The 114813-nt window shown below is 63.9% G+C and carries 108 protein-coding genes (2 of these 108 only partly in view); 69 read left to right on the plus strand and 39 right to left on the minus strand.

Annotated features, from left to right (window positions below; all coding sequences use genetic code 11):
- The 5 genes from BN3789_RS10130 to BN3789_RS10150 form a co-directional block, all read right to left on the minus strand.
- Positions 1-1550, minus strand: partial view of a UvrD-helicase domain-containing protein gene (locus BN3789_RS10130; RefSeq protein WP_066833899.1) — the 5' portion only. 2101 nt of this gene lie to the left of the window's left edge; only the first 1550 of its 3651 coding nucleotides appear in the window; its start codon is at positions 1548-1550; the stop codon falls past the left edge of the window.
- A 3-nt stretch (positions 1551-1553) separates the two neighbouring features.
- On the minus strand, positions 1554-2759 hold the full coding sequence (locus BN3789_RS10135; protein ID WP_229254330.1) for a PD-(D/E)XK nuclease family protein: 1206 nt from the start codon (positions 2757-2759) through the stop codon (positions 1554-1556).
- A 55-nt stretch (positions 2760-2814) separates the two neighbouring features.
- Positions 2815-4680: a hypothetical protein gene (locus BN3789_RS10140; protein ID WP_066833904.1), complete on the minus strand. Its 1866-nt coding sequence runs from the start codon at positions 4678-4680 to the stop codon at positions 2815-2817.
- A gap of 183 nt (positions 4681-4863) precedes the next feature.
- Positions 4864-5175, minus strand: coding sequence for a YerC/YecD family TrpR-related protein (locus tag BN3789_RS10145; protein WP_066833907.1), 312 nt, complete (start codon positions 5173-5175; stop codon positions 4864-4866).
- A gap of 137 nt (positions 5176-5312) precedes the next feature.
- Positions 5313-6374, minus strand: coding sequence for an FAD:protein FMN transferase (locus BN3789_RS10150; protein ID WP_066833911.1), 1062 nt, complete (start codon positions 6372-6374; stop codon positions 5313-5315).
- A gap of 85 nt (positions 6375-6459) precedes the next feature.
- Between BN3789_RS10150 and BN3789_RS10155 the strand changes: the two genes are divergently transcribed.
- Positions 6460-6831: a phage holin family protein gene (locus BN3789_RS10155; RefSeq protein ID WP_066833914.1), complete on the plus strand. Its 372-nt coding sequence runs from the start codon at positions 6460-6462 to the stop codon at positions 6829-6831.
- A gap of 55 nt (positions 6832-6886) precedes the next feature.
- Here the strand turns inward: BN3789_RS10155 and BN3789_RS10160 are convergent, their stop codons facing one another.
- The gene (locus tag BN3789_RS10160) at positions 6887-7312 is read right to left on the minus strand and encodes an RrF2 family transcriptional regulator (RefSeq protein WP_066833917.1); all 426 of its coding nucleotides are present in this window, start codon (positions 7310-7312) and stop codon (positions 6887-6889) included.
- Positions 7313-7532: 220 nt separating this feature from the next.
- Here BN3789_RS10160 and cysK point away from each other — a divergent pair, with 220 nt between their 5' ends.
- Complete coding sequence (gene cysK / locus BN3789_RS10165) at positions 7533-8477, plus strand: cysteine synthase A (RefSeq protein ID WP_066833921.1); 945 nt, start codon at positions 7533-7535, stop codon at positions 8475-8477.
- 120 nt (positions 8478-8597) lie between these two features.
- Positions 8598-9734, plus strand: a complete 1137-nt coding sequence (gene mnmA, locus BN3789_RS10170) for a tRNA 2-thiouridine(34) synthase MnmA (protein ID WP_187119140.1) — start codon at positions 8598-8600, stop codon at positions 9732-9734.
- Between the two features lie 115 nt (positions 9735-9849).
- Here the strand turns inward: mnmA and fucO are convergent, their stop codons facing one another.
- The 5 genes from fucO to BN3789_RS10190 form a co-directional block, all read right to left on the minus strand.
- A complete protein-coding gene (fucO, locus tag BN3789_RS10175; RefSeq protein WP_066833924.1) occupies positions 9850-11010 on the minus strand; it encodes a lactaldehyde reductase in 1161 nt (386 codons plus the stop codon).
- A gap of 215 nt (positions 11011-11225) precedes the next feature.
- Positions 11226-11552 (minus strand): L-rhamnose mutarotase, encoded by a 327-nt coding sequence (locus BN3789_RS10180; protein ID WP_147569688.1) that lies wholly within the window; start codon positions 11550-11552, stop codon positions 11226-11228.
- A gap of 145 nt (positions 11553-11697) precedes the next feature.
- Positions 11698-11916 carry a hypothetical protein gene (locus tag BN3789_RS12810; RefSeq protein ID WP_147569690.1) on the minus strand — a complete coding sequence of 73 codons (219 nt, stop codon included), beginning with the start codon at positions 11914-11916 and terminating at the stop codon, positions 11698-11700.
- Positions 11917-11983: 67 nt separating this feature from the next.
- Positions 11984-13381: a threonine/serine exporter family protein gene (locus tag BN3789_RS10185; RefSeq protein WP_079989268.1), complete on the minus strand. Its 1398-nt coding sequence runs from the start codon at positions 13379-13381 to the stop codon at positions 11984-11986.
- Between the two features lie 162 nt (positions 13382-13543).
- The gene (locus BN3789_RS10190; RefSeq protein ID WP_066833927.1) at positions 13544-14230 is read right to left on the minus strand and encodes a YoaK family protein; all 687 of its coding nucleotides are present in this window, start codon (positions 14228-14230) and stop codon (positions 13544-13546) included.
- Positions 14231-14469: 239 nt separating this feature from the next.
- Between BN3789_RS10190 and BN3789_RS10195 the strand changes: the two genes are divergently transcribed.
- Positions 14470-16488: a YgiQ family radical SAM protein gene (locus BN3789_RS10195; RefSeq protein ID WP_066833930.1), complete on the plus strand. Its 2019-nt coding sequence runs from the start codon at positions 14470-14472 to the stop codon at positions 16486-16488.
- A gap of 87 nt (positions 16489-16575) precedes the next feature.
- On the opposite strand, the gene BN3789_RS10200 is transcribed toward BN3789_RS10195, so the two are convergent.
- From BN3789_RS10200 to BN3789_RS10235, 8 genes are all read right to left on the minus strand, one after another.
- Entirely contained in the window at positions 16576-17619 is a 1044-nt protein-coding gene (locus BN3789_RS10200) for a CPBP family intramembrane glutamic endopeptidase (RefSeq protein ID WP_066833932.1), read from the minus strand.
- Positions 17620-18212: 593 nt separating this feature from the next.
- Positions 18213-18557: a hypothetical protein gene (locus BN3789_RS10205; RefSeq protein WP_066833934.1), complete on the minus strand. Its 345-nt coding sequence runs from the start codon at positions 18555-18557 to the stop codon at positions 18213-18215.
- Positions 18505-19749, minus strand: coding sequence for a PTS cellobiose transporter subunit IIC (gene celB / locus BN3789_RS10210; protein ID WP_229254332.1), 1245 nt, complete (start codon positions 19747-19749; stop codon positions 18505-18507). The genes BN3789_RS10205 and celB overlap by 53 nt, the downstream gene beginning before the upstream one ends.
- Before the next feature lie 4 nt (positions 19750-19753).
- Positions 19754-20188, minus strand: coding sequence for a hypothetical protein (locus tag BN3789_RS10215; protein WP_147569692.1), 435 nt, complete (start codon positions 20186-20188; stop codon positions 19754-19756).
- A 165-nt stretch (positions 20189-20353) separates the two neighbouring features.
- Positions 20354-20653: a PTS sugar transporter subunit IIB gene (locus BN3789_RS10220; protein WP_066833939.1), complete on the minus strand. Its 300-nt coding sequence runs from the start codon at positions 20651-20653 to the stop codon at positions 20354-20356.
- A gap of 99 nt (positions 20654-20752) precedes the next feature.
- The gene (locus BN3789_RS10225) at positions 20753-21073 is read right to left on the minus strand and encodes a PTS lactose/cellobiose transporter subunit IIA (protein WP_066833941.1); all 321 of its coding nucleotides are present in this window, start codon (positions 21071-21073) and stop codon (positions 20753-20755) included.
- 83 nt (positions 21074-21156) lie between these two features.
- Positions 21157-23202, minus strand: coding sequence for a BglG family transcription antiterminator (locus BN3789_RS10230; RefSeq protein ID WP_079989271.1), 2046 nt, complete (start codon positions 23200-23202; stop codon positions 21157-21159).
- A 256-nt stretch (positions 23203-23458) separates the two neighbouring features.
- Complete coding sequence (locus tag BN3789_RS10235; RefSeq protein WP_066833942.1) at positions 23459-24196, minus strand: SDR family NAD(P)-dependent oxidoreductase; 738 nt, start codon at positions 24194-24196, stop codon at positions 23459-23461.
- Between the two features lie 145 nt (positions 24197-24341).
- Here BN3789_RS10235 and BN3789_RS10240 point away from each other — a divergent pair, with 145 nt between their 5' ends.
- The 6 genes from BN3789_RS10240 (at position 24342) to BN3789_RS10265 (ending at position 29741) form a co-directional block, all read left to right on the plus strand.
- The gene (locus tag BN3789_RS10240; protein WP_066833945.1) at positions 24342-25013 is read left to right on the plus strand and encodes a TetR/AcrR family transcriptional regulator; all 672 of its coding nucleotides are present in this window, start codon (positions 24342-24344) and stop codon (positions 25011-25013) included.
- 266 nt (positions 25014-25279) lie between these two features.
- Positions 25280-26317 (plus strand): macro domain-containing protein, encoded by a 1038-nt coding sequence (locus tag BN3789_RS10245; protein ID WP_066833947.1) that lies wholly within the window; start codon positions 25280-25282, stop codon positions 26315-26317.
- Positions 26318-26416: 99 nt separating this feature from the next.
- Positions 26417-27088: a vWA domain-containing protein gene (locus BN3789_RS10250; RefSeq protein WP_066833949.1), complete on the plus strand. Its 672-nt coding sequence runs from the start codon at positions 26417-26419 to the stop codon at positions 27086-27088.
- 83 nt (positions 27089-27171) lie between these two features.
- Positions 27172-27882, plus strand: coding sequence for a metallophosphoesterase family protein (locus tag BN3789_RS10255; protein ID WP_066833951.1), 711 nt, complete (start codon positions 27172-27174; stop codon positions 27880-27882).
- A gap of 552 nt (positions 27883-28434) precedes the next feature.
- Positions 28435-29052 (plus strand): SOS response-associated peptidase family protein, encoded by a 618-nt coding sequence (locus tag BN3789_RS10260; protein WP_066833954.1) that lies wholly within the window; start codon positions 28435-28437, stop codon positions 29050-29052.
- 257 nt (positions 29053-29309) lie between these two features.
- A complete protein-coding gene (locus tag BN3789_RS10265; RefSeq protein WP_066833956.1) occupies positions 29310-29741 on the plus strand; it encodes a hypothetical protein in 432 nt (143 codons plus the stop codon).
- 62 nt (positions 29742-29803) lie between these two features.
- Here BN3789_RS10265 and BN3789_RS10270 read toward each other — a convergent pair whose 3' ends face one another.
- Entirely contained in the window at positions 29804-30565 is a 762-nt protein-coding gene (locus tag BN3789_RS10270) for a hypothetical protein (protein ID WP_066833959.1), read from the minus strand.
- Positions 30566-30804: 239 nt separating this feature from the next.
- On the opposite strand from BN3789_RS10270, the gene BN3789_RS10275 reads away from it, so the two are divergent.
- Both BN3789_RS10275 and BN3789_RS10280 read left to right on the plus strand, forming a co-directional pair.
- Positions 30805-31281: an ASCH domain-containing protein gene (locus BN3789_RS10275; RefSeq protein ID WP_066833963.1), complete on the plus strand. Its 477-nt coding sequence runs from the start codon at positions 30805-30807 to the stop codon at positions 31279-31281.
- 285 nt (positions 31282-31566) lie between these two features.
- On the plus strand, positions 31567-31875 hold the full coding sequence (locus tag BN3789_RS10280) for a HigA family addiction module antitoxin (protein WP_066833966.1): 309 nt from the start codon (positions 31567-31569) through the stop codon (positions 31873-31875).
- Between the two features lie 295 nt (positions 31876-32170).
- Here BN3789_RS10280 and BN3789_RS10285 read toward each other — a convergent pair whose 3' ends face one another.
- Both BN3789_RS10285 and BN3789_RS10290 read right to left on the minus strand, forming a co-directional pair.
- Positions 32171-32821: an SIMPL domain-containing protein gene (locus BN3789_RS10285; protein ID WP_066833969.1), complete on the minus strand. Its 651-nt coding sequence runs from the start codon at positions 32819-32821 to the stop codon at positions 32171-32173.
- Between the two features lie 46 nt (positions 32822-32867).
- Complete coding sequence (locus BN3789_RS10290; protein ID WP_066833973.1) at positions 32868-35231, minus strand: S-layer homology domain-containing protein; 2364 nt, start codon at positions 35229-35231, stop codon at positions 32868-32870.
- A 248-nt stretch (positions 35232-35479) separates the two neighbouring features.
- Between BN3789_RS10290 and BN3789_RS10295 the strand changes: the two genes are divergently transcribed.
- Positions 35480-35842: a DUF262 domain-containing protein gene (locus BN3789_RS10295; protein ID WP_066833976.1), complete on the plus strand. Its 363-nt coding sequence runs from the start codon at positions 35480-35482 to the stop codon at positions 35840-35842.
- Positions 35843-36455: 613 nt separating this feature from the next.
- Positions 36456-37505, plus strand: a complete 1050-nt coding sequence (locus BN3789_RS10300) for an Lrp/AsnC family transcriptional regulator (RefSeq protein ID WP_066833979.1) — start codon at positions 36456-36458, stop codon at positions 37503-37505.
- Here the strand turns inward: BN3789_RS10300 and BN3789_RS10305 are convergent.
- Positions 37502-38980 (minus strand): gamma-glutamylcyclotransferase family protein, encoded by a 1479-nt coding sequence (locus BN3789_RS10305; RefSeq protein WP_066833982.1) that lies wholly within the window; start codon positions 38978-38980, stop codon positions 37502-37504. The genes BN3789_RS10300 and BN3789_RS10305 overlap by 4 nt on opposite strands.
- A gap of 405 nt (positions 38981-39385) precedes the next feature.
- Here BN3789_RS10305 and BN3789_RS10310 point away from each other — a divergent pair, with 405 nt between their 5' ends.
- The 5 genes from BN3789_RS10310 (at position 39386) to BN3789_RS10330 (ending at position 51238) form a co-directional block, all read left to right on the plus strand.
- Entirely contained in the window at positions 39386-39880 is a 495-nt protein-coding gene (locus tag BN3789_RS10310; protein ID WP_066833985.1) for a BsuBI/PstI family type II restriction endonuclease, read from the plus strand.
- On the plus strand, positions 39880-41109 hold the full coding sequence (locus BN3789_RS10315) for a hypothetical protein (RefSeq protein WP_066833987.1): 1230 nt from the start codon (positions 39880-39882) through the stop codon (positions 41107-41109). Before BN3789_RS10310 ends, BN3789_RS10315 begins: the two co-directional genes overlap by 1 nt.
- A 430-nt stretch (positions 41110-41539) precedes the next feature.
- Positions 41540-43723 carry an AAA family ATPase gene (locus tag BN3789_RS10320; protein ID WP_066833989.1) on the plus strand — a complete coding sequence of 728 codons (2184 nt, stop codon included), beginning with the start codon at positions 41540-41542 and terminating at the stop codon, positions 43721-43723.
- A gap of 6 nt (positions 43724-43729) precedes the next feature.
- Entirely contained in the window at positions 43730-45187 is a 1458-nt protein-coding gene (mcrC, locus tag BN3789_RS10325) for a 5-methylcytosine-specific restriction endonuclease system specificity protein McrC (RefSeq protein ID WP_079989277.1), read from the plus strand.
- 270 nt (positions 45188-45457) lie between these two features.
- The gene (locus BN3789_RS10330) at positions 45458-51238 is read left to right on the plus strand and encodes a DUF3320 domain-containing protein (protein WP_066833992.1); all 5781 of its coding nucleotides are present in this window, start codon (positions 45458-45460) and stop codon (positions 51236-51238) included.
- Between the two features lie 97 nt (positions 51239-51335).
- Here the strand turns inward: BN3789_RS10330 and BN3789_RS10335 are convergent, their stop codons facing one another.
- Positions 51336-51563 (minus strand): hypothetical protein, encoded by a 228-nt coding sequence (locus tag BN3789_RS10335; protein WP_066833995.1) that lies wholly within the window; start codon positions 51561-51563, stop codon positions 51336-51338.
- A 352-nt stretch (positions 51564-51915) separates the two neighbouring features.
- Here BN3789_RS10335 and istA point away from each other — a divergent pair, with 352 nt between their 5' ends.
- From istA to BN3789_RS10350, 3 genes are all read left to right on the plus strand, one after another.
- Positions 51916-53478 (plus strand): IS21 family transposase, encoded by a 1563-nt coding sequence (gene istA, locus BN3789_RS10340; protein WP_066833999.1) that lies wholly within the window; start codon positions 51916-51918, stop codon positions 53476-53478.
- A 4-nt stretch (positions 53479-53482) separates the two neighbouring features.
- On the plus strand, positions 53483-54226 hold the full coding sequence (locus BN3789_RS10345; RefSeq protein ID WP_066834002.1) for an ATP-binding protein: 744 nt from the start codon (positions 53483-53485) through the stop codon (positions 54224-54226).
- Positions 54227-54462: 236 nt separating this feature from the next.
- Complete coding sequence (locus BN3789_RS10350) at positions 54463-54861, plus strand: DUF3592 domain-containing protein (protein WP_066834005.1); 399 nt, start codon at positions 54463-54465, stop codon at positions 54859-54861.
- Positions 54862-54920: 59 nt separating this feature from the next.
- On the opposite strand, the gene BN3789_RS10355 is transcribed toward BN3789_RS10350, so the two are convergent.
- Together BN3789_RS10355 and BN3789_RS10360 are read right to left on the minus strand one after the other, a co-directional pair.
- Positions 54921-56249, minus strand: a complete 1329-nt coding sequence (locus tag BN3789_RS10355) for a hypothetical protein (protein ID WP_066834008.1) — start codon at positions 56247-56249, stop codon at positions 54921-54923.
- A 33-nt stretch (positions 56250-56282) separates the two neighbouring features.
- Positions 56283-57266, minus strand: a complete 984-nt coding sequence (locus BN3789_RS10360) for a restriction endonuclease (RefSeq protein ID WP_187119141.1) — start codon at positions 57264-57266, stop codon at positions 56283-56285.
- Positions 57267-57563: 297 nt separating this feature from the next.
- Between BN3789_RS10360 and BN3789_RS10365 the strand changes: the two genes are divergently transcribed.
- Complete coding sequence (locus tag BN3789_RS10365; protein ID WP_066834014.1) at positions 57564-57911, plus strand: nucleotidyltransferase family protein; 348 nt, start codon at positions 57564-57566, stop codon at positions 57909-57911.
- 92 nt (positions 57912-58003) lie between these two features.
- Positions 58004-58228 carry a DUF3791 domain-containing protein gene (locus BN3789_RS10370; protein ID WP_066834017.1) on the plus strand — a complete coding sequence of 75 codons (225 nt, stop codon included), beginning with the start codon at positions 58004-58006 and terminating at the stop codon, positions 58226-58228.
- 50 nt (positions 58229-58278) lie between these two features.
- Here the strand turns inward: BN3789_RS10370 and BN3789_RS10375 are convergent, their stop codons facing one another.
- Entirely contained in the window at positions 58279-58713 is a 435-nt protein-coding gene (locus BN3789_RS10375; protein ID WP_066834019.1) for a hypothetical protein, read from the minus strand.
- A 351-nt stretch (positions 58714-59064) separates the two neighbouring features.
- On the opposite strand from BN3789_RS10375, the gene BN3789_RS10380 reads away from it, so the two are divergent.
- Positions 59065-59889 (plus strand): HAD family hydrolase, encoded by an 825-nt coding sequence (locus BN3789_RS10380; protein ID WP_066834028.1) that lies wholly within the window; start codon positions 59065-59067, stop codon positions 59887-59889.
- 458 nt (positions 59890-60347) lie between these two features.
- On the opposite strand, the gene BN3789_RS10385 is transcribed toward BN3789_RS10380, so the two are convergent.
- Entirely contained in the window at positions 60348-60806 is a 459-nt protein-coding gene (locus tag BN3789_RS10385) for a hypothetical protein (protein WP_147569698.1), read from the minus strand.
- Positions 60807-61018: 212 nt separating this feature from the next.
- Here BN3789_RS10385 and BN3789_RS10390 point away from each other — a divergent pair, with 212 nt between their 5' ends.
- Complete coding sequence (locus tag BN3789_RS10390; protein ID WP_066834034.1) at positions 61019-62821, plus strand: DUF6020 family protein; 1803 nt, start codon at positions 61019-61021, stop codon at positions 62819-62821.
- 279 nt (positions 62822-63100) lie between these two features.
- On the opposite strand, the gene BN3789_RS10395 is transcribed toward BN3789_RS10390, so the two are convergent.
- A complete protein-coding gene (locus BN3789_RS10395) occupies positions 63101-63754 on the minus strand; it encodes a helix-turn-helix transcriptional regulator (RefSeq protein WP_066834037.1) in 654 nt (217 codons plus the stop codon).
- Positions 63755-64032: 278 nt separating this feature from the next.
- On the opposite strand from BN3789_RS10395, the gene dpaL reads away from it, so the two are divergent.
- The 6 genes from dpaL to hydA all read left to right on the plus strand — a co-directional run bounded on the left by dpaL (position 64033) and on the right by hydA (position 71472).
- Positions 64033-65247 carry a diaminopropionate ammonia-lyase gene (dpaL, locus tag BN3789_RS10400; protein ID WP_066834039.1) on the plus strand — a complete coding sequence of 405 codons (1215 nt, stop codon included), beginning with the start codon at positions 64033-64035 and terminating at the stop codon, positions 65245-65247.
- Between the two features lie 75 nt (positions 65248-65322).
- Complete coding sequence (locus tag BN3789_RS10405) at positions 65323-66729, plus strand: YgeY family selenium metabolism-linked hydrolase (protein ID WP_066834042.1); 1407 nt, start codon at positions 65323-65325, stop codon at positions 66727-66729.
- A 141-nt stretch (positions 66730-66870) separates the two neighbouring features.
- Entirely contained in the window at positions 66871-68073 is a 1203-nt protein-coding gene (gene ygeW, locus BN3789_RS10410) for a knotted carbamoyltransferase YgeW (RefSeq protein WP_066834338.1), read from the plus strand.
- Positions 68074-68340: 267 nt separating this feature from the next.
- Entirely contained in the window at positions 68341-69285 is a 945-nt protein-coding gene (gene arcC, locus BN3789_RS10415) for a carbamate kinase (protein ID WP_066834045.1), read from the plus strand.
- A 105-nt stretch (positions 69286-69390) separates the two neighbouring features.
- Positions 69391-70002, plus strand: a complete 612-nt coding sequence (locus BN3789_RS10420) for a nucleotidyltransferase family protein (RefSeq protein ID WP_066834048.1) — start codon at positions 69391-69393, stop codon at positions 70000-70002.
- Between the two features lie 102 nt (positions 70003-70104).
- Positions 70105-71472, plus strand: a complete 1368-nt coding sequence (gene hydA / locus BN3789_RS10425) for a dihydropyrimidinase (RefSeq protein WP_066834050.1) — start codon at positions 70105-70107, stop codon at positions 71470-71472.
- A gap of 82 nt (positions 71473-71554) precedes the next feature.
- On the opposite strand, the gene yqeC is transcribed toward hydA, so the two are convergent.
- Positions 71555-72262 carry a selenium cofactor biosynthesis protein YqeC gene (yqeC, locus tag BN3789_RS10430; protein WP_066834052.1) on the minus strand — a complete coding sequence of 236 codons (708 nt, stop codon included), beginning with the start codon at positions 72260-72262 and terminating at the stop codon, positions 71555-71557.
- Between the two features lie 90 nt (positions 72263-72352).
- Between yqeC and yqeB the strand changes: the two genes are divergently transcribed.
- Both yqeB and BN3789_RS10440 read left to right on the plus strand, forming a co-directional pair.
- On the plus strand, positions 72353-73135 hold the full coding sequence (yqeB, locus tag BN3789_RS10435) for a selenium-dependent molybdenum cofactor biosynthesis protein YqeB (RefSeq protein ID WP_066834054.1): 783 nt from the start codon (positions 72353-72355) through the stop codon (positions 73133-73135).
- A 106-nt stretch (positions 73136-73241) separates the two neighbouring features.
- Positions 73242-74270 carry an XdhC family protein gene (locus tag BN3789_RS10440; RefSeq protein ID WP_066834057.1) on the plus strand — a complete coding sequence of 343 codons (1029 nt, stop codon included), beginning with the start codon at positions 73242-73244 and terminating at the stop codon, positions 74268-74270.
- A gap of 193 nt (positions 74271-74463) precedes the next feature.
- Here the strand turns inward: BN3789_RS10440 and BN3789_RS10445 are convergent, their stop codons facing one another.
- A complete protein-coding gene (locus BN3789_RS10445) occupies positions 74464-76746 on the minus strand; it encodes a 5'-nucleotidase C-terminal domain-containing protein (protein WP_079989279.1) in 2283 nt (760 codons plus the stop codon).
- Positions 76747-77234: 488 nt separating this feature from the next.
- Here BN3789_RS10445 and BN3789_RS10450 point away from each other — a divergent pair, with 488 nt between their 5' ends.
- The 26 genes from BN3789_RS10450 (at position 77235) to BN3789_RS10570 (ending at position 95661) form a co-directional block, all read left to right on the plus strand.
- Positions 77235-77843, plus strand: a complete 609-nt coding sequence (locus BN3789_RS10450) for a DUF4203 domain-containing protein (protein WP_066834062.1) — start codon at positions 77235-77237, stop codon at positions 77841-77843.
- 235 nt (positions 77844-78078) lie between these two features.
- Positions 78079-78225, plus strand: coding sequence for a helix-turn-helix domain-containing protein (locus BN3789_RS12465; protein WP_079989280.1), 147 nt, complete (start codon positions 78079-78081; stop codon positions 78223-78225).
- A gap of 116 nt (positions 78226-78341) precedes the next feature.
- Positions 78342-79553: a MalY/PatB family protein gene (locus BN3789_RS10455; protein ID WP_066834064.1), complete on the plus strand. Its 1212-nt coding sequence runs from the start codon at positions 78342-78344 to the stop codon at positions 79551-79553.
- A 512-nt stretch (positions 79554-80065) separates the two neighbouring features.
- Complete coding sequence (gene rplE, locus BN3789_RS10460; RefSeq protein ID WP_066834067.1) at positions 80066-80623, plus strand: 50S ribosomal protein L5; 558 nt, start codon at positions 80066-80068, stop codon at positions 80621-80623.
- Positions 80624-80711: 88 nt separating this feature from the next.
- Entirely contained in the window at positions 80712-80897 is a 186-nt protein-coding gene (locus tag BN3789_RS10465; protein ID WP_039910329.1) for a type Z 30S ribosomal protein S14, read from the plus strand.
- 120 nt (positions 80898-81017) lie between these two features.
- Positions 81018-81416 carry a 30S ribosomal protein S8 gene (gene rpsH / locus BN3789_RS10470; protein ID WP_066834069.1) on the plus strand — a complete coding sequence of 133 codons (399 nt, stop codon included), beginning with the start codon at positions 81018-81020 and terminating at the stop codon, positions 81414-81416.
- Positions 81417-81449: 33 nt separating this feature from the next.
- Complete coding sequence (rplF, locus tag BN3789_RS10475) at positions 81450-81986, plus strand: 50S ribosomal protein L6 (protein WP_066834070.1); 537 nt, start codon at positions 81450-81452, stop codon at positions 81984-81986.
- A gap of 72 nt (positions 81987-82058) precedes the next feature.
- Positions 82059-82421 carry a 50S ribosomal protein L18 gene (rplR, locus tag BN3789_RS10480; RefSeq protein WP_066834071.1) on the plus strand — a complete coding sequence of 121 codons (363 nt, stop codon included), beginning with the start codon at positions 82059-82061 and terminating at the stop codon, positions 82419-82421.
- A gap of 13 nt (positions 82422-82434) precedes the next feature.
- The gene (gene rpsE, locus BN3789_RS10485; protein WP_066834072.1) at positions 82435-82959 is read left to right on the plus strand and encodes a 30S ribosomal protein S5; all 525 of its coding nucleotides are present in this window, start codon (positions 82435-82437) and stop codon (positions 82957-82959) included.
- 2 nt (positions 82960-82961) lie between these two features.
- Positions 82962-83144, plus strand: coding sequence for a 50S ribosomal protein L30 (rpmD, locus tag BN3789_RS10490; RefSeq protein ID WP_066834081.1), 183 nt, complete (start codon positions 82962-82964; stop codon positions 83142-83144).
- Between the two features lie 3 nt (positions 83145-83147).
- Positions 83148-83597: a 50S ribosomal protein L15 gene (rplO, locus tag BN3789_RS10495; protein ID WP_066834090.1), complete on the plus strand. Its 450-nt coding sequence runs from the start codon at positions 83148-83150 to the stop codon at positions 83595-83597.
- A complete protein-coding gene (secY, locus tag BN3789_RS10500) occupies positions 83591-84883 on the plus strand; it encodes a preprotein translocase subunit SecY (RefSeq protein ID WP_066834099.1) in 1293 nt (430 codons plus the stop codon). Before rplO ends, secY begins: the two co-directional genes overlap by 7 nt.
- Before the next feature lie 17 nt (positions 84884-84900).
- Positions 84901-85527: an adenylate kinase gene (locus tag BN3789_RS10505; protein ID WP_066834102.1), complete on the plus strand. Its 627-nt coding sequence runs from the start codon at positions 84901-84903 to the stop codon at positions 85525-85527.
- Complete coding sequence (map, locus tag BN3789_RS10510; protein WP_066834105.1) at positions 85524-86312, plus strand: type I methionyl aminopeptidase; 789 nt, start codon at positions 85524-85526, stop codon at positions 86310-86312. The genes BN3789_RS10505 and map overlap by 4 nt, the downstream gene beginning before the upstream one ends.
- Before the next feature lie 548 nt (positions 86313-86860).
- The gene (gene infA, locus BN3789_RS10515) at positions 86861-87079 is read left to right on the plus strand and encodes a translation initiation factor IF-1 (RefSeq protein ID WP_009141477.1); all 219 of its coding nucleotides are present in this window, start codon (positions 86861-86863) and stop codon (positions 87077-87079) included.
- Between the two features lie 157 nt (positions 87080-87236).
- A complete protein-coding gene (gene rpmJ, locus BN3789_RS10520) occupies positions 87237-87350 on the plus strand; it encodes a 50S ribosomal protein L36 (RefSeq protein ID WP_006363204.1) in 114 nt (37 codons plus the stop codon).
- 15 nt (positions 87351-87365) lie between these two features.
- Entirely contained in the window at positions 87366-87740 is a 375-nt protein-coding gene (rpsM, locus tag BN3789_RS10525; protein ID WP_066834107.1) for a 30S ribosomal protein S13, read from the plus strand.
- A 16-nt stretch (positions 87741-87756) separates the two neighbouring features.
- Positions 87757-88167, plus strand: coding sequence for a 30S ribosomal protein S11 (gene rpsK / locus BN3789_RS10530; protein WP_066834110.1), 411 nt, complete (start codon positions 87757-87759; stop codon positions 88165-88167).
- A 22-nt stretch (positions 88168-88189) separates the two neighbouring features.
- Positions 88190-88783 (plus strand): 30S ribosomal protein S4, encoded by a 594-nt coding sequence (gene rpsD / locus BN3789_RS10535; RefSeq protein ID WP_066834113.1) that lies wholly within the window; start codon positions 88190-88192, stop codon positions 88781-88783.
- A 32-nt stretch (positions 88784-88815) separates the two neighbouring features.
- Complete coding sequence (locus BN3789_RS10540) at positions 88816-89757, plus strand: DNA-directed RNA polymerase subunit alpha (RefSeq protein WP_066834115.1); 942 nt, start codon at positions 88816-88818, stop codon at positions 89755-89757.
- Between the two features lie 34 nt (positions 89758-89791).
- Positions 89792-90271, plus strand: a complete 480-nt coding sequence (gene rplQ / locus BN3789_RS10545; RefSeq protein WP_066834119.1) for a 50S ribosomal protein L17 — start codon at positions 89792-89794, stop codon at positions 90269-90271.
- 119 nt (positions 90272-90390) lie between these two features.
- Positions 90391-92058, plus strand: a complete 1668-nt coding sequence (locus BN3789_RS10550) for an ABC transporter ATP-binding protein (RefSeq protein WP_066834122.1) — start codon at positions 90391-90393, stop codon at positions 92056-92058.
- Positions 92055-92861 (plus strand): energy-coupling factor transporter transmembrane component T family protein, encoded by an 807-nt coding sequence (locus BN3789_RS10555; RefSeq protein WP_079989281.1) that lies wholly within the window; start codon positions 92055-92057, stop codon positions 92859-92861. Before BN3789_RS10550 ends, BN3789_RS10555 begins: the two co-directional genes overlap by 4 nt.
- A gap of 79 nt (positions 92862-92940) precedes the next feature.
- Positions 92941-93759: a tRNA pseudouridine(38-40) synthase TruA gene (gene truA / locus BN3789_RS10560; protein ID WP_229254340.1), complete on the plus strand. Its 819-nt coding sequence runs from the start codon at positions 92941-92943 to the stop codon at positions 93757-93759.
- A gap of 197 nt (positions 93760-93956) precedes the next feature.
- Positions 93957-95018 (plus strand): glycosyltransferase family 2 protein, encoded by a 1062-nt coding sequence (locus BN3789_RS10565; protein ID WP_066834133.1) that lies wholly within the window; start codon positions 93957-93959, stop codon positions 95016-95018.
- Positions 95019-95223: 205 nt separating this feature from the next.
- A complete protein-coding gene (locus tag BN3789_RS10570) occupies positions 95224-95661 on the plus strand; it encodes an arginine repressor (RefSeq protein ID WP_066834138.1) in 438 nt (145 codons plus the stop codon).
- A 320-nt stretch (positions 95662-95981) separates the two neighbouring features.
- Here BN3789_RS10570 and BN3789_RS10575 read toward each other — a convergent pair whose 3' ends face one another.
- The gene (locus BN3789_RS10575; protein ID WP_079989283.1) at positions 95982-98240 is read right to left on the minus strand and encodes a transglycosylase domain-containing protein; all 2259 of its coding nucleotides are present in this window, start codon (positions 98238-98240) and stop codon (positions 95982-95984) included.
- Between the two features lie 171 nt (positions 98241-98411).
- Here BN3789_RS10575 and BN3789_RS13380 point away from each other — a divergent pair, with 171 nt between their 5' ends.
- The 4 genes from BN3789_RS13380 (at position 98412) to tyrS (ending at position 102638) form a co-directional block, all read left to right on the plus strand.
- Positions 98412-98546, plus strand: coding sequence for a hypothetical protein (locus BN3789_RS13380; RefSeq protein ID WP_267872880.1), 135 nt, complete (start codon positions 98412-98414; stop codon positions 98544-98546).
- A 100-nt stretch (positions 98547-98646) separates the two neighbouring features.
- Positions 98647-99339 (plus strand): U32 family peptidase, encoded by a 693-nt coding sequence (locus tag BN3789_RS10580; protein ID WP_066834141.1) that lies wholly within the window; start codon positions 98647-98649, stop codon positions 99337-99339.
- 237 nt (positions 99340-99576) lie between these two features.
- Entirely contained in the window at positions 99577-101271 is a 1695-nt protein-coding gene (locus BN3789_RS10585; protein WP_066834153.1) for a hypothetical protein, read from the plus strand.
- Positions 101272-101423: 152 nt separating this feature from the next.
- Complete coding sequence (gene tyrS / locus BN3789_RS10590) at positions 101424-102638, plus strand: tyrosine--tRNA ligase (protein ID WP_066834167.1); 1215 nt, start codon at positions 101424-101426, stop codon at positions 102636-102638.
- Positions 102639-102901: 263 nt separating this feature from the next.
- On the opposite strand, the gene BN3789_RS10595 is transcribed toward tyrS, so the two are convergent.
- The 5 genes from BN3789_RS10595 to BN3789_RS10610 all read right to left on the minus strand — a co-directional run bounded on the left by BN3789_RS10595 (position 102902) and on the right by BN3789_RS10610 (position 106976).
- Complete coding sequence (locus BN3789_RS10595) at positions 102902-103927, minus strand: hypothetical protein (RefSeq protein ID WP_147569702.1); 1026 nt, start codon at positions 103925-103927, stop codon at positions 102902-102904.
- On the minus strand, positions 103914-104633 hold the full coding sequence (locus BN3789_RS10600) for an ATP-binding cassette domain-containing protein (protein WP_066834174.1): 720 nt from the start codon (positions 104631-104633) through the stop codon (positions 103914-103916). Before BN3789_RS10600 ends, BN3789_RS10595 begins: the two co-directional genes overlap by 14 nt.
- A 2-nt stretch (positions 104634-104635) precedes the next feature.
- Positions 104636-104806, minus strand: coding sequence for a hypothetical protein (locus tag BN3789_RS12815; protein WP_154018726.1), 171 nt, complete (start codon positions 104804-104806; stop codon positions 104636-104638).
- Between the two features lie 170 nt (positions 104807-104976).
- Positions 104977-106260 carry a sensor histidine kinase gene (locus BN3789_RS10605; protein WP_066834177.1) on the minus strand — a complete coding sequence of 428 codons (1284 nt, stop codon included), beginning with the start codon at positions 106258-106260 and terminating at the stop codon, positions 104977-104979.
- Positions 106257-106976: a LytR/AlgR family response regulator transcription factor gene (locus BN3789_RS10610; RefSeq protein WP_066834179.1), complete on the minus strand. Its 720-nt coding sequence runs from the start codon at positions 106974-106976 to the stop codon at positions 106257-106259. The genes BN3789_RS10605 and BN3789_RS10610 overlap by 4 nt, the downstream gene beginning before the upstream one ends.
- A gap of 247 nt (positions 106977-107223) precedes the next feature.
- Here BN3789_RS10610 and BN3789_RS10615 point away from each other — a divergent pair, with 247 nt between their 5' ends.
- A complete protein-coding gene (locus tag BN3789_RS10615) occupies positions 107224-109041 on the plus strand; it encodes an adenine deaminase (protein ID WP_066834181.1) in 1818 nt (605 codons plus the stop codon).
- Between the two features lie 107 nt (positions 109042-109148).
- Here BN3789_RS10615 and BN3789_RS10620 read toward each other — a convergent pair whose 3' ends face one another.
- On the minus strand, positions 109149-109904 hold the full coding sequence (locus BN3789_RS10620; RefSeq protein ID WP_066834187.1) for a DeoR/GlpR family DNA-binding transcription regulator: 756 nt from the start codon (positions 109902-109904) through the stop codon (positions 109149-109151).
- 191 nt (positions 109905-110095) lie between these two features.
- On the opposite strand from BN3789_RS10620, the gene BN3789_RS10625 reads away from it, so the two are divergent.
- The 4 genes from BN3789_RS10625 (at position 110096) to BN3789_RS10640 (ending at position 114203) form a co-directional block, all read left to right on the plus strand.
- Positions 110096-110944 carry a class II fructose-bisphosphate aldolase gene (locus tag BN3789_RS10625; protein WP_187119143.1) on the plus strand — a complete coding sequence of 283 codons (849 nt, stop codon included), beginning with the start codon at positions 110096-110098 and terminating at the stop codon, positions 110942-110944.
- Between the two features lie 63 nt (positions 110945-111007).
- Positions 111008-112072 carry a zinc-dependent alcohol dehydrogenase gene (locus tag BN3789_RS10630; RefSeq protein WP_066834189.1) on the plus strand — a complete coding sequence of 355 codons (1065 nt, stop codon included), beginning with the start codon at positions 111008-111010 and terminating at the stop codon, positions 112070-112072.
- A gap of 3 nt (positions 112073-112075) precedes the next feature.
- Positions 112076-113230, plus strand: a complete 1155-nt coding sequence (locus tag BN3789_RS10635; protein WP_066834192.1) for an iron-containing alcohol dehydrogenase — start codon at positions 112076-112078, stop codon at positions 113228-113230.
- A gap of 178 nt (positions 113231-113408) precedes the next feature.
- On the plus strand, positions 113409-114203 hold the full coding sequence (locus BN3789_RS10640) for a Cof-type HAD-IIB family hydrolase (protein WP_066834199.1): 795 nt from the start codon (positions 113409-113411) through the stop codon (positions 114201-114203).
- A 78-nt stretch (positions 114204-114281) separates the two neighbouring features.
- On the opposite strand, the gene BN3789_RS10645 is transcribed toward BN3789_RS10640, so the two are convergent.
- Positions 114282-114813: the 3' portion of an HAD family hydrolase gene (locus BN3789_RS10645; protein WP_066834202.1), read on the minus strand. 308 nt of this gene lie beyond the right edge of the window; 532 of the gene's 840 nt are visible here — the last part of the coding sequence; its start codon lies off the right edge, out of view; it ends in the stop codon at positions 114282-114284.

The following is a 114813-nucleotide window of genomic DNA, read 5'->3' on the forward strand; positions in this document are numbered from 1 at the left end:
GTCATGGCCCCCAGCAGCAGCACCATGTCGCCCACCGGCTGCCCCGCGTCGGCGAGCTCGCGGAACCGCCGCGCGACCGCCTTCGCCTTGGCCTCGGCGCGCTCCTCGGAGGTGCCGCCGGCGATGAAGACCGCCTGGCGGCGCGAAGCGTCCGCCACCAGCGAATCCTTGCGCTCGTCGTGCGCCTGCAGATCCAAAAAGCCCTGCATGAGGCCGCCCCGCTCGCCGTCGAAGATGCGCGCGACGTACTCGAGGATCTCGGCGTGGCTGCGGAAGTTCTTGACCAGGCGGACGATGCGGCCGGGCGCCTCCTCGTCGGCGGGCTCGCCGCAGGCCCCCTCCGCCGAGGAGGCGATCGAGCGCTCCTGGCGGCGGAACACCTCGACCTCGGCGCCGCGGAACCGGTAGATGGACTGCTGCGCATCGCCGACCGTGCACAGGCGCCGGCCGCCATCGGTGAGGTACCCGATCAGGTCGACCTGCTGCTGGTCGGTGTCCTGGAACTCGTCAATCATCACGAGCCTGAAGCGGTCGGCGTATGCGGCCCGGATGGCTTCGTGGTCGCGCAGCGCCTCGTAGGCGATGCGCAGCAGGTCGTTGTTGTCGAGCGCCGAGGCCTCGAGCTTGAGCGAACGGTACTCGCGCTCGACCGCGCGCGCAAGGCCCATGAGGGCATCGAGCGCCGGCGCGCCCACGGCGAGGTAGGCGTTGATGAACGTGTCGGCCACGTCGGCGCGCAGGAGCTCGATCTGCTCTTTGGGCAGCGCCTTGCTCGCCCGCGGGATCTCGCAGCTCATCATGCACGCCGTGAGATCCGCCACGGTGCGGCCGCTCGCCTCGTAGGCCTCGATGGCGCAGATCGCCGCGCGTCCGATCTCGGCCGCCTTGGGGCTTGCGTCGAGGCAGGCCCGGTAGGCGTCGGCGAGATCCGGCACATGGTCGTCGCCGCGCGCCAGGCGCACGTCGTCCATGCCGTGCGGCAGGCTGCACGCGAGCTCCAGCAGACGGCGCACCAGCCCCTGCGCGCTCGTGGAGGCCTCGTACCCCGACGGGCCCGTCTCGCCTTTCAGCGGATACCACGACAGCAGGGCCGCGAGCTCGTCCGCCCGGATCGCCCCCTCTCCCTGCTCGACCTGCGCGATCACGCGATCGACCGCCTGGCCGATCAGCTCGTCGGTGTCCTCGACGACGCTGAACTCGGGGTCGAGCCCCAGCTCGAGCGCATGCGCGCGCAGGATGCGCGAGCACATGCCGTGGATGGTCGAGATCCAAGCGTCGTCGACGAGCAGCGCCTCGTCGCCCATCCCCTCCTCGATCAGCGCCCCGCGCACGCGCTCGCGGATCTCGGCCGCGGCGTCTTTGGTGAACGTGATGGCGAGCACCTGGTCGACGTGCTCGATGAACGGGCCGGATTCGGGCGAGAGCGCCCACAGGATACGCCGGGTGAGCGTGAAGGTCTTGCCCGAACCGGCGCCCGCCGACACGAACAGCGGCTGGTCGAACGTCGTGACGATCTCGCGCTGCTGGGGCATGAGGGTCGAGAGATCCATACCTTACGCGTCCCTTCGTTCGAATCCGAGCGGATGGTTGTGGTAGCAGCTCGTGAGCGGGTCGGCGGCCGCGGCGATGCGCCCCGCCCTGAGCTCGCCGAGGCGCTCGGCAATCCCCGCCTCCACGCGGTCGAGCAGCGCGTCGAAATTCATGGTGCCGCCCGCCTGCACGGCGGGGAACCCGTCGCGCAGCCCGGGCACGCGCCCGTCCCCGGGCTCCTCCTCGGCGAGCTCCGATGAGACCGCGCCGCGCATGGCGACCTTGCCCTTCGTCGAGAAGTACAGCGCCCCGCGCACGTCGAGGCCGAGCGCGCGGCGCAGCGCCTGCCCGTAGATGAGCGTCTGCGTGTGCTCGGGCAGCCAGCGCGGGTCGTCGGCGGGCACCTCGCCGGTCTTCTTGAGCGGCACGGTGGGGTCCTTCAGCTTGAACGGGTTGGCGTCGGAGCGGTGCTTATAGTCGATCACCACGGCGCGGCCCTCGGCATCGACGTCCACGCGGTCAATGCGACCGCCGAGCGGCCAGCCGGCGTAGTCGACGCCCAGGCCGTTGAACGAGTATTCGAGGTATTCGGGGGCGAACGGCGCGAGCGCATCCGCCTCGTAGCGCACCACGCGCCGCAGCTGGGGCAAGATGTCGTCGATCTGCGCCTGCTCGGTCGGCGAGAGCGCGACGAGGGCCGCCGAGCTCGCCGTCTTGCCGCGCGCGTGCTCTGCGCGCACCGCAGCGAACACCTCGTCGAGCAGCTCCAGCGACGCGCGCAGGTTCTCCGGCGTCACCCGGCGCATGCCGCGTTCGCGCACCTCCTCGTGGAACCGGTCCATGACGTCGTGGACGAAGTTGCCCTTCTCCATATTGGTGAACCCGGCGTCGACCATCGAGGGGCGAACGCGCGACGAGACGAACCAGCACAGCGGGCAGCCCACATAGCTTTCGATCTGCGAGGCGGAGAACTGGCGCGGCACGAGCGCCCCGTCTTCGGTTCGGCGCATCAGGACCAGATACGGCACCGCCGAGACGCCCAGGCGCTGCGGCGGCAGGCAGAGCACGCGCTCGACGCGCGCCGTCCCCGTTCCCGCAGGGTCGAAATCGCCCGCCACGTCGCCCTCGCCCGTCTTCTCGACCGGCGCATCGTCCCCGCCCCGAAGCGCGAGGAGCTCCGTCCACAGCGCGGCCGGATACCGGTCCTTCGCCTGCCGGTCGTGCGACACGCGCGTCAGGGCCACCGACCCGCGGGAGGCGCAGATCGCTGGATCTTATACACATCTAGGTGTGTGTAAGAGACAGGGTCAGGGCCATGATGTGGTAGGCGGTCTCGGGGATGAGGTACGTGTCGAGGTAGCCCATCTTGACCACGACGATATCGTAATCGTGGAACTCGACGCCCGCGGCATGGAACTGCTCCATATGGCCGTCGAGCACAACGGCGTCGGCGCCCAGGGCGGACCCCAGCGTCACGACGGGGCCCTCCTCGTGGGAAAGCGGGTAGCTCGCCACGTCGACGTCGGCGAGCAGTACCGCGTCGACCGAGGCGGGCTCAAGCACGGCGGCGTCGGCGAGCGTCATGAAGACGACGGTGCCGACCTCGCCCTCAGAGGACGCCGACGCGGCGCGCTCGCGGGACGCCGTGCACAGCCCGTCGAGGATCTTCGTCGCCACGGCCTGGCTCACATCGAGAGCGCGCGCCTCGTTCATCAGCACGTCGACGGCGCGCTCCGCCATGGCGCGCTCGGTCGCCTGGCGGCAGCGCCCGTCGCGCGTGCCGAACGAGGACGCCGGCAGCGCCTCGATGGCGGAGAGCATCGACTTGAACGCGGAGACGGGGCGGTCCTGCCAGATAAACTGCACAACCTCCGAGCAGACCGCGGGAACCCGGCGCAGGGGATGGTCGTCTGCGAGCTTGCGGCGCGCCGAGCCCGCGCGCGACTGGACGCTCTGCAGCTCCCGCAGAACGCCTTCGACGCCGAGGGCACGATTGGAGCGGATCTTCTTGTCGAAGCCGCGCGCGAGCGCCGCGTCGGCACCGGAGACGGACGCGTAGAGCCAGTCGGTCAGCTCGGGCGCGGGCCACCATGCGCCGTCTGCCACCTGGCCCTCCTGCGCGGCCTTCATGCGCGAGACCACGTCGGAAAGCGCCTCGAACTGCTGGCCGACGACCGTCTGGGAGAATCGCGAGAAGCGCGTGACGCTCGAGGCGATGCCGCGCGCGGCGAGGTACCCGGCGAGCTCGTCGAACAGCTCGGCCGGACGGGCGCAGGCGACGACAGCCGTCTTGGCGCCCCCACTCTCGCCGGCAGGTGCCGATAAGAGCAGCGAGGCGAGCTCGTCGGCGTAGGCACGGGCCCTGGCATGGGGGCCAGCGACCTCCAGAAACGACAGGGCGGGCGTCGCGGCGCCGTCTGTGCCGTCGGCGCCCCCGAGCTCAAGCGTTCGCTCGACCGCACATCCCATCTGCGAGAACGCGCGCGTGACCTCCTCCTCCCACACCTGCTGGGAGGCGCGCAGCAGCACCTGCACCGAACCCGCACGGCCCACCTGGGCGAGCAGGCGGACGAGATGGGCGGGAAGCGTCGTCACGTCGCGCACGATCGCGCAGCGCGCGCACGCGGGGGCCAGATCGGCCACCGCGTCGGCAAGCAGAACGGCCGCCTGCGAGGGCTCGATGAGGCCGCGGTCGCGCAGGCGCGCGCCGTACGCGTCGAGCAGGGAGAGCACGACGCGCGTCGCGGCATCCGCCGGGCCTTTTGCCCCCTCGGCGAAGGGAAGCAGGTCTTTTGCCATGCGCGCCAGCATGCGCACGGTGCCCGGGTTGGCGCGCAGCGGCGCAAGCTCCCGCTCGTCGCGAGCGTAGAGCGTATCGGCGATAAGCAGCTGGCGCTGCAGGTTGGTGCACAGGCGCCGGCCGTCGCCCAGAAGCTCCCAGAGGCCTTCGATCCACGCGGTCGGCGTCACGATGTCGAGCCCGACGCCCAGGTGCGCGTCCGCCGCGGCGCGACGGCAGACGTCGCGCTCGGACGTCGAGGGCACCAGCAGCGTGACGCGCCCGAAGCGCTCGACGGCCCGGGCCATGAGCTGCAGCTCGTCGCCTGCGGGCACGGCGCCCGAGGCGTGTCTCACTATCTGAACCGCCATGATCCTCCATCGTCGAGAGAACTATCCGTTCACAGTATCCTACACGCCCGCGTGGACACATCTCCCCGCAAATGGGTTCGTTGGGGACGGGTTCGTTCCAACCCGCCCTCAAACGACCCAGGCGCCCGCAACAGGGGCGCCCGACGTGAAATCAATTGTTCAGCAGCTGCCCAGGATGGCGGTCTATCTGTGCTCGCGCTCCTGGTCTTCGAGCTTGATGAGGATGCGCCGGTACCCGCCATGGGCGCCGTTCAGGGCCTTGGACACGCGGCTCACCGTCGTCGACGACGCGCCGGTGCGAGCCTGCACCTCGACGTAGGGCTCGCCTTCGTCGAGATACCGGGCGACCTGCAGGCGCTGCGCGAAGTCGCAGATCTCCCGCGGCGTGCACAGGTCGGTCAGAAACGCCCGCACATCGTCCTCGTTCTCCAACAGCAAAACGGAACGGACAAGCTGCTCGACGTCCCCGCGCTCGTACATCTTCTCGATATCCATGGTGCACCGCCACATCCGTTCGCGAAACATAACTAACTCTAGCCGGATGCAGTGTAACACACCACCACGCTAAAGTGCCACGGCTCCGTCGAGCGGCACAACATCCACGAGCGCGCCGGCTCCCGATGGCCCCGCCCCTACTTGGGCCACGTGGGGACGAGCGACAGGCTGTCCTCGATGCCCGAGGTCCAGAACACCTCGTCGGACCCATCGATCAGCACGGCCTCGACATCCGGCGTCGCCTCGACCAGCTCCAACCCGCGCTCGACGCCCAGCATCAGGACGGCCGTCGAGTACCCGTCGCAATCCAGGGACCGCCGGGCTACGATCGTCGCCGACACCACGTCCGTCTTCGCGGGCATGCCGGTCGCTGGGTCGAGGATGTGGTGGTACGTCACGCCGCCCCGCGTGAAGCAGCGCTCGTGCAGTCCGCTGGTGACCACCGAGCCGTCAGCCACGTCCACGATCGCCCGGCTGTGCTCGGGGTCCCGCGGGTTCACGATGCCCACCCGCCACGGGGCTCCCGCACGCGCATGCCCGTGGCGGGGGTCGGCGGGCCGGCCGCCGCACACGAGCACGTTGCCGCCCAGGTTGAGCACGAAGCGCCCCACCCCGTGCTCGCCCATGATGCGCGCGAGGTCGTCGGCGATATAACCCTTGGCGATGCCGCCCAGGTCGAGCACGGTCTTCGGGTCGTCGATGGAAAGCGTCGGCGCGCCCCCGTCGGTCTCGCCCACATGTATGTGGCCCATGCCCACGTGCGGCAGCGCGCGGGACAGGGCGAGCGACCCCGGGACCACGCCGGCGTGGAAATCCCACAGCGACGTGACCGTGCCCATGGTGATGTCGAACGTGCCCCCGCTGCGCGCGCAGTACTCGCGTGCAAGCTCCACCAGCTCGGCGGTCTCGGGTTCCACCTCGACCGGGTCGGGCGCGGCAGCATGGGCCCGGGCGATATCCGAGTCCGCCCGCGTCCTCGAAAGCGTCCGCTCGAAGAACAAGCAGCGGTCGCGGCACGCGATCAGCGCCTCGTCAAGCTGCGCCGCGGTCTGGGCACCGCCGCCATCCATCCCGTCCGCCGGATACGCGTGCATGTGCACGTCGGTGTTGAAGATGAACAGCGCGATGACGCGCGACCCGTCGACGCCCGCTTCGGGGAAAGCTGTGTGCGGATCGCCATACCGGTATGTCTGCTGCAAAATCCGCCCTTTCTGTGGAACAATCTATGCGTCCATGATAGCCGCGCGGCACCTGCGGCCGCGCGACATACCGAAAGGCACCCCCATGCGCTTCGTCCTCAACTGGCTGCTCACCTCGATCGCCATCTCGATCGCGGCCTTCATCGTGCCGGGCATCGAGCCGTTCGGCATGGTGGAGCCCTGGATGAGCTTCGCGTTCACGGGCCTCTTCCTCGGCTTTGTCAACGCGCTCATCAAGCCGTTCGTCACCATCATCTCGCTGCCGGTGACCATCCTGACGCTGGGCATCTTCCAGCTCGTGGTCAACAGCCTCATGCTCGAGCTCGCCAGCTGGCTGTCGGTGAACCTGCTGGGTGCGGGCATTTCCATCACCGGCTTCGGCGCGGCGTTCTTCGGCGCCATCGTGGTGAGCATCATGTGCGCGCTGCTCGGCGTCGCCACCAAGGACGCGCAGTAGCGATCAGCGCCCGCCACGGGGCCGACCGCCGCGGAATGAATCGATCAGTGGTTCCCTAGAGGCACTCCATGCCGCGCGGCGACTCCGCGAGCTGCGCCAGCGTGATGCCGTCGAGGTAGTCGTTGATCATGGTGCCGAGGCTCTTCCACATGCGGATCGTGGGGCATGAGTTCACGCGCTCGCATCCGACCTGGTCGCCGTCGAGGCAGGCGACGGGTGAGAGGCTCCCCTCGGTCAGGCGCAAGATCTCGCCGACCGAATAATCGGTTGCCGGACGCGTGAGACGGTAGCCGCCCCCTTTGCCGCGCATGCCCGAGAGCAGCTCGTTGCGCACGAGCGTCGAGAGGATGTTCTCGAGGTACTTCTCCGAGACGCCTTGGCGCTCGGCGATCTCCTTGAGCGGGATGCGTCCCTCGTCCTGGTGTTCTGCCAAATCGACCATGACACGCAGCGCGTAGCGTCCCTTCGTCGACACCAGCATGACCATCCTCCTTTCTGTCGCGTAGCACAAGAATACCAAAACGGACACGACTCCATTACGGTAAAGCATATGAGAACGAGAGAGGTGTCTGATTTTCTTTCTCGTTACCGATTGTTACATTGCACAGCGCGCACGCCGCGATATTAATCCTAGTAGTACAATAGGGTTTATACGGGCGCGGCAACCGGCGTCCGTGCAACACGACTGCCCGGAGGCGCATATGAGCAACATCTACACCTCGATCGACCAATTGATCGGACACACGCCCCTGCTCGAGATATCCCGCATCGAAGAGCAGCTCGCCCTCAAGGCGCGCGTCCTGGTGAAGCTCGAGTACTTCAATCCCGCGGGATCGGTCAAGGACCGCGTCGCGCTGAACATGCTCGACGAGGCCGAAGCGGCGGGCGCCATCCGTCCGCACGCCGGCTGCACGATCATCGAGCCCACGAGCGGCAACACGGGCGTCGGCCTCGCCTCGCTGTGCGCCGCGCGTGGATACCGCCTCATCATCACCATGCCCGACAGCATGAGTCCTGAGCGCCGCCTGCTCATGGAGGGCTACGGCGCCGAGGTGATGCTGACCCCGGGCGCCCAGGGCATGGCCGGCGCCATCGCGCGAGCCGAGGAGCTGGCGCGGACGATCCCCGACAGCATCATCGCGGGGCAGTTCACCAATCCCGCCAACCCGGCGGCGCACGAGGCGACCACCGGGCCCGAGATCTGGAACGACACCGACGGGGCGGTCGACCTCTTCGTCGCGGGTGCGGGGACGGGCGGCACGGTGACCGGCGTGGGCCGCTACCTCAAGCGACAGAACCCGCAGGTCCAGGTCGTGGCCGTCGAGCCCGCCGGCTCCCCCGTCCTGTCGGGAGGCAGCGCCGGCCCCCATGGCCTGCAGGGCATCGGGGCGGGATTCGTCCCCGACGTGCTCGACACGACCGTCTTCGACCGCGTCATGACCGTCGCCGACGCCGACGCCCTCGAGTCCTCGCGCATGCTCGCGCGCACCGAGGGCGTGCTCGTGGGCATCTCGTCGGGCGCGGCGCTCTGGGCGGCGCTGCAGCTCGCGCGCGAGGACGCGAACGAGGGGAAGACCATCGTCGCCCTTCTGCCCGACACCGGCGAGCGCTACCTGTCCACCCCGCTGTTCGGGGAAGCGGGCTAGGACACGCGCCTCGCGGCGCTGCGGAGAAATGATGCCGAACGGATGCCGTTTCGGCGCGCGCCGCGCGCGCATGGACGGCCTCGCTACAATGAGATGCCGCAACCAGCAGAAAGGACCGTGATGCCGAGCAAGGGCCGCGTGCTCGTCGCCATGAGCGGCGGCGTCGATTCGAGCGTAACCGCATATCTCCTCAAGCAGCAGGGCTACGAATGCGTGGGCGTCACCATGCTTCTGACCTGCAGCGCGACGTTCGACGACATGGGCGAGCGCTCGTGCTGCTCGCTATCGGACCTGGAGGACGCGGAGGCGGTCGCGCAGCGCCTGGGCATCCCCTACCGCGTGGTGGACATGCGCGACATCTTCGAGCGCAACGTCGTCGCCAAGTTCGTGAGCACCTACGAGGCGGGACGGACCCCCAACCCGTGCATCGACTGCAACCGGTACCTCAAGTTCGGCGCGCTGCTCGACTACGCGAGCTCCCTGGACTGCTCGCACATCGCGACCGGCCACTACGCCCGCGTCCGCCGCGCGCCCACCGACGCGGGCGCACCGGGGCCCTGGACCCTGTCGCGCGCCGCCGACGCCGGCAAGGACCAAAGCTACGTCCTCTACTCGCTCACGCAGGAGCGCCTGGCGCACGTGCTGCTCCCCCTCGGCGACCTCATCAAGGATGCTGACGTCCGCCGCATCGCCGCCGAGCAGGGCTTCGCCAGCGCGAGCAAGCCCGATAGCCAGGGGATCTGCTTTGTCCCCGACAACGATTTCGCCTCGTTCATCGAGGCGCGCGAGGGGCGCCTTCTGCCCGAGGGCGATATCGTCAGTACCTCCGGCGAGGTCCTGGGGCGCCATCGCGGCGCGCTGCGCTACACGATCGGCCAGCGCAAGGGCCTTGGCGTCGCCGCCGCGCACCCCCTCTACGTATGCGGCATCGACGTCGAGAGCAACACGGTCACGCTGGGCGGGGTCGACGACCTCATGGCAGACGAGCTCGACGCCGGCGACTGGATCTGGAGCGCGCCCGCCGAGACGATAGAGCGCCGCATCGTCGATGCCGGCGCGCACGGCCTCCCCGTGGCGGCGAAGATCCGCTACCACCAGACCGACCAGCCCGCACGCGTCAGGCTCGTCGATGCCGAGGCCGGCGCGCAGGCGGGCGTGCACATCGACTTCGACATCCCGCAGCGCGGCATCGCGCCCGGCCAGGCCGTCGTCATCTACGACGGCGAGATCGTCCTCGGCGGCGGCACGGTCCTGTAGGCGCCCCGGCCCGAGGGACAAGCCCCGACTCAAACGCACCGCCCAACGCAAAAAAGCAGGGCCCTGCCGCACCGCGTGCGACAGGGCCCTGCGCCATATGCCGAGATGCGGCAGGCTACTTCATGATCTTGCGGAACAGCTCCACGACGGTGGCGTGGTCGGCGTCGCGCGGGTTGCCGGGATAGCAGGCGTCGGCGAGCGCGTCGTCGGCGATCTGGTCGAGCTCGTCCTCGGTGATGGCCTCGCAGACCGTCGGGATGTCGACGTCGGCGGACAGCTGGCGCACGGCGGCGATGGCGGCGTCGGCGGCCTCGTCGGTCGTCATGCCGGTCGTGTCGACGCCCATGGCGACCGCCACGTCGGCCAGGCGCTCGGCCACGACGGGCTTGTTGAACTCCATGGCGATGGGCAGCAGCATGGCGCAGGCGACGCCGTGCGGGGTGTCGTAGTGCGCCGAGAGGGTGTGCGCCATGGCGTGGTCGATGCCCAGGCCGACGTTGGAGAAGCCCATGCCGGCGATGTACTGGGCGAGCGCCATGCCCTCGCGCCCGCTCCCGGGCTGGCCGCTCTTGGCCTCGGCCACGGCATCGCGCAGGTTCTTGGCGATGAGCTCGATGGCCTTGAGGTGGAACATGTCGGTGAGCTCCCAGGCGCCGCGGGTGGTGTAGCCCTCGATGGCGTGGGTGAGCGCGTCCATGCCGGTGGCGGCGGTGAGGCCGGCGGGCATGGTGGCCATCATGTCGGGGTCGACGACGGCGACCTCGGGCGCGTCGTTGGTGTCGACGCACACGAACTTGCGGACCTTCTCGGGGTCGGTGATGACGTAGTTGATGGTGACCTCGGCGGCCGTGCCCGCGGTGGTGGGGACGGCGATGGTGAACACCGCGTGGTTCTTGGTGGGAGCAACGCCCTCGAGCGAGCGCACGTCGGCGAACTCGGGGTTGTTGACGATGATGCCCACGGCCTTGGCGGTGTCCATGGCCGAGCCGCCGCCGATGGTCACGATGCAGTCGGCCTCGGCCGCTTTGAAGGCCTCGACGCCGTCGGTCACGTTCTTGATGGTGGGGTTGGGCTTGATCTCGGAGTACATGCTCCACGCGATGCCGGCCTCGTCGAGCAGGTCGGTAACCTTGGCGGCGACGCCGAACTTGACGAGGTCGGGATCGGTGCAGACGAAGACCTTCTTGAAGCCGCGGCGGGTGATCTCGCCGGGGATCTCCTTGATGGCGCCGGAGCCGTGGTAGGAGATGGTGTTCAGAACGATACGATTAGCCATGTTGGTGCCTCCTTGTCTTTGCGCGCCCCGGCCGCGGGGCGCGCCGTCCAGGATGCCGTCACCGCGCGATGCGCGGGCGGCATCTAAGCCATGATATGCCTTGTTCGGGCACGGCGAGAAGCGGCGATCCGCATCCGATACCGCCACCAGCAAAACGTTTTATCAGCATTGGATAAATGGTCGAAAAACGCCGGCGAACGGCAGCGCGGAAGCGCCTACTCCAGGTGGTAGAGCTCCTCCATGAACTCCCAGTCCCCGTTCTCGCCGAACGGCTTCATGTTGGGGCCGACCGCCGCCCACCACTCCTGGGTCCTGGGGTCCGCCGCCATCTTGGCCATGTCCGCCTCGTAGTCGTCGCCGGTGTACTCGTAGTAGGAGAACAGCAGGCCGTCGTAGTAGTAGATCGAGTAGTTCTGCAGGTTGCAGGCCTTGATCATCTCGTTGACGCCCTCGAACGGCGCGGCGTGGTAGGCCTTGTACTTCTCATACCCCTCCTTGCCGTTCGTGCGGGAAATGGAACCGAAGCGCTGGATCTTGCCCATAGGAGCCTCCTTGATCGATGCGGACACAACCCCTATGTACCCATCTGCGCAGCTGACCTCGCGGCGCATGTGGCCGATCTCGCCGCGCACGGGCGCTCAGGGTCTGCACGAACATCGCACGGTGAATCATATACGTATAAGATTCTTATAAACGCGCAGGTATCAGAAAATCTTGTGCATAAAAATCCGTATCGGGCAAAACCCATAGAGACGGTAGGCTGAGTTTGGTGCGATTTTTGAGTGCCGTTTCTCCCCACGCGCCATACCCTTCAACAAAACCGCAGGATTCAACTGGGCTTTTGTTGAGGGGTGTTGCGCCTGTGAGCGAGGGGCACGCAAAAATCGCACCAAACTCGATATACATGGTTTTTGACCTTGGAAATCCCTCGATCCACATACCGCCGACCGGCCTTAATCGTTACCGGGCCGCATCAGGAGCAGTAGCGCCAGTCCGGATCGGTGAGCGCCCGGGCGAGCCCCAGCCCCATCGGCAAGAACAGGATGATCATGATGGCGCGGATGATCCACTCCATGGCGTCCAGCGTCTGGAACACGCCCATGTAATACACCGCCCGGTACATATACAGGCCGGGGACCATGATGACGATGGAAGGAACCGTGATGGAGATGCGCGGGAACTTCGTCTTGGTGCCGGTGATCGACGCCAACAGGCCGGCGCAGATAGCACCCGCGAACGCCGCCGCCTCGGGCGGCATGCCGACCAGGTCGACGAGCGTGAGGCGCAGCGTGTTGGCGATCGCGCCCACGACGCCCGCCGTCGCCGCCATCCTGTAGGTCGAGTTGAACATCATCGAGAAGCCGAACACCCCGACGAAACTCGCGACGAACCGCAGCGCGAACATGACCGGCGCGCTCAGGCCCTGCGCGGCGAAATCATCCGGATGCAGCTCGACCATCATCGCCACGAGCCAGGCCACGAGCGTCGCGACCACGATGACCGCGCACGCGTAGGCGAGGCGCTCGAGCCCCGAGCGGAAATCGAGCTTCGCGATGTCGAGCCCGCTCGTGATCAGGGGGAACCCGGGGATCACGAACAGCATGGCCCCGATATAGCCCGCCTCGTGCTCCGCCGCGTCCTTCACCGCAAGCGACAGCAGCGACAGGCACCCCAGGTAAACCAGGCAGGCGACCGCGACCGACACGCCGATGCAGACGAAATGCGTGAGCCTGCGATCGAGCATGATGCGGCGCGTGAAGTTCCCGAGTCCCGCGCCCACGAACGCGCAGCCCATCTCGATGGGCCCGCCGCCGAGCAGGAACACGAAGGCGGCACACGCGGCGGCAGACGCCAAGCCGACCGCCCACGGGGCATAGTTGCCCGGCGTGTGCTCGATGGCGTCCATGCGATCATGGAACGCGCGCACGGTCAGGGTGTCGCCGCGCTTCTGCACGTCGCGGACGAACTCCTCCATGAGCTGGATGCGCTCGGTGTTCACGCCGGTCGTATGGAGCGAGACGACCTCGGAGAAGCTGTTGTGCCCATCGATGCACGTGCATTCGATCGTCGTGAGGCTCACCGCCGCCGAGACGGTGACGCCCAGGACGCCGGCGATCTTGTTCATGCAGTCGCGCACGCGCCAGCTGCCCGTACCGCCCGCGAGCAGCAGCAGGCCCGCGCGACAGATGATCGACGACTTGTCGTCGAGGTCGGCGTCGATGGCGAGCATGTCGTCGCAGTCGGTCACCTCATGCCAGGGCACCGCCATGTGGTTTCGATGGCGGATGCGCGCGCGGTGCACATGCGGCAGGGGCGCGTGCGCGATGGCTTCGCGAATTCCCGCGGCGGTCCGTTTCTGCTCGTGGTCCATGGGGCGCCTTTCGATGGGATGCACGGTTTACCCATGGTACCGTGCGGGCGCGCCCGCTTGAAAACAAAGGGGTGTCCAAACCGGACAAGCGGTGCGTTTTGGCGCGCGCAAGGGAGACGCCGGCAGGTCGCCTTCACGCCGGGCGCCCGCGACCGCCAGGGGCTACGGGCGACCGGCGACCGCCCCTTCGCGGGCGGGCTTGCGCTCGCGATCGATGAACATGATGGCGAACGCCGCGACCAGAAGCCCCGAGCACACGCCGATGGCCATGTGCCCCAGGCGGCCGACGCACCAGTTGCCGAGCACCGCGCCCGCGGCAAAGCAGGCGATCAGACCGAAGTAGAGCAGGCCGTTTTCCAAAAAGCCGCGGTCGCGGTTGAGCAGGTAGTCGTCCATGTTCTGCATGGCGGAACGCAGGTTGCCGATGCACATGGTTGTGGCGATGCCGTGCCCGTGGATCTTCCGGAACGACTCGACCTGCATGCCGCACGCGAACGACGTCACGCAGTTCGCCGCGACATCGGGCACGATGAAGGCGACGGCGAGCAGGGCGGCCGCCTCGAGCAGCACGATGACCTGCCTCCAGTGCAGCGCGCTCGAAAAGCGGCAATGGACGAGATCGGCGATCACGATGCCCGCGGCAAACGCGAGCACCGGCAGCGCGTAGTGGACCATGCCGGCCCAATCGCCTTCGGAAAGATGCACGCCGCACAGCAGGATGTTTCCCGTTTGCGCGTTGGCGAACACCCCGCCACGCGCCATGTAGGAATAGGCGTCCATGAATCCCCCGGCAAGGGCCATGATGACGCCGAGCTCGATGGAATCGGATATCTGACGTGCACGCTCCATGGCGCCCTCTCCCCTTCATGTCGAGCGGAGCGCCCCGCGCCCGCCCCGTCGTCTTGCGCCGCGATCCCACAGCGACGCGCCCGCTGAGCCGCACGACGAATCGAGCGGCCAGCAGGAAAGCGTAGCGTAATCGTGCGCACCCCGCGCAAAAACGAGATACGGTAATCGAATTGGTACAATTCGACACGATCAGAATCGCGCGATGCCCGTCACCGCGCAGGTAATGGATTGGAGTCCCCATGGCCGACCGCTCGCAGTTCCTTCCCGTCTCCCGCGCCGACATGGACGCGCGCGGCTGGGATGCCTGCGATTTCGTCTACATCTGCGGCGACGCGTACGTGGATCACCCCTCGTTCGGCATGGCCATCATCACGCGAGTGCTCGAGGCGCACGGATACCGCGTCGGCATCATCTGCCAGCCGGATTGGCGCGACCCCTCAAGCATCGCCGCGCTCGGCGAGCCGCGCCTGGGCTTTTTGGTCTCCGCGGGCAACATGGACTCCATGGTCAACCACTATTCCGTCACCAAGCATCGTCGCCGAACCGACGCCTACACGCCCGGCGGCGTCGCGGGCGCGCGGCCCAACCACGCCGCCGCCGTCTACGGCAACCTCATCCGCCGCACATTCAAGCACGCGCCCATCATCTTGGGCGGCATCGAGGCGAGCCTGCGCCGCCTCGCCCACTACGATTACTGGTCCGACTCCCTCAAGCGCAGCATCCTGCTCGATTCCGGCGCCGACCTCGTGCTGTACGGCATGGGCGAGCACGCCATCGTCGAGGTGGCCGACGCGCTCGCCGCGGGCCTGCCCATCGACCAGATCACCTATGTCGACGGCACGGTCTACCGCGTGAGCGGCGGCGAGCAGGCGCTTGCCGAGGTCTACGATTACGAGCTGCTCCCCTCGTGGGACGATCTCGAGGCCGACCGCCTGGCGTACGCGCGCAGCTTCGCCATCCAGTATCGCAACATGGACCACATCACCGCCCACCGCCTTGTGGAGCCCTATCCGCATGGGGTGTACGTGGTGCAGAACCCGCCGGCGGCGCTGCTTTCGACCGAGGAGATGGACGCGGTCCACGAGCTTCCGTACGCGCGCGCCTGGCACCCCGACTACGATGAGGCCGGCGGCGTGCCGGCATTCTCCGAAGTCAAGTTCTCCATCACGTCCAACCGCGGGTGCTTCGGGGAGTGCTCGTTCTGCGCGCTCGCGTTCCATCAGGGCCGCGCGCTGCAGGTGCGCAGCCGCGAGAGCATCATCCGCGAGGCGGAGGCGCTCACCCGCGATCCCGACTTCAAGGGCTATATCTCCGACGTGGGCGGGCCCACGGCCAACTTCTTCCGTCCCGCCTGCGACAAGCAGCGCAAACACGGCGTGTGCGCGAATCGCCGCTGCCTGTGGCCGAGCGTATGCAAGAACATGGTCGTCGACGAGGACGGATACGCCGACCTGCTGCGCGACCTGCGCCAGCTTCCCGGCGTGAAGAAGGTCTTCGTGCGCAGCGGCATCCGCTTCGACTACGCCATGGCCGACCGATCGGACAGATTCCTGACGGAACTCGTCCAGCACCATGTAAGCGGCCAGCTGAGGCTGGCGCCCGAGCACGTGAGCGATGCCGTGCTCTCCATCATGGGCAAGCCCAGCCGTGCCGTCTACGACGCGTTCTGCCGTCGATTCGACGACCTGTGCGAGCGCTACGGCCTGGAGCAGTACGTGGTGCCCTACCTCATCAGCAGCCATCCCGGCTCGACGATGAAGGAGGCCGTCGAGCTGGCGGAAGCCGTGCGCGACATGGGATACATGCCCGAGCAGGTGCAGGATTTCTACCCGACGCCGTCGACGATGTCCACCTGCATGTACTACACGGGCGTGGACCCGCGCACGATGGAGCCGGTGTACGTGGCGCGCGACCCGCACGAGAAGGCCATGCAGCGCGCCCTGATCCAGTACCGCAAGCCCGAGAACTACAAGCTGGTGCGCGAGGCGCTGCAGCGCGCGGGACGCACCGACCTCATCGGCTACGACCGGCACTGCCTGATCCGCCCCGTACCGCCGCGGCCGGGCGCCGCCAAGGGCAAAGGCAAGGGCAAGGGCGCCGGTGGCAAGACGGGCGGCTGTTTTGCCGGCAAGCAGCAGGATAAGCGGGGCGGACAGTTCGGCAAGGGTAGCAAGGGACCCTCCGGCGCCGCGCCGCACGGTCGCAATCGGGCCGCGCAGGGGCGCGAGGGCGCACGCGGAAGCAGAAGACGGCCATAGCGGACAGTTTTTCCGTGCTGGGCGCCTGTTCGGCCATCGCGCTGTTCACAGAGGACCTGCCGAGGACCTCGCGGGCCCAAAAACCCTTTACAGCAACGGCGTGGGATGGTCCACAGCCCGACGAAACAGCCACAATCCCGCCCCGACCATAGCCGCCGACGCAGTGATAGCAAACACGACACCTCCCGCCTCGAGCACCGTCGCGATCTCGTTGACAAAGTAGAAGCAGAAGTTGATGACCAGATGCAGGCCCATGCTGGGCAGCAGGCTTCCGGTCTGCCAGACGAGCCAACCCGCAATCAGGCCCATGACCGTGGCATATGCGAACTGGGTGATATTGAGATGCAGGGCGCCGAACAGCACCGCCTGCACGGTGTTGGCGAGCCAGAACGCGCGCGGCGGAACCGCACCGAGCGGAGGGCACGGCTGGCTTCGGGCAGTACGCCATGCGCGATCCCTCCAGCGGCCGGCCTGCTTGGGGCACATGGCGCGAAGGGCGAACTCGAACACCACGCCGCGACATGCGAGCTCTTCGGTCAGCGGGGCGCCGACCGCCAGGATCAGGACCGCCGCCACGGAGAACTCGTTCATGACGGGGTTGTCGGTCAGCGTATCGTACTCCGTCTTAACATCGGGAAACAGCGGCAGCAGCAAGCCCAGCGCATAGCTGATCACCATCTGCAGACCTACTCCCAGCAGCACAACGGCAACCACCCCCAGCGCGCGCGAGCGAGGGGTCCGTCTGCGTCCCTGCAGGAAGGAGACGGGCCGGACGCGAAGCCACCACGGAAGGACCACCGCGCACACCGCGAGCTCGGAGATGATCTGGACGGGGATGGCGATCTGGGCGGCAAGGGCGGCAGCATCCGTCGAGGCCGTAAGCTGCTGCAACACGAGCGCGACCGCGAACGACCCGACAGCAATCGACACGAGCTGCGTCGCATACACGGCAAACGTCGCCCCGAGTGCGGCGAGCAGCCAGCGCACGGCGTTGACCACCGGCGACTCAGGCGTATCAGAGGGGCGCGGCATGGACAGCCGGGCATCGAGGGGCGAGACGGGGGCGCCGGGCACAGGGGCGCAACCCTGCCGGGACCGATCGTCCGATACGTGCTGCAGAATCTCGTTCATAGCTTCACCTCGCAAGCAGTATCCCCGCGCTCCCGCATTCCAAACGGCGAAAACGTGGCAGCATGCCATTTTTAAGGAAGCGCCCTATAGGCACACCCATGGGTTGGTTGGGGACGGGTCCGTTCCAACCCATGCCTGGCGTCGCGACGGTTTTTGCAGGAAGCTCGGACGAAATATGCATGTCAACTCGAGCAGAATGCAGAACCACGAGGTGAGTGGCCGTATCGTATTGGCCGTTATGCAGGATGTCCCCGCCGTTCCCGCAAAATCCGTCGCGACGGTTTTTGCGGGAAGGTGACGCGGCGGCCCGGGCGCCCTCCCCCCGGCAAGATGGGCCGCCTCCGCGCCTCCCGCGCCGCGCAACCTCGCCCGAATCGACGGTACGCTATGGGCACGCCGTCCCGCCGAGAGTACGGTATAGGCACGTTTTTCACCCGGAAACGTGCCTATACCGTACCGTGGACAGGATGGTGTGCCTATAGCGTACCGTGGACCGCCCGCTCACGCTCCCGATCGATACAAAGACGGCCCGAGTCCTCGCTGAAGGACTCGGGCCGTAATGCGCATCGTCTCAGGCTCGCGTCGGCGCTTCCCTAGTAACGAGAGCTCCTGCCGCCGCGATCGCCGGGGCGGCGAGACGAACGGCTGCGGTCGGAGGGATGCTGAAATCCGCGCCCACCGCGGTTGGCGCCACCCTTGCCGCCGCGGCGCTCGCGCGAGCTCGGCTCATCGTAGTTGCGCCAGGTGTCGCGAGACGGGCGAGCCGGACGCGCGGAACGATCGTCGCGATCCTCGCGCCTCGCGCTCCCCTTGCGGTCGCGCGCGGAGCTGTGCGGCGAGCGACGGCCCTCGCGGGAGCCCTCGAAACGCTCGCGATGGCCGCGCTCATCGGCCTGCTCGGCGAACTGGGCGGCGCGGCGCTGGGCGACCGCGGACATGTAGGTCCATGGAGAGGAGTAGAAGGGGCGGGTGCTGGGCGGCATGAGCGGGGGCGTAGGAGGAGATGGTCGCCGCGGCCATGGGCGCGAGGACGAACGGCACGGCGAGTGCGGGGTTGTACACGATGGGCAGGCCGAAGAGGAGCGGCTCGTTGATGTTGAAGAACGCGGGCACGATCTCGGCCTTGCCGATGGCCTTGAGCTGCTCGGACTTCGCCATCGTGACCATGAGGATCGACAGGCCGAGTGTGCAGCCGGAGCCGCCGATGATGACGAATGCGTTGTTGTACTCGCCGGCCCACACCGCGGCACCGCCGTCGGCGTTGACGACGAGGTTGGCGATCGCGATGGCGGTCAGCGAGGAGGTGACGATGGTGGCGCCGTGGATGCCGACGAGCCACAGGGCGTGGATCAGGAAGTAGATCAGCAGGATGCCGGGATAGGTGCCGACGATGTTGACCACGAAGCCGAACGGGATGGCGATGAAGTCGTAGAAGTTGGTGCCGAACATCATGAAGACCGTCTGGATGAGCATGCAGACGATGGCGACCAGGAAGCCGGGGACGAGAGCGGTGAACGAGCGGGCGACGCCGTCGGGCACGACCTCGGGAAGCTTGATGACGATCTTCTTATCGACGCAGGTCGCGTAGACGCGCACGGCGAACCAGGCGATGATGAAGGCGCAGAAGATGCCGGTCGCGCCGAAGTTCGCCGGACCGTCGCCGCCAAGCTCCCAGCCGTTGTAGACGACGGAGGACCAGCCGGTCTCGCCCTCGACGATGCTCGTGATGCGGCTGATGACGCCGTCGACGAAGCCGACCTGCGGGGCGAGCATGAACATGGCCATGATGGCCATGAGCACGCCGTTCAGCGGCTTGATGTCGATACCGTCCTCCTCGGAGAGGATGCGCGAGTACTCGAACGCGGTGCCGATCAGGAAGTACACGGCGATGCACCCGATGGTGGCGTGATTCGCCAGCATGTAGAGCTCGGTGATCTGATCGAACGAGACGGCCCAGATGCCCCGGAGGCCAGGGAACGCCTGGGGAAGGACGTTCAGGATCAGGAACATGGAGCCCACGATCGTGAAGGAGATCGATGTCATACCGGCTTGGGTGATGGAGCGGATCATGCGGAACTGTGACAGCTTGGTCATCGGCCCCATGATGTATTTCTCGAGAAAGTCAAACACAGGACTACTCTCCCTTCCGTTGTCCTGCATGCTCAAGCGCCATGAGGTAGAGGCCGTAGCGCTTCTTGTCGCGGCGGTCGCGCACGAGCACGATACGCCAGGCGATGAGGGCCTTGAGCGCGAGCAGTATCGCGCACAGGCCGATGCCGACGACCGGGGTGGAGAAAAACGGGAAGAGCGTCTCCTTGCCGAAGACGGCGGTGATCGCGATCTCGAGCACCGACAGGAAGCAGCCGATGATGAGCGCGACGTGCGAAGCCCTGAGATATTCGATATCGTGCGTGAGCACGCGGTTGACCTCGAGCAGCACGATGGCGCCGAGTGCGATCTCCGAGGCGGGCGCAGCGAGCGCAACGAGGCTGTCTGTTGTCGCGAACAGCATGACGCCCCAGTACAGACCCACGAAGAAGATCCCTGAATCCAGGTATCGAATCAGCATGTAGCGGTTCCACTTCGCGGTGTTCACCTGCTGCATCTGGCGAAACGAAATCTCTTCCTCGGTGGGTCCACGCCCGGCCCTGTCATGAAGCCGGCGACGCTCCGCGCGAATGCGCTCTTTCCGTTTTCCCTTTTTCACGCTTGAGCTCTCTTATCTGTTGCTGGCCTACGCCAGGATCTTGTCGATCTGCTCGAAGATCGCCGGGCAGTTCTGGCGTCCGTAGTCCTTCATGGGGATGACGTCGACGGGCAGGCCCTGGGCCTTGGCGACGACCTTGTCCTTCTGATAGGAGATCTGCGGACCGATGAGGATGCAGTCATAGCCGTCATCGGCGGGGTTCTTGAGCTCGGAGAAGCTGCGGGCGGCGATCTCGAGGTCGATGCCGTTGTCCTTGGCGTAGGCCTCCATCTTCTTCATGAGCATGCTGGTCGACATACCGGCTGCGCAAACGAGCAGTACCTTCATGTGAGTACTCCCTTCGATAGAGCGGGATCTTCGGGTCCCGCGACGGTCGCTCGAGGGGCCCGGGGGTGCGGTCTGTTCGACCCCGGGCCCCTTTCAGGACTATTTGTCCTGCTTGAGCTCGTACAGGTTGATGATCTCCTCAGCCAGGTCCTGGCACAGCATGGCGGTCATCAGGTGGTCCTGCGAATGGACCAGCAGGATGTCCACGGGAACGTGGTCTCCGCCGGCCTCGCGGGAAAGCAGCTTGGTCTGCTCGTCATGCGCGGCGAGACCCGCGGTGCGGGACTCCTCGAGCATCTGGCGGGCCTCGTCGAACTTGCCCTCACGGGCGGCCTTGATCGACTCCATCGCGAGGCTGCGCGCCTGACCGGCTGCAGCGACGATTCCGAACGAAATCATCTCCATGCTTTCCTCTGCCATCTTCGTCACCTCCTCGTGTGCGGTCTCGTGCTTTATAGGTCCTATCTAGAAAACCGGTGCGAACCCGGTCCGTAGATATGCGTTCACGTTCCGGGCGAGCCGTCCGGCTCTCCTGAGAGGGCGCTTTCGAGTAGCGCCATGAGGGTCTCCCAGTTCTGGTGCTTCAGGAGCGTGTCGACGGCCTCCTTGTCGACAAGGAGGCTCGCGAACGCACTCATGAACTCGTGGAGTGGCATCTCGCCGTTCCGTTTCTTGTCGGAGAAGCCGAGCAGGAACACCGCTTGGACCGGCTGGCCGTCTGCATCCCATGCCACAGGGTGATTAAGCAGGCCGACGCAGATGAACGTCTCGTCACTTGCCGCCTCGATGGGATGCGGGGTCGCGACGCGGTTGCCGAACGACGTGGGCACCAGGGCCTCGCGTTTCCAGACGAGTTCGCGGAAGTCCGACGCCACCGAGCACGTCTCGCACGTCCGGTCGAGCAGGAAGTCGAGCACCTTGCGCTTGGACGTCAGGGTCATGTGCGGGAAGAACAGGGAGCGCTTGAAGTAGGGCGGGACCTTGCCCGGTTTGCTCCCCGAGTCGAGGACCAGGCGCATGTCGATGACCTCGTCGTCACCGAGGAAGTAGGAGACCTCGCGAACGGGGACCGGAAGCTTGCGGTTGATCGGTACGGTGGTGAACACGTAATCGATATGCGAGAAGTCGACGTTGTCGATACCCATGAGGTCGCAGGTGAAGATCCGGTCGACGTAGTCGGCGAACTCGCGGCGGCAGCGGTATTCGAGCAGATGGGCCGATCCCGCGCCCGACGCGCAGATCACCAGGATGTTCTTCTTGGGAATCTTGGATTTCTGCCGCTCGAGCGCGAGCGCGAACGCCAGGGCGATATAGCCGATCTCATCCTCGCTGACCTCGGCGCCGTATTTGCGCGCGAGCACGATCGAGGCGTCCATGGCCATGGAGTACGCCAGGGCATAGCGCTTCTTGATGTCGTCGATCAGCGGGTTCTTCAGGTACATGCGGTAGCGCAGGCGCACCGCGAGCGGCACGATATGGCGCGCGAGGTTCATATGGAGTTCAAGGTCGTTGCGGAAATCGAACCGGAATGCCTTCCAGACGCACTCGATCATCTCCTCGACGACATGCCAGACGTCGTCGGTGATGATCAGGCCCTCGTCTTTGGGCGAGTCGCCGAGCATCATCCGCTTGCCCGCGAGGTGGATGGAGATGTAGGCGATCTCCTCCTCGGGCAGCAGGCTCTCCTGGCCCATGGCCCCCTCGATCGCCGCGACGATCTTCTCGGCGACCCTGAACTCGTCGGTGCCCTTCATCTGGTCGAGCTGATCGGATGCCATCGGCACATAGCAGTGCTCTTGGATGCGGACGAGCGCTACGGCGATATGGACGATGAGGTTGCGGTAGGCGGCAGTGTTGATCTGGAAGTGCTCCTCCCGGATGACGCGGGAGACGCAGTCGGACACGATGTCGAGCGTCGTGTCGCTACCGGCGTCGGCGCCATCGCCCGCGTTCGCATCGGGATCCGGCTCCTGCCTGTCTTTGAACAGGCGAGAGAACAGCGTGTCGAGCGAGCGTTTCGTCTCGCTCTCGATGTCGCCCATGGCGTCGTTGAAGCGGTCGACGATGACGTTCGCCAGGCAGATGCGGCGCGACAGCTCCGGACCGGTGATGCGGATGCCGTAATGGGGGCGCGTCTCGATGGAGAGCCCGTAGCCGTCGAGGAACTCCTGGGCGTGCTTGAGGTCATTGGAGACGGTGCCGCGCGATACGAACATGAACCCGCTCAGGTCGTCCAGTTTGACCCAGTCGTTGCGCATGAGCAGATCGTTGAGCAGGAGCATCAGGCGCGCCTTCGGGGTCTGCACCGCCGAAGACGCCCCCACCCCCTCGCGCCAGGTGTCATAGGCGTACGGGTCTGATATCTCCATATGGTAGCCGCTCTTGCGGTTCAGCTTGATAGCCGCGAACCCGCTCATCGTCCTGTTGATCTGGTTGACGTACGTCCTGACGGTGCGTACGCTGACCCCGATGTAGTCAGCAAGGGCGTCCGGCGTTATGCCCGGATGGGTCTCGACATATGCAGCGAGCGTTTCGGCTCCGATGCGCATTGATACATACCTCCTTACCGTTTTATAGTATGTGTACGAAATGTGAAGTTCCAACGATGAAAGTTCCGGTGCAAAACGGAAAGAACTGAACAAAACGAAAACCGCTGTTTCCGCAGGTATATAACGGTCCTGTTGGTAATCTGCCATATGTTTCGGAAAGCCGCGCCGCGTTTTTTTGTCTGGGCGTTAAGAGCACGGCCGCCGAGGGGAATGGGAACCCTCGACGGCCGAATACGAAGATTGTCGAAGGTCAGGTCTACGCGACCATGCCGCCGTCGACCACGATGTAGGTTGCCGTGACGTAGGAGGCCTCATCGGAGGCGAGGAACGCCGCCACGGTTCCGATCTCGCGCGGTTCGCCACCGCGGCCCATGGGGATCCTGGAGAGCGTCGAGCCGGTGAACTCGCCGTCACGCGGCATCATCTCGGAGAAGATGGTGCCCGGGCAGATGGCGTTCACGCGGATGCCCTTGGGCGCGAGCTCGACGCCGCTGCTCTTGGTGAGCGAGATGGTTGCCGCTTTGGATGCAGCGTAGGTGGACAGCGTGGGCGCCGCCCCGAGGCCGCCGACCGACGCGATGTTGACAATCGAGCCGCCCTCGCCGATGACGTTGGAGAACAGCTTGGTTGCCAGGAAGTACGCGCGAATGTTGACGTTCATGACGGCGTCGTAATCCTTGGCCATGTCCATATCGGTGATGGGGAAGGGGTGCATGACGCCGGCGTTGTTCACGAGGATGTCGACCTTGCCGTACGTGTTGACGGCGCGGTCGAGCAGGTTTTGGACGTCCTGCTCGACCGTCATGTCGCAGCGGACGAACGTAGCGTCGTAGCCGTCGGCGCGATAGCCCGCCTCGATTTCGCGGCCCTGCTCCTCGCGCCGCCCGCAGAAGACGACCTTAGCGCCCTCTTCCAAAAAGATCTGCGTGATACCGATGCCGATGCCAGCGGTGCCGCCAGTGACGACCGCAACCTTGCCTTCGAGTTTGCCCATGGTGAGCCGCCTTTCCGCGTAGGAGCATGATGCGTGTGGGACGATTGTCCCGCCCGTTACGTTCATTATTCGTGGGCGACGTGGGATACTCAATGTACGGTTCTGAGCGATGTGCCCATTCAGCAGTTCCCGGAAGGGGGAGCCGATGGCGCGCCACACTGATCGAATCGAAGCGGGCCGTGCTGCGGCATCCGTCCACGTTGAGCGGATTGCCGACCGGACGCGCACCATGCGGGAGCGCCACGCTCCCGAGGCGTTTGAGCGCGCGTTTCTGGGGCTTGCGCTCGAACGCGGCTCGACGGGCGTGACGGCAACCGATGTGATCGAGGCCTCCGGGTATAGTCGTGGCAGCTTCTACCGGTATTACGCCGATCTGTATGATCTGCTCGAACAGCTCATGTCTTCCGAGGTCGAGGCCTACGTATGGTTGGTGAGTCGGGCGGTGGAGCAGGGGCTCTATCTGGAGCGCGAGTTCGACCGCGTGCTGTGCGTGGCGAACGATCTGCTGATTCATGTGGAGGACCGCCTGCTGTTCTACCGGGCGCTCTTTTCGTCCGATGTGGACTGCATCGGATTCGAGGAGTTCTGCAGTCGGGCCATCGCGTGCTTTCGGGCCTCCGGCTACCGCGTCATGTGCGAGGGCGCGGGCGAGATCGACGAGGACTTCTATTGCTACTGCACCACCCGATCGTTTTTGATGTACATCAAGTACTGGGTCGAGCGCGGCTGCAGTACTCCCCGTGAGCAGCTTGCGCGCCAGATAGCGTCTATGAGCGCGCCGGAAAGCGCGGGCATGCGGCCACGCTTTCTGAAATAAACAGGGATTACCTGCCATTGACGGGTGCGTTTGGCAGCGCCCGCCCCGCCGCGGCCTCCTTCCTGCCAAAATGTCCCGTCCCAATGGGTTGCTTGGGGACGGGTTCGTTTCAACCCATCCGGCGGCCCCTGCGGTTCTCGCGAACCGGAACGGAAGCGTCCCGCCACAGCCCCCTCCTTCCAAAATGCCTCGCTCCAAGACGCATCAGAGCGTAGGTGTGGGACAATGGGCATGGTTCCAGTCGATGCAATAGGACGGGGTGCGTCATGCCGTTTGCCATCGAACGCAACGATATCGCCAAGGTTCATGCCGACGTGCTGGTGAATGCCGCCAACGAGCAGCTGGCTCCGGGAGGCGGCGTGTGCGGCGCGCTGTTCGAGGGTGCGGGATACCAGCAGATGCTCGCGGCGTGCCGGGCTATCGGGCACACGCCCACGGGAAGCGCTGCCGTCACACCGGGCTTCGACCTGCCGTGTCGCTGGGTCGTGCACGCAGTGGGACCGGTGTGGCGCGGTGGGGCGCACGGCGAGGAGCAGCTGCTCCGTGAAAGCTACCGTAGCACCTTCGCCGAGGTTGTGCGTCTAGGCGCCTCCTCAGTTGCGTTTCCGCTGATATCGGCGGGCATCTACGGGTATCCGATCCGCGATGCGCTGCGTATCGCGCGCGAGGAGACGGCGGCGTTTCTGGATGAGCATGATGACGTGCGGGCGACGCTCGTCGTGTTCACGCGCGACGTCATCGTGCAGGGAGGCAGGCATCTTGCGGACCTGCGCGCCTATATCGACGATACGTATGTGGAAAGCAGCCCGCACATGCGCCGCCGCATGGATGAGGTGCCGCACCTGGATGCTTCCGCCATGGTTCAGATGGATGCCATGGTTGCGCCAGGGCGGGCACCCGAGACGGTGTTCGCCGGTGCCCCTCGGGATAAAAACGAGCTGGCAGACCTGCTCGATCATCTGGACGAGCCCTTCTCTACAACGCTTCTTGCCCTGATCGACGCGCACGGCCTGACCGACGCGCAGGTGTACAAGCGCGCGAATATCAGTCGGCAGCTCTTCGCCAAGATACGCTCCAACCCGGCGTACAAGCCGACCAAGCCGACGGCGGTGGCACTCGGTATGGCGCTCGAACTCACCTATGACGAGCTGCAGGATCTGCTTGCCCGCGCGGGACTCACGCTCTCGCGCAGCAGCAAGTTCGACGTGATCATCGAGTTCTTCATCATGCGCGGCGACTACAGCATCTTCGATGTCAACGAGGCACTGTTCGCATTCGACCAGCCACTGTTGGGATCTGCCTGACGCGTGCGCGGACGAGATGTCGCCTGGCGGTTTACCTGTCGCCTGCGGCCAGACGGTAGTCTTCAGGGTGTCAGGAACCTCGATGCCAAGGAGGCAACCATGAGCAAGAAGCAGCAGGACAAGCAGGGTCTTCGCACCGAGATCGTCTTCATCTTGGATGCGAGCGGGTCGATGAGCGGGCTGGAGAGCGACACGGTCGGCGGGTTCAACGGCATGATCGAGCGCAACCGCGAGGAGCCTGGCGAGGCGGTGGTGTCGACCATCATCTTCAACGATAAGAGTTACGTGCTGCACGACCGCATCGATATTCGGGAGGTGCCGCGCCTCACGCGCAGGCAGTACCGCTGCAGTGGTTGCACGGCACTGCTGGATGCGGTAGGCGGCGCCATCAAGCATGTCGACGTGGTGCAAGGTGTGCTGCCCGACGGCTACAAGGCGGACAAGGTACTGTTCGTCATCACGACGGACGGGATGGAGAACGCGAGCCGGCATTTCTCGTATGCGCAGATTAAGCAGATGATCGAGCATCGACGCGAGCGGGGATGGGAGTTTCTGTTCATCGGTGCCAACATCGATGCGGGGGCGGAGGCAGAGCAGCTGGGAATCGAGCGCGATCGCGCGGCGGACTATCTGGCCGACGAGCAGGGCACCGAGGTGCTCTATGCTGCGATGGCATCGGCTGTGGCGAGCGTGCGCAGCGTGCCGGCGGGCGGGTCTCTGGGAAGCGCATGGCGCAAGGGCCTCGACGAGGACGTCCGCGCCCGCCGCTGACGGGCGGCCCGCCGCGGGGGCGGGCTCTGCCATGGGGCGCCATGGGGGACGGGTACAATTGGCAGATGAGGGAAGGGGGCTCCATGAGCATCTGGGTCACCGGAGACATCCACGGCAGCATCGATATCAAGAAGCTGTCGCATCGCCGCTGGCCGGAGGGCCGGATGCTCACGTCTGAAGACCAGCTCATCATCTGCGGGGACTTTGGCATGCCGTGGGATGGTTCCAACGAGGAGAAGTACTGGCTCGGTTGGCTGTGCGACCGGCCGTGGACCACGTTGTTCGTGGACGGCAACCACGAGTGCTTCCCGTATCTTGCGGAGCTGCCCGAAAGCGAGCGGTGGGGAGGCAGGGTTCAGGTGTACCCCGATTACCCGGGCATCGTCCATCTCATGCGCGGCGAGGTCTACGATATTGACGGGGCGCGCATCTTCGCGATGGGCGGGGCGGCGAGCCACGACAAGGCGTGGCGAACGCCCGGTTGGGATTGGTTTGCCGAGGAAATGCCGCGTGTGGTGGAGCTTTGTGCGGCTGAAGAGCGGCTCGAGACGGTCGGTTGGCAGGTTGACTACGTGGTCTCGCACTGTTGCGCCACGCGTATGCTCGACGCGGCGCTTGCGCGCACGCCGTATCCCGACGGGCGCGACAAGCCGGATGCTCTGAACGAATGGTTTGACATGCTGGAGGATCGGCTGACATATCGTCGCTGGTACTTTGGGCATTATCATGCGGACGCGGAGCTGGACGAGCGGCATCGGCTGCTGTACCGGGATATCGTGGAGCTGGGAAGATAGAGGGGGTGCTGGGTGGGTTCCTCCGCATGGTCCCCTCATGGCTCCGTCGTTGCTTTTCTGGTCGTCCAAGGCACGTGGGCCTTTGCTAAAGGGGTCCCGTATGCGCGCGGTGGGGAATCCGCACCGCAAAACCCCAGGATTGTAGGGGTCAATAATTATTGAAATAGAATTTGGTATCAATTCCCGAGGTATTCAAGAAAACGGACAAATACGACAATGTTTCTGACCTGCTGTTTCTTTGGTGAGTCTGTCGATGTTGGTCTTTGCGGGATGCTCGAAACGCCTCAAACAGGCCTTTATAGTTCAAGATTTGACACCAATTTTTTCTAGGTGCCTTCACGCACCTTGATAAAGCCTTTTATCAAGGTGCGGTTTCCCCTACGGGCGGATACGATGGGATTTTCGAGTGTCTTAGGGTATGGATTTGCCGGTGATGGGTTCGTTCTGCTCGTTGGGGCAAGCCTATTCCGCTGCCGCTTTTCGCGCCCGATCTGTGGCGGAACGGCGGGCGCGTATCATGTCCATAAACACCGGAAACCGGAGGTTGCGCCCATGTGCCAAAGAATGTGTCCGCTGAGCTTCGAGGAGGCCCAAGAGGTCCTTGCATCGCGCGAGGAGACGGGGCGTGCTCGCGTGGCGGCGGACGAAACGTTCGACTCGGAGCGCGACGCGTGGCCCGGTTCGATGGTCGCCGCCTTTGTTCCCGACGAGGGAGGAAAGCTCGTCGCCACAAAGCTGACATGGGGCTTTGACGCTCCGAGCGGTTCGCGCGCCGTGTTCAATACGCGCATCGAGACGGCGTTGGCGCAGCTGCGCGACGGGCGCGGCATGTGGGCCGACGCCATCGCGCACGGGCGCTGCCTGGTTCCGGTACGGGCGTTCTACGAAAGCCATGCGACCGAACGGGTGAAGAGCGAGCGCACGGGCAAGCCCGTGCGTCGCCAGTACCGATTTCTCATGCCGGGAGCCAAGGCGTTTCTTCTTGCCGGCGTATGCCAGGACGGAAAGCTCTCGATCGTGACCTGCGAGCCCAATTCGGCTGTCGCGCCCGTGCACAACCGCATGCCGCTCGTGCTGGGACCGGGGGAGTCAGCGGTGTGGCTGGGCCCGGGGTTCGAGGTGCTTGCAGACCGCAGCCACGTGCGACTGGTGTCAGAACCGGAGCGGTAGACGTCATCGTTTCCGACGGGGCGCCAGCAGCCTACTCTTGATGCGTAAGTGGGGTGCTGCCTCAGCCCTCGGGTGGATGAGGGCCTTTCGGTCGGTACGAAGCATACGTATCGAATGTCATATGAGCCGCCTGTTAAGGGACCTCCTTTCGAAGTACTGAATAGAATGAATATTTCCAATATTTCCACTAAAACGAGGTCAGAGGACTAATTTGACGACGTGCGCCCATTTCTGCATATTGACAAGAGCCTCTCGAGATGGCGGCCGCGGCAACTGCGGGATACGCCTATCTGATTCAGCTGGTCGGCTACCACATCTGGCGTGCGGCGCATTTGGCGGCGCGCCGGGACGGTCGGATCGCCATGGAAGACGTCCAGAACGGTATCGCCGCGGCAAGAAGGGAATTCGAGCGCGCGGTGCTCGAGACCGCCATTGCGGGCCTGTCCAAAACCGCCATGGAGTACCTGCTTGCAATGGCGCAGGATGCACATGCGTCATCGACGACGGAGATCGCCCGGCGCATAGGCGTACCCTCCTCATCGCTGACGGCGACGCGAAGCATGCTGATCACGCGCCAGATCATCGAGTCGACAGGCCGCGGGTACGTCGGGTTCTCCACCCCGTTCATGCGCGACTACCTGCTGGCGAACCGTAGCGCGCTGCTGTCTCGGTACGGAGTTGAGGAGTAGGGTCGAGGGCTGTCCCTGCGGTCAGCATGCGGCGGCTCCTGTCATCTGGGCGGGTATGAGCACTATTTGCCCGGCGACGAGACTTTCCGGACGATGTAGAACACGATGGCGGATACCCCCGCAGTGACGAATCCCCAGCCGAGGCTCAACAAGGCGCCGCCGAGAACAAGCAGGAAGATGCCTGCGCCGTCAAGGTCGTCGGTCACGATGGAGTAGATGACGAACACGACGGTCGACACAAACCAGCTTACCGGGTAGATGGAGCAGAACAGCCCCTTGACGGTCCGCTCGCTCGACAGGGCGCCGACGAGCACGGATGCCAGGATGGTCGCCGCCGTCGTGACGATGATGCCGACCTTCGAGGTGGCCGACACCGACGACGAGCCGAGCAGGGCGGGGTAGAAGACGACGCCCGCGCCGGCGAACATGATCCCGATGATGACGATAGCGACCATGGCGACCGTGATGCCTGCGCCGCCCCCGCCCTCTTCGGGGCTGCCGATGGGCGGGTGCCACCCGCGGACCTCTCCGATCCTCCGGTCGCGGGCATCGCGGACCGTCCCGTCTTCGCTGATCGACCCGATCTTCGTCCCGTGGGTGTACACGCCACTATCACGGGCGAGGTACAGGTTGCCGCTCGATGAGATGTCGACGACCTTCTCGCGTCCGCCCCAGCCCCGCTCGGCGTATATGCCGTCCGGCTCGATATCGCCGTAGTACGTGCTCGTGCCGTCGGACCGCTTGAGGTAGAGCCTGCCCGAATCGGTGATCTCGCCGACCTCGGTACCGAAAAAGCCCTTGTCGAGTACGATGCGCTTGGTCATGGCGTCCTCCCCGGTGACGTTGCGTCCATAATACAACACCCGGCAGGGCCGGCTTCGGTCCTGTTGGAGAGGTCGGTCGGGCGGAATTGTCGACGCCGCTACCATGCCCGTTGGCCCAGCTTGCACTACGAGCGCGACGCCCCCGCTCCCGTTCACCGGTCCGTAGCTGTGAGCTAATCCCTTGCAAGAGACACCCCGGTACAATGAGCTCAACGGCCGTGCTGTCGAAGGGGTATCACATGGAAGCCATCAGCCTGTGGCCCGAGTGGGCGCATCTCATCTTCTGCGGATTCAAGTCGATCGAGGTGAGGACCTGGAAGATCAGCACGCCGCGCGAGCTGCTACTGTGCACGAGCAAGCAGAAGTACAAGTATTTCCCGGGTGGCTACGCCGTGGGAATCATGAAGGTGGCCGACTGCGTGTCGTTTACCGAGGAGCATCTGGAAGGCGCGTGGATGCTGCCGGAGGATATGCCCACGAAGCCGTCGTACGCCTGGATGCTCGACTGGTTCAGCCCCATCAAGCCGTTTCCCGTCAAGGGCAAGGTGAGCATCTACAACGTCGACAAGGATCCCGAGGACTTCGAGTACCTGGACACCAACCGCGCCATCTACGACGCGTACCGCCCGCTGCTCCCCGAGCTGCCGAAGACCTATGAGGAGGCTCGCGCGGCGAAGGACTTTGGTGCGATGTTCATCTGGCCGGAGGAGGAGTAGGGGACCGGCAGTTCATGTCCATCCGAAAACAATGGGATATGGCTGCAAGGCCATAAGACCATGTGCGCCATTTTTCCGCCGCTTGCGGTTTCATGGACCGTAGGCCTCATGACTGCTGATAATCTAAATCTAGCGAACCCGCCAGGCCTCTCAACGATGCACACTTGGCGGGTGTTGTTTTATGTAGTTGCCGGAAGGAATACGACAAGCCATGCTAGCGGCATGCCCGCCTTGCCGCTGCTCACATATTCAGTTTTGTTCGAGCGGTAAAGGTCGAGAAAGTAGATGAACATTATGAGCAGCCGTATTGAATGCAAAGACACCGTCGCTTTCCATCCCGGGCATTACGCCAAGGAGATCGTCGAGGATGCCGGTCTGACTCAGGAAGAGTTCGCTAAACGGCTCGGTACCACGCCGAAGACCTTGAGTAAGCTCCTCGGCGGCGGACAGCGCCTGACGGCTGATTTTGCCTGGAAGTTGCCGAGGATGCTGGGAGCAAGCGAACAGTATCGGCTCAATCTACAGAGCATCTTGATGCTGTTCAAGCAAGAGCCCAGCTTGATGGGGGATTATAGAGCGAGAAAAAAGCCTTAGGGTACTTGGTATTTAGACTTGCTACAGGATTGCTACAGGAAGAGTTTTCCAGCAGAGGGTCCTGCAAGAGGTTCGTATCGGCATGCGGTTTTCGCTCAGTGCGATTGCTAAGTTTGCTCAGTCAATCGGACGAGATTCGGGTATTGTGCTTGGCCGACTTCAGAATGACGGATTTGTGCGGTATGAGGACGCCTCGCTTGCGAGGTTGAGAACGAAGCATCTAATGAGGCGACGTTGGGATGCGAGCAAGTCGCCCGTGGTCGCTTTTGCTTTAGCGACCACGGGCGGTTGCGTGTCAGGAGGCTGGCTCAACGAGCCACCAATCGACATCGACATGGCATTCGATGTCGATTGGTTCGGGTTCAAACTCTGGTCCATCGTCAGAAGCGCTGGACGGTGCGGCAAAATCTGAGCACATGCGGAGGAATGGCCCGCCGCCACTTTGATAGCGAATTTCGCAGACGCCTCCGAGCTCCATGCCCGCCGCATGAGCGAGTGTCTCGGCGCTGTGGCGCGCTCGAGCGACCGCCTTATCGATGAGGGCGTCTTCTGCCGACCGCTCATTATCCAGCTCAAACGTTAGCCGGAGCGAAGCATGCAGCTTGCTATCGGACAAAGCCTGACAGATGGCGTGGATGTCGTAGTTTTCGCGCGGGATGCGCAGCGTGCCCCAACATGAGTAGTCGTAGCCGTCGATGATGCCCTTTTTGCCCGCGCGATGCGCATAAGACGAGTATCCAGAGAACTTGAGGTCTCCGCCAAGCCCAAATGTGGAGAGGATATCGATGGCCTTGCGCTGCTCGTTGGCAAAGTCATCCGCACATGCCTGATGCGTTTTGCACCTGTTGCCAAAGCTGATGGTAAAGAGGGCAATGTCGGGAACGACGGAGCTCTCCGCTGTTGCACCGACTCTGACGATGGGTTGTGGGTTCCTTTCGTCGGTCATAGTGCCTCCTTTTGCCGGATGAAAAGACTGACTAATGGTTGCGTTATCAGTCGAGCACGCCAGCGTCGATGGCGCTCACGGTCATGGCGGCCATTTCGGCACGGACGAGTCCGCGGGTGGCCTGCAGGGCGCGCGAGCCGTCGCCGAGCTCGACGCCGTTCATGATGCCCGCCTCCACGGCCCAGGCGACCGCGGGACGTGCCCAGGCGGACACGGCGGAGCCGTCGGCGAAACGGTCGAGTACCGAGGTGTCGGCGGCCTCCAGGTCCGCGCCGGCGGCGTTGGCGATGACGGCGCAGAACTCCTCGCGGGTAAGGGTTTGCCCGATGCCGAACAGGTCGGTGCCGGCGTAGCCGCCCATGACGCCTTCGGCTACGGCCCAGTTGACCGCGTCGGTGTACCAGTCGTTCAAGACGTCCTTCTGGGGCGCCGGGGGTGCGGCGAGGTTGTTGTCGCCCAGATAGTTGAACATGACGGCCGCCGCCTGCTCGCGAGTGAGCCAGTCGAGCGGGCCGAAGCAGTCGGAGCCGGAGTAACCGTTCATGACGCCGAGCTCGGCGGCCCTTGTGACGGCCTCGAAGTACCAGGCGTCCTCGGTCACGTCGGGGAACGTGGGCGCGGGCTTCTCGGGATCGTCTGGGGTGCCGGGCGTGTCCGGACCTGAGGGGTCACTCGGGCCGGAGGGCTCGTCACCCTTCTCCACAATTTGGAACTCGACCCTGACGGTGCCGGTGTAGGCGCCCTTGCCAGTGATGATGACCGCCGCAGTGCCGGGCCTGTCGTTGTCCTCGTAGGAGAGCTCGTAGTCGGCGCCCTCGGCAAGGACCTTGCCGTCGAGGGTGACGGTGGGCTTGGGTGTCACGGGCGTATCGGACCAGATCTGGTTGGGAATCTTAGAGACGGCGGCTTTGTCGATGGAGACGGTGCCGACGGGTTCGATGTTGATGTAGTAGATAATGAATAGTGAGCTGAGGTAATAATCGTTTTCGTGGGAGACCTTGGCGTACTCAGGTATGTATATTTCTCCGTTATCGTCAATAGTGAAGGACCTAATGTCGGAGAAGCCTTTCGATGTTTCGTAGGAAGTGTAGACGGTGGCCGTTCTGCCAGCATACTTTTTCCCGAAGTTTACCTTTGAGTTGAAGTATCCGGAATCCCCTTCGTTTCCGTAGGGGGTTACGTCCAAGATGATGCTTCCTGCGAAGAGCCCTCCCTCCTTCGGTCGTTCGTAGCCATATTCTGTCATTGGCTCTCCGCTATAGAATGAGCCGAGGGACAAGTCCAAATCGGAGTTTTCTACAGTCGCGACAGCACCCGTTTCCAGTATGTGGCTGTTGGGGCATGTGCGGTAATCAATCTGTACGCCGTTAGCGAGAGTGCGAGGATTCTCGATCAGGACCGTTATGAGGCCCTGTACCTTGTAACCGTCTCTGTAGTCTGCAGACCATAGATTGGTCATTGGTCCTACAAGCTCGTAGTTCTCGTTATGAGCTGGTTGGGGTACGCCATGTGGGACCGTGAACGTGCCGTCATCCGAGATCTTCACCCTGTGAGTTGCAATGCCTGCACTATCGTTGGATATGTTTCCAGGGGCCCGTCCGGTGTCGATGTAGACAATCGCGGTCTGGCCAGCATAAGCTTTGTCTACCGAGAATCGGAAACCCGATATCGGGCTGTCAAAGTCGTCATACAGCGACGGTTTCATCTTTTTGAACCCATAGCGGTACGTCCCGATGATGGAAGACCCCTCTTTCGGGGTTGCGGTTCCCTCGGCGTAATATGATGGGAGGTCCGTTCCGGGAAGATTGGGGACTTCTTCGATGAACGGAGTGCTGTCATCAATTTGGGCAATACAGGTTTTATCTTCTGCCACCACGTCTATTGCGGCGTTTTCGGTACTGATGGAGTCAAGAACTGCCGTGTAGCGAGATGCGAATGTGTCATACGCCTCTTGGAGAACATGGGGGTCGTAGGATGGGCCGGATCCGCCAAACTCATAATTGACAATGGTCTTGTCCCAGAGATCGAGCACTGCGGTGACGACCGCCGAACCGTCGACGCGGAAATCGATAGGCATATTCGAAGGTTCTCTGGTGTCTGCGATGGTCCTGCGAAGGACTTCTGTGTTGCCGTTTTCGTGTTCGACGTAGAACGATACACGATGGAGGGGATATCCTTCGGGAATCTCGAACATATGTCGATAGTGCGTTGATTCTGCTGTGAAGCGATAGGAACCGAGTACGTATTCTCCTGCTGAGGGAGTGTAGTTGCTCGCGAACTCGTCGGTGGACTCCACGGTGATGCCCGCCTGTTGGATGGTTCCAGCCTGGGGCGCTGCCTCCGCGATGGCGACTGACGGCGCAGCAAGTGCGGCGAGTGTCGCAGCGGCAACTAAGGGTACTTTATTCATATCGGTCCCTTCTTCGTTCATGGATCCGGCGCTCTTCATGTCGACATTTTAATTGATGCCCTGTTGGCCGCTTGTGTTCCCACTGGGCTTTTCGGCGACAGGAGCATGCGGATGAACAGCTGCCCTCTCAAATCGAGCCTTCCTCGTTCAACAAATCTGTTTAACCATCGGGAGGTGAGCGCCTGCGGTGAAGAACGTGTGCGCAGTATACTTTTCAACATGTGGTTCCATTAGCGAAAGGGACAACCGTGTCGAAGCTCAACATCGATCAGAAGACTATTCGTGAGTTGCTTACCGACAAGCATGCCGACTTCCTTATCCCGGATTATCAGCGCCCCTACGCATGGGGAGAGGACGAGTGCGCGACCCTGTGGGACGATCTCTTTGCGTTCTCGTTTCCCAATGACGACTTTGAGCAATTCGACAGCTCGTCCGACGAATACTTTCTTGGACCTATCGTCACCTTTAAGAATGGCGAAGGAAAGTTGGAGATTATCGATGGCCAGCAGCGCCTTACGACAATCATGTTGCTCCTTCGCGCCTTTTACGACAAGTTTGTTCCTGGATTGAGCTTGCTTTACTTAGCGAAGACGCTCGGGCTAGGAATTTAGCTAGGCAGATAATTGAGAGACTTCACGATTATGCAAAGCCAGAACGAATCTATGAACAGCTATTGCCAGCTTCGAAGGAGCTTTTCGTAGGTTGTCTCTAAAATGAATGCGATTCGGTCTCCATGCATTCGGTTGGCTGGACTCATTGATCTAAGCCAGGCGCCTACGCGTTGGTGGTGGCATTTGGACGGGCCGCCCCGCATACATTATGCAAAACGCGTGCGGGGCGCTTTTCTCCGCCATTGTTCTTGTCCATAATGCAGAGAGGATGAAGTTGACTGGCATATTCTTCTATTAGCGCCGCTGTCCTATAAGGATTGTGTCACATCTCCGTGGCGGAGCGGCGGCGTTCGGTAAGTGGAGCAGGGGCGTTTTTCGCCTGTAAGATGGCTTATTGGCTAGTAGCTCCGTTTGATATCGCCATACCTGGTGCCGAAAAGGATGATAACTCAGTGTTCGGCGGGCGGAAGAGCTGCGGCCGTTTTAGGCGTCATGCTCAGCTGGGTATCGGCATCCCGGGGAAATGCTCGAACGGATGTTTTGGCTGATGTGAGCGGGGTCACGTACCTCCTTTCCGATTATCCTGTTGCCACTCAAGCTTCCGGGAGGGGTAATGGATATTCGAACCTTCATCAACCGAAATGCGCTCGGTCATCGCTTGCTCGATCGTCTATTGAGTGGGCGTAGCAGTCCCTTTTGCACCGGACAGGTAGATGAATGGCTGTTCGGCCGACATCCCGGGCAGATTGGTAGGCAACTCGAATCCGAGTGGTTTGCGGCATTCAAGGGCGGTGTCAAGTCCTACGCTCGTGAGCTATACGGCGCAGACCGCCTCGATCTCTATCTGGAGGTCCGCGATCTCATCGACGCTCTGCGCGATCAGGGCTATGTTCCCAGAACGGTTAAGTATGAGCTCAAGGATTCGTTTCTCAGCCGTGACGAGGTCAATCTTATTATTCTCAAAGAGATGCAGGAGCCTATTACGCAGGATAGGCTGGCTAACGATGTTCTCGGGTGTTCGCGTCAGACGGTTGGCGAGCGCTTGAAGGAGCTGCAGGACGGTTACCGGCTTGGGGACATGAGCGTCATAATTGCTCCCGAGCGTGGCGGCAGGCTCCAGTCGACAGTTCATCCCATTCTGCTTCCGCTTAATCTCTCCGAGGTCTACGTGTTGTTGAGTGCCCTGGGAGCGCAGACGAGCGGATTGAGCAGGGAGGATCCGCATTGGGCGATCCTGAACGACGTTGCCGAGAAGATCTATTTCCAACTGACCGACTATGCTCGCGATCGTATCGATGGCCGGCTTGCCGAGCAGGGTTTCCATCTACAGGGAGATACGCCTCCTATCTACGTGGGTGATCAACATGCTCATGTGCGGGGGACAACCGGCTGTTCGATGTCCTGGGCCTTCTTTGAGAAGGCGCATAAACGCGTTGAGGTGATTTGTGCTGACGGGGAGGGGGAGGAGTCGACGTACGTTGGCTTTATGGACGGATGGACCGATGCGTCGCCCTATGTGGATGCAGATGCCGGAGTCGATCCCAGGCACTGCTTCCTGGTCAAAGACATTGATGGCGCGTGTGTCGCTGTAAGCTGGGAGAACGTTGTAGATATCCGGAGCGTCCCAGATGGAGGGGACGCTCCGGAACCTGGTTGTCGTTAGCGCTCGATTGCCTGCTGGAGGTACTCCTCTGCCAGCTCATCAGTGAGGGCTCCCGCCCCCTCGGTAAGACCCCTCTGCATGACATCGAGGTAGGCCTTGCTAGGCATGACATGTTCCCGCTCACGGGTATTGGTGAACGTGATCATGGGGATGCCGGCGTGCTTGCCGATAAGCTGCTTGCTGCTATACCAGTTTGCGCCATTGCCCTCCTGCTCATGAATGTCCGCGAGCTGCTCTTTGGTAACAAGGTATGCACGGCCGAAGGCAAGTCCCGTGCGCGAGGTGTCGAGGAACGCGACGCCCGAATTGCCCCATGAGGCGCTCTTGTTTCCGAAGTACACGTTATAAGGGATGGTGACCGAGATATCGAACAGCGGCGCCGTCTTGTCACGGCAACCGTCATAAGCCCTTCCGTTGTCCTCGCAGAAGCCGCCCTCGATGTAGCACATGAAGCGCTCGCGCAGAAGATTCGAGCCATACGCCACATACCAGACGTGCGTCCTCTGGAGCTCTTTGAGATACGGCCAAGGCTGCAGCTCTTCGGGCACCCGGGAATCATCCGTAACCTCGTTGCGGTACACGTAGACATAGGCTTTGAAGACGGGCCCATCGTCCATGAAGGCGTTGGTGACGGCCCGGTCATACAGGCTGCCGAGCTGCTCAAGAATATCGAGCCGCTCGAGCGCGTCAGCATCGCACAGGATGAGCTCTCCGGTTGCGGTCAAGGGCTTTTCGGTGTACTTGACGGCAGGATAGGCGCCCAGGTCATGCAGCGCGAAGCCGAAGATGGCTGCCGGACCGAGGTGCTCGCAGTCTTCGATGAGGTAGCGGTTGGCCTCCCCCGACATGAGGGTGCCATAGACGAAGACGGGCACGGAGACGGGGCCATTGAGCGTTTCGACGATGCGCATCATCTTGACGGTGACGTCATTCCCGAAAGGAAGGATGGTGTCGCAATCTTCAATCATCTTGGCGTACTCCTCGGCGATCTCGATGAGCATTGCCGTGAACTCAGGACAGAGATCGGGCTGATAGTCGAGGATGGTCATGATACCGGAGTCGATGAAATCCTGAACGGTCCGCATCTGGTCCCGGAGCCCGTCGATGCCGTGTCCCATGAGGCGACGGGAACAGCTGAACTCGAGGCCGCGCTGAAGTGCGGGGAGGATGTTCTTGTTGGGGCTGCCGGAGAGCATAGCCTTGATGAGGATCTGGCAGCAGATATAGGTCGGATGATAGACGAAGTCGACGCGGGCATCGGAGGGAACCTCATAGCTGGAGAGGTAGGAGAAGCTCCCGTCTTCGCGCTGGAAATCGATGATGGCGCGCACCGTCTCAGCGAACTCCTCGCTGTCGATGGGTGCCTCGTCGCGCAGCCGGATGAGCCGGTCTGTCTGCTCGAACATAGCGGGGATGTCGGGACCGGGCTCGTCGTGGCGGTTGCTGATCAGGTCGCGGGTGAGGATGAACGACATTGTTGCTCCCTTCATCGGGGTTGAATTGACGATGCCATTCTCTTGTGGAGGTAGAAGAAAGTCTGCCAACCTAAGGTTGGCACTTCTCAACGGGGCAGGGTGGGCGGTGCGTTTCGTGAGCGGAAAACAGGGGCTTGCGGGGATGCGGGCGTTGTCTGCAGGACGTTTGTTCCGCCAATTACTTGGTGGATGCACGGTAACCGTTCGCTTTGCCCGTGCTGCTCAGTATCGCTTTTTTGTATGTTGCAAGCAGAACACAAAATAAGTGTCGCACGAACGCGGCCGCTTGCGATTCAAGGTTTTGTCTGGACGGTTTGATAGACTGTCTGAGATAAGACAAAGTCGATATGTGACTTGTCGAGGTGAGTCGATGGCGCCAAGTGCTCTTATGACGGCGGAGAGGGCGTGTTCGCACGTGGCGTCGACCACAGCGAAGGTGGCTCGTCCCAGTTACCCCGGCATCTCACGCCGAGCCAGATGGCGAAGCTCGCCGCGCCGATGTTCTCCGGCGTCGAGAGCAAAAGACACTACGCTGTTTATTGGTTGCGCCGTGGGCGCCCACACGATGCCATCGATGCAGCGATGTTCGGGTTCGTTAGAGTTAAGTTGCCCAGTCGCGATAAGGGGTCAGATTTCATCGTTTGGCGTGAGGGCGAGGGTCAGCTCTACCTCATGGAAGCGTGCCCGTCGTATGGTCTGGTGGATCTTACAAGTAAGCACGGACTCGTCAACCTGTTTGGTTGCTGCGGGTTCGACCTTATCCACCAGCCGCATTTTCCGAACAGAAGGGCCACGCATAATTGTTTCGGTGACTTCGCCTGGGAGACTGAGACCTGGTGTGCTGATGCGCTCAGCCACATGTTCCTTTTCGATGGCGAGTATTATATGGGGTCGTACTGATGCAGCTTACATATCTCATCAAAAGCGCCGAGGTGAGGGATCGGTTTATCAGCGAGAAGCTGCCTGACGGGGTGAAGCGTGGTGTCGTTGGCACGTACGAAGCCGACGGTGGCGAGCTGTACATTCTCTCCTTCAGCGTCAATGGGTCGACCCTTGCTGGTGCAAGGGCGCTGTCCAAGCTAAGGGGCAGCCTGCGCGATGCCGTCAACGCCCGTCTGCTTGTGGACGACGTGTCATTAAAGTTTGCTAATTCCCTGTATTCGCGTTTCGCAGAGTACGAGCGAAAGTTGAGACTCGCGATAACCCTTGCGACGTGCGCCGAACACGACAACTTCGATGACAGCTTAGTGAAGAGCCTCGAGCAGCTGACTCTCGAGGGTCTCGGGAGGCAACTGTTCTTCGATACGTCGTTTCAAGGCAAGGTCAAAAGTAAGATAAAAGATTTATTCACAAAATGCGAGATTGTTGACTTCATAACGGGACTGCAAGAAGATACCGTCTGGATTCAGCTTTTCCGCGAGGAAACGTTGCCTTCTGTTCGCAAGAACTATTACGCCTTATGTGACATGCGCAACAAGGTGATGCACCATAAGCTGATTACTGAAGAGGCCTATGATCGCGCTCGGAGGATGCTTCGGGCGTCAATCGGCGAGCTCGATGCGTATGTCGAGAAGATTCGTTCTGATGTGAGCTATCCGAAGCAACATGCAGCACGCGCTGCGAGCGCGGCCAAGCTCATCCGGGAGAATTACGAGTCCATGTTCCAGAATCTTGGCGGCAGCTCAGAGCAATTCGCCGCCGTGGCCATTGCTGCGCAAAAGGCCGCGAGCCTGATCGACACGAGCGAGCTCGCGTCGATCGTTGCGCAAACGGCCGGAATTCAGGAGATGATTGACAAGAATCGGGAGACATGGGCATCGGTAGCGAGGGTGGCGTCTTCGCTTGGGATCGCTCAAACACCTGGGCTCACGTCGGCAATTGACGCTATCGGTCAGCAGACTCAGCTGCAGAAGCTGATATCTGACGAGGCTTTTGCCAATCTTGCACGTCCCGCAATATCTATCGATTTTCCTGCGTTGCAAGCAAACGCTTTGCCGAATGCCGCCATGCCTATATTTCCACCTTCCGGTGGCATCAGCTCGATTTCCGCCGATACAGGGTACGTGGATGAGGAAGTTCCTGATGAAAGATTATCGGATGAGGAAGATACGTCTGAATTTGACGAGTGAAAAAGGAGCCGCTCCTGCTCGGGTATACGCTTGAGTGTTGAATTGAGCTTTGGCGAAGCTCATGGGTTCCGGTGGTATTCCTGCGCCAATCCAAACGCGGGAAGAAGTCGCGAGCTTCTTTCCATATCGCTCCCGCAGGAATAGGTTCTGGCCGAGAGCGTCGTGCTGACTCTGAGAGCCATGCTTTACCCTCCTGCCGAGCAGCCCCTCCAAGCTTGTCGCAACGGCAGCGCACACATAGGGGCCCAACGTTCCGTTTGGCCCCTAGAGCGTTGGCGCTAGCTAGGCGCTATTCGTCCGGGCGATTTCTACGCGTTGAGGTGCCGGATTCAATCGTTCAGCACATGGCCTGAGCGGTGGCAGCCATATAGGGGAAAGACACTGTCTGCTATGCAATAATCAGGCTGATTGCCATCTGAAGGAGCGCCTTATGTCTGACAAGCTGACCTGGATTCCGTTCTACACCGAGTTCGCCGATAAGCTCCTGCCGTTCCGGGATGATCGGGCGGCTTTGATTGAGCGCATTTGCGCCGTGTATGAGCGCATCGGTGTCAAGCTTCCAAAGCTTGAGTCGAGCGGCCGTCCGGTCGACATCGACCCCTTTACGGTATTCGGTCTGTTCAATAAGGGTGTTTCCGATGCCACGCGTTTGAAAATCATCGCCGGCTTTAAGGATGAATTCGGTGTTGTTGCGCCGAAGCCGGAGGACTTCGATGGCATTCCCGTGCTCAACAATCTGTCTGCCACGTTCTACTGGTTCGAAGGCATGCGCGGGGATCACGATATCGATACGTTGTGGGATGTGCTCGCCTGCGCGCTCCCGTTGGCCGAGCAAGACGGAGAGCAAGAGCGCCAAGCGTTTGCGCAGGTATTCGATGAGGCCGTTTCCCATCACGGCGTCAAATGGAACCTGACCATGGGCCTCTTCTGGATCCGTCCCTACGCGTTCATCAATCTCGATTCGCGCAACCGCTGGTACATTGGAGACCAGAACTCTCTCAACGATGAGTGCTCGAACCTCGTCAAGTCTTTTGGGAATGACGTTCCTAGTGGAAGCGATTACCTGCGCATGCGCGATGTGTGCCGCGAGGCCTTCGCGTCCGGTGACGTCAAGGATGGATCGATCGACTTCCCAACTCTGTCGTATAACGCCTGGACCGTCTCGGAACGTGTCAACGCGGAGAAGGCCGCCCAGAAAGATGCGGCTGCTGCTCAGATGGGGGAGGCGTCCATGGGCGACGATCCCGTCAGGCCCGTTCACTACTGGGTGTATTCACCCGGTCCCTTCGCCTCGAAATGGGATGAGTTCTATACCGCTGACATCATGGCGATCGGCTGGGGCGAGATCGGTGACCCGGCTTCCTTTAAGACCCGGTCCGACTTGAAAGCCTGCCTTAAGAGCAAATTCGGCGGCTCGTCGACGTATGCCAACTCGGCTTTGGCGCTCTGGCAGTTCGTTCACGATATGCAGCCGGGGGATATCGTCTTCGCCAAGGCGGGCAAGTCCAGACTTGTGGGCAGGGGCGTGGTCACGTCGGAACCCGTATTCGATGAATCCCGTGATGATGATTACAGAAATGTTCGCGGGGTCGAATGGACGCACCGCGGGAGCTGGGAGTTCTCCGGGAACATGGCGACCAAGACCCTGACCGACATCACGGTGTTCACCGACAAGGTCAATCAGATCGAGGCGCTGTTCGATATCGAGGACGACTCGATCGAGGCCGAACCGCCCGAGGTCGATTATCCGCGGTATTCCGACGCGGACTTCCTGTCCGAGGTCTACCTTCCCGAGGCGTCCTATCGCGAGCTCGTTGCCTTGCTCAAGCATAAGAAGAACGTCATCCTCCAGGGTGCGCCCGGCGTGGGCAAGACCTTTATGGCCAAGCGCCTGGCGTACTCCATCATGGGGGTGAAGGATTCCAGCCGCGTCGAGCTCATCCAGTTCCATCAGAGCTACTCGTACGAGGACTTCATCATGGGCTACCGCCCCAACGAGAGCGGGTTCGAGCTCAAGACCGGAGCGTTCTACGACTTCTGCAAGCGCGCCGCCGACGATGGCGACAACGAGTACTTCTTCATCATCGACGAGGTCAACCGCGGCAACCTGAGCAAGATCTTCGGCGAGCTGTTCATGCTCATCGAGCCCGACAAGCGCGGCCTGGGCATGCGTCTGCTGTATTCGAACGAGCGTTTCACGGTCCCGCCCAACGTGTACCTTATCGGCACCATGAACACGGCCGACCGCAGCCTGGCGCTGATGGATTTCGCGCTGCGGCGCCGCTTCGCGTTCTTCGAGCTGGAGCCTGGGTTCGACACGCCCGGTTTCCGTCAGTACCAGAAGTCCCTCGCCAGCCCCGTGTTCGATAAGCTGGTCTCATGCGTGCGCCAGCTCAACGACGCGATCGCATCCGACGAGTCGCTCGGCCGCGGGTACCGGATCGGGCACAGCTTCTTCTGCGGGCTCGATGCGGAAGACCCGTCGCTCGGCTCCCGCCTTGCCGGAATCGTCGACTACGAGCTCGTGCCCCTGCTGCGCGAGTACTGGTTCGATGAGCCCGACAAGGTGGGCCATTGGGAGCAGCTGCTCAAGGGTTCCGTATCCGCCGGGTAGCGCGCCATGATTCCTATCCGAAACGTCTACTACATGCTGGCCTACGCGTTCCGGTCCCTACGGTCGGGCGGGTTCGAGCGGCTGGCCTCAGAGGATTTCGACAACTCGCTAGAGCTATGCGCCGCTATCCTCTGCCACGCGGTGGAGCTGCGGCTCAAGCAGGGTGTCAAGCGCGATTACCGGACGCGCCGCGAGGCCATGTCCGCTCTGCGCGGCAAGGTGGACGTGACGGCCACGGTCGCCTCGCAGGCACCGCTGCGCCGGCAGCTCGTCTGCGAGTATGACGAGTACTCGGCGGACTGCCCCGAGAACCGGATCATCAAGGCGACCATGTCGCTTCTGGTCCGTTGCTCTTCCGTCGATGCGCGGTACCGCAAACGGCTGCGGTCGCTGTCGATGTATTTTGCCGAGGTGGCGGATCTCGACGTTCGCCATATCAATTGGCGTATGGTGTCCGGCCGCGCCGACAGCACGTCCCGTATGATCATGTTCGTGTGCCGACTGGCGATCGATGGCGCCCTTCAGGCAAGTTCGGAGGGCGGCCAAAGGCTGCGCAGCGTGCTGGACGATCAGGCGATGCATCGGCTGTACGAGAAGTTCATCCTCGAGTACTACCGCGCGGAGCACCCCAACCTGTCCGCCCGAGCCGAGCAGATTCCCTGGTGCGTGGACGGCGAGGTCCCGCCGGCGCTTCCCGTCATGCAGACCGATGTGACGCTGCGGGCGGGGGAGCGGGTGCTCATCATCGACGCCAAGTACTACACGCACAGCATGCAGCGCAACTACGGTGCGTGGACGTACCATTCGGGAAACCTGTACCAGATGTTCTCGTACGTGAAGAACGCCCAGGCGGCACGTCCCGCCGGCGCGCCTCCCGTTGCGGGGATGCTCCTGTACGCCAAGACGGATGAGGAGGCCGTGCCGGATGAGGAGTTCTCACTGAGTAGCAACACCATCGCAGTCCGAACACTCGACCTGGCACAGCCGTTCGAGGGCATCCGGGCGCAGCTCGATGCGATAGTCTCCGAGTTCTTCCCGTGCGAACGTGGCGAGTTTGAGAGCTTGACGAGGTTTCTTCCGGAGTTGGCTCAATTGGGGGATTGTGGCACGTGGGTGTTTGACCACGAGCATGCCGGCACCATTGACGACCCGATTGCCATGCCGTATGTGGAGTACCCGCGTCTGGTTACCGATCTGGGGGATGCGATTTACGCGTTTGTCGGCGACCGTCCGGAATACGGGCTTGCACGCTACAGCGACATTCTCGAGGAGCACGGTCTCGCATGGGAGACGGAGAGCATGCAGGGCGCCGACGTCTCCGTGCTCGACGGGTGCGCCGTGTTGGCCCTGCTTGTCGGTGCAGTGCGAGCCGAGCACTTCTGCGACGGGGCGCTCCGCACGTTCCTCCAATCCGGCTGCATCGAGCGTTGGCTACAAAGGCTGAAGGAGCTCGACAGGATATAGAGACCGTGGTCGTCTAAGCTGACTGAGTCCTCGATTTCTTTATCTCGTCTAGTTTCCAAGCAGCCGAATACCGGCTTTCCGTTGTGCCGGTTGCAAACAGCGCGAAGAGACTGCTCGAATGTCATACGTCCGCCGTTCGCCGAGCGATTATTCGACACTCCAAGGGATACAATTATTCTGTTGCATGCTTTGGATGGTTTATTGGCCGTAGTCCACGGTCGTCCTGGTGCAGATGGTAGTTCGGCTGCGTGAGCGTTTTGGAGGGTAACGATGCCGGAGTTTGCTGACAAGCAGTCGGTTGTCGCGTTGTTCAGATATCTCCGTGAGGTAAGTCTGATCAAGCGCAAGGTGCCCACCAACATCCGCGACGAAAAGCTTTGGAATTGCAGCCTCGATGATCTTCCGCAGGATTGCCCGTTTATCGATGTCCATCCTGTGCTCCCTCTGTCCGATGAGGATAAAGAGTCCCTGCCGCTGCTCGAGGTGAAGAAGCCGACAATCCGGCCATGTCCCAAGCCGGCTCCCGTTCTTGACGGATGGCTGCACAAAAGGTGGGATGACTATCGGTACAACGGCAAGCTCAACATCGACTCGATTCCCTTGATGGATGAAGAGGGGACTCCGACAGGAGAGGCCATTGCTTTTGACTCGGACGACGAAAGGGTTGATGCTCTCGAGCGGTGGCGTCCACTGAGGGAACAGTGGGTTCAGGATGCTCGTATCGCCCTGGCGGCAAAAACGTTGTTCGATGGCCTGTATTTGACCCGTTCGGATTTGGAGCGCGATTCCGAGACGCTTGAGCTGCTTGCTGTTAACGGCATCATTCAGGTGAGCGGGCGGCCGGAGATCTACTATCCGGTCATTACGAAACGAGTGGCCATCTCGTTTGATGCTGAGCAGAACAAGATCAGCGTTATCGACACGGAGGCTCCCGTATCCCTTTCGACTGACTTGCTGGGCCAAATTGAGGAAATCGACCATTCTTCCATTCAGCAATCCGAGAAGGACGCCGCCGAGAGCGGCCTCCATCCGTTTGCCGATGACGCGGTGAACCAGTTCTTGAAGAGCTTCGCCCATCGCCTTTCCAATAACGCGGAGTACTTCGAATTTGGCATACTTCCGGAGTCGGAGGACGTTACCGTTTCGATTATCAGAAAACCAATGATTATGCTTCGGAAGAGATCCGACGGAACTCCCAAGGCTATCGAGGCGATCATCAACGACATCGAGGCAAACGGCATCATTCCGGAGCATATCTGGGAGATTATCGGAAGAGATTGTGAGTATTCGCCGGAAGAGTACGAAGAGCCTTCCCTTGAGAAGGCCTTGGCAGAGGTTGGTGGCGAAGATCCGGACATCCTGCTTCCCAAGCCCGCGAATCGTGAGCAGCTTGAAATTGCCCGTCGAATTGAGAAAAGCAACGCTGTGCTTGTCCAGGGCCCTCCCGGTACGGGAAAGACCCACACTACTGCGAACCTGCTTTGCCATTTTCTTGCACAGGGCAAGCGCGTGCTGATTACGAGCCAAACGAACAAAGCTCTCGGCGTTCTTAAGGAAAAGGTTCCTCGTTCCTTGCAGGATCTCTGTGTGGCGGTTTTGGACGATTCCAACAGCGATATGGAGAAGTCCATCGATGGCATCATCGAGTATGACTCCACGCACAATGAGTACCAGCTGAGAAGGGAGATCGCGGAAGTTCAGGGCAGGCGTGAGAGGATTATCGAGGATTTAGCGCGCACGCGGAGTGCGGCGATCGGTCTTGCCGCGCAGGAGCTGAGGGATATCGACTACCAAGGCGAGAAGATTCGTCCGGTCGATGCTGCACGTTTCGTCCATGATCACGCTGGGGAGCTCGAGGATATCGTTCCGGGAAAAATGGCTTTCGGCGCGTCCATTCCGCTTGATGACCGGGAGTTGGCGGAGCTTTATGCCGCCAACGAATCCCTTTCCGTCCACGTGGAGGATGAGCTGAACGCGGGCGTGCCTCCTCTGAAGCAGCTTATGGATCCGTCCGTGTTTTCGGAGAAGGTCGAGAGGCTTTCCGAAGTAAGAACCTCGATTCGACGCGAACTGGATTCCCATGGTTGGAGTTATGAGTCCCTTGAGGATGGGTCTTCGCTGCGGGTAAAGCTATCCAGAGGTTTTATCACGGTCGATTCCGGGCGCTGTCACGACCGGGATACGGACGCTCTCCAAAGCATCTGTGCCCGGATGGACAAGATAGATGCATGGATGGTGAACGCTGCTGCTGCGAGCAGGACGGGCGCCGATTTTGTTCGACCGTGGCAGGTCCTGTTGAGCGAGATCGATAATCTGTTTTCGGTCTCCGGCAAAGTTGCTTCTGCAGAGATGACGAGTCCCGTCACGGTGAAAGATAGAGATAATTGCGACGCGCTTCTTCCGGGGTTGCGGACCGTCGAGGATGATTTCAGACGCGATGGGAAGATCTCTTTCATACATGCGCGTCTCAATAAGGATGTCAAATGCGCTCTCGAGGGGGTTACGGTAAGCGGTAGGCAGATCTCCAGCGCGAAGGATTGCAGAGCCGCTATAGATTACCTTGAATACCTTATCCGCAAAAAGAGCTGTTGCGGTGCATGGAACCAGCTGATTGCCACATATGGTGGTCCTCGATTCGAGGATCTTGATCCGAGTTATCCAGAGCGCGTGGCAAAAAACTGGATGCCTATCATCAGCTGGTTCGTATCTTGGGATTCGACGGGGAAGACAGAGGTCCGGGAAACGCTGAAGACGTTCGGGATTGTTCCAAGGTATCGAGCTTTTGGCGGGCCCATATCTGATGTCGACAGCGTGAGGGACGAATTGGACTATCTGTCCTCTCAGGTGTTCCCTGCGGTTCAGATCTGCCTGCTCCTTCAGGAAGCGTCGGGCCTTGAAGCGGAAATCAAATCTTTGGAGCAGACCATCGCGCCTTATGCCAACAGCGCGTTGTGCGAAGTGCTGCAAAGGGCGGTATCCCAGCTCCTTCCGGATGACTATGCGCGATACCACCTTGAACTCAGGCGCGTATGGCAGCATCTTGATGAATTTGAGAAACGCAATGGCTATCTCGAGCGGTTGAGCGTAGTCGCGCCCGATTGGGCTGGCCGGATAAAGGCCCGTGAGGGGATTCATGGTGAAGCCGAGCCTCCGGTTGCTATTCATGACGCATGGAGGTGGAGGCAGTACGGTCTGGCTCTGGATAGGCTGTCACAAGGTTCGCAGCAGGGGCTTCGCGAGGCGAGTTCTCAGCTCAGCCGTGAGTACCGTAGTGCCACCGAAGCACTTGCGACGAGGAAGGCGTGGCTTGCCCTTCTTGAGAGAATCCATGGGAGCACGCGTACCAAGCAGGCGCTGAGCGGGTGGAAGCTTGCCGTTCGACAGATTGGAAAGGGAACCGGCAAGAACGCTGCTAGAGACAAGGCGATAGCGCGCTCCAGGATGACGGAATGCCAAGGGGCGGTATCTGCTTGGATTATGCCGATCGGCCGTGCGCTCGAGTCGTTCGATCCAAGTTCGACGAAATTCGATATCGTGATTATCGACGAGGCGAGTCAGGCAGACATCACAGCACTCTCGGTTCTCTACCTAGCTAAAAAGGCCATCGTTGTGGGCGATGACAAGCAGGTTAGCCCTGCGGCGGTCGGTGCCGATAGCGACCGGGTGCTCAACCTTCAGCAGGCGTCAATTAAGGATAAGGTCAGCAATTGGGAGTCGTATAAGCCGACGACGTCGCTATACGATATCGCTCTCACGACCTTTTCTCCCCTGATGCTTCGGGAGCATTTCCGCTGTGTTCCGGATATCATCGGGTTCTGCAACGACCTGTCCTATGACGGAAAGATCAAGCCTCTCAGGGATGCGGCATCTGCGGGCGTGTCTCCTGCGATTGTTCCACACCGCGTTGCGAATGGGCACAGGGACCCTGGTCGCAAGACAAACGAGCGCGAGGCATGCGAGATCGCGGCAATTGTTCAGGCCTGCATCGAGCGGCCCGAGTACGACGGCAAGACGTTCGGTGTCATTTCGCTGGTGGGCGATGAGCAGGCGGAGCTCGTTCGCAGGAAGCTCATCGGCGCCCTTGGCGAGTCGGTTTTTGAAGAGCGGCGCATCCTGTGTGGAAACGCCTCTCAATTCCAAGGCGACGAACGTGACGTGATTCTTCTCAGTATGGTCGACAGCGCCGACGAGTCTGGTCCGCTACGCTTGTTGAGCGACGGTGCTCGAGGTGACACGAAAAAGAGATACAACGTTGCCGTGAGCCGCGCTCGCGATCAGCTCTGGGTCGTGCACTCCCTAGATTACGAAACGGATTTGAAGCCGGGGGACCTGCGAAGGAGGCTGCTTGCATACGCGGGCGACCCCGAGATGCGTACTCGCCTGTACTCGCAGATTGAGCATGAGTCGGAATCTCCATTCGAGGAGTCGGTGGCAAAGACCTTGGTTGCCAAGGGGTATCGCATTTCGCAGCAGGAGGAAGTCGGCGCCTATCGTATCGACATCGTCGTCTATGGCTCGGATGGTAAGGTCGCCTTGGAGTGCGATGGAGACCGCTACCACAGCGGTGCCGAGAAACTCCGTGCAGACTTAGAGCGTCAGACCATTCTGGAGCGGTTGGGCTGGCGATTCGTTCGCGTAAGGGGGAGCGAGTACTACCGCGATCCCGAAGCCGCGATGGAGCGAATCGTCTCAGAATTGAGCGACCTCGGAATTGAGGCGCTGGGTAACGAGGGGAAACCGGAGAACAGCGGCGGCAGCGATTTACTCGATCTCATCGAGGCCCGCGTTTCAGAGCTTATTTCGGACGGAAACAAGAAGCTCGATAACCACGAGCGCCTCGATGCCATCGAGGCGGGGCTCAGTGTTGAGGAGCCGCAGGGCTCTGAAGCTCGTCCCCAGGGAGACGATTCTGAAACGAGAGCGGCTGTTTCTGTTGATTCTGATAAGGATGGGGAACAACCAGCTGCCCCACATGATGACGCGGCGCTTCATTTTGAGGACGATCATGGTGTCGAGTCTACTTTCGATGACGAGTTTGCCTCTAATGAGGAAGGTGTGGTTGTCGAGGGTTCTTCGCGAGTTGCAAAGGAAGAAGAAAACGCCGAGGCGGAAGATGCGCATGGGGCATCTACCGATGTTACCGATGTTGTCAATACTGGCATTTCGGACGATAGCGCTTCGGACTATATCGTTGACATGCTGAAGGCCAACGGCCAGCAGGCGATAGATCGGAGGTCTGCGGGTGGCCGTCTTTGGGTTATTGACCAATATGGGACGCGCGAGGTTATCAGCAATATTGAGCGAATGTTCGGCCTGAAATTCAGGTTCGTTGAGGGAGGTTCCAGGACGACGGAATGGAAGCAGTCCTGGTATCTGCTGGATGATGGCGTTAAGGTTCCCGTTGCAAGTGGTGGTGACTCACGAAAAGCGAGTCGTCCACAGTCGGCGCCCGTTGCCCCCAAGAATAAGCGGAATGTGTTTCATAGACGGAAATACGAGACGGCTCCGATGACAAAGAAGGCAAATCTATCAGGTGTAGATTTTTGCCAGCCAAGCCGAGTTGGCGATATTGCTTCGGTGATGGAAGGAATTATCGAAGTCGAATCGCCCATCGAGAAGAATCGTCTCTTTAGTTTGACGAGGGGCTGCTACGGTATCAGGAAGACTGGGGCAAATATCTACGCCCAGTGCGACGCGGCTCTGAACAGGATGTCCAATATCGAGCGCACATCATTTGACGGTTCAGTTTTCGTCTGGAAACGGGGAGATTCTCCTAGCGATGTCGATTACTTCCGCGCTGGCAATGCGGATGCGGGCAGAAGCATTGACCAGATTGCTCCTGAGGAGCTTAGGGCTGCGATTATGTATGCACTATCTACCGCCAAAACTCAAATTGGCGCTGGTGATTTGATAAAAAGGACGAGTACGCTTTTGGGGTATCGGCGACTTGGAGGTGCGATACAGGGAAAGTTGCAGAACGTGTTAGGCATTATGCTCAAGCACGGTGATATCGTAGAGCTGGCTAGAGGTTATTACCAGATCAAGCGGTAGGGCAAAGCGGACAATTCGGTCAGCCTGTAAATGACCGTTCCTTAGAAGTTCGGGGAGCGAAGGTGTCATACTTTCGCGCCCCGGGCATTTCGCAGGTCTAGAGTAGTTGCTCGAAGCCCGGTTTTCCGAGCGTGAACCTCATGTTTCCAATTGTGTGCTCGAGGTCTATGGAGCCGTTGTTCTTTATGACCGACGTGAAGTTGCCGGAGCTGGCGAGAATGTGGTCGACCGATCCGTCGCTGAGATCGTAGCGAAGGGAACCGACCTGGTTTTCCAGGTGCATCGACCCGTCCGATCCGATTACCGAGCGAAAGCCGTTGTTCATGACGTCCCCTTTCCTTATTTGCTTTCAATCATAACTGAGCTGAGGCTGCATAGGGGCGGCTATCGGTGGGTGTCCGAGTGGGTCGGTTATGCCTTTATGGGTGGAAACTTGATTGGGGCACGCCGGCAATCTTCTTGACGTTCGTCTGCTCCGGGACATCTTTCGACTGCTCTGCCCTTCGATGCGTCTCGGTGAGTAATCGCCCGCTTCAGAGCATGCGATATTGCGAATGGGAGCCGCTGGTGGCCAACGTCAGATATTGGCATAGAGAGCCATCGATATTTCGCAAGGGAGCCGCCTGCTGCTACCTTCGTCTTGCCATGTCGGAGTCAAGACGAAGGAGGTTTTCAGCATGGCGAATAGAATCAGGGCCAAGGACATCTTGAGGCTCGACGGGTCCGGGCTGTCGGGGCGCACCATCGCAGCGTCCCTCGGCGTGTCGCGCAACAGCGTGACCGCGGTGCTCGCCGCGGCCAAGCGGGAGGGCTTCGGGTGGGAGGACGCCCGCCCGCTCTCGGACCGCGAGGTCTACGACCGCCTTTTCCCCGAGAGGGCGCACGAGGCCACCGTCTACCCCGATCCCGACTGGGGGCGCATCCACAGGGAGCTCGCCCGCGACGGGGTGACGCTCAAGCGCCTGCACGCCGAGTACCGGGACGCGTGCTCCGCGAGGGGCGAGGCGTCGATGGGTTACGACCGCTTCTGCAAGCGCTACCGCGAGTTCACCGTGAGGAAAAGCGTCGTGAGCCGCGTCGGGCACAAGGCGGGAAGGATCATGGAGGTCGACTGGGCCGGGCCGACGATGGCGGTCGTCGACCCGGCGACGGGCGAGGTCTCCAAGGTCTACCTGTTCGTGGCCTGCCTGCCCTTCAGCCGCATGTCGTGGGTCGAGCCGACGCTCGACATGAAGCAGGATACATGGCTTCGCTGCCACGTGCACGCATTCGGCTACTTCGGCGGCGCGGCTCCCTGCATCGTGCCGGACAACCTCAAGACGGGCGTCAAGCGCCATCCCCGCGAGGGCGAGGTCGTCATCAACGACGCATACCGGGAGATGGCAGCCCATTACGGGGCGGCGGTGATGCCCGCGCGCGTGAGGAGGCCGCGCGACAAGCCCAGCGTGGAGAACGAGGTGTGGCAGGCGGCCACCGAGGTGATAGCGGCGCTGCGCGAAACGGTCTTCACGGACTTCGGCGCGCTCAAGGAGGCCGTCAGGAAGAAGGTCGACGAGCACAACTCCCGCCCCTTCTCCAAACGGGAGGGCACGCGGAGGCAGGTCTTCGAGGAGCAGGAACGCCCGCTCCTGAGGCCGCTGCCGGCCGTCCCCTACGAGGTCTGCGAGTGGGTGTACGGGCGCAAGGTCCAGCGCAACTGCCACGTGTCGTACAAGCGCAACTTCTACTCGGTGACCCATCTCGCCGTCGGCAGGACGGTCGACCTGCGCGTCACTGAGTCCACCGTCGAGGTCTTCCTGGGCGGAGAGCGGCTCGCGACCCACCCGCTGTTCCCGGCATACGCGCGCAACAGGTACTCGACGCACGAGGCCGACCTGCCGGACGGGGGGTCGTACTCGGACTGGGACGCCGGGCGAATCCGGCGCTGGGCGGAGAGGGTCGGCCCGTCGTGCGCCGGCGTCGTCGAGCGGATATTCCAGTCCGTGGAGTTCGAGGAGCAGGGGTTCAACGCCGCGCTCGCGGTGCTGAGGCTCTCGCACAAGTACTCCGCCCCGCGGCTCGAGAGGGCCTGCGGGATGGAGCAGGCGACGGGGAGGCGCTCACCGCGCTACCGGGATGTGGAGCCGATACTCAGGAGCAACCAGGACAGGCTCGCCGACGCCCGGGCGGGCGACGACGGCGGGCCGGGCGAGGACGAGGCCGGAGACGTCCGGGGCGCGGACTTCTACGGGGAGGTGTAGGGAGATGGACCTCTCCGTGGAGACCAGGCGCAAGCTGCGCGACATGGGCGCATCCGACCTGCTCGACGCCTTCGCGGCGCAGGACGAGGGCATGTGCATGGGCATGACCTGCGCCGAGCGCGTCCGCATGGCCGCCGCCGAGGCCGACTCGTCCTTCTTGACGTCCAAGGTGCGCAACCTCACCAAGCGCGCGGGCCTGCGCTATCCCGAGGCGGACGTGCGCTCCATAGACTTCTCGGAGGAGCGCGGGCTCGCCCCGCTGCTCATCGCGGTGCTCGGCGTCGCGTTCGCCGAGCGCGGCCAGAACGTCATCCTCCAGGGTGCGCCCGGCGTGGGCAAGACCTACCTGGCCTGCGCGCTCGCGAAGGCCGCCTGCCAGCGACGGATGCGCGCCTGCTACATACGCTGCCCCGACCTCGAGGAGGCGTGGCGCGAGGCGCGCGAGCGAACGGGCGGCGAGCGCAAGCTCACCCGCAAGTACGCCGCCTTCCAGGTGCTCGTGCTGGACGAGTGGCTGCTCGACCGCCCCGGCGAGCTGTTCCGGGGCTTCCTGCTCGAGCTCATGGAGGCGCGCTACGGCTCGTGCTCGACGGTTCTCTGCACCCAGTTCAGGCAGAAGGACTGGCACGCGCGGCTCGGGGGCGGCGTGCACGCCGACGCGATCATGGACCGCATCGTGCACGGCACCGCGTGGGTCGAGATGGGCGAGCTCAACATGAGGAGGAAGCTCGGCAGCGGATCCGGCTGACGAGCTGATGCCGGGCGCGGCTCCCTGCGGCACCGCGCCCGGCTCTCACGCGCAATACCCCCGGCTCCAGTTGGCAATATTTAGTGGCTTCTCTGCGGACGAATACTCATCTCGGTGGCAGCGTTGCTTGATATGACCGTTTTGCAAGGGCGATGAAACACGCGTTAGGAGTTAAGCTTTACTGAGGAAATTGCGCGTGGCAGCGCGGTTCGTGTATCTGCCGAGAGGGGGGGGCCATGAGCGACGACATCATGATCCTGCTGGTCTTCGGCCTGATCGCGCTTCTCGGCGGCGGCACGACGGCACTGGTGCTCCTGATCGCCAAACGCGTCCGCGCGAAGAAGGAGCGGGAGTACACGGGCGAGGCCGTTGGCACGGTCGTGCGGTTCCGAATGGGCGGCATCGACCGCCCCTCGTCTGTGTGCGTGCGCTACGAGGTGGATGGCCGGACATACGAGTGCCGCGAGACCGTGAAGCTGAAAAGCGAGCTCATCAAGATCGGGCCCGTGCCCATAGGCCAGCGCAAGCGCGGCAAGATCGCCACGCGCGTGGGCAGTAAGGTGCGGGTGGCGTACCTGCCGAGCGACCCGTCGAAGGCAATCCTTGCGGACAACGCCGGGCTGATGAACGAGTAAGGTGATTTCGGTGTGGGATGGCGCCTGCGGCTCGCGCAAGTCCGCGATGGCTTTGAACGCTACTTCTTGCCGAACGGGAGCTTGATGGGAAGCGCGTCAAGCACTTGGGACACATCGACGTTGCTGAGCGCTTCGCCGAGGGCCTTTGCGCCCTCGGATGCGCCCGCGCCCAGCTCGGCTATGCCCTTGCTGGCGGCCTCGCCGAGCGTTCCCGCGCCGTCCGCGATGGCGCCTCCGATTGCCTGTGCGTCATCGGCCATCTTGCCGCCCAGCTCGACAGCATTCGCCGCCGCGCCGCCGGCTACCTCTACAATCGCTTCGCCGGCGAGCTCATTCCAAGCTCGTGCACGCTCGATGGTCTTTTGACTGATCTCGATATTGAGCTGCTCCGCGAAGCCGTCAATATCTTTGACGGCGGCATCGATGATCTCCAGCGACCGATTGACGATGCGCGGGTGGAACAGCTTCTGGTCGCGCAGCCGCTGGGCGGTTCCCTCCAAACTCTGGCGGAACGCGCCGATACCGTTCTGGACGTTTGTGAGCCTGTGCTTGCGCGCCTCGACGATTGCCGCCCGATGCTGCTCGAGCACCTCCGGAAGTTCGGCGTAGGCCCGTTCGAGTTCGATGACGGAGAGCCTGTCGCGCGTTTGAATCGAGCGGGCGATAACATCGAGCCATGCGCGGGTCTCGTCGGGCAGCTTCTCGACCGCATGCCCGACGTCCTCGATGCTCTTCGCGCGCTCCGCCTTGTCGGAAAGGCCCTTGAGTTTGGTGAGTGCGTACGCCAGCGCCCTGCTCGTGGTCTGCGCGCAGGGGGAGACCTTCGACCATGCGGTATCGCTGAGTGTGCCCGTGGCATCGCGAACAGCGGCCGCCTCGTCGACCTCGAGCGCGGCGCCCATGAGGGAGGCGATGGTCGTGTCCTTCTGGTCCTGAAGCAGGTCGTCGACCTTCTCGTCTATGGCGGCCAGGTAGTCGGTGATTTCTTGGATGGCCTGCTCGAGCGCCATCTGGGTCATCATGCCGCCGACGCCTGCCGCCATGGCGGGCGTGAACAGCTGGCTGGGGTTGTAGAACTCCAGCCATTTGACGGCGCGCCCCTTGGCGTTTTGGGCGACGCCCTTCTGGATGGTCCCGGGTTTGCCGTACTTCTTGACCAGCTCGGCGGACTCTTTGGTGAGCTTGACCCATCGGCCGGATTGTTGCTTGGCTTCACCGAGAGAGCCCAGGGCATCTCCGGCGGTCTTGATGGCCTTGGTGGTGAACTGTTTTGAGGTCAGCCCCTGCTCATCGAGCCAGCGCTTGATGGCCTTGGGATCTCCCAGAAACAGCAACCCCTGGCCGTCGTTGACGACTGTGATGTCCTGGCGGGTCTCATTCTCTTCCACGATGGCTCCTCTATTGCGCCTCGGCAGCTCGCTCTACTCGTTCTTCGGTACGGGGATGTACACCTTCTTCAGGGGGATCATCCGCCGGTACTTGCCGTCCAGCAGCTCGTAGTACTTGAGGATGAGATCCACCAGCTCGCTGCCGCTCACGCCGCGGATGATGGGTGTGTTCTCGAGGTACTTCCGGGCGTTCTTGGTGTAGTTGGACAGGGTGACGAACAGGCCGTAGTCGCCCTCGCGCATGGCGCCCTTGAGCGACTGGATGGTGCTTTCCTTGATGTCGCCGCCCCCGCTCTTCACCTGGACGAGGATCCTCGGGGGCAGCTCGTCCTTGTAGGCGGTGATGTCGATGCCGCTGTCGCCGCCCTGGGGCGAGACGGTGGTGCGGTAGCCCATCGCGTCGAACAGGTTCGCCACAAACTCCTCGAGGGCATACCCCTTGAGGTTCCGGCTCAGCTCCTTCAGGATGAAGTCACGTGTCGACTCGACGATCTCGTCTGCTGTCGTGCCGACGGTTTCGTCGACGTCATCCAACAACGGATGCTTTGCGTTGAAGCCCTTTTCAATCGCGCTGAGAAGCTCATCCGTGTAGTTCTTGATTTGAAAGAGGCTCAGCACGCATCCCAGCTCGTACAGGGCTCCTTGGGAGAAGGAGAGACGGGGGATGTGCTTGAGCCATTTCACCTTGCGGCGGTTGGGGTAGAGGACACCGTCGCCTGCATACTCGTATTCGCCCTCGATGATGCCGATGTTGATGTTCCGGTCCGACTTCGACGGGAAGACGACGTAATCTCCGACGTTGACCTCATGTGCGAAGCGGTAGAGCGCGCCGGCGCAGGTGGCAACCTGCCCCTTGCTGGCATCCGGGTGGGTCTCGGCGTAGTGCGCCTTGAAGGCATCGCGCGTGGCGGTGAGGGAGGAGAGGTTGCCGAAGTCCTCCCATCCGATTGTCATGACGTTTCCCTGCAGCATGAGCTTTTCATCTTTGCAGTGGATTCCCCACACGGTGTTCGACATCGATGAAGCCTTTCTCGAAAGGATCCGCGGCCAACGCGGCATGAGGCGGTTTGTTTATTCCCATGATAGCGAATGGTCTCTCAACCGAACTCACTGCGGTCATTTGCGGTGCGTTGCTGCTTGGAGGATGCGCGATTGCCCTTGTCGATGAGCGCAATTCGCTACTGGGATACTGATGGTGTTGAGAACGTTTAGCTCAAGCGAGAGGCGACAAACGGATGTTGAAGTGGTGGGGCTGTCTTCGGCTCGAGCATGGTATAAGTACGATGTGACGAGGTAAAAGGACGGGGGATCAAGATGAGCGCAGCGGATGAAGTTTCCATGAGGGAGCGAGCGCATCGCGCCATAGCCGAACTTATCCGACCCGTGTGCGCTTCGCATCCGTGCGTTGAGAAAGTGTACGTCTACGGTTCGTATGCGCGCGGCGACTTCAACGAGCTGTCCGATGTCGACTTCTGGATTATTCTCGACAGGGATAACTTCGATATCCCCATGACGGAATACGTGGACATCCAGACGGAATTGAGGCACGTACTGAAGTGCCCCATCGATTGCGTGACCGCTGTCGCTCCAGACCAACTCGGAAAGTTGTTCCGTCCGATTATGAGGGATAAGGTGCTCGTTTATGACCGCTCGGCCGATTGAGGCTGCCCTCAGTAAAGGTTTCAGAGACCTCTTTTCTGATGGGATTCTTAACAGGCTGGTGTAATGAACAGACGGGCTGCGGAGGAGACTATATGGCCCAGAGCAAAAATGATGCGATCTTCTTCGTCGTCTGGTTGCTCAATCATGTTGCGAGGGAATGGGGTAAATCGACCGCTGAAACGTACCGTCTCCTTGAAAGCGTGGACATCGTGAGCGGATATCTGTATCCGAGTTACGATGTGCTTCACGCCATGGGTAGGGAGGCGCTTGTCGAAGACGTCACCCTTCTTGCGCGGAAGAGGGGCCTTTCGGTTTGAGGCTTCGCCGTAGGGGATGGTCGAGGATCCATCAAGCCCGCCCCATCCCGCTACTTCGCCGGCGCGATTCCGACCGAATACGCAGCGCCGATGATGAGGAATACGGGCGCCGCGTAGACGCCGGCGTAGGAGAGCAGAAGCGTCGGCATGGAGTAGCCGGAGGTCGGGCCGAGCGCGATGACGGGGGCGATACCGGCGATCATGAGCGCGAGGATAAGGCTCGCCACGATGAACGCGTGCGATTTGAGGGACTGGTTGATGCGGAACTTGCCGATCTTGATGATGACGAGGCCGATGATGGCGCCGATCGCATAGAGCAGCAGGGGCGTGGCGGCGATGGTTCCGACGAGCGTCCAGCTCGATTCGGCGGCAGCGGCGGTCACGGTGGCGACGTCGGTCGTGTAGTACCACGCGGCAAAAACGCCGCACACGGCGGCGATGGCGATCCAGAAGATGAGGTTGCCGACGAACGTAGACGTTTTCATGACAGGCCGCCTTTGCGCATTCGGGGACAGATTCATACATGATGGATGATACGCGACGACATGGTAGCGCTCATTGTTCCGCATACCAAGTTTCTTGCGCTATGCACCCGGGGTGTCTTCCTGGCGCACGCGCGCTCGGACGGCGTCGGCACGGGCCGGCTGCGTCCACCTCGTAGCGCAGGCGCATCGGCTCCTTCGTAGAGTTGCGGCACGCGGAGACACTCGACCGCATCTCCCCAGGCCGTGTTTCGACTTATGTGCGCAGAAGGGGAGAGCCGTGCGTTGCCGTACAATGGCCGTGGCCATTCGCGGATGGCCACCTAAGAATTACCGGGAAAATGCAGGTGAATCATGCAGGCCAGCGCCATCAAGCTCATCCTTTCCGATATCGACGGCACGATCATGCCTGCGGGCGCATCGACGGTGTCCCCGCGCACCGTCGCCGCGTTCCGCGCCGCGCTGGACTCCGGCATCATGGCCGGTCCTGCGAGCGGGCGCGGCCTGGTGCAGATCGCGCCGTTCTTCCGAGGGGACGCCGCGTGCTGCCAGACGGCGATCGCCACCAACGGCCTTGAGGTCTACTGCGCGGGCGAAAAGATCTGCGAGCAACGTCTGCCGATCGCCGCCCTCGAGCGCGCGCTCGACATCGTGCGCGATACGCCGGGCGCAGGCCTGCTTGCCTTTGACGGCACGACGCCGCAGCTCGTCGCCGGCGACCTCGACGTGCTCGCCCGGATCACCCCGGCGTACGCCCGCGCATGCGTACCCGCGGACGCGCTGCCGGCCGAGGACGTTCTCAAGGCGAATATCTTCATCGATGCCGACATGGCGGGGACCGAGGCGTTCGTCGCCCGCTTGAACGACGAGGTCGATGGGCTTGATTTCGATATCCCCATGGTCGGGTACGCCAACATCATGCCGAAAGGGTGGAACAAGGGTAGCGCCCTGCTCACTCTGTGCGACCATCTCGGCATCACTCCCGACCAGGTCGTGGTTTTCGGCGATGCGGGCAACGATCTGACGATGTTTTCGGTGGCTGGTCACGCGGTCGCCGTGGGCAGCGCGACGCCCGAGGCGAAGGCTGCTGCTCGTTGGCACATCGGCCGTTGCGAGGACGATGCGGTGGCGGCGGCCATCGAGGCCTTGGCAGCAGGGGAGTGGCCGTTCGGCGAGTAAGACGCCCGGGCGCGTCGTCAGCGCGCGGTCATCTTCATCTGTGTTGTGCAGAGGGTGTCCGGACCTGCTGACACATGGTCAATGAGTGCGTTCCCGCTGCATTCGCTTGTGCATGAATCGGGTCGTGGCCAATTAGCTCGCTCCCATTGCAACCGGAATTTGCCGATTCGCGATGACGATATGCCAAACGTTATGAGGTCGCCTTTCCGAACGGGCACCTGGGGTTGCAGGGGGCCAAATGCCGGAAAAGGGCTTCCCAAGGGACGCCAGACGGCTGACCGAATAGGATTCGGTGCCTCAAACTGCAACGGGAATGGGCCGATTGACCAGAAAGGCGAGCATGCGCGAAAAGATGCAATGGGAGTGCGTCAATTGACCACACCGGGTTCGCAGTTTTACGTATACCTCTGTTAGATCACCGTGGACACAATGCCTGCATTGCCTCGCAGCGCAGGCAGTCATGCGGCCCCATCGGAGCGCTTTTCATCCACGGGCGCGCAGCCGATCGCCCAGCACACGCCGAACGCCATGATGAGCAGGGGTGCAGCCATAGCGGAGTACACCACGATCACTGTCGGCAGCGCCAGCTCGCCCTCGATGCCGCCAATCACCACAGGGATGGCAGCGGCGACAAACAGCGCAAGCATGAGCACACCCGCAATGCGGCATCCGGTTTTGATCCTAGGGCTTATCGCGATGCGCTTATATATGATGACAAGCAGGCCGGTGACGGCACCCAGTCCATAGAGCAGGACCGGAGCGGCGAGCGTAACCCCGATGCGGCCAGGGACGGTGGTCGCAATCGTTTGGCTTTCCCCGGTTGAGCCTCCCAGGTGATACCAGGCCAAAAATGCGCAGCACAGCACCGTCACGATAGCCCATAGGACAAAGTTCGCGATGAGCGGGGTTTTCTTCACGGCTGCCACCTCATCAGGATATAGTGAGCGGGATCGGACCCACGCATTATACGCGTGCCTTCCCTGCGTCCAGGTTGCCTCTCGGCCAAACGTGCCCATCTGGCTGTCCATGGGCGCCCGCACCGCACGGGGGCTCCACGTCGCTGCTGGTAAAACCTCGCCCAATGCTATACTGCAGCGCAGATTACCTCTGCATATCGTCAAGGATGCCCATGGCCGAGATACAACGCAAGTCCGATCAGCGCGCGCTTCCGCCGCGCGTCCAGCGCGCGGTTCGCTACGCACCGTGCGTGCTGCTCATGCTGGCGTTCATCGTCTTTGCGACGTTTCTTGGGGTCTATGCTTCCGCGCTTGCGTCTGACGGCTGGATCCGGGGCTCGCTTGACGAGCTGGTGCCGCTCGCGGCCGTGGGCATCGTGATTCCTGCGGCCATCATCGTTCCCCTGCTCGCGAAGGCTCTCAGGCGCATCTCCCGCCCGCCCGCTCCCGCCCCGCAGGCGGGCCCGCGCGCGGTCGCCTTCCGCCTCGCCGCCACCGTCGATCGCCTCGCGTTCTCCTGGCGCTTCCGCGCCGTCGTCTTCGCGACGCTCATCCTCATGCTCTGCTGGTCGTTTTGGATCGTCGCGTTCTACCCGGGCTCGATGATCTACGACACCTACTACCAGATCACGCAGTTCTATCCGCGCGGGGACGAGGTGCGCATCGAGCTGTGGGCGGTGCCCGGCAGGCGCGCCTACGCGCAGTTCAGCGACCACCATCCCATCTTCGACACGCTGCTGTACGGCTGGTTCGCCTATACGAGCGATCAGCTGACCGGCTCATGGAACACCGGCATCTTCATCTTCTCCGTGCTGCAGGCGCTGGGGACTGCCATCGCCTTTTCGGTCGCCTTCGCCTACCTGCGCCATATCGGCGCGCCGCGCGGCCTGACGATCGGGTTGTTCGCGACGGTCTGCGTGGTCCCGGTGTTCGGTGGCTATGCGCCCGTGGTGATCAAGGACATGCTGTTCTCGAGCATCTACGTCGCGTGGTTCACCATGGCGATCGCGGTGGTCCACACGCGCGGCGACGCCTTGCGGTCCATGCCGTTCCTTTTTGGCAACATCGTGCTGGCGCTGCTGCTCGTCCTCACTAAGAAGACCGGTATCTACATCGTGATCCCGACCATGGTCGTCTACGCGGTCGTGTACCGCCGCGTGTGGTGGAGAAGCCTGGTGCCCGCGGTGCTCTCCGCCGCGCTCATGTGGGGCGTTATGCCGAACGTGGTGTTTCCCGCGCTCGACGTCGTTCCCGGCGGACGTCAGGAGATGCTCGGCACGCTGTTCCAGCAGACCGCGCGCTACGTCGCCCTGCATGGGGTGGAGATGAGCGCGAGCGAGCGTCGCGCCATCGACGACGTGCTGGTGGTGGACACGCTGAACGAGCGCTACCAGCCCGAGTGGGCGGATTCGGTGAAGTACGAGTACAACGCGAGCGCCACCGACGAGCAGATCCAGGAGTACCTCAAGGTCTGGGCCGCCCAGGGCCTGCTCCATCCCGAGGTCTACGTGGAGGCGACGCTTTCGATGCTCTCGGGTTTCGCGTTTCCGTCCGAGCCCATCCAGTTGCGCATCGAGACATGGGACGAAGACCATGACGGCACGAGCCTGCTGCGCCAGCCCTGGCAGCTGGAGGGCCTGCGGGAAGCCGCTCGCGACGTCTGGGGCGCCTGGGTGGACATCCCGGTCATCGGGCTGGCGATGACCTGCCCGCCGTATGTGATCTGGATTCCGCTGTTCGCCCTATGGCTGTTCATCTGCCGCATGCGCCGCTGGCTGCCCATCATGATGCCGGTGCTGTTGAGCATGGCGAGCGTCGTGCTGTCGCCCATGTACGATGCGCGCTACGCCTGCGCGCTCATCTTCACCGCCCCGCTGCTCATCGCGGTGCTCGGCGTCGCGTTCGCCGAGCGCGAAGCGGATTCGGCGGGCAATCGGGCATCTGTTCGCGAGAACAAGAAGATTTGGTATCAATGATCTGGCCATTTCGGCCCCCGATCGTCCATGAGGCGGGGGAGGGCGACACGGCCCATCTCTAGCGCATCATAAGAACCGCAGGTCAACGGCTTGTCCGCTTTGTCCGATCAGGCTGATATACGCCAACTTGATACCAAATTGAAGCGCGCCGGGGCTCGGGTGCTCCTGGCTCGCCAACAATGCCCCAAAACCATGGTATGCGTACCAAAAGCAGGCGGGGGGGCGGGACTCATATCGAGCCCCGCCCCCCGCCTGCTGCCGCGCGTATGTGCGGTTTCGCTACTTCTGACCATCGTCCGAGGCGGCCTTGGCTTCGTCCAGGTAGCTGTAGAAGCTGTACTTGGAGATCCCGAAGAAGTCGCATGCCTTCTGGCTGGACTTGCTGATCAGGAACGCTCCGCGCTGGTCGAGGTAGCCGATGGCCCGCACACGCTCCTCCTTCGTCATGAGGGCGGCAGGCTTTCCGATCATCTGCTCGCACTCGCCGAACAGGTCGTCAAGCAGGTCACCGATGTTTTTGGCGATGGGTTCCGGCTCGTTGTGATCACCGGTGCCGATGAGCGAGGCCAGCGTGCCGGAAAACGCCGTCATCAGCGTGATGTCGAAGTTGATGGCTAAGATCCCGCACGGCCAGCCGGCTTCGTTGCGGATGAAGATGGTGCTCGACTTCAGGAGCTTGCCGTCCGACGTCTTGGTGAGATACGGCGGGCGGTCCTCAAGTTTGTCGGGCGCGTCGTGGAGCGCCTCGAGGACTACATGGCTGGGGCCGTCACCCAGATGGCGCCCAGACACGTGTCCGTTCTCGATCGCCACGATGGAATGGTCGAGATCGTCGGACTCCAAGTCATGGATGACGATCTCGCAGTTGGGGCCGAACTGAAGGGCAAGACCCTTGGCAAGACGGCGATAGAACTCAATCTGCGCTGGGGACATGTAACCTCCTTCCAAACTTTTTGTTAGGTATATCCTGACATAAATATAGTTAGAGCACAAATGCCCAAGGAATATACCGTTTACCGGCAGATTCCAACCGTTTATGAAACCAAACAATCTGTCTGGACTCAGCTTTATCCCCTGTGGTAAAACTAGGTCAGCAAAACTTTTTGTTTGGTGTTCAGATAAAAGTTCAGCCCAGTCGGCCACAACTGCCAAAAGGGCGAGCGCGTATCCCACACACCGGCAAAGTGAGCCAAAAAGGAGAGAACAACAGCATGGCCGATCAGATCAAATGGGTTGCGAACAAGATGCCTAAAAGCGATGACGCCCACCTGGGCATCATGTCGCTCGAGCACGTCAGCGCCGCCCGCTCGTTCCACCAGAGCTTCCCGCAGTACTCGGTGACCCCGCTCGCCAAGCTCGATGCCCTGGCGGCAGACCTTGGTCTTGCGAACCTTGCGGTCAAGGACGAGAGCTACCGCTTCGGTCTCAACGCCTTCAAGGTCCTGGGCGGATCGTTCGCCATGGCGAGCTACATCGCCGAGAAGACCGGCAAGCCCGTCTCTGAGATGACCTACGACTACCTCACCAGCGAGGAGCTCGCCCGCGACTTCGGCCAGGCCACCTTCTTCACCGCCACCGACGGCAACCACGGCCGCGGCGTGGCATGGGCCGCCAACAAGCTCGGTCAGAAGGCCGTCGTCCACATGCCCAAGGGTTCGGTCAAGAGCCGCTTCGACAACATCGCCGCCGAGGGCGCCCAGGTGACCATCGAGGACGTCAACTACGACGAGTGCGTCCGCATGGCCGCCGCCGAGGCCGATGCCTGCGAGAACGGCGTTATCGTCCAGGACACCGCATGGGACGGCTACGAGGAGATCCCGAGCTGGATCATGGAGGGCTACGGCACCATGGCCTCCGAGGCGGCCGAGCAGTTCGCCGCCGCGGGCGTCGAGCGTCCGACCCACGTGTTCGTCCAGGCGGGCGTCGGCTCCCTCGCCGGTGCCGTGGTGGGCTACTTCACCAACCTGTTCCCCGATAACCCGCCGACCTTCGTGGTCATGGAGGCCGACGAGGCCGCGTGCCTGTACAAGGGCGCGGTTGCCGGCGACGGCGAGCCCCGTATCGTGGACGGCGACATGCCCACGATCATGGCCGGCCTCGCCTGCGGCGAGCCCAACACGCTCGGTTGGGACATCCTGCGCAACCACGTGTCCGTCTTCGTGGCGTGCCCCAACTGGGTGGCCGCCAAGGGCATGCGCGTGCTCGGCGCCCCGCTTTCCGGCGACCCCCGCGTGATCTCCGGCGAGTCCGGTGCCGTGGGAGCCGGCCTCATCACGACGCTCATGGAGTCCGATGAGTACGCCGACCTGCGCGAGGCCATCGGTCTCACCTCCGAGAGCTCCGTGCTCATGTTCTCGACCGAGGGCGACACCGATCCGGTGAACTACCGCAAGGTCGTCTGGGACGGCGCGTATCCCGCCGAGTAGTGCAAACCAGATGGGGGAGAGGCCCCATCGAGAAGGCAAGTCGTGTATCAACTCATGCGAGAGAGGATTTCTGCAATGACCAAGGAACTCGATTTCGACGCCATCAAGAAGGCTGCTGAGGCCTACGGCCCCGACATGACCGCGTTTCTGCGCGCCATGATCTCCCATCCGTCCGAGTCCTGCGAGGAGGGCGAGGTCGTCGCCTGCATCAAGGCCGAGATGGAGAAGCTGGGCTTCGACAAGGTCGAGGTCGACGGCCTGGGCAACGTCATCGGCTGGATGGGCGAGGGCGACAAGATCATCGCCATCGACTCCCACATCGACACCGTGGGCATCGGCAACCGCGACAACTGGACCCACGACCCCTATGAGGGCTACGAGGACGACGAGGTCATCTACGGCCGCGGCGGCTCCGACCAGGAGGGCGGCATGGCTTCCGCTACCTACGCAGCCAAGATGATGAAGGACATGGGCCTCATCCCCGAGGGCTACAAGATCATGGTCGTCGGCTCCGTCCAGGAAGAGGACTGCGACGGCATGTGCTGGCAGTACATCGTCAACAAGTACTTCGACGGTCCGGAGGACGCTCGCGAGAAGATCGAGTTCGTCATCTCCACCGAGCCCACCGACGGCGGCATCTACCGCGGTCACCGCGGCCGCATGGAGATCCGCGTCGACGTGCACGGCGTCTCCTGCCACGGCTCCGCTCCCGACCGCGGCGACAACGCCATCTACAAGATGGCCGACATCATCTCCGATGTCCGCGCCCTCAACAACAACGGCTGCGACGAGTCCACGTCCATCAAGGGCCTCGTCAAGATGCTCGACCCCAAGTACAACCCCGAGCACTACATGGACGCCCGCTTCCTGGGCCGCGGCACCTGCACCGTCTCCCAGATCTTCTACACGAGCCCCAGCCGCTGCGCCGTCGCCGACTCCTGCGCCATCTCCATCGACCGCCGCATGACCGCCGGTGAGACCTGGGACTCCTGCCTCGACGAGATCCGCAACCTGCCGGCCGTCAAGAAGTACGGCGACGACGTCGAGGTCTCCATGTACATGTACGACCGTCCGAGCTGGAAGGGCACCGTCTACGAGACCGAGGCCTACTTCCCGACCTGGATCAACGCCGAGAACGCCGCCCACGTGCAGGCGCTTGTCGACGCCCACCACGCCCTGTACGGCGATGAGCGCATCGGCGTCGAGCAGTCCATGGACAAGCGCGCCGGCCGCCCGCTGACCGACAAGTGGACCTTCTCCACCAACTGCGTGTCCATCCAGGGCCGCTACGGCATCCCCTGCGTCGGCTTCGGCCCGGGCGCCGAGAGCCAGGCCCACGCTCCCAACGAGGTCACCTACAAGCAGGACCTCGTCACCTGCGCCGCGCTCTACACCGCCGCGCTGAACCTGTACGACGAGTCCAAGAAGATCGATGACGTGACCGTGTTCCGTGCCGGCGCCACGGACAACGACATCCAGTAAGACCCCATTTCGAGGAGTGTCCGCGCGGCTTCATCCCATGCTTCGCCGCGCGGGCCCTCCCGTGGGACGCATCCGCGCGTCCGCTTCCCTTCGTGTATCGGCCGCCCTGTCGCCAGGGGCGAAAAGAGAGAGGATATGACCATGGACCAGAAGTTCAACGAGCTGCTCGAGACCCTGTCCGGCCTCGACTACTCCGGCATGTACGAGAGCGACTTCCTGCTGACCTGGGAGAAGTCCGAGGAGGAGCTCCGCGCTCTGTACGCCACCGCCGACGCCCTGCGCAACCTGCGCGAGCGCGGCATCTCCACCCGCATCTTCGATTCCGGCCTGGCCGTCTCCCTGTTCCGCGACAACTCCACCCGCACCCGCTTCTCCTTCGCCTCGGGCTCCAACATGCTCGGCCTGCAGCTCCAGGACCTCGACGAGGGCAAGAGCCAGATCGCTCACGGCGAGACCGTCCGCGAGACCGCGACCATGATCTCCTTCATGGCTGACGTCATCGGCATCCGCGACGACATGTACATCGGCAAGGGCGACGCCTACATGCGCGAGGTCGCCAACTCCGTGGCCGAGTCCTATGCCGACGGCGTGCTCGACCATCGTCCGACGCTCGTGTCCCTGCAGTCCGATATGGACCACCCGACCCAGTCCACCGCCGACATCCTCTACCTCATCAACGAGTTCGGCGGCATCGAGAACCTGCGCGGCAAGAAGGTCGCCGTCACCTGGGCCTACTCGCCCTCCTACGGCAAGCCGCTGTCCTGCCCGCAGTCTCTGATCACCCTGCTGCCCCGCTTCGGCATGGACGTGACGCTCGCTCACCCCGAGGGCTACGACCTGATGCCCGAGCTCGTGGACATCGCCGGCAAGTTCGCCGCCGAGTCCGGCGCCACCTTCAAGAAGACCCACAGCATGGAGGAGGCGTTCGAGGGCGCTGACATCGTCATCCCCAAGAGCTGGGCTCCCTACGCCGCCATGGAGAAGCGCACCAACCTCTACGCCGAGGGCGACGACGAGGGCATCAAGGCGCTCGAGAAGGAGCTGCTGGCCCAGAACGCCACCCACCAGGATTGGTGCACCACCCGCGAACTCATGGAGAAGACCGCTCACGGCCAGGAGACCATCTACATGCATCCGCTGCCGGCCGACATCTCCGGCCTGTCCTGCGAGCACGGCGAGGTCGACGCTGACGTCTTCGAGGATCACCGCGTCGGTATGTACAAGGAGGCCTCGTACAAGCCCTACGCCATCGCGGCCATGATCTTCCTGCAGAAGTGCAAGAACCCCGTCGAGACCCTCAAGGCTCTCGAGGCTGCCGGCAAGGATCGCTGGTACCAGGCGTAATCGACCGTCTTATGGGACGGCTCCTGCTCAGAAGGGGCCGTCCCGGAACCCGCAATGCGGGTTTTACCTGCAAGGTTGTGCTCATTTGCCTCCCTCTCCGCCATGGGTTTGCTCCTTTCTCCCCATGCCTTCTCGATCTTGCAGGTAAAGCCCGCATGAAGCGGACATACCCTTTGTCCTCTCTCGTGGCCGCAGCGCCCGGGTGGTGCGCTCTGCCGCGCCCGGGCGCTGCTGCAGTTTTAAAGCACATCGTGAAAGGTGATATTCATGTCTCGTCGTATTGTTGTTGCCCTTGGTGGCAATGCGCTGGGATCCAATCTTCCCGAGCAGATGGCTGCGGTCAAGATCACCGCGCGCGCCATCGTCGACCTCATCGAGGAGGGCAACGAGGTCGTGATCGTGCACGGCAACGGCCCGCAGGTCGGCATGATCGCCAACGCGATGGCCGAGCTCACGCGCTCCGATCCCGAGAAGTACATCCCCTGCCCGCTGTCGGTGTGCGGCGCCATGAGCCAGGGCTACATCGGCTATGACCTGCAGAACGCCCTGCGCGAGGAGATGCTCGACCGCGGCATGAACAAGGGCGTCGCCACCGTGCTGACCCAGATCCAGGTCGACCCCGCCGACCCGGCGTTCGAGAACCCGACCAAGCCCATCGGCCCGTTCATGAGCGAGGAGGAGGCCGACAAGCTCACGCGCGAGCGCGACTACGACTTCATGCACGACGAGAAGAAGGGCTACCGCCGCGTCGTGGCGAGCCCCAAGCCCGTCTCGATCGTGGAGCTCGACACCATCTCCGCGCTCGTCGAATCCGATCACGTGGTCGTCTGCTGCGGTGGCGGCGGCATCCCCGTCATCCCGACCGAGGGTCATCACCTCAAGGGCGCGGCAGCGGTCATCGACAAGGATTTCGCGGCCGAGAAGCTCGCCGAGCAGCTCGATGCCGACTCGCTCGTCATCCTGACGGCGGTCGAGAAGGTCGCCATCGGCTTCGGCACCGACCACGAGGAGTGGCTGGACACGCTGACGCCCGAGCGCGCCAACGAGCTTGGCGAGGCCGGCGAGTTCGGCACCGGCTCCATGCTGCCCAAGGTCCAGGCTGCCACCGCGTTCGTCGAGAGCAAGGAGGGGCGCACGTCGCTCATCACGCTGCTCGAGAAGGCGGCGGACGGCCTTGCGGGCAAGACCGGCACCACGATCGCGCGCGCATAAGGTTCGGATACCTCTCCTTCCAATGGGATGCCCTGCGGGGCATCCCATTTTGCTATGGTGGAAGCGGGGCCTGACGGGACGGGCTGTGGCGGACGGAGGTGCAGGATGCGGATCGGGTGCGTGATCATGGCGTCGGGCGAGGGCAGGCGTTTTGCCAGGATCGCCGGCGCGGGGCGCAACAAGCTGCTCGCCGATGCGGGCGGGATGCCGCTGGTCGTGCGCACGGTTCGCTCGGTGCCCGCGGAGCGCTTCGAGGTCGTCGTCTCCACGCGCTGGCCCGAGGTCGCGCGCGTGCTCGACGGCATGGCGCCCGGGGTGCCGGTTGCCCTGCATGAGGGAGGGTTTCGCAGCGATTCGGTCCGGGCCGGTTTGGCGGCGGGCGGCGCGCGCTGGGACGGCTGCCTGTTCGTTCCCGGCGACCAGCCGCTGGTGTTGCCTGCGAGCTACGAGGCGCTCGCGCGGGCGTTCGAGGGCGACCCGGCGCGCGCATGGCGCCTGGCATGGCAGGGTGCTCCCGCGAGCCCGGTGCTGTTCCCGCGCGCATGCTTCGGTGCGCTCATGGGCCTTGCCGGCAAGGACGGGGGTTCCTCGCTTCTGCGCAGCGGGGCCGTGGACGTGTCTATGGTCGAGGCGGTGCGCGCCGAGGAGCTGATGGACGTGGACACGCCGGAGGACCTTGCGGCCGCCTGCCGCGCCCTGGAGGGCATGGCGGGATAGGGGCTGGCGCTTCGGGCCGGTTGCCGGATGCGCGCTCGCGGGCAGCGCGCATCCGGGAGCTGACACGACATGCGCGAACCGAACAAGAAAGGAGCTTGGCACATGATCATCATCAAAGGCGGGGCCCTGGTGTGCCCAGAAGGCCTGCGGCGCGGCGACATCGCCCTCGATGGAGGCAAGATCGCCCGCATCGCGGCGAGCATAGAGCCCGGGACCGACGATACGGTCGAGGACGCCGCGGGGTGCTGGGTCTTTCCCGGCTTCATCGACGCCCATACGCACCTTCAGTGCTGGACCGGCATGGACTGGACCGCGGACAGCTTTGAGACCGGTACGCGTGCGGCCGCCTGCGGCGGCACGACGACCGTCGTCGACTACGCAACGGCCGACCGCGGCGTGACCATGGACGAGGCGCTTGCGGAATGGCACAGGCGCGCAGACGGCACGTGCACGGCGAACTACGGATTCCATATGGCCATCGCCGAATGGGGCGAGGACAGCGCGGCGCAGATGCGGCGCATGCGCGAGGCGGGCGTGAGCTCGTTCAAGACGTACCTCGCCTACGACCACCTGCGCCTGACCGACGCGGAGACCCTCCAGTGCCTGGAGTGCGTGCGCGATCTGGACGCCGTGCTGTGCGTGCACTGCGAGAACGGCGACATCGTCAACGAGCTGCAGCGCGAGGTGCTGGCGGCGGGCGTCACGGGCCCGGAGGGCCACCCGCTGTCGCGTCCCGCCGAGGCGGAGGCCGATGCGGTGAGCCGCCTGCTGTATCTCGCGAACATCGCGGGCGCCAAGGTCAACGTGGTGCACCTGTCCACGCGCCTCGGCCTCGACGCCATCCGTGCGGCGCGGTCCCGCGGCCAGCAGGGCATCTTCGTCGAGACGTGCCCGCAGTACCTCACGCTCGACGACACGAGGTACCTGGAGGAGGGCGACGACGGGTTCGCGGGGGCCAAGTACGTGATGAGCCCGCCGCTGCGCAAGCCGGCCGATATCGCCGCCCTGCGCGAGGCCGTGCTGGCGGGCGAGGTCGACTCCATCGCGACCGACCACTGCTCCTTCAACCTTCACGGCCAGAAGGATCGTGGGCGCGACAGCTTCACCCGCATCCCCAACGGGGGCCCGGGCATCGAGCACCGCCCCGCCGTCATGGCGACGAGCTTCGAGGGGCAGCTCGGGCCCATGGAGCTCATGCATCTCATGAGCGAGGGCCCGGCGCGGGTGTTCGGCATGTGGCCCGCCAAGGGGCGCCTCGCCGAGGGCGCTGACGCCGACATCTGCGTGTGGGATCCCGCGGCGCGGTGGACCATCTCGGCGGCGACGCAGCAGCAGGCGGTCGACTACACGCCCTATGAAGGCCTCGAGGCTCACGGCCGCGCGCACCTGGTGTACGTGAACGGCGTGCTCGCGGCGCGCGACGGCGAGCCGACCGGCGAGAAGCCGGGCCGATACGTCGAGCGCGGATAGCCCGGACGTGCATCATCGGGGACGTACCTGCCGCGTGCATCCGTCCCCGATGGCGGATGCGCCGGCTGAGGCCGCCTGACGCCTACGCGAGGCGGACGAGCTCGCCGTCGCGCAGGCTTCCGGCGAAGACCGGGCAGTCGATGAGCGGCGTGAGCGCCGCGGCGAGCGCACGGGCATCTCGTTGGGCGCCCGGGCGTTCGGCCTGGTTGACGATCACGAGGTCGTCGGGCATGCCCACGAGTCCTTCGGCGACGATGCCCGCCGCGATGAGCTCGGGCGACGCCGGCTCGTCGATCGCCACGCCGAGCAGATCGCGGAAGAGCTGGGGGCGGTGCACGACGTCGTAGATGGGCAGGCCGAACCCGGTCGCGCCCGCGACGTAGATGACGCGGGAGCAGCCGCTCGGAATCTGGGGCTCTCGCTCGCTGTGCGCCTTGAACGGCAGGCCGCGCGACCCGTCGGCCTCGACGAGAACGTAGTCGGCGGCCGCGGCGATCGAGTCCCAGGGCTCGGCCGGCGCGGTGAGCTTGCCGGTCGATGCCTCCAGGCATCCGAGTTGGATGAGCGGGGCCCTGCGCGCTTCCGGGGCGAGTTCTTCGAGCGTCGCGGCATAGGCGAGGCCGTCTACGGGAAGCATATGGGTCGAGGTGGCGAGCGCCACGCGGTGCCCGCGCTGCGAGAGGGTGCGCCCGCCGCGTGCGAGCAGCGTCGATTTGCCGCCGCCCCCGATCACGGCGGTGATGCCGCGAATCGGCTCCAGGATATCGACGAGAGTCGTGATGTCGCTCATGGGTCCTCCCTGCCTACGGGGTTTGTGGGACACGGTACCACGGATGCAACGGCGCGGGCGGCATCTGATAAGCGAAAGGACGAAACAGGCATGTTGACATTCATTCGAGGGGCGGGCGACCTGGCGACCGGCATCGCGCTGCGCCTGCACCGCGCCGGCATCTCGGTCGTCATGGCGGATATCGCCGAGCCCACGTGCATCCGGCGCACCGTGGCGTTCTCCGAGGCCATCCGGTGCGGCAGCGCGCGCGTCGAGGACGTGCGCGCCAGCTTGGGTGCAACTCCCGACGAGCTGCGCGCAATCGTGGAGCAAGGAGAGGTCGCGGTCGCGGTCGACCCGAACGCCGAGCTCGTGGCGGACCTGGCGCCCGACGCGGTCGTCGACGCCATCCTCGCCAAGCGCAACCTCGGCACCACGATGGACATGGCGCCCATCGTCATCGGCGTGGGCCCCGGCTTCACCGCGGGCGAGGACTGCCATGCGGCGGTGGAGACCAAGCGCGGCCACTATCTGGGCCGCGTGCTCTACACCGGCTCGCCCATCGCCAACACGGGCGTTCCCGGCATCATCGCCGGCGTGGGGGCGAAGCGCGTGCTGCGGAGCCCCGCCGACGGCCCGTTCGAGTGCGTCCACGAGATCGGCGACATCGTCACGGCGGGCGAGGTGGTCGGGCGCGTGGCGGGCGAGCCCATGCTCGCCACGATCGACGGCGTGCTGCGCGGCCTGCTGGCGCCCGGCGTGCCCGCGTTCAAGGGGATGAAGGCGGGCGATATCGACCCGCGCGGAGACGTGTCGTTCGTCAAGACCGTTTCGGACAAGGCGACCGCCGTGGGCGGCGGCGTCCTGGAGGCCCTCTGCCACTTCCGTGCATGACGGGGACGTATTGCACGAGGGGGACGTACCTCGTTCGTGCATGTTTGCATGAAGGGGACATACCTTCGGCGCCGTTTCCGGGCATTCAACCGCAAAGGATGGACCTATGAACAAGATTGAGATCGTTGACCGCCTGCTGGGGGCGCTGGATGCGCAAGAGCCGGCTGAGCTGACGTTTGTCGCCCAGACGCACGGCTCGGCGCCGCGCTCGGCGGGCGCATGGATGGCGCTGTTCTCCGACGGGTCGGCTCTGGGCACGGTCGGCGGCGGCAGCGTCGAGAACATCGCGATGGCCGATGCGCGCGGCCTGCTCGATGCCGGGCAGAGCTGCCTGGTCCGCTACACGATCGGCGGAAAGAAGAGCGATACCGGCATGATCTGCGGGGGAGCGGTCACGCTGTGCCACGTGCTGGTCGATGCGTCTTTGCGCGACGTCCTCGTTCAGGAGCGACGCATCCTGGCCGAGCGCGGCGAGGGCGTGCTCTCATTCGACCTTTCGGTGTTCGGCGAGGGGGCGGCAGACTCCACGGAGCACGGCGAGGGGTCCAAACGCGCCGTCGCGGGTTCGGTCCCGGCGTCCATCGTGTTCCCGGAGCGCCAGGCCGACATCAAGGCGGGGATCTCCTGCGAGCGCTACCTCGAACCCGTCAGCCCCGAGGGCTACACCTACATCTTCGGCTGCGGCCACGTGGGCCGCGCGCTCGCCTCGACGCTCGCGGCGACCGGCTTTGCCGTCGTCGCCTGCGACGATCGGCCCGAGATGCTCGAGGAGGGCCTCATGCCCGCGACGGTCGAGCGCCGCCTGGTCGATTACGGCAGCATCGGGGACTTCTGCTCCATCGGGCCGCGCGACTTCGTCGTCTGCGCGACGTCCGGCCACAAGAGCGACCGCGAGGTCGTGGTGCAGGCGCTGGCGTGCCACCCGACGTACCTAGGGTGCCTCGGCAGCGCCAAGAAGACCGCGTTCGTGCGCGCCCAGCTCGCCGAGGCGGGCTTTTCCGACGAGGAGGTCGCACAGGTGCATATGCCCGTCGGTCTGCCCATTCAGGCCGAGACGCCTGAGGAGATCGCGGTGAGCATCGCCGCCGAGATGATCCTGCATCGCCGCACGGTGCTGCTGCCGCGCATCCATTAGGGGGCGTCGGACGGCGTTTAGGGAACCACCGGTCAATTCATTCCGCACCGGTCGGCCCCGTGGCGGGCGCCTGCCGCGAAAGCAATTGACCGGTGGTTCCCTAGGAAAACATCTCCAAACACGGGGGCGCCCGCGACGAATCGCGGGCGCCCCCGTGCTGTATTTCGGATGCGTGCCGAACCGCGGGAAGGCGCTACGCCTGCAGGACGCCCGCATCCACGGCGTTTTTCATGAGGGCGGCCATCTCGGCGCGCGTGGCACCGCGCGCACCCTCGAGCGTGCGGGCCCCGTCGTGCTCCACGCCGTTGATGATGCCCTGCTGGATGGCCCAGGCGACGGCGGGCCGCGCCCAATCCGAGATGCTTTCGGCGTCGGCGAACTCGTTGAGCACGGTCTCGTCGACATGCGCCAGGTCGGCGCCCGTGGCCTTGGCGATTACGGAGCAGAACTGCTCGCGGGTGAGCGCCTCGCCCACGCCGAACAGGTTCGTGCCCTCGTAGCCGGTCATGACGCCGTGCGCCACCGTCCAGTTCACGGCGTCGGTATACCACTCGTCCGCGACGTCGGCCAGTCCGGAGTCCGGCGCGCCCGGCTCGCCGCCCAGATAGTTGTAGAGCACCGCGGCGGCCTGCTCGCGCGCGAGCGGGTCGTCCACGCCGAAAGTGCCGTCATCGTAACCGTGGAAGACGCCGTTTTCGGCCGCCCAGACCACGGCCTCGTAATACCATGCGGTCGGGTCCGCGTCGGGGAAGACGCGCTCGGTGTAGGTGATCGTTCCGGTGAGGTCGTCTACCTGCTGCTCCCAGGAGGCGTCGGCGACCAGCGCGCGCAGCGCCTGCTCGCAGCTGCCCCATTCCTGCGCGAGCCGCATGGTCGCGAAGGCTGGGTACTCGTCGGTGGCACCGGGCAGATAGCTGTTCATGGCGACGGTGTAGGTGGCATCCGGATCGAACGCGCTGCCGTCCGCCATCTCGATGGATACGATGCGCTCGCCTTCCGCGGCGTCCCAGTCGATCTCCATCGTGGCGCCGCCCACCACCAGCACGCTGCCGGAGTTGCTCGGCCAGCTGTACTGCATGGGGTCTTCGCCCGACTCGAGCGCCTCGATCTGCGCGGCCAGGACGTCGCGGCAGGCCTTGGAGATGGACAGGGAGTGCTCGATGGTCGCGAGGATGTCCGCGCCGGTCAGCTCATAGGTTGCCAGCGTGTTCCCATAGGGCGAGATCGAGATGAGGTCGCCTGCGGTGACGTCGCCCGCCGGCACGCCCCCGCGAATGCCGCCGGCGTTCTCGAAGGCGAGGTCGGCGCCCGTAAGCGCCAGATACGAACCGGTTACCACGTGGCCGATGGGCATGTCCTCGGTGCGGATGCGCTCCCAGCCGCCCGGCAGCTCGGTGGTGGAGTAGGCGTACTCGGTGCTGCTCGTGCCCACGACCTCGTCGAGGATCTCGGCGTTGCGGGCGGCGAGCTCGTCGGTAAGGGCCTCGACGCCCTCGTCGGCGAGGGCGTACTGGCCCGCGGTGTCGATCTGCTCGCTTTCGCTGCCGGCGACCGACCAGGTGCCGTCGGCGTTTTCGGAAACGGCGAGGGCGAGCACGCCGATGGACCCGAAGTACTCGCCGGACGGGCTCGAGGGCTCCTCGACCACGGGGACCTCGCGGCCGTCCGCGGCGGTCACGACCTCGTCGATCAGAACGTGCTCGTGCCCGGCGACGACGGCATCGATGCTGCTCACGTGGGAGGCGAAGCCCTGCGGGTCGGTGCTGTGCGTCAGGCAGACGACGATGTCCGCACCGGCGGCGCGGGCGGCCTCGGCGGCGTCGACGGCGGCGTCGACGGGATCGGTGAACGCCAGGCCCTCGACGTTCGCCGCGGGCGTCGAGGTGTAGAACGACTCGTCGATGACGCCCACGATGCCGAGAGTCAGCTGCTCACCTGCGACCTCGAGGTCGACAAGCTGGTACTGCTGCTCGAAAAACGGCGCGCCGGTGTCCGCGTCCACCACGTTTGCCGCAAGCACCGCAAAGTCATGGTCGGCGTCGAGCTCCGCCAGGCGGTCGGCCCCGTAGCTCCAGTCGTGGTTGCCCGGCGTGGTGGCGGCTACGTTCGCGGCGTCAAGGAGCTCGGCGATGCTTGCGCCTTCGCTCACCGTGGCGAACGAGTCCCCGTGGAACGTGTCGCCCGCGTCCAGGACGACGGTGGACGACGCATCGGACATGAGGCCCGCGAGCACCGCGTATGCGTTGACCGGCGTGCCCTCCTCGTCATCCTCGTCGGCATAGTGCGTGAGCTCGTAATGGCCGTGCGTGTCGTTGACGTGCAGGATCTGGATGACGCCGGATGCGGTGCCGTCCGCCGCGAGCGCGCCCTGCGGCAGGCACGCGATGGCAAGCGCTGCGGCGCAGAGCGCCATGACGAGCCGTCGCGCCAACGGGATCCGTGCGCCGGCCCTCCAGGTGAGGTGTGCATCTCCCATAGGGAACCCTTTCTGCGTGCGCGCCGTGCGGCGCGCGGTGGGTACGTACACGCTCAATATATGGTGGACGGGGGAGAGGGGGGCAAGAATATTAGGCCGAGCGCTCGATTTCGTGTTCGAACGGCGCCCCCGCACCTCACGAATGCGCGCATGTCTCGCCCGGGGAGAGGCCGATCGCTTCGCGTTGCGCTCGCGCCTCCGCGCCGGGCGCCTGCGGGCTCGGGCTGCACCGGTATGGTTCACTTGCGCTTTCCTTGCTTCCGCATGTCTACGCCGTCGCAGTGCCGTTCGCGAGCGGGCGGCATGTTGGGCGGAGGCGTCGCCTTCTCCTCTAGGTGCTCTTGTCTGCTGCAGAGGGTTCTCCCGCGCGCCATGCGGCCTGCCCCTGCGTAAAAGGACGGGAACCGCGCCCGCTCTTATATAAATGCGCGGTCGATGTCGTGTACCATGTGCGGGTCCTCTTCGACGATCTGAAAGGGGTTGTCTTCATGGAGTATGTCGTCTTGTATCTGCTCGTGAACATCGCGGTCGGCGTCGCCGCGTGCTTCTACGGCAAGAAGCTGTTCTACCTCATGCTCGGCGCGCTCGTGTTCTTGGGCGTGCTGAATATCGGCCTGTCGTCGACCGACGGCTCATCGGTTTCGCTCGTGGTCGCCGTGGTGTTTGGCGTTGTGGCGGCCCTGCTGTCCAAGTTCGTCTATAAGGCGGGCGTTTTCCTGGTCGGCGCCGTGTCCGGTGCGGCTCTTGGTTTTGTGATCGGCATCTTGCTTCCCCAAGAGGCCAGCGCCTACCTGGGCGTGGTTATCGCCCTCGGCGCGCTGCTCGTGGGCCTTGCGGCGCTTCGCTGGTGCGACCTGTTCGTGCGCCTGGGCACCGCCTACGCCGGCTCGACGTTCGTGGTCTCCAACGTGCTCGCGGCGGTCTTGGCCTTTGGGAGCCTGGGCACACTCGCCGTTCCCGGGGACGCCATGGCCACGTTCACCGCGCTTTCCGATTACATCGGCGGGGAATTCTCCGCGGCGCACGGAACGTCCATCCTCATCGGCACGGTCGTGCTCACGATCGTCGGCGCGCTGGTCCAGAAACGGCAAGATTAGAGTCGCTGACGCGCTGATGTAGTGACTGATGCCCGCCCGCGCCGCAGGGCGCTTCCCGCGCGTCCCGCAGCGCCGTCCGAATCGAGAGTACGCTATAGGCACGCCGCCCCATCCACGGTACGGCATGGGCACGTTTTTCGCCCAAAAGTGTGCCTATGGCATACCGTCGACAGGGCGGCGTGCCTATAGCGTACTCTCGATGACTTGAAACGAACCCGTCTCCAACCAGCCCCGCATGAGCTGCATGGAGCGAATCGAAGTGCTGCGCAAGATCTATAACGAGGGCGTATTCCTTATGAAAGGCGCCGTGCACGTGGTTGCCGAGGAGATGGGCGTTTCGGTGCCGACCCTCTATAAGTACCTGCAAGCGGTGAAGAGATAGCGCCGTTGGGATGACGGCCGGTCATCCCAACGGAGGGCGCCAGGTAGAAACACCGCTCCAAACGTCTCGCCACATCGGGGTATCATTGCGGACGGACGCTATGAAAGGACGGACGCATGATCTACGATTTCACCTTAATCATCAACCGCCACGGACAGGATGCAATCGCCGTCGACGGCATCGGCATACCCGGTGGCGCTGCCCCCGCCGCGCCCCAGGACGGCTTCGACTTCATCCCCATGTGGGTCGCCGACATGAACTTTCCGGTGGTCCCCACCATCCAGGACGCCATCATCGAGCGCGTGAAGCAGCCGCACTTCGGGTACTTCACGCCCCGCGAGGAGTATTTCTCCAAGATCATCGAGTGGCAGAGCCGCCGCAACGACGTCGTCGGTCTCGAGCCCAAGCATATCGGCTACGAGAACGGCGTGCTGGGCGGCGTCATCTCCACGCTCAACGCCTTCGCGGCGCCCGGCGACGAGGTGCTCGTTCACAGCCCGACCTATATCGGCTTCACCAACTCGCTCACCAATGCGGGCTTTCGCATCGTCCATTCGCCGCTCAAGCTCGATGACGACGGCGTCTGGCGCATGGATTTCGAGGATATGGAGCGCGTGCTGTCCGAGCGCACCATCCACGCCGCCATCTTCTGCTCGCCGCACAATCCCACGGGTCGCGTGTGGGAGCGCGAGGAGATCGAGCGCGCCATGGAGATCTACGCCAAGCACGACTGCGTGGTGATCTCGGACGAGATCTGGTCCGACATCATCCTGCCCGGCCACAAGCACGTCCCGACCCAGTCGGTGTCCGAGGACGCCCGCAATCGCACCGTGGCCCTCTACGCCCCCTCCAAGACCTTCAACCTGGCCGGCCTCGTGGGCAGCTACCACATCATCTACAGCGACTATTTGCGCGACCGCGTGCTGGCTCAGTCATCCAAGCCGCACTACAACGAGATGAACGTGCTCTCCATGCACGCGCTGCTCGGTGCCTATGAGCCCGAGGGCTACGCGTGGGTCGACGAGCTGCGCGAGGTCATCGCGGGCAACGTGGACTGGGCATGCGACTACATCGCCGCACATTTCGACGGCGTGCGCGTGTCCAAGCCCCAGGGCACCTACATGCTCTTTCTGGATTGCACCGAGTGGTGCGAGCGCTGCGGCCAAGACATCGACTGGGTTCTGAACGCCGGCTGGCGCGTGGGCGTGGGCTGGCAGGACGGCCGCCCCTTCCACGGCCCGTGCCACATTCGCGTGAACCTCGCACTGCCGCTCGCCCGCGTGAAGGAAGCGTTCGAGCGCCTGGACCGGTACGTGTTCAACGCGTAAGGGGAGGCGCCGATCGGCCCCGCCGTCCGCCTTGTGAACATGCGCTCAAACACGAAAGCAGGGGGTCGATGACACAAACTGGGCAGAATAGCACGCTAAGGGAGGTCAACATAGGCTCTTAGCGTGCCAAATTGCCCAGTTTGTGTCATTGACCCCTGCTGTGCCCTTCTCGACGGAACGAAGCGGCGGAACGAAGCGGATGAACGAAGCGACAGAAGCAGGCAGCCCCGCAACGGCGCGCGCAACGGCGAATGAGGCCGAGGGACGAGCGGGGCGTCCACGCTGCAATTGTGGATTTCCGCAGCACACAAGCTTTTACTGGCAATCTCGGGCGCATGCGCGTATCATACCGACTCGTATTGCCCGGCTCCTGCCGGTTTTTCGTTGTGCCGGTACGCCATAACCGACACGATCGCGGCAGGAGGCACGAGGACAGCAACGCGCGAGGTCGAGCATACCGGCCATCGAAGCGCTGCGCACCGCCCCGTGCTTAAAACCCCAAAGGAGTTGACATGGCAGAGGAGAAGTACGTTCCGCGTCTGAAGGCCAAGTACCTCAACGAGGTCAAGAAGCAGATGCAGGACAAGTTCCAGTACGAGAACGTCATGATGATCCCGAAGTTCGAGAAGATCGTCGTGAACATGGGCGTCGGCGAGGCCGCGACCGATTCCAAGGCCATCGAGGGTGCCGTCCGCGACCTGCGCGTCATCACCGGCCAGCAGCCCATGGTGACCCGTGCCCGCAAGTCCATCGCCTCGTTCCACCTGCGTGCCGGCATGCCGATCGGCGCCAAGGTCACCCTGCGCGGCGACCGCATGTGGGAGTTCTTCGACCGCCTGACTTCGGTGGCCATCCCCCGTATCCGCGACTTCCGCGGCATCTCCCCCAAGAGCTTCGACGGCCGTGGTAACTTCTCCATGGGCGTCACCGAGCAGCTCATCTTCCCCGAGGTCGACTTCGACTCCGTCGATCGCACCCGTGGTATGGATATCACCATCGTGACGACCGCGAAGACCGACGAAGAGGCCAAGGCCCTTCTGGACGCCTTCGGGTTCCCGTTCAAGAAATAGGTTCATCTGCTCCGACAACGCGGGCGGCAGGCAATCCGGCCTGCCGCCCGCGCGGAGCGAACAATACTCAGTAGTGAGGAGGAAATAAGTGGCTAAGACATCGATGATCGTCAAGTGCAACCGCAAGCAGAAGTTCTCGACGCGCGAGTACACCCGCTGCCAGCGCTGCGGCCGTCCGCATTCGGTCTACCGCAAGTTCGGGCTGTGCCGTGTCTGCTTCCGCGAGCTTGCGCTCAAGGGCGAACTTCCCGGCATCAAGAAGGCCAGCTGGTAAGTCACTGCCAGCGCACGCGGATGCGTCCGCGTTGCACGGAAGATCGTGTCAAAGGGCTTGCCCGCTACGGGTGGGCGAGAACCGGTGGCACAGGTTCATCAAGAACGAAGGAGAATCTGCATGAACGTCACAGACCCGATCGCAGATATGCTTACGCGCATTCGTAACGCGAATTCTGCGAACAAGGCCGAGGTCTCCATGCCGAGCAGCAAGAAGCTCGTGGAGATCGCGCGCGTTATCTACGAGGAGGGCTACATCGAGAGCTACTCGGTCGAGGACACCGCTCCCCAGAAGACCCTCCACATCACCCTCAAGTACGGCCCCAAGAAGACCAAGGTTATCAACGGCATCAAGCGCATCTCCAAGCCTGGTCTGCGCAAGTACGCCGGTGTCGCCGAGCTGCCCCGCGTCCGCGGCGGCCTCGGTACGGCGATCATCTCCACCAGCCGCGGCGTTATGGCCGACCGCGACGCCCGTGCCACGGGTGTCGGCGGCGAGATCATCGCTTTCGTTTGGTAACGTACTCGGCGCGTAGAAGGAAAGGATACACCCGTGTCTCGTATCGGTAATAAGCCTGTCCAGATTCCCGCCGGAGTCGAAGTGGCAGTCAACGGCACCCATGTTGCCGTCAAGGGCCCCAAGGGCACCCTTGAGAATGATTTCTATAGCAAGCTGACCATCAGCGTCGAGGACAACGTACTGACCGTTTCCCGTCCCGACGACGAGCGTGAGACCCGCGCCATGCACGGCCTCACCCGCGCCCTGATCCACAACATGGTCGTGGGCGTCTCCGAGGGCTTCCAGAAGCAGCTCGAGCTCGCCGGCGTCGGTTACCGTGTTGCGCTCAAGGGCAACACCCTCGACCTCTCCCTCGGCTATTCCCACCCCGTGACCTACGACGCTCCCGAAGGCATCACCTTCGAGGTGCCCGACAACACGCACATCAACGTCAAGGGCATCAGCAAGCAGCAGGTCGGCCAGGTTGCCGCCGAGATCCGCTCCAAGCGTCCGCCCGAGCCCTACAAGGGCAAGGGTATCCACTACGTCGGCGAGCACATCCGTCGCAAGCTCGGTAAGGCCGCCAAGTAGTAAGCACCTGCGCATAACGGTTAAGACCATCACCCCGTCAGGTGTTGGCACGTTACTTCTAAGGAGTATTTCATGGATAAGCACAAGGCGAAGAGGGAAGGCCTCAAGCGCCGTCAGCGTCGCGTCCGCGGTAAGATCTTCGGCACCCCCGAGCGTCCTCGCCTGCGCGTGACCCGCACCAACGCGAACATTTACGCTCAGATCGTCGACGACACCAAGGGCCACACCCTCGTGTCCGCCTCGACGCTCGAGAAGGAGTTCGAGGGCATGCACACCTCGAACAAGGAGGCTGCCGAGAAGGTCGGCCAGCTCGTTGGCAAGCGCGCCATCGAGGCCGGCATCGAGGCTGTCACCTTCGACCGTGGCGGCCGTATCTATCACGGCCGTGTTAAGGCCCTCGCCGATGGCGCCCGCGCCGCCGGCCTGAAGTTCTAGGAGGTATGTAGCTATGGCTCGTAATCAAAAGCAGCAGCGCGAGGCCTCCGAGTTCGAGGAGCGCGTCGTCTTCATCAACCGTGTTTCCAAGACCGTCAAGGGCGGCCGTCGCATGTCGCTCGTGGCTCTGGTCGTCGTCGGCGACGGCAAGGGCAACGTCGGTCTGGGCATGGGCAAGTCCGCTGAGGTGCCTCTGGCCATCTCCAAGGCTTCGCTCGACGCCAAGAAGAACATGTTCCACGTGCCCGTGACCGAGGAGGGCACCATTCCTCACGAGGTCATCGGCCACTTCGGTGCCGGCCGCATCATCATCAAGCCCGCTGTCGAGGGTACCGGCGTTATCGCCGGTGGCGCCGTGCGCCCCCTCTTCGAGCTCGCCGGCATCAAGAACGTCCTGTCCAAGTCCCTGGGTACCGACAACGGCCTGAACATCATCAAGGCTGCTGCCGAGGGCCTCAAGGAGCTCTCCAGCCCTGAAGACGTCGCAGCCCGCCGCGGCCTCACCGTTTCCCAGCTGTTTGTCGGGAAGGAGAAGTAGGCATGGCTAAGACTATCAAGATTATGCAGGTCCGCAGCACCAACGGCTGCAAGGAGGACCAGAAGAGGACCGTCCGCTCCCTCGGTCTGCACCGCATCCGCGAGGTGCGCGAGATCGTCGACAACGAGAGCGTTCGCGGCATGATCTTCAAGGTTAAGCACCTTGTCGAGATTGTAGAGGAGTAAGCAATGCAGCTTCATGATCTTAAGCCCAACGCGGGCTCCACGCATAAGCGTAAGCGTGTCGGCCGCGGTAACTCTTCCGGTGGCGGCACCACCGCTGGTCGCGGTCAGAACGGCCAGGGTTCCCGCTCCGGCGGCACCAAGGGTGCCGGCTTCGAGGGTGGCCAGACCCCGCTCGCGATGCGTCTGCCGAAGCTCCCCGGCTTCAAGAACCCGCGTCGCATCGAGTACACCGCTGTGAACGTCTCCACCCTCGAGCTCAAGTTCGAGAACGACGCTGTCGTCGACGGTGCCGCCCTTAAGGCCGCCGGCATCATCAAGAAGGAGTTCGAGCCCGTCAAGGTGCTCGGCAACGGCGATCTGACGAAGAAGCTCACGGTCAAGGTCGACAAGGTCTCGGCTTCTGCCAAGGCCAAGATCGAGGCCGCTGGCGGAAAGGTCGAGCTGCCGTGCTAACTGGTCTTAAAAACGCATTCCGTATTAAGGAGCTGCGCGGCAAGATCACGTTCACCATCGCCATGCTCGTGCTGTACCGTCTCGGTGCGCACGTACCTGTGCCCGGCATCCCCGTCGCGGGGATGGCGGGCCTTTTCGGCCTGAACGGCGACAACACGGTCGCCGAGAGCGCCATGGCCCTGTTGAACCTCTTCTCCGGCGGCGCGCTCTCTTACGTTTCTGTCTTCTCGCTGGGCATCATGCCCTACATCACGAGCTCGATCATCCTCCAGATGCTTCAGAGCGTCGTCCCGAGCCTGCATGAGCTCGCGCGCGAGGGCGAGGTCGGCCAGACCAAGATCACCCAGTATTCGCGCTACCTCACACTGGCGCTTGCCATTCTGAACGGCATCGGCTACCTGTTCCTGTTCAAGAGCTTCGGCATCCAGTTCAACGGTGCCGGTGCGCCCGAGGTCATCTTCGACATCATGATCGTGGGCACGCTCGTGGCGGGTGCCATGCTCATCATGTGGATCGGCGAGCTCATCACCCAGCGCGGTATCGGCAACGGCATGAGCCTGATCATCTTCGCCAACATCATGGCGGGCCTGCCGCAGGCCGTGTTCGCGTCCGTCTCCGATGGCGGCACCGCGAACATCATCCTCACGCTGGTGATCGTGGTCGTGATCCTGTGCGTCATCCCGCTCATCGTCTTCGTCGAGCGCGGTCAGCGCCGCATCCCGGTCCAGTACGCCAAGCGCGTCGTCGGCCGTCGCATCATGGGTGGCCAGTCCACCTACCTGCCGATCAAGGTCAACACCGCGGGCGTCATCCCGATCATCTTCGCGAGCGCTCTTCTGTACTTCCCGGCCCAGCTCGCCGTGTTCTTCCCCGGCATCGACTGGATTCAGGCGGTCGCCGGCGCGCTGTCCTCGGGTTGGATCAACTGGGTGCTGAACGTGGTCCTCATCGTGTTCTTCGCGTACTTCTACACCTCCATGGTGTTCAATCCCGATGACACGGCCGAGAACCTCAAGCGCCAGGGCGGCTTCATCCCCGGCGTCCGTCCGGGCCGCGCCACCGCGAACTACATCAAGAACGCGCTCAACAAGATTACGCTTCCCTCCGCGGTCTTTCTGGCCATCATCGCCATCGTGCCCTCGATCGTGTTCTCCTTCACGGGCAACTCGCTCATCCAGGCATTCGGCGGCACCTCCATCCTCATCATGGTTGGTGTTGTGATGGACACGATTTCCAAGGTGGAGAGCCAGCTCAAGATGTACGATTACGACGGGTTCTTCAAATAAAGGGTTAGGAGACAACCATGAACATCGTGCTTTTGGGTGGTCCCGGTGCCGGTAAGGGCACGCTGGCCCAGCAGCTCGTCGCCGAGTACGGCGTCGCCCACATCTCCACGGGCGATCTTCTGCGCTCCGCCGTCAAGAGCGGCAGCGAGCTCGGCGTCCAGGCGAAGAAGTACATGGATGCCGGCGAGCTCGTTCCCGATCAGCTCGTCATCGATCTGGTCAAGGAGCGCCTTGCTGCCGACGACGCGCAGAAGGGCTTCATCCTCGACGGCTTTCCGCGCAACACGATGCAGGCCGTGACGCTCGACTCCGAGCTGTCCGCTCTCGGCCATGAGCTCGAGTGCGCGCTGCTCGTTGACGTTGCCGCCGATGTCATCATCTCCCGTCTGTCCTCTCGCCGCGCCTGCCGCGACTGCGGCTACACGGGCACCAAGGCCGACGAGGTCTGCCCCAAGTGCGGCGGCGAGATGTATCAGCGCGACGACGACAAGCCCGAGACGATCGCCAACCGTCTGGACGTGTATGAGAAGAACACGGCTCCGCTGGTTGAGTACTATCGCGGTCAGGGCAAGCTGAAGATCGTCGACGGCACCGGTGCCATCGACGACGTCTACGCCCGTGCGAAGGAAGTCCTCGGTCTATGATCAAAATCAAGTCTGCAGAAGAAATCGAGCAGATGAAGAAGGCTGGAGCGCTGTCTAAGATGGCGCTCCGCCGCGTTGGGGCCATGGTGCGCCCCGGCGTCTCCACATTCGAGCTCGATCAGCTCGCCGAGCAGATCATCCGCATGCACGGCGGCATCCCGGCCTTCAAGGGCTATGGCGGATTCCCCGGCACGATCTGCGCGAGCATCAACGATCAGGTCGTTCACGGCATCCCCAACCCGGATGTCATCTTGCGCGACGGCGACATCGTGTCCATCGACACGGGAGCCATCGTCGACGGCTGGGTGGGCGACAACGCGTGGACCTTCTATTGCGGAACGCCTTCCGAGGAGGTCCGCACGCTGTGCGAGATCACGCGCGACTGCCTGAAGGCCGGCATCGAGCAGGCCGTTCCGGGCAATCACCTGGGCGACATCGGGCATGCGGTCCAGACGCTTGCGGAGGATCACGGCTTCGGCGTGCTCCGCGACTACGTCGGCCACGGCGTGGGCCGCAACATGCACGAGGACCCCAACGTGCCGAACTACGGCAAGAAGGGTCGCGGCGTGAAGCTGGCAGCCGGTATGGTCATCGCGATCGAGCCGATGATCACGCTTGGCACTAATCACGTGACGACGGGTACCGATGGTTGGGTCGTCACGACGAACGACCATCTGCCCGCCGCCCACTATGAGAACACCATCGCGATCACCGACGACGGTCCGGTCATCCTGACGGTCGATGAGCGTGGACCTTGGTGTTCTATGCAGGGCGGGGTTATGTAGGACCCGTCCCTTGGGGCCCCTTTGCGGATCCCCCTTATACAGAATTTTGCGCTGCGGGCAGTCCTGGGCTCGCACGAAGGCGCCACTGGCGCCTTCGGCTCGTGCGGAACTTGCGCAAAACTCTGTATAAGGGGGATCCTGCTGTTAGGGAGTAGGGAAGCACATTAAACTTTGCTGGTTGCGTTGGCTGTTCGGGCACCTTCGGTGCCACTCACAGCCAACGGTGCGCGGGCGTTGCCCGCGCACTCCTCCATTCCAATTGGTGACTAGGGGAGTTGCAACCGGTACATTCGCTTGAGCGGCCCGGGAGGTGCGCTCGATGCGCACCTCCCGGGCTATCCAGCCCCCAAGCTGCGGCGAGTGACCTCGACGAGGTTAACGTAGGTCGTCTGTTCTGCCCTCGGTTCGCGTATGTTCCGCGCGAGCCGAAGGCAGAACAGACGACCGGTGGGCATGGAATTGTGGAGCCATTACGAAAATGACCACCCCGGAACGCTTTTTGTTATTATTCTCAGTTGCTGTCGTTTTCTAGAGAAAGTGATGCTGCGTTGAAGAAGGAAGATGCTATCGAACTCGAGGGTACGGTCACGGAGCCGCTGCCCAACGCCATGTTCCGCGTTGAACTCGAGAACGGTCATTCGGTGCTTTGCTCTATCTCGGGCAAGATCCGCATGAACTACATCCGCATTCTCCCGGGCGATAAGGTCGTCGTGGAGCTGTCTCCCTACGATCTCACCCGCGGCCGCATTACGTATCGCTACAAGTAGCGACCGCATCATACGGCAATCGCACGATCGCGAGGTTCGCTCAGCCTCTCGATCGCGTTTGCATGTATAGGCCAGCCTTCAGTTATTCACGCCTGCGGCTGGGCGAGTAGATACATTCCATTGTTTTGTAGTTTGAGCACTACCGAGAGGAAGAACGATGAAGGTACGTCCTTCGGTCAAGAAGATGTGCGATAAGTGCAAGATCATCCGACGCCACGGCAAGGTTCTTGTCATCTGCGAGAACCCCCGTCACAAGCAGCGTCAGGGCTAAGAGAGGAGACCAACGTTGGCCCGTATCAATGGTGTCGACCTTCCGCGCGAGAAGCGTGTTGAGATCGGTCTGACCTACATCTACGGCATCGGCCGCACCACCGCCACGAAGATTTGCAATGATTGCAACATCAACGTTGACACGCGCGTCCGCGACCTCACCGACGAGGAAGTCGACGCGATCCGTAAGTACATCGACGAGAATCAGATCATGGTCGAGGGCGACCTCCGCCGTGAGCGCAACCAGAACGTTAAGCGTCTGATGGACATCGGCTGCAACCGCGGCCTCCGTCACCGCAAGGGCCTCCCTGTTCGTGGTCAGCGCACCCACACCAACGCTCGCACCCGCAAGGGCCCGAAGCGTCAGATCGGTGCCAAGAAGAAGAAATAAGGGAGACTGACTACCAATGGCTACTGCTAAGAACAAGCGTAATGCTCAGGCCGGTCGTATCAAGCGCTCCGACCGTAAGAACATTTCCGTGGGTCAGGCCCACATCCGTTCCACGTTCAATAACACGATCGTGTCCATCACGGACGCCCAGGGCAATGTCATCGCCTGGAAGTCCGCTGGCACCGTCGGTTTCAAGGGTTCCCGTAAGTCCACGCCGTTTGCCGCCCAGATGGCTGCCGAGGCTTGCGCCAAGATCGCCATGGAGCACGGCATGCACAAGGTTGCCGTCTTCGTGAAGGGCCCCGGCTCCGGTCGTGAGACCGCCATCCGCTCCCTCCAGGCCGCCGGCCTCGAGGTTTCGAGCATCCAGGACAAGACTCCCATCCCGCACAACGGCTGCCGCCCCAAGAAGCGTCGCCGCGTGTAACTCCTGAAAGGATCGATAAACTATGGCAATCGATAGGACTCCGGTTCTCAAGCGCTGCCGTCAGCTCGGGATCGATCCCGCTGAGCTGGGCTACAGCGGCAAGGAATCCAAGCGTCAGCCCAAGCGTCGCCGCAAGGAATCCGAGTATGGTATGCAGCTTCGCGAGAAGCAGAAGGTCAAGTTCATCTACGGCGTGCTCGAGAAGCAGTTCCACGGCTACTTCGTCCGCGCCCGCAAGATGAACGGCATCACCGGCGAGAACCTCATGAAGATTCTCGAGACCCGTCTCGACAACGTGGTCTTCCGTCTGGGCTTCGCCCGCACTCGCAAGGAGGCGCGCCAGACCGTGCGTCACGGTCACTTCACCGTGAACGGCCGTCGCGTCGACATCCCGTCCTACCTCGTCAAGCCCGGCGACGTCATCGCCGTCGGCGAGAAGTATCGTGACCTCCTCCCCATCAAGGAGGCCCTCATCCAGTCTGAGCGTTTTGAGGTCCCCGGCTGGCTCGAGGTTGATATCGAGAAGCTGTCCGGCAACGTGCTGTCCTACCCGGCGCGCGAGCAGATCAGCGGCGACATCAACGAGCAGCTCATCGTCGAGCTCTACTCTAAGTAGTCCTTTTGGGCTGCTGAAGCTGGAGGTATTACATGTCAGAATTCATTAGGCCCCAGGTTCAGGTCGAGGAAATCAACGAGACGTCCGCCCGCGTGTCCGTCGAGCCGCTTGAGCGCGGTTACGGCGATACGCTGGGCAACTCGCTGCGCCGTGTTCTGCTCTCCTCTCTGGAGGGCGTCGCGGTCGAGGCTATCCAGATCGATGGTGCTCAGCACGAGTTCATGACCATCCCGAACATGGTCGAGGATGTCACGGACATCGTCCTGAACGTCAAGGGTCTGGTGTTCCGTTCGCTCGGTACCACGGACGAGGGTACCGCGACCATCTCGGTTGACGGCCCTTGCGAGGTCACCGGTGCGGATTTCTTCATCCCGTCCGAGTTTGAGCTCGTCAACCCCGACAAGCACATCGCCACCCTCAACGAGGGCGGCCATCTCACCATGAGCATGCGCATCGGCTACGGCCGCGGCTACGTGTCCTATGAGGGCAACAAGCGCGACAACGATCCCATCGGTGTCATCCATGTGGATTCGCTGTACTCGCCGGTCCGTCGCTGCGCCAAGCTCGTCGAGGCGTGCCGCGTCGGGCAGCACACGGACTACGACCGCCTGGTCCTCGAGATCGAGACCAACGGCGCGCTCTCGCCGCGTGAGGCCGTCGTCCAGGCTGCTAACATCATCAACCAGCACATGGCTGCCTTCATGAACCTCGCGGACGCCCCCGAGGCTGAGGAAGAGGTTTCGATCTTCGCCCCCGAGACCACCAGCGACAACGCTGAGCTCGACAAGCAGATCGAGGATCTCGACCTCTCGGTGCGCTCGTACAACTGCCTGAAGCGCGCGAGCATCCACTCCGTGCGTCAGCTTGTCGAGTTCTCCGAGAACGACCTGCTCAACATTCGCAACTTCGGCGTGAAGTCCATCGAGGAAGTCAAGGACAAGCTCGAGTCCATGGGCCTGAGCCTGAAGGCTTAACGCGCCGTCATCTGTACCAGAGGAGACCATACTCATGCGTCATAACAGGAAGAAGGGCCTGAAGCTCGGCACCGACGCGAGCCACACCAAGGCCATGAAGAAGAGCCTGGCCCAGGCGCTCTTCACCAACGACCGTATCAAGACCACCGTTCCGCGCGCCAAGGCGCTCCGTGGTTTTGCCGAGCCCATCATCACGTGGGCCAAGCGCGGCGACCTGCACTCCCGTCGTCTTGCTATCGCCAAGCTCGGCGACAAGCAGCTCGTCAAGGAGATCTTCGAGAAGGCCGCTCAGGGCATGTGGGCCGACCGCGACGGCGGTTACACCCGCATCATGCGCCTCGGCACCCGTAAGGGCGACAACGCCGAGATGTGCATCATCGAGCTCGTGACCGAGCCCTGCGTGAAGAAGGCCCCCAAGAAGGTCGCCACGCCGAAGCAGGCTCCCAAGAAGGTCGAGGAGGCTCCCGTCGAGGAGACCGCCGAGGCTGCCGAGACCGAGGCTGCTGCCGAGTAACTTCGGGTGCATTCTTGATATTGCATGAAAGGGCTCGTCGCGAGACGGGCCCTTTTTCGTTTGTATAGGATTGGGTTTCGCGGCGTCGCCGCATTGTCGATACGGGAGGAGGAACGCGCGTGATCGAGGTTCGCGGTGCTTGCGTGAGCTACCGGACGGATGAGCCGCCCGCCGTCGCTGACGTGACCTTGGATTTCGAGCCCGGGCGCGTGGTATCGCTTGTCGGCGCCAACGGCTCGGGAAAGTCGACGCTGGCTTCGCTTCTGTGCGCGATGCGCCTGTGCGATGGCGGTGCGGTGAGGGTCGACGGCATCGATCCCGCCGATGGCGCCAGCGCGCGTCGCGAGGTGCGCAGGCGCGTGGGTCTGGTGCGCCAGCATCCCACAGAGCAGCTCGTCTCTACCGTCGTGTTCGATGAGGTCGCGTTCGGCCCCCGCAACCTGGGCCTGGCGCCCGACGAGGTGCGCCGCCGCGTGACCTCGGCGCTCGCGCGCGTGGGGCTCGACGGATACGACATGCGTGACACCTCGTCGCTGTCCGGCGGCCAGCAGCAGCTGCTCGCCATAGCCGGCGTGCTTGCCATGGAGCCTTCCTATCTCGTGCTCGACGAGGCGTCCTCCATGCTCGATTCGTCCGCACGCCCCGCCCATCGCGCGCTTGTGGGGCGCCTGGCGTACGAGATGGGGGTCGGGGTCGTCCAGGTGACCCACGATCCGCTCGAGGTGCTCGCGTCCGATCGCGTCGTGATCATGGATCGCGGCAGCGTCGCTTTCGACGGCGCTCCTTTGGACTTGCTCATGGGGCAGTCCGCCTTGTGGGATGCGACCGTGCTCCCGAGCGCGTCTGTAGAGGCGCTGAGACGCGTCTGCGCGCTTGGTTTTGACGGTTGCCCTTCTGCTACCCCGGAGGCCGCCGCAGCGTGGCTTGTGCGCGGGCTCGCGGCGGGACGTGTGTCTGCCGACGACGTTCGGGGGACGCTCGATGCGCTTGCAGGCGCGCTTCCGCGTGCCCTGTCCGCTGGCTCGGGCGCCGATGCGGGTCTCTTGCTGTCGCACGTTTGCTATGGATACGATGGGGCGTCTTACGTCCTGCGCGACATCGAGCTTGCGGTGGCGCCCGGAGAGGTCCTGCTTGTGGCGGGCCGGTCCGGATCGGGAAAGTCGACGCTGGCATCGGTCGCGGCGGGCCTGTTCGAGCCGGATGCGGGCACGGTCTCCGTGCGCGGACGGGCCCCTCGGCCCGGGGACGCAGGCATCGCCTTCCAGCGGCCCGAGGACCAGCTCTTCTGCGAGAGCGTTCGCGACGAGCTCGCCTTCGCTCCGCGCAACATGGGGGCGGACGAGCCCGAGGTCGCCCGCCGTATCGAGCATGCGGCGAGGATGGTCGGTCTCGATGAGGCGCTGTTCGATTGGTATCCGTTCGACCTCTCGGGCGGGCAGGCGCGGCGCGTGGCCATCGCGTCGGTTCTGGCGCTCGATGCCGCAGCCTACCTGTTTGACGAGCCCACGGCGGGTCTCGACGCGGCGGGGCGCTCCCAGATGCATGCGCTGGCGCGCGCCTGCGCGGATGACGGCCGCGCCGTCATCGTGATCAGCCACGACCTCGAGGAGTGGATGACCGAGGTCGATCGCGTGGCGCTTCTGAGCGATGGGCGCATCGCATGGATGGGGACTCCCGGGGAGCTTTCGCGTGATCGGGGCGCCTTCGAGGCGGCATCGATGGAGCCCCCGCTCAACATCGCGCTCGCCCGGCTTCTTGAAGATGCGCTGCGGGGAGGTGAGCGATGATGAAAAAGCCCCTTTCGCCGCTCGGCTCGTTCGTGGCCCGCGATACGCCGGTCGCGCGCATCGACGCGCGCGTCAAGATCGTCTTGCTGCTCGCGCTGACCGTGGCCGTGTTCGCCACGGGGGCGTCGCCGGTGTTCGCCCTGTGGGCGGTGCTGCTCGCCGCAGCCGTGCGGCTTGCGCGCATGGACGTTGCCGCGCACCTGAGGGCGCTCAAACCGGTCGCCTTCATCTTGGCGTTCACGCTGCTGGCGAATGCGGTGGCGCTCGACGGCCACGGCGACATCGCCCTGTGGGGCGGCTTCGGGCTGGACACGGCGGGCGCCCTGCGCGGCTTTCTCGCCATCGCGCGCATCGCGCTGCTGCTGGGGTTCTCGCTCGTGGTCTCGGCCTCCTCGACGCCGCCTCAGCTGGCCGACGCCAGCGTGAGCTTGCTGGCGCCCCTGGGGCGGCTGGGGGTTCCCGTGTCCGATGTGGGCCTCATGCTCTCGCTGGCGCTGCGCTTCATCCCCATCGTGTCCGAGGAGTTCTTTCGCGTGCAGCTCGCGCAGCGCTCGCGCGGCGTCGACTTTTCGGGCGGAAGCATCCTGCATCGGATACGGGCGTGGGCGTCGGTGCTCACGCCGCTGGTCGTGAGCCTCTTTCGGCGCGCCGACCGGCTGGGCGAGTCCATGTGCGCCCGATGCTATGCTGAAGGGGGCCAGATCAGCGTGGAGATGCCGCCGGTGCCGGTTCGCGACCGCCTGGTGCTTGTCTGCGGCCTTGCCGTCTGCGCGCTGATACCGACTTTGGCGTGGCTGCTGTAGGGGAGGGGCCGCAGCGGCGCCCATGGCCCGCCGGGCCCTCGACAATATGACCGATATTCACGATACGCGGGGAGGCCGCATGGAACCGATGGATACCGCCGAAGATCTGCGCGCAGGCACGCTCGTGTTGCGCCTGGGATACGACGGAAGCGCCTATTCGGGGTTCGCCGAGCAGATTGAGCAGAAGACCGTGGCAGGGGAGGTCCGTCGCGCGCTCGAGACGTTCCTGCGCCGCGAGATCGACCTGACCTGCGCGGGCCGCACCGATGCCGGCGTGCACGCGATCGGCCAATACGTCAGCGTTCCCGTCGACGCCGCGGAGCTCGAGGTCACCCGAACGCGCTGGATGCGCGCGTTCGCGGCGCTGCTGCCGCACGACATCGCGGTGAGCGAGGTGTACCACGCGGCACCCGGCTTCTCGGCCCGTTTCGACGCCCGTGCGCGCACGTATACCTATCGCATCGCCACGGGGGACGCGCCGCCGCTGCTGACGCGCTCGGTCACCTGGTGGCACCGGTGGCCGCTCGACGTAGATGCCATGGACGACGCGGCTCAGCGCCTGGTGGGGGAGCGCGATTTCAAGAGCTTCTGCAAGACGGCGTCGGCGGTGGGCAAGCCCACGTGCCGCAACGTCATGGACGTCTCGTTTGCCCGCGAGACGAATCTGGGCGAGGAGTGCCTGGCGTTCACGATCAAGGGGAACGCGTTTCTGCATTCCATGGTGCGCACGATCGTGGGGACGCTCGTCGAGGTCGGCTGCCATCGGCGCGAGCCCGCGTGGATCGATGAGGTGCTCGCAGCCTGCGACCGCGCCGCCGCGGGCCCCACGGCTCCTGCGTGCGGACTGTGCTTCATGGGTGTCGACTACGACAAGGACGCCCTCGTCGTGTGCCCGTAAGGGGTGTTCGGCTATCGGGCCGGCCGCCGGTGCCCGTCCCCGATGGCCGGCCCTGCCTCCATGGATTGCCCCAAATTGCAGAAAGTGTGGCGGCGCGATGTGCGCCATTTGAAGCTTGGCCGTCCTGGCCGTCATGGCCTCTCGGCTCGCATTACGGGTGGTACCATGACCAAAAGATTGTTCTCCAGGAGGCTGACGTGGGTCATCGTGCATCCAGGCGTCCCAATGTATCCGTGGTTCTGGCGGCCAGCGATGGCGCCGATCATCTTGTGCGGGCCGTGGAGAGCGTTCTCAACCAGTCGTATTCCGACTTCGAGCTGCTGACGGTCGACTGCGCGTCGCATGACCGCACGGCCTCCATCCTTTCCAGTTTCCATGATCGAGATATCCGCGTCGAGGTCATCGAGCGCGATGATTCCGCGCTCGCCTCGGGTGTTGTCGAGGCGCTCGGCCGCGCACGCGGGGCCTACGTGATGTTCGTGCGCCCCGAGGACTGGCTCGCCCCCAATGCGCTAGGCAACCTGGTGGAATTCGCCGAGGAGCATCGCCTCGACATCGCGGCTCCCATGCGTTCCGATGACGTCTGGGACGCTCAGGACCGCTCCTCGAGCTCGCAGCCCCGTCGCGCCGCCTCCTGCGTGCTCGATGGTCGCGACGCGGCTCGCCATGGGATGTCGGACCTCTACGAACAGGGCCTGCTCTCCCAGGCGACCGGTCTTTTGATCGAGCGGATGCGCGCCGTCGATCACCGGCTCGCGCTTGCCACCGACGATGAGGGCCTCGGCTTCGTCATCGCCTGCCTTGAGGATGCCGAGCGCATCGGCGCCTGCGACACGGCGTGCTATCATCGCGTCGCGTTCGGCAAGAAGGGCCAGCGCACGTTCGACCCCGCCTTCATGTCCCGCTGCGCCAACGAGCACACCCAGATGATGGGGCTCGTGCGCCGCTGGGGTCTCGATTGCGACCCCGACGTCGTGGTTCCGCTCCATCGCCGGCATGTGCGCCGCCTGATCGAGTGCATCGACAACACGACGGTCGGAAAGAGCCGCGTGTCGTCCATCGAGCGCCTGGGCCGCGTGCAGGAGATGCTCAACGCGGAGGACGCGCGCGCCTCGCTGGCTGCGGTCAAGCCGGCAGCGAGCGATTTCGGCATCATGTACAAGCCGATGACGCAGGGCAATGCGGCGGCGTGCTGCATGGGTTCCCATCTGCGCGAATTCGCACGTCAATCGCATCTGCCGCTGTTCGCACAGCGCTGAGAGGCGCTGTGGCGCGCCTGTCTCATCGCCCTTATCGATATGCGTAAAATCAGGCTAAAGTCACGGAACTATGCATCAATACGCGTAATCTTGCCGTTATATGGAGTATTGAGTCATAACGGTTAATTCGCGCGCCGACCGTCTCTCATGGACGTGCATACGACTAGAGTTGTTATGCGAGAACATGAGTAGAGGGGACGGCTTCATGGCAAAAAAGCGCAACGGGCGTCAAGACGCGATCCGAGAGATCGTCCGCAACAAGGAGGTCAGGACGCAGCGCAACCTGGTCGAGGAACTGAAGAGCGCCGGGTACGAGTGCACGCAGGCGACGGTTTCGCGCGACATCGCTGATATGGGCTTGAGAAAGCTGCCCGAAGGCGTCTACGTGCTCGCTGAGGATCTGCATCTGCAGCGCATGGTGTCCGAGCTCGTCGTCGACGTGCTCCGCACCGGAAACCTGGTGCTCGTGAAGGCGCAACCGGGCACGGCGTCGGGTATCGCGGCGGCGATCGATGCGGCGGAGCTGCCCGACGTGCTGGGGTCTCTCGCCGGCAACGACACCATTCTGGTCATCGCGCAGACCGCTGAGGACGGCGAGCGGCTCGAAGGCATGATCTCCAAGCTGAGGAGCGTGCGCAAGTAGATGATGGTCGCAGCCTTCCATATCATCCTGTTCGCACTGCTCATCCTGCTTCCCGTGGCGCTCGTGGTGCTGCTCGTGTGCTACTACAGGCGCACGCACTGAGGGCGCGCTTCGGGGCCGATGACACAGCAGTGCGTCCGCGCTCCGGAAGCCTGGTCAGCAGGGAAAAACGTGTGCGGGATCGCTTCCTGCAGCTCAGGCATCCAGGCGTCCGTCATGGGATTGATCGCCGCGAGAGCAAACAATCGGCGTTTCTCTAGTCAAAAGAACGAAAAAGAGCGGGGCCCGACGAATCGCTTCGTCGGGCCCCGCTCGCGGTTCTAAGCCGTTGTCGAGGGCGTGGTCGGATTGGGATCCGGCTCGGGTTCAGGCTCGGGCTCGGGTTCCGGTTCGGGCTCCGGCTCCGGATCGGGGGTCGTCGGGCTCGGCGGCGTCGTCGGCGTCGTCGGCGTCGAGGGCGAGCCGGTGTTCGGCGTCGACGGGGACGACGGAGATGACGGGGATGACGGGGACGACGGCGAGGAGGGCGACTCGGGGGAGTCGGCGGTCTCCGGCGTCTCGGGCGTCTCTGCGGTCTCCGGAGTCTCGGCGGTCTCGGCCGTCTCGGTGGTATCGGTGCCGCTGACGTTGCCGCCCACGAAGTCCCAAGAGCTTGCGGGCTTGTAGTCGGGGGTGTCGCCGGTCGGGAACTCCTCGCGCGCAACGCCGGCAAGCGCGGTGTTCATGAAGGTGCGGAAGATCGGCAGCACGGTGTTGTAGGTGTGCAGCGACGAGGGCAGAGGCGAGTTGGACTGGGAGTTGCCGATCCACACGGCCACGGAGAGCTGCGGGGTGTAGCCGACGAACCACAGGTCGGTGGCCTGGGAAGACGTGCCGGCGGTACCGGTCTTGCCGGCAACGGGCTGGTTGATCTCGTACGGGTAGCCGGAGGCGCCGGAGCCCTCACCGACCATGACGCCCTCGAGAACGCCCGTCACGGCCTCGGCCTCGCCGGCGGTGAGGACCTCCTCGGGGCTGTCCTGGTGCTGGTAGAGGATCTCGCCGTCACGGTTCAGGATCTCGGTGACCGCCACCGAGTTGCGATGCTGGCCGCCGGCCGCATACGTGCCGAACGCTTCGGCCATCTCGAGCGTGGAGCAGCCGACGGAACCGCCGGTGAGCGTCATCGACGGCGCGTAGGAATCGAGCCCGGCCTCCTCGGTGTTGATGCCGAGCTGCTCGGCCATATCGATGATCTTGTCGTTGCCGATGGCGAGGGCGACCTGCACGTAGCCGGTGTTGGACGACACGGCCGTCGCGCGCGCCAGCGTGGAGACGCCGTAGGAGTAGCCGCCGTAGTTTTGCAGCGTGTAGTCGTCGGTGATCTTCATGGGCGAGCTGCAGTTGATGAGCGTGTCGGGGCTCATGCCCTCGTTGATCGCCGCGGCCAGCGTGATGCCCTTGAACGACGAGCCGGTGGAGCGGCGCAGCGTGGCGTAGTTGATGTGGTTCTCGTCGGCATAGTAGTCACGGCCGCCGACCATGGCCTTGATGTAGCCGGTCTTGGGGTCGATGACGGTCATGCCCACGTTGAGTTCGTCGACGCCCAGCTCGTTCACGTACTCGAGCGCGGCCTGCTCGGCCTGCTGCTGGATGGTCGGGTCGATGGTGGTCTTGATGGTAAGGCCGCCGGCGAAAAGCACGTCGGTCGCGAACTCCTCGGTGAGCATGCCGCGCACGTACTCGACGAAGTAGGGGTAGGCGTACATGCCGTTGTCGGGCTGCTCGGTCACGTTCAGCGCGAGCTGCTCGGCCGCGGCGGCGTCGGCCTCCTCCTGGGAGATGACCCCGTTTCGCACCATGCGCGACAAAACGATGTTGCGGCGCTGGATCGCGAGGTCCGGGTTCACGGTCGGGTCGTACTGCGAGGGCGCGTTGGGCAGGCCGATGAGCAGCGCCGCCTCGGCGAGGGTGAGGTCGGAGGCGTTCTTGGAGAAATAGGTCTGGGCGGCCGCCTGAATGCCGTAGGCGCCGTGGCCGAAGTAGATGGTGTTGAGGTACATGGTGAGGATCTCCTCCTTGGAGAAGATCTTTTCCATCTGCAGCGCGATCCACGCCTCGCGCACCTTGCGCTCGATGGTGTTGTCGAACTGCTCCTCGGACAGGATCGTGTTGCGCACGAGCTGCTGGGTGATGGTCGAGGCGCCCTCGGAGCCGCCGGTGAGCTGAACCACCACGGCGCGCATGATGCCGACGACGTCGACGCCGTGGTGCTGATAGAAGCGCTCGTCCTCGGTGGCGACGGTGCCCTGGAGCACGTAGTCGGAGATCTGGTCGTACTCGACGATGTCGCGGTTCTGCACGTACAGGCTCGCGATCTCGTTGCCGTTGGCGTCCAGGATGGACGTGGGCTCCGACACCATGTAGTTGTCCGCGTCGGTGTAGTCGGGAAGATCCGACAGCCACCTGGAGACGTTTCCGACCATGCCCACGCCGAACGCGACGCAGAAGATCAGGAAAAAGGCGAAGAAGGAGCCGAAGATGACGGGAAGCGTATGCGTCTTGGCGCGATGACGTGTTTGGCGCTCGCGAGGACCCATGTGATGACCTCCAACCGAAATGGCTTAGCATAGATGCCCATACATTACCGCAAGACCTTGGCGGGTGCTGTCGTGTATCCTGAGCGGTGTCAAATTCCAGACCGTTTGCATACTGCCTTAAGGCAGGCAGACGTGCTGCTTCAACCTGTTGTCGAAGGAGGGGCGAACGACGTGAGAAGACCCGTGCCCGAGCTGCTGGCCCCTGCGGGGTCGGCCGATGCGCTGTTCGCGGCGGTCGCCGCCGGCGCCGACGCCGTGTATACGGGGCTCGGCGCGCGAGTTCCGCCGGCGTGGCGCGACGCCTGATCGACGGCGGCGGCGTCAAGACCGACCAGCGGCCGGTCGCGTCCAAGTCCTACGCCGGCGACCCGGAGCTGCTGCAGCTGTCTCTTATACACATCTAGATGTGTATAAGAGACAGGTCGGGGTCGATGCGTATCGAATCGCCGAGGATCCCGGCTGGGAGGAGCTGCTGGGCAGCCTGACGGTCGTGCTCGACGAGCCGTGTCGCGTCTCGGACGAGCCCCGCGTGCGCGAGCTGTGCGCGCGGGCGCGGGCGGTGGTGTGCCGCAACCTGGGCGCCATCGAGCTTGCGCGCGAAAGCGGGGCCGCGTTCGAGGTCGCGGCGCCGGTGTCGGCGACCAACAGCGCGACGGTGCGCTGGCTGCTCGATCTCGGCGCCCGGCGCGTCTGGCTTCCCGACGAGCTTGCGGACGACCAGGTGCGCGCGCTCGTGGACGCGGCCCCCGCCGGCTCGTGCGGCGTGCGCGTCGCCGGCTCGCCCGAGCTCATGATCTGCGAGCACTGCCTGCTCACGGCCGAGGGGCCCTGCGACGGCGACCATGCCGCCTGCGCGCGTCGGTCCGCTGTGCGCTATCTCGTGGAGGCAGACGGCACCCGCCTGCCCGTCTCCGTGGACGTCTGGGGGCGCACGCGCATCTTCGATGCCTGCCCGCAAGATCGCCGGGGCCTGGCGCACGCGCTTGCCGCCCGCGGCCTCGGCGCCGTGTTCGTCGACACGGTCCCGGTTTCTGGATGGGTTGAAACGAACACGTCCCCAACCAACCCAGAAACCGTCACTTCGTCAAGAATGGGTTGAAACGAACGCGTCCCCAACCAACCCATCGCCCGGCTGAGTTACAGCGCATCGTGCATCCGGGGTGCCCAAACCGCTCGATTCCGCGCATTTTGACGGACCGGAACTGGCAAAATGCATCAACGTTTCCCTATGATTCTCGAATCGTGGTCAATTTACCCATCGAACCGGGAATCATGAGGCTCGAGGGGCGTTCTCGCGGCCTCTGATGTCCTTCTTCAAACTGATAAAGGAGACAAGATGGCCATAACGACAGACTCAACGAGGGGCGATTCCGTCCAGACGGGCGCCACGACCGCCCCTGCGCACTTCAAACGCCCCGAAACGCCCCGGTTCGATGGGCATATTGACCACGATTCCGAAATCATACCGTCCGACGCCTCGGGTTCGGCACCTCGCCTGGGATGGCGCGCCGTCTACCTGGCGTCGGCGGCGGCGCTGGTGGCCCTGCTCGTCGCCGCGCTCGTGCCGCTTCTTGCCATCTGCCCGTACAACCACAGCTTTGCCGACGACTGGCACTACGGTGTCGATGCGCATCTGGCGCTGCAGGCGGGCGGCAGCGTGATTGACGCGATCGACGCCGCGCTGCAGGAGGCGTGCGACACGTTTTTCTCCTGGCAGGGCACCTATTCGGCCATCGTGCTCATGGCCTTGCAGCCCGGCGTGTTCAGCGAGGCGCTCTACGGGCTCGGCGCGGTGGGGATCCTCGCCGCGCTCATGCTCTCGACGTGGTACTTCGCCTCGGTGCTCGTGCGCGACGTGCTCGACGCCGGCCGGCTGCCCCTGGTCGCGTTCGCAAGCCTCATCCTGTTGCTGCAGACGCAGCTGCTCCCGAGCCCCGTCGAGGGCATCTACTGGTACAACGCCGCGATCTACTACACGTTCTACCACGCCCTCATGCTCGTGATGGCGGGCCTCTCGGTGCGTCTGGTCCGCGGCCGCACGCGCAAGGGGCCGCTTTCCGGTCGGGGCTCTGCGGCGCGCGCGGTCGCGCTGGTGCTGCTTGCGTTCGTGGTCGCCGGCGGCAACTTCGTGACGGGCATCGTGTCGGCGCTCCTGCTCGGCGGGGCATGCGTCGCCGCGGTGCTCAAGGCGCGCGGGAGGCTCAAGTTCATCGTGCCGGCGTTCGTGGTGTTCGTCGCGGGCTTCGCGGTGTCCATGGCGGCACCCGGCAACGCGGCGCGCCAGGCGTCGCAGTTCGCCGGTGACAACCTCGGCGTCGTGCTCACGCTTGCCAACAGCGCTCTGTCCGGCATGGAGTACGTCGTGCTGTGGTCGAACGGTTACCTCGTCTGCGCGCTTGCGGTGGCCCTTCCCTTCATGGTGCTTGCCGCCAAGCGCTCGACCTGCTCGTTTGCGCACCCTCTGGCGGTCGCCGGCCTGTCGCTCGCGCTTCTCATGGCGAGCTTCACACCCACGTTCTACTCGATGGGCAACGTCGGGCCGGGGCGCGTCCAGAACATCCGCTACGACCTGTTCGTGATCCTCGTGTTCATCTGCGTCATGTGGGCGGTCGGCTGCATCGTCCGCCTGACCGAGGCGCGCGCGGCGGACGCGGGGGAGCGCGCGGCGTGGCCTCGCCTGTTCTCCAGTCCGCGGGCGTATGCGGCTTACGTGCTCGCCTGTCTGCTTCTCATCGTCGGCTCGGTCGGCGCGCTCGCGCTCGACAGCCGCCATGCCGACGACCTGACCTCGGTTTCCGCCTCCCGCTCGCTGCTTTCCGGAGAGGCCGCCGCCTACGACCGCGAGGTCTGGGAGCGCTACGCCATCATCGAGTCGAGCGACAGCGACGAGGTCGACGTGCCGTATTACACGATCGGCCCCAAGGCGCTCTTCATGGGCGACATCTACGACAACATGGACAACTACATGAACTATCGCCTGGCGCAATGGTTCGGCAAGAAGTCCATCCTCGCCTACCACAGCCAGCTGTGATGTCCGCTGCGCGTCGGGTGTGATAGGTTGACGTATTTGCGCCCCCGTTCGCGCAACTCCGCTACACTGAAACGGTTGCATGCGAATGAGCACCGCCTGAGGTGGCCGCCGGTTGCCGGGCGAGGGTGCTAGAGACTTAGGAGGACGCAGGTATGCTGCCAGTTGATGAGCAGATGCGCATCATCACCTCGGGCGCTGCACAGATTGTGCCCGAATCCGACCTCAGAAAGAAGCTCGAGCGCGGGGTGCCCTTGAACATCAAGCTCGGTGTCGACCCCACGAGCCCCGATCTGCACCTCGGCCACGCCGTCCCGCTGCGCAAGATGCGCCAGTTCCAGGACCTCGGCCACAAGGTGACCCTCATCATCGGCAACGGCACCGCCATGATCGGCGACCCGTCCGGCAAGAACACGACGCGCCCGCAGCTGACCCAGGAGCAGGTCGAGGCCAACGCCGCGACCTACGTCTCGCAGGCCATGAAGATCCTCGATCCCGAGAAGACGACCATCGTCCACAACGGCGACTGGATCCTGTCGCTCGACCTCAAGGGCATGCTCGAGCTGTGCTCCAAGTTCACGGTCGCGCGCATCCTCGAGCGCGACGACTTCACCAAGCGCTACCAGAGCCAGACGCCGATCGCCCTGCATGAGTTCCTCTACCCGGTCATGCAGGCCTTTGACTCGGTGAAGATCGACGCCGACGTCGAGATGGGCGGCACCGACCAGCTGTTCAACCTGCTCGCCGGCCGCGAGCTCATGGAGAAGATGGGCATGGAGCCCCAGGTGGCACTCACCATGCCGCTGCTCGAGGGCACCGACGGCGTGCGCAAGATGTCCAAGAGCTACGGCAACTACATCGGCCTGACCGACGAGCCGGCCGATATGTTCGGCAAGACGATGTCGATTCCCGACGAGATGATCGGCAAGTACTACCGCCTGGCGAGCTCGCTGTCGCCCGACGAGGTCGACAAGATCGAGGCCGCGCTGGCCGACGGTTCCGCCGACCCCTATGAGCTCAAGCGCGCGCTCGGCCGCGACCTGTGCGACACCTACCACGGTGCCGGCGCGGGCGAGGAGGCCGAGGCGGCGTTCGACCGCGTGTTCAAGCAGTCCCAGCTGCCCGAGGACATCGCCGAGATCCATGTCGACCTCGAGGTGAACGACGAGGGCAAGGTGTACCTGGCGGGCGTGCTGAAGGATGCCGGTCTGGCTCCTTCCGCCGGCGAGGCGCGCCGCCTGATCGACGGCGGCGGCGTCAAGATCGACCAGCAGCCGGTCGCGCCCAAGTCCTACAACGTCGACCCGGAGCTGCTGCACGTCGGCGTCGTGCTGCAGGTGGGCAAGCGCAAGTTCGCGCGCCTGGTGTAGGAGCGCGGCGGCGAGTCCGCCGACAAGTTGAACCCCTAGAGCGGGTGCCGAGAATCGCCTCGGCACCCGCTTTTTCATAACTAGCACAAGCATGCAAATTCAGGGACGTACCTCCCGCGTGCACTTTTGCAAATTCAGGGACGTACCTTCCGCATGCATTTTTGCAAATCGGGGACACCCCTTGGGTGTGAACGTTTGCATGGGCCGCTGTCAGTCCGTCGCGGATACGTCGGTTCCTGCGGGTCGGGGCAGCCCGGCCGGCGTCAACCCAACAGCGCGATGGAGGCGACGGGGCCCAGCAGCAAGAGGGCGAAGGGGACCAGGTACTTGCGGGGGTGGCGCCACAGATCGCTTTCGGCGGACCAGCCGCGCACGGGGCGGAAGCGCTCGAGCGCGGCGCTTGCGCAGGCGGCGGCACCCGCCATGAGGGCGGCGAGCACGGCAAAGCGCGCGTCGAGCCCGTGGGCCAGCGCCCATGAGGCAAGAAAGAGGCCGTCGGTGGCGAGAAAGACGCCGAAGAGCATGCCGGCGTAGGGGATGAAGAACATCCGGCCGGAATCGGGCAGCATGGCGAGCTCGTCCGAGAGATCGGGCTCGCCGGATGCGACCGTGCACAAGGGCGTGTTGATCGACAGGATCGCGAGGCCGATGGGGACGCCCATCACGGGCCCGATATCCCCGAGCAGCAAGGGGAGCGCCAGGGCCATCACGGCGAATCCCGCCGTGTTCGCCAGGATCGAGCCGCTGGACATCAGGCGGCGCGCGATGAGGACGCACGCGCTGCCCCGTGAGGAGCCCGGAGCGCTCGGTGCGAACGCGCGTCGCGTCCGGAGGGAGAATCCCCGCAGCGGCTGGCCGAAGGCGCCGCGGATGGCGGCGATGCCGAGAAAGGTGGCGCCGCCTACGACCGTGCCGATCCCGCACCCCGCGATGCACGTCTGCGCGGGGACGCCGAGCGCGGTCAGCGCGGCGGCGAGGGGGACGAGCTTGGTGAGCGCCCCGTGCGCCAGGGTGGCGACCGCGTATCCGGCGACGGCCTCATGCGGGGTGACGGGCAGGGCGCACACCGCCTCCATCTCGATGGCGGCGGCGCGGGAGCTCCAAGACGCGATCGCGTCGGCCGCCATGGCCACGGAGGTCGCGGCGAGCACGACCGCGGGGGCGATGTTAAACGTCGGGTTCAGGCTCTGCGCGGCCAGGTAGAGTGCAAGCGCCGCGACGAGCGGGCCGATGACCGCTTTCGGCCCTCGTCCGAAATACATCTGCATGAACGCCCTACAGCTCGTCATGGCCCAGCACGCTCCTAATCGATGCCGGCGAGATCTCCTCGCCGGAAAACGTCTTGCGTATGCGCCCGGCGCCGTCTGTGCGCTCGAGCACCAGCACGCGGTCGCAGGTGAGGCACACGCTCTCCAGCACGTGCGAGGAGAACAGCACGGACCCGTGCTCGCGGTAGTCCCGGATGAGGCGGTACAGGTATTCGGTGCTCTCGAAGTCCAACCCGTTCACGGGCTCGTCGAGGATGAGCAGGTCGGGGGAGAGCGCGAACGCGGCGATGAGCGACGCCTTCTTGCGGCTGCCGAGCGACAGCTCCCGCAGGGGCGTCTCCACGTAGCGTTCGAATCCGAAGCCCTGCACGATGCGGGAGCAGTCCGCAAGCGGCGTGCGGTAGGCGCGAAACACGAACGACAGGTACTCGAGGAAGGTGAAGTTGCCGAATGCCCGCTCATCGGAAAACACCATGATGCGGCGGCGCTTCACGGCGCGGTCCGTGAGGCCCACGCGTCGTCCGTCGAGGCAGGCCTCGTCATAGCGGCAGGTACCCAGCACGCCGGCGATCGCCTTGAACAGGGTCGTCTTGCCCGCTCCGTTCATGCCGATGACGCCGACCACCTCGCCGCGTGCGATCGAGAGCGCGACGTCCTCGATGACGGGGTCGGCCGTTCCGTACCACGCGGAGAGCCCGGAGATTCCGAACAGCTCGGAGGTCTCCATGACTAGCGCCCCTCGCGGTCGCGGCGGGCGGCGATGCGCGCGCCCTGGGCCATGATCGCGGACAGGGAGCCGCAGAGCAGAAGGCCCGAGACGTTCATGGTCGCCAGGCAGATGAGCGCGGCGATGCCCAAGATGATGGCGATGGCGATGCGGATATAGACGTGGCGGCTCATGGGATGCTCCTTTTGTCTGGTTCCTGCGGTGCATCCCGAGCATCGCAAAAGAGAGGGCCCCGTGCCTATTTGTCCGTGAATCGCAGGGTATTGTCCGCGAATTGCGGGCGGGGTTTCGTCCGTTCGAGGGGCGGGTGCGCTCGGCACGAAAGCAATTGGTCAGCGGTTCCCTAATCGCGCACGCCGTCGAAGCACATGGTCGCGATCGCGCAGAAGCTGTCGTCGGTGCTGGTGAGCGACAGGCTCCCATCGTAGCGGTCGAGCGTCGCCTCGACGCTTTTCAGACCCCAGCCGTGATGCTCCGCGTCCTCCTTGGTGGTCGCGATGCGGCCCTCGCCGTCCGCCTCGACCGGCCCTGTGGCCGTGTTCTCGACCTTGATGATCACCATGTTGTTCACGCGCCTTGCCGTCAGGCGGACGGTGCGCGCACGGCCCTCGGGAACCTGCGCGGCGGCTTCGATGGCGTTGTCCAGCAGGTTTGCCACCACCGTGCTGAGGTCCGCCGGTCGGATGCCGGTGTTGGGAGGCAGGCAGACGTCGAAATCCGCGGCGATGCCCAGCTCGGTGCAGCGCGCCTGCTTGAGGGCGAAAAGATGGTCGATGGCCGGATCGCCCGTCCATGCGGCGCTGCCGCCTGCGTCCTGCGGCCCCACGAGCGCGTCGATGTAGGCGCTCACGGCGGGCATGTCGCCTGCGCGCGCATAGCCCTTCAGGGTTGCCAGGTGGTTGCGAAAATCGTGGTAGAGGCGGGAATTCTGCTCATACGACTCGCGGAGCGTGCGGTAGTTGCGCTCGAGGAGCTCCGCTTGCGCCGCCGCGGCGTCTGCCAGGCGCTGCTGCTGGGCCGCATGGGCGTTGACGGCGTTTATCGGGTAGAGAAGGATGAGCGTGGCGCAGATCACGAGCCGGACGGGCGCTCCGGCATCGCCCGCCGCGTCCGCCTCGCCCATGGTCGCGACGGTGAGCGCGAGGCAGGCGACCGCCGTGAATCCCAAGCGCTTCAGGCCCGGGGTCGACAGCGGCGTCAGGCGGTCCGATTCGCCGGCGGGGTCTTCGCCGGACGCGCTGAGGGCGAGCGCGAGCGCCGACCCGATGACATGGGGCAGGACCGGGTCGAGATGGGAGAACGCGGCGGGGGCGGCTGCCGCCAAGGTATCGCCGCAGGTGAATGCGGTGGCCGCGGCGGCATAGGCGGCAAGGATCGACGCCTGGGCGCCGCGGCGGGAAAGCAGGATGAGCCCGACGGCGAGCGCGACGCTAAGCGCCGCCTCCCCCGAAAGGGGCAAAGGGCCGATGAGGTCCACGGCACCCGCTATCGCGCCCGCGACGGCGCCGAGGGCCGCGGCGATGAGCCGCTGGCGCCTGTCGGTTTCAAGCAGGGCGAGCGCGGCGGGAGCGGTCAGCGCGCCAAGCGCCGCGAGCAGCGCGACGTGCGCGACGAGGGGCGCGCTCATAGCTTCGACCCCCAAAAGACGGCGAGCGCACGCTTCGTCTCCTTGAGGCGCCCGCGGCTGATGGGCAGCTCGGTGCCGTCCAAAAGGAGGGCGGACTGCCCGCGTACGCGCTTGACCTTCGTGAGGTTCACCACGATGCCCCGGTCGATGAAGATGAACTCATCGGAATCGAGGGCGCAGACCAGCTCCTGCAGGCTCATGCGCACGCGCGATTCCGATCCCGCATGGTGGATGACGCAGTCTTTGCCGCTGCGGTCGATGTAGTCCATCGCGCGGTAGGCGATGCGCTCCATGCGGCCCGCGCGCTCGAATGCAAACGAACGGTCCGCGTCGACCGCGATGATGCGCAGGGCGTCGTCGAGCGCGCGCGGCAGGCGCTGATCGATGTCCGATTTGGGGACGTAGCGAAACACCGAAAGCTCGAAGGCGTCTATGGCGTATTCGGTGTGCGAGGTGATGAAGATGATCTTGGCATCGGGAAGATGGGGCTTGATCTGCGCGGCGAGGTCCATGCCGTCGACGTTCGGCATCTCGATGTCGAGAAGCAGCAGGTCGAAATGGGCCCCGTCCTCGATGATGTCATACAGGAGCGCGTCGCTGCGCGTATAGGGGACCACGTCGGCCTGGAGGTGGAGGCGCGCTGCGCTGGAGCGCGCCTGCTCGCTCGAGCGCTCCAGCGAGGGCTGCTCGTCATCGCAGACGGCGATCTCGATCATGTGGCTCACCTCCCAATGAGGCGGACGGTCGTGCTATAGCATAGCGCTGATTCGAGAGCGACGTGACGAACGCGCTGGGTGTTCGCGTGCGCGTTCGCTGCGAGGCGCCTCTCGCAGCGAACGCGCCCGATGCGCTGTTTGCGCGGGATGTGGCCCCTTTTGCGTCGCCTGGCGTGTGGGGCGGCTCTCACGGTAAGATGGAAATACGGTACGTGCTGTGAGAATGCAGCAGAAAGGGGCGCGCGGCATGTCATCTACGCAGTTGCAAGGCATCATCGACGCGGCGGAGGGGCGCGTGACGGCGGATACGCTGTTCACGAACGCCCGGATCGTGGACGTGTACGGCCATCGGGTCGTTTCCGGTCGGGTGGCGGTGAAGGGCGGGGTCATCGTGGGCGTGCTCTTCGATGGCCGTGACGACGATGCGCGCTACGACGCCGAGCGGGTCGTCGACTGCGAGGGGCGCTATCTCTGCCCGGGCCTTATCGACGGCCATCTGCATATCGAGTCGTCAAACATCCGTCCGGCGGAGTACGCGCGCATGGCGCTCGCCCGCGGCACGACGACCGCCATCGCCGACAGCCACGAGATCGCCAACGTGTGCGGCCTCGACGGCCTCGCGTTCATGATCGCCGACGCCCGCCGCGCTCCGCTCGACATCAAGTTCATGATGCCGTCTTGCGTGCCGGCGCTGCCTGACGAGCAGGCCGGCGCCGAGATCTCGGCGGCCGACATGGAGGCGTTTTTCGCAGAGCATCCGGGCGAGATCTTCGGTCTGGGCGAGATGATGAACATGCCGGGCGTGACGGGGGCGGATCCGGAGACCTGCGCGCGCATCGATGCCGCCCGCCACACGGTTACCGGCCTGACCGACGGGCACGCCCCCTTGGTTTCGGGCCTCGACCTGAACGCATACGCCGCGGCGGGCATCATCGCCGACCACGAGTGCACCCTGCCCGAGGAGGCGCTCGACAAGCTGTCGCGCGGCATGTACATCATGCTGCGCGAGGGCACGTGCAGCCATGACCTGGAGCAGCTCGCGCCGCTCCTGATCGAGGATCCCGCGCGCTCGCGGCGCTGCTGCTTCGCGACCGATGACCGCGCGCCCTCCGACGCGCTGGCGACCGGCATGATCGACAACGCCTGCCGCCTGGCGATCGAGCACGGCATCGATCCGGTGCGCGCCATCTCCATGGCGACCCTGTCGGCGGCCGAGTGCTTCGGTTTCGATCACGGGATGGGCGATGCGCGCGAGCGTCGCGGCGCGGTGGCGCCCGGCAAGCGCGCGGATTTGCTGCTGCTCGATGACCTGACGTTTGCCGAGGCCCCTGCCGCCGTGTACGCGGCGGGCGTGCTCGTCGCCGAGCACGGGCGCTTCGTGGGCGAGATCGCCCCGGCAAACGATGAGGTCCGTCGGCTTGCCGACGAGCTGCGCGGCTCGGTGCATCTGCCCGAGCTCTCGCTCGACGTGTTCTCCTATCCGTTCCGTCCGGGCGAGGCGGTCATCGACGTCATCCCGGGCAACGCCGTGACCGGGATCGCGCATCCCGAGTCGGCTGACGGGCTGCGCCGCATCGCGCTCATCGAGCGCCACGGGCGCGGCTGCTTTGCGCAAGAGGCCGGCGCGGACGGCGACGGGCCCGCGGGGTTGGGCCTTGTGGGCAAGCATATCGGGTGCGGATGGCTGCGCGGCTACACGATCACGGGCGGCGCCATCGCCTCGACGATCGGTCACGACTCGCACAACATCTGCGTGGTCGGCGACAATCCGGAGGACATGCTCGTCGCCGTGAGCAACGTGCACCAGGGCGGTCACGTTCTCGTTCGCGACGGCGAGGTCGTCGCCCGCATCGACCTGCCGCTCGGAGGGCTTATGAGCGAGGGGACCGCCGAGGAGGTCGCCCAGGACCACGAGCGCTTCATGGAGCAGGCGCGCGCTATGGGCATCGAGCCCCCGCTCGATCCCATCATGGGCGTGATCTTCCTGCCGCTGCCGGTCATCCCGACGCTGCGCATCCGGCCCGAGGGCATGTTCGACGTCACGACGTTCTCCTACGCGAGCTGACGTCGCGGGGGCGACATCGGTCGCATCAGCCTGCAGATCATGATTTCGGGCGGCCGCACGGCCGCCCGATTTGTTTGCGCGCGGAGTGCCCGCAGCCTGCTTGCGGCCTACAGGATGCGCACGCCGGCTTTCTCGCAGCGCATCTTCAGCTCGTCCGGCAGGTCCCCTTCGGTCACGATGACGTCGAGGTCGCTGATATCGCAGAACGTGAACGTCGATGTGCGGTCGACCTTGCTCGAGTCGAGCAGCATGATCCGCGTGTCGGCGCGCGCGATGGCGACCCGCTTGAGCTCGGCCTCCTCGTCGGAGCCGCAGGTGAACCCGGAGTCCGGGGTGTAGCCGGAGGCGCCGATGAACACCTGGTCGAAATGCATGCGCGAGACCTCGCGCACCGCTCGGCTCCCGTGCAGGCACATGTTGAAGCGGTTGAGCGCGCCTCCGGGGACGATCGTCTTGATGTAGCTGTACTTGCCGAGTTCCAGCACGTTGTAGATGCCGCAGGTGAACACCTGGAGCTGCACGTCGGGAAGGCTCGCGGCAAGCGCGGCGACCGTGCTGCCCGAGTCGAGGTAGACGTGCGTGTTCGCCGCGATGAGCCCCGCCGCCTTGCGGGCGATGGCGCCTTTTGCCGCGACGTTTCTGCTGCGGCGCAGGTCGATGAGGCCGTCCGCGCCGACCGCGGTCTCGATGGAGCGCACGCCGCCGTAGATGCGCACGAGGCGGTGCTCGGCGTCGAGCGCCTTGATGTCGTTGCGGATGGTCATCTCCGACACCTCGGGGAAGGCGTCCTTCAGCTGCGTGATGGTGGCGCTGCCCTGGTTGTTGACCAGGCGCACGATGGCCTCGCGGCGTTCGTTCATCATGGGCGTGTCCTTTCGGTTCTCATTGAAATTCTAAAAGACCTTCCGCACATTCGCCTCGTTTTTCAGAAAAGATTTTAGAAACTACAATTCAAGTTTGAGAAAGGTGCTATAAACACTTGCTACAGTCGCTAAACAGATATAAATTCTAAAGTGTCATACAGCTCTCAGCGATCAGAGGGGGACTGATTGTCATGCTCGAGCCGATGCGGGATCTGCTCATCGAGGCGAAGCGGGGCGGATATGCCGTCGCGGCGCCCAACGTGTACAACGAGGAGAGCGTCAAGGCGGCGTTTCGCGCGGCCGAGGAGCTCGACGCGCCCATCATCCTCGACGTGGGCTTTGCCATGGATATCGAGGTGACCGGCGAGATCGTGCGCTTCGTCGGGGCGCGCCACCCCAGGATCCCCTGGGCGCTCAACCTCGATCACGGCGGGCCGTTCGAGCACATCATGCGCGCCATCCGCGCGGGGTACAGCTCCGTTATGGTCGACCGCTCGACGCTTCCGTTCGAGGAGAACGTCGCCCAGACCGCGGAGGTCGTGCGTATCGCCCATGCCGTCGGCGTCTCGGTCGAGGCGGAACTCGGGCATGTCGGCGTGGGGGCGGAGTACGAGCAGACCCGCGACGCCGGCCTCACGCGCCCCGAGGAGGCATCGGCGTTCGTCGAGCGTACGGGCGTCGACTGCCTCGCGGTCGCCGTGGGCACGTCGCACGGCACCTACAAGGGCACGCCGCATCTCGAGTTCGACCTGCTCGAGACCCTGAGCGGCATGCTCGATATCCCACTCGTGCTGCACGGCGGCTCGGGCACCGGCGACGACAACCTGCGCCGCGCCGTGAAGACGGGCGTGCAGAAGGTGAACCTGTACACCGAGCTGGGCGAAGCGTGGTTCGATGCGCTCGAGCGCGAGCTCGCCGAGCGCGCGCAGGCGAGCGTCAAGAAGAAACCCGCCCAGGTCATGGAGGACAGCTGCCGTGACGGCTATCAGCAGAAGCTCATGCACTACATCAGGCTGTTCGATTCGGCCGGCAGGATCTGATACCGCCTTCGCAACCGTTGTGTGCCGCCGGGCGTGAGGTCGCGGCGGCAGAAAGGGGAGACCATGAAACCCATCGTCACCGAGACCCGCGCGGCCATCATCGCAGGCGTCCGCGACGCCCGGATCGTCACGCGCCGCCTGCGCGACCTCGCTCCGCATGACGTGCTCGTCAAGATCCTGTCGTGCAATCTGTGCACCTCGGAATTCGGCCTGTGGAGCGGCAAGCGGACAAACCGCCCGCTGCCCATGACGTTCGGCCATGAATGGGCGGGCGAGGTGCTCCAGGTCGGCGAGGCGGTGCGCGGCATCGAGCCCGGCGATTTCGTGGGCGGCTCGCACGAGTACGACCCCTATTCGGACGAGGCCCGCGCGGGCCGCACCTCGGAGGCGCCGGGCGTGAAGTCCTACGACACGCAGTGGGACGACGGTTACTTTGGACGCTACGAGGGCTGCGCCGAGTATGTCGTGCAGTCGCAGGAGTCCATCTACAAGTTCGCGCATCGCATCCCGGCTCCCGAGGCGGGCTTCTTGGAGCCGCTCGCGACGGTGATGAACGGCCTGCGCAAGATCGACCCGCACGAGGGCGAGACGATCGTCGTGATCGGCGCGGGCACCATGGGCGTGCTGAACGCGCTCGTGGCGGCGCGCAGCGGTGCGCGCGTCATCGTGACCGAGGTGAGTCCCGAGAAGGTCGGCGTGGCCGAGCGGCTCGGGCTCGAGGTGGTCGACGGCTCGGCGTGCGACGCCGTGGAGGAGGTCCGCCGCCGCACCGGCGGGCGCGGGGCCGACAGCGTCGTGATCGCCGTGGGCCTCACGCTCGCCGACCAGCAGGCCTTCGCCATGCTCAAGAAGTTCCACGGCAAGGTGCTCTTCTTCGCGGCGGGCTACCCCGCGCCCGAGGTCGGCGTCGATGTGAACAAGATCCATTACGGCAAGATGGAGCTCTACGGGACCCTCATGGCCGACTACGTCGACTTCAAGGAGTCGTGCCGGCTTCTGGGCGAGGGCATCATCGACGTGTCGACGCTCGTGAGCGCCCGCTACCCGTTCGACGACATCACGGCGGCCTTCGAGCACGCCGTGCAGCCCGGCGGCTACCGCACCGCCGTCATCATGGGGAAGGAGTGACAGATGGCCCATCAATTCACCGTGCCCGGCCGCATCGTGACGGGAGAGGGCGCGCTCGAGGCGTCGCTTGAGGTGCTGCGGTCGTTCGGCACGCGCGCCTTCGTGGTATGCGACCCGCTGATGGTATCGCTCGGCAATCTCGAGGTGCTGATAAGCGCGCTCGCCTCGGTCGGCATCTCGTGCGAGGCGTTCAGCGAGATCACCGGCGAGCCGACCGACGAGATGGTCGCGCGCGGGGTCGAGCGCGCCCGCGTCTGGCCGTGCGACATGTACATCGGGCTCGGCGGCGGCAGCCCCATCGACGCCATGAAGGCCATCGCCTGCATGGTCGCCCTCGACGCGGATGTCGACGACCAGATGGGCGCCGAGATCGCCTGCGACCGGCCGCCGCTCGTGGCGATTCCCACCACGGCGGGAACCGGGTCGGAGGTGACGCGGTTCACCATCATCAGCAACACGCGTGATGACGTGAAGATGCTGCTCGCCGGTTCCTCGGTCATGCCGGACGTCGCCATCGTGGACCCGCGCTTCACGCTCACGGCGCCGGCCGACGTCACCGCCAACGCGGGCGTGGACGCGCTGTGCCATGCGCTCGAGGCGGCGACGTCGAGAAGGATGCAGCCGATGAGCTACACCTTCTCGGTCTCCGCCATCAGGCGCATCTTCGCGAACCTGCCGGCGTGCTGGCGCGATGGGGCGAACGTGGGGGCGCGCGAGCAGATGGCCATCGCCGCGACGGAGGCGGGCATCGCCTTCTCGAACGCCAGCGTCACGATCGTGCACGGCATGAGCCGGCCCATCGGCGCGCTGTTCCATGTGCCGCACGGCCTGTCGAACGCCATGATCGTGCTCGAGTGCCTGCGCTTCGTGGTCGACGGGGCCTATCCGCAGTTCGCCGCCGTCGCGCGCGATGCCGGCGTGAGCCGCGCCGAGGACGATCGGGCGGCCGCCCTGGAGCTGCTCGACGCGCTGCAGGGCCTGCTCGAGGAGCTGCGGATCCCGACGCTGCGCGAGCACGGCATCGATGAAGCCGCGTTTCGGGCGCAGATCCCCAAGATGGCGGCCGACGCCATTGCGAGCGGCAGCCCCTCCAACACCATCAAGCCGCTTTGCGCGGCAGACCTCGAGGCCATCTACGATCGCCTTATCAGCGCATAGGCGCCCGTGGCGTCCTCGGCGCGAGCGCAGCCGGTCCGGCGCCGCTGCGCGCGCCACGCGCGTGTCATGGAGACGTAAAGGTATGGTCAGACAGCCCGGATCCCTGTTAGGTCCGGGCTGTTTTTGGGTAGGAAGCCCCACAGTGTGCAAAAAGATAGGAAATGAAGGGAATGCCCCTATGATCAAACTCATCGCATCCGATATGGACGGCACGCTGCTCGACGAGCGCAGCCAGGTGCCGCCCGAGACCTATGACCTCATCCGCGCGCTGCGCGAGAAGGGCGTGCGCTTCGCAGCCTCCTCGGGCCGTCGCTACGACCGCCTGTGCGAGTTCTTCGAGCCCGTGGTCGACCTGATGGATTTCGTCGCGTCCAACGGCGCGCAGGTGTATGCGGAAGGCGAGCTCGTCGACCGCGAGGTCTATTCGCACCTGGCCATAAAAAGGCTGGCGCGCACCGTCGGCATGTTCGACAACCTGCACCTGGCGCTGTTCGACCGCACGAAGTCCTACCTGCTCGACGACGAGGGCAAGTTCGTGCGCGAGGTCGACAAGGACCTTCCAAACGTCGAGCGGATCTGGGAGCTGCCGAGCGCCGAGGTCAACATCATCAAGGCGAGCGTGTTTTGCGACGACGGCGCGGTGATGGATTACGCGTACGTGCTGTCGCGCGAGCTGGGCGACGAGTTCGTGTTCGCGCCTTCGGGCAATGCGTGGATCGACGCCATGCAGGCGGGCGTGTCGAAGGCGACCGGCATCGCGCAGCTCATGGACCATTACGGCATCGCGCCCGAGGAGGTCATGGCCTTCGGCGACTCCATGAACGACTACGAGATCATCCGTCTCGTCGGATGCGGCTGCGCGATGGCGAACGGCCGCCCCGCTCTGCGCGCCGTGGCGGATCGCGTGGTCGGCTGCAACCGCGACCATGCCGTGCAGGCGGAGCTGCGCCGCGTGCTGGAGGAGCTGGACTAGAAAAGCGCCGACCGGCTCCTTTCGTGCCGGTCGGCCCCGTGCCGGGCGCCTGCGCGAAAGCAATCGATCGGCGTCTTCCTAGCTGAGGCCGAGGCGTTCGAGGATGACGCTGGCCACGCCGTCCTCGTCGTTGCTCGCGCAGCACATGTCCGCCGCCTCGCGCACCTCGGTCTCGGCGTTCGCGACGGCCACGCCGAGACCCGCAAGCTCGATCATGCTCATGTCGTTGAAGTTGTCGCCGAACGCGACGGCATCGGCAGCGCTCATGCCTAGCTGCTCGCACAGCCACGCCATCGACGCCGCCTTGGACGCGTCCTTGTCCATGACCTCGATGTTCATGGGGTAGGAGCGGGTCACGGTGATGTTGTCGACATGGCGGAGCGCCTCGACGATGGCGTCACGGTCGCTCGGGTCGTACCAGTACATGGCGAGGCGCTCGAGCGCGTCGACGCGCGCGATCGTCTGCTCGGGTTCCTCGTCGACCGGCGTGCGGTTCCAGCGCATGGATGCGAGCGTGCTCGGGTCCGGGACGAACTCCGCCATGCGGTCGTACAGGTCGCAGCGCAGGTAGCTGTGGCCGTCGGCGAAGATGTCGAACGTCACGTCGTGG

This window comes from Collinsella ihumii, assembly GCF_900046475.1.
In the GTDB taxonomy this organism is placed as follows: Bacteria; Actinomycetota; Coriobacteriia; order Coriobacteriales; family Coriobacteriaceae; genus Collinsella; species Collinsella ihumii.

Coding starts and splice junctions, on each gene's coding strand:
- BN3789_RS10140 (WP_066833904.1), bottom strand. CDS start 4,680: ATGGCGGTTCAGATAGTGAGACACGCCTCGGGCGCCGTGCCCGCAGGC.
- BN3789_RS10145 (WP_066833907.1), bottom strand. CDS start 5,175: ATGGATATCGAGAAGATGTACGAGCGCGGGGACGTCGAGCAGCTTGTC.
- BN3789_RS10155 (WP_066833914.1), top strand. CDS start 6,460: ATGCGCTTCGTCCTCAACTGGCTGCTCACCTCGATCGCCATCTCGATC.
- BN3789_RS10160 (WP_066833917.1), bottom strand. CDS start 7,312: ATGCTGGTGTCGACGAAGGGACGCTACGCGCTGCGTGTCATGGTCGAT.
- cysK (WP_066833921.1), top strand. CDS start 7,533: ATGAGCAACATCTACACCTCGATCGACCAATTGATCGGACACACGCCC.
- mnmA (WP_187119140.1), top strand. CDS start 8,598: ATGCCGAGCAAGGGCCGCGTGCTCGTCGCCATGAGCGGCGGCGTCGAT.
- fucO (WP_066833924.1), bottom strand. CDS start 11,010: ATGGCTAATCGTATCGTTCTGAACACCATCTCCTACCACGGCTCCGGC.
- BN3789_RS10180 (WP_147569688.1), bottom strand. CDS start 11,552: ATGGGCAAGATCCAGCGCTTCGGTTCCATTTCCCGCACGAACGGCAAG.
- BN3789_RS12810 (WP_147569690.1), bottom strand. CDS start 11,916: ATGTATATCGAGTTTGGTGCGATTTTTGCGTGCCCCTCGCTCACAGGC.
- BN3789_RS10185 (WP_079989268.1), bottom strand. CDS start 13,381: ATGGACCACGAGCAGAAACGGACCGCCGCGGGAATTCGCGAAGCCATC.
- BN3789_RS10190 (WP_066833927.1), bottom strand. CDS start 14,230: ATGGAGCGTGCACGTCAGATATCCGATTCCATCGAGCTCGGCGTCATC.
- BN3789_RS10195 (WP_066833930.1), top strand. CDS start 14,470: ATGGCCGACCGCTCGCAGTTCCTTCCCGTCTCCCGCGCCGACATGGAC.
- BN3789_RS10200 (WP_066833932.1), bottom strand. CDS start 17,619: ATGAACGAGATTCTGCAGCACGTATCGGACGATCGGTCCCGGCAGGGT.
- BN3789_RS10205 (WP_066833934.1), bottom strand. CDS start 18,557: ATGTCCGCGGTCGCCCAGCGCCGCGCCGCCCAGTTCGCCGAGCAGGCC.
- BN3789_RS10215 (WP_147569692.1), bottom strand. CDS start 20,188: ATGCTGATTCGATACCTGGATTCAGGGATCTTCTTCGTGGGTCTGTAC.
- BN3789_RS10220 (WP_066833939.1), bottom strand. CDS start 20,653: ATGAAGGTACTGCTCGTTTGCGCAGCCGGTATGTCGACCAGCATGCTC.
- BN3789_RS10225 (WP_066833941.1), bottom strand. CDS start 21,073: ATGGCAGAGGAAAGCATGGAGATGATTTCGTTCGGAATCGTCGCTGCA.
- BN3789_RS10230 (WP_079989271.1), bottom strand. CDS start 23,202: ATGCGCATCGGAGCCGAAACGCTCGCTGCATATGTCGAGACCCATCCG.
- BN3789_RS10235 (WP_066833942.1), bottom strand. CDS start 24,196: ATGGGCAAACTCGAAGGCAAGGTTGCGGTCGTCACTGGCGGCACCGCT.
- BN3789_RS10240 (WP_066833945.1), top strand. CDS start 24,342: ATGGCGCGCCACACTGATCGAATCGAAGCGGGCCGTGCTGCGGCATCC.
- BN3789_RS10245 (WP_066833947.1), top strand. CDS start 25,280: ATGCCGTTTGCCATCGAACGCAACGATATCGCCAAGGTTCATGCCGAC.
- BN3789_RS10250 (WP_066833949.1), top strand. CDS start 26,417: ATGAGCAAGAAGCAGCAGGACAAGCAGGGTCTTCGCACCGAGATCGTC.
- BN3789_RS10255 (WP_066833951.1), top strand. CDS start 27,172: ATGAGCATCTGGGTCACCGGAGACATCCACGGCAGCATCGATATCAAG.
- BN3789_RS10260 (WP_066833954.1), top strand. CDS start 28,435: ATGTGCCAAAGAATGTGTCCGCTGAGCTTCGAGGAGGCCCAAGAGGTC.
- BN3789_RS10265 (WP_066833956.1), top strand. CDS start 29,310: ATGGCGGCCGCGGCAACTGCGGGATACGCCTATCTGATTCAGCTGGTC.
- BN3789_RS10270 (WP_066833959.1), bottom strand. CDS start 30,565: ATGACCAAGCGCATCGTACTCGACAAGGGCTTTTTCGGTACCGAGGTC.
- BN3789_RS10275 (WP_066833963.1), top strand. CDS start 30,805: ATGGAAGCCATCAGCCTGTGGCCCGAGTGGGCGCATCTCATCTTCTGC.
- BN3789_RS10280 (WP_066833966.1), top strand. CDS start 31,567: ATGAACATTATGAGCAGCCGTATTGAATGCAAAGACACCGTCGCTTTC.
- BN3789_RS10285 (WP_066833969.1), bottom strand. CDS start 32,821: ATGACCGACGAAAGGAACCCACAACCCATCGTCAGAGTCGGTGCAACA.
- BN3789_RS10290 (WP_066833973.1), bottom strand. CDS start 35,231: ATGAATAAAGTACCCTTAGTTGCCGCTGCGACACTCGCCGCACTTGCT.
- BN3789_RS10300 (WP_066833979.1), top strand. CDS start 36,456: ATGGATATTCGAACCTTCATCAACCGAAATGCGCTCGGTCATCGCTTG.
- BN3789_RS10305 (WP_066833982.1), bottom strand. CDS start 38,980: ATGTCGTTCATCCTCACCCGCGACCTGATCAGCAACCGCCACGACGAG.
- BN3789_RS10315 (WP_066833987.1), top strand. CDS start 39,880: ATGCAGCTTACATATCTCATCAAAAGCGCCGAGGTGAGGGATCGGTTT.
- BN3789_RS10320 (WP_066833989.1), top strand. CDS start 41,540: ATGTCTGACAAGCTGACCTGGATTCCGTTCTACACCGAGTTCGCCGAT.
- mcrC (WP_079989277.1), top strand. CDS start 43,730: ATGATTCCTATCCGAAACGTCTACTACATGCTGGCCTACGCGTTCCGG.
- BN3789_RS10330 (WP_066833992.1), top strand. CDS start 45,458: ATGCCGGAGTTTGCTGACAAGCAGTCGGTTGTCGCGTTGTTCAGATAT.
- BN3789_RS10335 (WP_066833995.1), bottom strand. CDS start 51,563: ATGAACAACGGCTTTCGCTCGGTAATCGGATCGGACGGGTCGATGCAC.
- istA (WP_066833999.1), top strand. CDS start 51,916: ATGGCGAATAGAATCAGGGCCAAGGACATCTTGAGGCTCGACGGGTCC.
- BN3789_RS10345 (WP_066834002.1), top strand. CDS start 53,483: ATGGACCTCTCCGTGGAGACCAGGCGCAAGCTGCGCGACATGGGCGCA.
- BN3789_RS10350 (WP_066834005.1), top strand. CDS start 54,463: ATGAGCGACGACATCATGATCCTGCTGGTCTTCGGCCTGATCGCGCTT.
- BN3789_RS10360 (WP_187119141.1), bottom strand. CDS start 57,266: ATGTCGAACACCGTGTGGGGAATCCACTGCAAAGATGAAAAGCTCATG.
- BN3789_RS10365 (WP_066834014.1), top strand. CDS start 57,564: ATGAGCGCAGCGGATGAAGTTTCCATGAGGGAGCGAGCGCATCGCGCC.
- BN3789_RS10370 (WP_066834017.1), top strand. CDS start 58,004: ATGGCCCAGAGCAAAAATGATGCGATCTTCTTCGTCGTCTGGTTGCTC.
- BN3789_RS10375 (WP_066834019.1), bottom strand. CDS start 58,713: ATGAAAACGTCTACGTTCGTCGGCAACCTCATCTTCTGGATCGCCATC.
- BN3789_RS10380 (WP_066834028.1), top strand. CDS start 59,065: ATGCAGGCCAGCGCCATCAAGCTCATCCTTTCCGATATCGACGGCACG.
- BN3789_RS10390 (WP_066834034.1), top strand. CDS start 61,019: ATGGCCGAGATACAACGCAAGTCCGATCAGCGCGCGCTTCCGCCGCGC.
- BN3789_RS10395 (WP_066834037.1), bottom strand. CDS start 63,754: ATGTCCCCAGCGCAGATTGAGTTCTATCGCCGTCTTGCCAAGGGTCTT.
- dpaL (WP_066834039.1), top strand. CDS start 64,033: ATGGCCGATCAGATCAAATGGGTTGCGAACAAGATGCCTAAAAGCGAT.
- BN3789_RS10405 (WP_066834042.1), top strand. CDS start 65,323: ATGACCAAGGAACTCGATTTCGACGCCATCAAGAAGGCTGCTGAGGCC.
- ygeW (WP_066834338.1), top strand. CDS start 66,871: ATGGACCAGAAGTTCAACGAGCTGCTCGAGACCCTGTCCGGCCTCGAC.
- arcC (WP_066834045.1), top strand. CDS start 68,341: ATGTCTCGTCGTATTGTTGTTGCCCTTGGTGGCAATGCGCTGGGATCC.
- BN3789_RS10420 (WP_066834048.1), top strand. CDS start 69,391: ATGCGGATCGGGTGCGTGATCATGGCGTCGGGCGAGGGCAGGCGTTTT.
- hydA (WP_066834050.1), top strand. CDS start 70,105: ATGATCATCATCAAAGGCGGGGCCCTGGTGTGCCCAGAAGGCCTGCGG.
- yqeC (WP_066834052.1), bottom strand. CDS start 72,262: ATGAGCGACATCACGACTCTCGTCGATATCCTGGAGCCGATTCGCGGC.
- yqeB (WP_066834054.1), top strand. CDS start 72,353: ATGTTGACATTCATTCGAGGGGCGGGCGACCTGGCGACCGGCATCGCG.
- BN3789_RS10440 (WP_066834057.1), top strand. CDS start 73,242: ATGAACAAGATTGAGATCGTTGACCGCCTGCTGGGGGCGCTGGATGCG.
- BN3789_RS10445 (WP_079989279.1), bottom strand. CDS start 76,746: ATGGGAGATGCACACCTCACCTGGAGGGCCGGCGCACGGATCCCGTTG.
- BN3789_RS10450 (WP_066834062.1), top strand. CDS start 77,235: ATGGAGTATGTCGTCTTGTATCTGCTCGTGAACATCGCGGTCGGCGTC.
- BN3789_RS12465 (WP_079989280.1), top strand. CDS start 78,079: ATGAGCTGCATGGAGCGAATCGAAGTGCTGCGCAAGATCTATAACGAG.
- BN3789_RS10455 (WP_066834064.1), top strand. CDS start 78,342: ATGATCTACGATTTCACCTTAATCATCAACCGCCACGGACAGGATGCA.
- rplE (WP_066834067.1), top strand. CDS start 80,066: ATGGCAGAGGAGAAGTACGTTCCGCGTCTGAAGGCCAAGTACCTCAAC.
- rpsH (WP_066834069.1), top strand. CDS start 81,018: ATGAACGTCACAGACCCGATCGCAGATATGCTTACGCGCATTCGTAAC.
- rplR (WP_066834071.1), top strand. CDS start 82,059: ATGGATAAGCACAAGGCGAAGAGGGAAGGCCTCAAGCGCCGTCAGCGT.
- rpsE (WP_066834072.1), top strand. CDS start 82,435: ATGGCTCGTAATCAAAAGCAGCAGCGCGAGGCCTCCGAGTTCGAGGAG.
- rpmD (WP_066834081.1), top strand. CDS start 82,962: ATGGCTAAGACTATCAAGATTATGCAGGTCCGCAGCACCAACGGCTGC.
- rplO (WP_066834090.1), top strand. CDS start 83,148: ATGCAGCTTCATGATCTTAAGCCCAACGCGGGCTCCACGCATAAGCGT.
- BN3789_RS10505 (WP_066834102.1), top strand. CDS start 84,901: ATGAACATCGTGCTTTTGGGTGGTCCCGGTGCCGGTAAGGGCACGCTG.
- map (WP_066834105.1), top strand. CDS start 85,524: ATGATCAAAATCAAGTCTGCAGAAGAAATCGAGCAGATGAAGAAGGCT.
- rpmJ (WP_006363204.1), top strand. CDS start 87,237: ATGAAGGTACGTCCTTCGGTCAAGAAGATGTGCGATAAGTGCAAGATC.
- rpsK (WP_066834110.1), top strand. CDS start 87,757: ATGGCTACTGCTAAGAACAAGCGTAATGCTCAGGCCGGTCGTATCAAG.
- rpsD (WP_066834113.1), top strand. CDS start 88,190: ATGGCAATCGATAGGACTCCGGTTCTCAAGCGCTGCCGTCAGCTCGGG.
- BN3789_RS10540 (WP_066834115.1), top strand. CDS start 88,816: ATGTCAGAATTCATTAGGCCCCAGGTTCAGGTCGAGGAAATCAACGAG.
- rplQ (WP_066834119.1), top strand. CDS start 89,792: ATGCGTCATAACAGGAAGAAGGGCCTGAAGCTCGGCACCGACGCGAGC.
- BN3789_RS10555 (WP_079989281.1), top strand. CDS start 92,055: ATGATGAAAAAGCCCCTTTCGCCGCTCGGCTCGTTCGTGGCCCGCGAT.
- truA (WP_229254340.1), top strand. CDS start 92,941: ATGGAACCGATGGATACCGCCGAAGATCTGCGCGCAGGCACGCTCGTG.
- BN3789_RS10570 (WP_066834138.1), top strand. CDS start 95,224: ATGGCAAAAAAGCGCAACGGGCGTCAAGACGCGATCCGAGAGATCGTC.
- BN3789_RS10575 (WP_079989283.1), bottom strand. CDS start 98,240: ATGGGTCCTCGCGAGCGCCAAACACGTCATCGCGCCAAGACGCATACG.
- BN3789_RS10585 (WP_066834153.1), top strand. CDS start 99,577: ATGGCCATAACGACAGACTCAACGAGGGGCGATTCCGTCCAGACGGGC.
- tyrS (WP_066834167.1), top strand. CDS start 101,424: ATGCTGCCAGTTGATGAGCAGATGCGCATCATCACCTCGGGCGCTGCA.
- BN3789_RS10595 (WP_147569702.1), bottom strand. CDS start 103,927: ATGACGAGCTGTAGGGCGTTCATGCAGATGTATTTCGGACGAGGGCCG.
- BN3789_RS10600 (WP_066834174.1), bottom strand. CDS start 104,633: ATGGAGACCTCCGAGCTGTTCGGAATCTCCGGGCTCTCCGCGTGGTAC.
- BN3789_RS12815 (WP_154018726.1), bottom strand. CDS start 104,806: ATGAGCCGCCACGTCTATATCCGCATCGCCATCGCCATCATCTTGGGC.
- BN3789_RS10605 (WP_066834177.1), bottom strand. CDS start 106,260: ATGAGCGCGCCCCTCGTCGCGCACGTCGCGCTGCTCGCGGCGCTTGGC.
- BN3789_RS10610 (WP_066834179.1), bottom strand. CDS start 106,976: ATGATCGAGATCGCCGTCTGCGATGACGAGCAGCCCTCGCTGGAGCGC.
- BN3789_RS10615 (WP_066834181.1), top strand. CDS start 107,224: ATGTCATCTACGCAGTTGCAAGGCATCATCGACGCGGCGGAGGGGCGC.
- BN3789_RS10620 (WP_066834187.1), bottom strand. CDS start 109,904: ATGATGAACGAACGCCGCGAGGCCATCGTGCGCCTGGTCAACAACCAG.
- BN3789_RS10625 (WP_187119143.1), top strand. CDS start 110,096: ATGCTCGAGCCGATGCGGGATCTGCTCATCGAGGCGAAGCGGGGCGGA.
- BN3789_RS10630 (WP_066834189.1), top strand. CDS start 111,008: ATGAAACCCATCGTCACCGAGACCCGCGCGGCCATCATCGCAGGCGTC.
- BN3789_RS10635 (WP_066834192.1), top strand. CDS start 112,076: ATGGCCCATCAATTCACCGTGCCCGGCCGCATCGTGACGGGAGAGGGC.
- BN3789_RS10640 (WP_066834199.1), top strand. CDS start 113,409: ATGATCAAACTCATCGCATCCGATATGGACGGCACGCTGCTCGACGAG.